Consider the following 115,343-nt stretch of genomic DNA (forward strand, 5'->3'; position numbering starts at 1 on the left):
CCCCCCCCCCCCCCCCCCCCCCCCCCCCCCCCCCCCCCCCCCCTTTTTTTTTTCACCCACAACCCGGCAACCCCGATGTGTATAAGAGACAGGCCCAGGCCGAGCTTTTTATTGCACCCAAGGCCGCCCCGCCCACACCGCCGACTGCAGCACAGGTGGGCCAGTCAGTTTTTTGCAACCCGGCACAGCCCGTTAATACGCCGGTGAGAACAACCAGAGGTACTGCTGTTCTTATGATGCTCATAAAAGGGTCTCTCATGAGGGTCGGCGTTTGGCCGATGCAAGGCAAAGTAAAGACTGCGCTCAGGGTATGCGCCAGCAAAGTGACAGTAGCGGCAACAGCCCACTAGGCCGCGCGGCTTGCGCAGGCTAGTCTTGGACGCTCTAAGTGAGGACCTTCGATGACGCCCGGTATTTCTACACGTACACCCCAGCAAGCGCTGGCGGCCTTGCTGGATCGTTATGCGCCACAACGCCTGCTCGTGGTCGGGGCCAGCAGTTTCCCGGCACTGGCCGCCTTCGAGGCTGCGCACCCCGGCGCGCAGGTGGCCCGAGCAGCGCCTGGCCCGTTGCCCGAAGACCTGGCAGCGCAACGCTTTGACCTGGCACTGGTGATCGACTGCCTGGAGCACCTGCCCAAAAACAGCGGGCTGCAATTGCTGGGCGGCATTCGCAACCTCAATGCCAGTCGCATTGCCGTGCTGGCGGATCTCACAGCCTGCAATTGGAAAGAAACCGACTTTTACGCCCTTGCTTTACAAAGCAATGAGAGGTTTCAGCGTGACGAGCAAGTCCTGACGCTCTTTACTTACGACTTGCGCGAATACAAACAAGTACCCGACTGGCTAAACGCCAGGTTTTGGGCAAACCCGGAAAACTTTGGCAAGTATTGGTGGTAACCCGATGAGCACATCCATTTGCCCCTGCGGCAGCGGCAACCTGCTGGAAGCCTGCTGCGGGCACTATCATGACGGCCACCCGGCCCCGAGCGCCGAAACCCTGATGCGCTCACGCTACAGCGCCTATGTATTGGGGCTTGTCGACTACCTGGTCAGCACCACCCTGCCTGTGCAGCAAGCCGGGCTGGATCGCCAGTCCATTGCCGACTGGAGCGCGCAGAGCACCTGGCTGGGCTTGACCGTTGAAAGCAGCGAAGTGTTCGGCGGCCAACCGGAACACGCCTTTGTGACCTTTACTGCACGCTGGCACGACGCCAATGGTGAGCACAGCCACCGCGAGCGCTCATCCTTTGTGCAAAGCGCCGGGCACTGGTACTTCATCGACCCCACCGTACCGCTCAAGGTCGGGCGCAACGACGCTTGCCCATGCGCCAGCGGGCTGAAGTTCAAAAAATGCTGTGCCGGTTTTTTCGGTCAATAGGCTGGACTCTGAGGGTTAAACAATGGACGTGCGGGCCCGAACAATAAAAACAATCGCCCTGGCCATGCTGCTGATGGTATCGGGATGCACCTCCTGGTTCGACTCAGGCGACAAGGACCCGGACGTGCATCTGGAAAAAGTCGAACTGGTGCAGGCCAAGCTGCTGGAGCAGCGCTTCAGGCTGCATTTTCGGGTCGACAACCCCAATGACTCGACACTGACCGTACGCGGCCTGAGCTATGCCGTGTATCTGGGCACCATCAAGCTGACCGAAGGTGAGAACGAACACTGGTTCAGCGTGCAACCCAACAGCAGCGCCATGTACGTGATACCGGTGCGTACCAACCTCTGGCCGCAGGTGCGCCCGCTGGTCAATTTGCTTGAAACACCCGACCAGCCCATCCCCTACCGACTCGAGGGCACACTGCAAACCGGGCTGTTCTACGGTTACGACGTGCACCTGACGCGCAAAGGCGAGATAATCCCCGGCGATTTTATTCCAGAGTGATTGAGCAATGACCCAACAACCCCACGTTCATGGCCCCGACTGCAACCACGATCATGATCATGGCCACACCCATGACCACGATCACGGTCATGTACATGGCCCGCATTGCGGCCATGCACCTCAAGAGCCTGTGCGCAACGAGCTGAAAGACGTTGGCCGCAACGATCCCTGCCCGTGCGGCAGCAGCAAGAAATTCAAGAAGTGCCACGGCGCCTGATCCCTCGGGACGCTTTGCAAACGCCGCACAGGATCCAGTGTCCTGTGCGGCGTTTGTGTTTTTGCTTTATGAAAAAGTGCGTCACAAACCATGACCTGCTTTCATCCGACGCGCTTTTGGGGGTAAAACTGACAGCCCACAGTCGATGACCGCCTCTGATGGTCGTCAGGTGCTGGGTGAACATTCCCTTCTGGAGCCCTTCATGATCGATCTTTATTACTGGACCACTCCCAACGGCCACAAAGTCTCATTGTTTCTTGAAGAAGCTGGCCTGCCCTACAAGGTTCATCCGATCAATATCGGCAAGAATGAACAGTTTGCTCCGGACTTTTTGAAGATAGCCCCGAATAACCGCATCCCGGCCATTGTTGATCAGGCACCGGCCGACGGTGGCGAGCCACTGTCCTTGTTCGAGTCCGGCGCGATCCTGCTGTACCTCGCGGAAAAAACCGGGCAATTTTTACCAAAGGACCTGCGCGGCCGGCAAATGGCCCTGCAATGGCTGTTCTGGCAAATGGGTGGCCTGGGGCCAATGGCCGGGCAAAATCATCACTTCAACCGCTTCGCACCGGAAAAAATCCCGTATGCGATCAAACGCTACACCGAAGAGACGGCCCGTTTGTATCGCGTATTGAACAAACAGCTGGAAGGCCGCGAGTTTGTTGCGGGTGACGAATACAGCATCGCCGACATGGCGATTTACCCGTGGATCGTGCCCCATGAATGGCAGGGGCAGAACCTGGATGATTTCCCGGCCCTGAAGGCCTGGTTCCAGCGAGTCAAGGCGCGCCCGGCTACAGAACGTGCCTACGCACTGGTGGATAAAATCAACCCGCCGAAGTAGTGCATATAGCGCTTGCACGGTGTCATCGGCCTCACTAACGTAGCGGCTTTCGATGACACCACCCCCGCAGGAGCTTTGCCATGGCCTCGCCAGCCTTTACTTCTTTACTACCCCGGTTCGGCGTTGCCGCGGCAATGGTCAGCCTGCTGGGCCTGGCCGGTTGCCAGATAAACAACCATGCCACTGAAAGCCTGGTGCCAGCCTCTGGCGTGCAACCGCTCAAGGGCCTTGCGCAGAACGTGTCGGTACGCCGCAACATCCAGGGCATGCCGCTGATCGAAAGCAGCAGCTTCCATGACGCCCTGTTCACCCTGGGTTATGTGCATGCCGGTGACCGAATCAGCCAGATGGTGCGTTTGCGCTTGCTGGCCCAAGGCCGCTTGGCCGAGCTCAACGGCGTTGATGCACTGGAAAGCGACCGGTTGATGCGCACCGTCAATCTGAAAAAGAACGCTGACGAGCTTTATAAAAGCGCTTCACCGCGACTTAAAAAGTTTTTCGAAGTCTACGCTCGCGGAGTCAACGCCTACCTGTTCCGCTACCGCGACAAATTGCCGGCCGATCTGGCGCAGGCCAGCTACAAGGTCGAGTACTGGAAACCCGAGGACTCGGCGCTGATTTTCAGCCTGTTGAACTTCGGCATGTCGGTCAACCTGCAAGAAGAACTCAACGCCCTGGCCCTTACGCAAAAAGTCGGCACCGACAAACTGCCCTGGCTGATGCCAACCTATCCCAACGAAGCCCTGCCCAGCAGCGAAGCCGACAAGCTCAAGGGCCTGGCCCTGGGCAGCCAGTTGCAAGGCTTGAGCGGCGTGTCCCAGGCCCTTGAACAGGTGAAGCAACTGAGCCTGCCAGGTGTCACGGCATCCAGCGACTGGGCCATTGGCCCGCAGCGCAGCCGCAGTGGCAAGAGCCTGCTGGCCAACGATATCCATCAACCCATAGGCGTGCCTTCGGCCTGGAACTACGTGCAGATTCGCGCCCCCAAATACCAGGCTGCCGGGGCAACCATTGCGGGCTTGCCGACCCTGTTTGCCGGGTTCAACGGCAAGGTGGCATGGGGTATGAGCATGGCCATGGGCGACAACCAGGATGTGTTCCTGGAGAAGCTCAAACGCCAGGGCAGCAGCCTGTACTACATGGCGAACGGCAAGTGGCTACCGGCGACGGTGCGCAACGAAACCTTTTTCGTCAAAGGTCAGCGTCCGATTCGCGAAGTGATTTACGAAACCCGCCACGGGCCTTTGCTCAACAGCACCCTGGGCAGCCCCAATGCCCTGAACAGTAGCCTGGGCCTTGCCCTGCAAACCCCGGACTTGCAGGGCGACAAAACCCTCGACGCATTTTTTGACCTGTCCCGTGCCCAGAACAGCGAAAAAGCCTCGGATGCCAGCCGTGAAATCCGCGCTGTGGCGCTGAACCTGCTGTATGCCGACGCCAACCATATCGGCTGGCAAGTGACCGGGCTCTACCCCAACCGCCGTGAAGGCCTTGGCCTGTTCCCGTCGCCGGGCTGGGATGGCCGCTACGATTGGGAAGGTTACGCCGACCCGATGCTGCACCCCTACGACCAGGACCCGACCCAGGGCTGGCTGGGTACCGCCAACCAGCGTACGGCCGCCTATGGCTACGGCATGCAACTGTCCAACTCGTGGCTGTCACCTGAGCGCAGCGAACGCCTTGCGCAACTGGCAGGCAGTGGCAAACAGGACGCCCGCAGCATGATAGCCATGCAGTACGACCAGACCACGCTGTTCGCAGCCAAGCTGAAAACCATGTTCAGCGCCCCCGGCATGGCACAGCCTCTGAAACAGGCGATCGCGGCATTGCCCGCGCCAGAACAGGCCAAAGCCCGTGAAGCTCTTGGCCGGCTGATGGCATTTGACGGCAAGCTCGGCGCCAACTCGGCCGATGCGGCAGTGTACGAACTGTTTTTGCAGGAAAGCACCCGGCAGATCTTCCTGGATGAACTGGGCCCCGAGAACAGCGCCAGCTGGCAGGCATTTGTGGCCAATAGCAACCTGTCTTACCCGGCGGTAGCCGATCACTTGCTGGGCCGCGAAGACAGTCCTTTCTGGGACGATAGCCGCACCACGCAAAAAGAAGACAAACCGGCCATTCTGGCCCGCAGCCTGGCCGGGGCGATCAGCATCGGTGACAGCCTGATGGGCAACGATCACAAAGCATGGCAGTGGGGCAAGCTGCATCAGTACGTATGGCGCAATGCCAACGGCCAGACTGTTCGCGCCCCCGTTATGGCAGGCGGCGATCATACGACCCTCAATACGGCGGCCTACCACCTCGCGGGCGCAAACTTCGAGGTGACGCAGATACCGGCCATGCGCATGATCATCGACTTCGGCCAGGTCGAACCGATGATGGCGCAAAACAGCACCGGGCAATCGAGTAACCCGGCCAGCCCGCACTACACCGACGGTATCGATCCGTGGCTCAAAGGGCAGTACATCAGCTTCCCGATGCAGCCGCAGAACTTCGACAAGACCTACGGCAAGACCCGTCTGACCCTGGTTCCGGGCAAGTAACCGAGAGCCACAGCCTGCCCTCTCATGCACAAAGCCGGGAGAGGGCATATGCTGAGTAAAAGGTGCAATTTTTCATTTGTATGTCGCCCATAATATGCTTCGATTGGGGCGACTGGCACAGCGCTACTGTCTGGCCATCTGAACTTGGCTCACAAGGACGTCTCCATGCAGCGACATCAAATTCATCCTTTGCTGGCACCTGTCCCGGGCACTGAACGGCTTATTCACAGTTTTCATTACGGGCCTGCCCAGCCCCGAGGCAAGATCTATATCCAGGCCTCACTGCATGCGGATGAATTGCCCGGGATGCTGGTCGCCTGGCACCTCAAGCAGCGCCTTGCAGAGCTTGAGGCGGCGGGACGGTTGCTCTTTGAGATAGTCGTGGTACCAGTGGCCAACCCGGCTGGCCTTGAGCAGGTCTTGATGGATATCCCGCTGGGGCGTTACGAGCTGCAAAGCGGGCAGAACTTCAATCGTAACTTCCTGGACCTGAGCACGCAGATTGGTGATGAGCTTGAAGGCCAGCTCAGCGATGATCCCGCACAGAACCTGCAATTAATCCGCCGTCGCTTGCGCGAACTGCTGTCAGCGCAAGTGCCGACAACGCAGTTGCACTCCCAGCGCCTGACCCTGCAAACGCTGGCCTGCGATGCCGATATGGTGCTGGACCTGCACTGCGACTATGAGGCCGTACCCCACCTGTACACCACGCCTGAAGCCTGGCCGCAGGTCGAACCGCTGGCGCGCCACCTCGGCGCTCAAGCCAGCCTGCTGGCAACGGACTCCGGCGGGTTGTCGTTCGATGAGTGCTTCACCCTGCTGTGGTGGCAACTACAGCAGCGTTTCGGTCATTGCTATGCGATTCCCCAGGGCAGCTTTTCCGTAACCCTGGAATTACGCGGCCTGGCAGATGTGAACCACAGCCATGCAGGGCACGACTGCCAGGCGCTGATTGATTATCTGATCGATTTTGGCGCGATTGACGGAGAATCCGTGCCTTTGCCACCCCTTCTCTACCCCGCCACCCCTTTGGCCGGCGTAGAGCCCGTGGCAACACCGGCAGGCGGGCTGCTGGTGTTCAATGCCAGGCCGGGGGAGTATCTGTGCGCTGGCCAGTTGATTGCCGAGATCATTGACCCCATCAGCGACAAGCTCACACCGGTTTACTGCGCCAGCGCAGGTTTGCTGTATGCCCGCTCTCAGCGGCGAATGGCCACCGCAGGCATGGTGATTGCCCACGTGGCAGGCCGCGAAGCCTATCGTAGCGGTTATCTGCTATCGCCTTGAGCCACTACCGGATCAGGCAACCGGCGCAGGCGGAGGCTCGTCAGGCAGCGTTGGCACGCCCGGTTCGGGCTCGATCGGTTGCGGGCTGTCCGGGTCAGGCTGGCCGGGGATGCCACCTGCATGCAGCTGTGGAAAGGCCAGCAGAGACCAGGCCAGCAGCCCGACCTGATTGGGCTCGAGGTTTGCCAGTTGGGCGCGGATACTCGGATCAATCTTCATAAGGCACTCCTGAGCGATGATCCGGCTCGCTGGATGCGTAACCGGAAATACACTCAATAGAGTGCATTTGCGCTCAAGAATTCCCTCTGTTCGTCAGGTGCGAGGCAAGGTCACGCCGCGCTGGCCCTGATACTTGCCGCCACGGTCCTTGTACGACACTTCACACTCTTCGTCAGATTCGAAGAACAGCATTTGTGCCACGCCTTCATTGGCGTAGATCTTGGCCGGCAATGTCGTGGTGTTGGAAAACTCCAGGGTCACATGACCTTCCCACTCGGGCTCAAGTGGCGTCACGTTAACGATGATGCCGCAACGCGCGTAGGTACTTTTACCCAGGCAGATGGTCAGCACATTGCGCGGAATACGGAAGTACTCAACGGTGCGTGCCAGGGCGAAGGAGTTGGGCGGGATGATGCAAACGTCGCTGGTGACATCGACAAAGCTGCCCGCGTCGAAATTTTTTGGATCAACGGTCGCCGAGTTGATATTGGTGAAGACCTTGAACTCGTTTGCGCAACGAACGTCATAGCCGTAGCTCGAAACGCCGTAGGAGATCAGACGGTTCTCGCCTTCTTCACGCACCTGACGCTCGACGAAAGGTTCGATCATGCCGTGCTCTTGCGCCATGCGGCGAATCCACTTGTCTGGTTTGATGCTCATGGCGGGTGTCCTGAATAGCGAGGTAGAAAATTCTGTTGGGCATCTTACCGCCCCCCAAGGCCCTGTTCAAAAATCTGGGGAAAAAATATCGAAATTAGCTTGAGATCCCCTGAATACAGGGTGTGAGGGCAACCGTCAGTCACGTTTTTGGATAATCCTTCGCAAAGACCCTTTGCACGTTCGGAAAAAAGCGTTAAGGTGGCGCCACTGTGTTGCTTGTGTCACTGAGAATCTCTACACGATATGTTGAATTTCGATCCAACCATCTCCAAGAATTTTTCCTGCTCTTTGCACTCAGTCTCGGCCAGGGCTTTTCCTGCGTCGCAGTTATCTTTGTTCAAGGAGTTACACCATGTCTAATCGCCAAACTGGTACCGTTAAGTGGTTCAACGATGAAAAAGGCTTCGGCTTCATCACTCCACAATCCGGTGACGACCTGTTTGTTCACTTCAAAGCAATCCAATCCGACGGCTTCAAAAGCCTGAAAGAAGGCCAACAGGTTTCTTTCATCGCTACTCGCGGTCAGAAAGGCATGCAAGCTGAGGAAGTTCAAGTTATCTAACTTGTACTGATCCAGTAAAAAACCCCGCCCTTAAAAGCGGGGTTTTTTTATGCCCGTAATAAACCCAGGCACGATTTTGTAGTCGCTGAAGAGGCACGAGGCGGCGATGGGCTGCATAGCGGCCCCAATTTCTGAAGGCCCTGGGGGCCTTATCGCAGCCTCGTACCTCGTCAGCGACTACAGGTATTGCATCGCAATTCAGTCGTCAGTGGTCGTAATGGTCGGCATAGCCTGCGAAGCCGCTTCATGCAGGACAATACGCGCACCCACCTGTCGGGCCAGCTCCTGATAGATCAAGGCAACCGGGCTGTTGGGGTCAGCCACCGCTGTTGGCTTGCCATTGTCGGCCTGCTCGCGGATTTCCATCGACAGCGGCAGCGAGGCCAGCACCTCAACGCCATATTGCGTTGCCAGCTTCTCCCCCCCACCCTCACCGAACAGATGCTCTGCGTGACCACAGTTCGAGCAAATGTGTACCGCCATGTTCTCCACGACACCCAGCACCGGAATGTTGACCTTGCGGAACATCTCGACACCCTTGCGTGCATCCAGCAAAGCCAGATCCTGCGGCGTGGTCACAATCACCGACCCGGTCACCGGGACTTTCTGTGCCAGGGTCAGCTGGATATCGCCGGTACCCGGTGGCATATCAATGACCAGGTAATCAAGGTCATTCCAGGCCGTTTGTGTCACCAGCTGCAGCAACGCACCCGACACCATCGGACCGCGCCACACCATCGGCGTGTTGTCGTCAGTCAAAAAGGCCATCGACATGACTTCAACGCCATGGGCTTCGATGGGCACGAACCACTTCTGATCACGAATCTTCGGCCGCGTACCTTCAGCGATGCCAAACATCACGCCCTGGCTCGGACCATAAATATCCGCGTCCAGAATCCCCACCCGCGCACCTTCACGGGCCAGCGCCAGTGCCAGGTTGGCTGCGGTGGTGGACTTGCCGACACCGCCCTTGCCGGAAGCCACGGCCACAATGTTCTTCACATTGGCCAGGCCCGGGATTTGCGCCTGCGCCTTGTGCGCCGCAATCACGCAGTTGATCTCGACCTTGGCCGAGGTCACGCCATCCATGTTTTCGATGGCGGTTTGCAGGATCTGCGCCCAGCCACCCTTGAACAGACCGGCGGCATAACCCAGTTCAAGCTGAACACTGACGCGCTCACCCTGAACCTCTATGTTGCGGATGCATCCGGCACTGACCGGATCCTGATTCAGATAAGGGTCGGTGTATTGGCGAAGGACGGCCTCCACCGCTGCGCGATTAACTGCGCTCATGGGCAACTCCCGTAAAGACTGAGTAAAACAGGCCGCTATCGTACCTGTAATAAACCACCGGCAGCAGGCTTTTGAACCGCACAAAAACAGCACAAACGATCAGATACGCCAGCACGGGGTGAAATATATTGCCCGGCGCTTTATAGTGGCCGACCACCGTCTCATCAAGTAGCCGAGCCCCATGTCCGAGCCACGCAATATCTTAGTCACCAGCGCCCTGCCCTATGCCAATGGTTCAATTCACCTTGGCCATATGCTTGAGTACATCCAGACTGATATGTGGGTGCGCTTCCAGAAACTTCGCGGCAATCAGTGCACTTATGTCTGCGCAGACGATGCCCACGGCTCGGCCATCATGTTGCGCGCCGAGAAAGAAGGCATCACCCCCGAGCAACTGATCGCCAACGTCCAGGCTGAACACAGCGCCGACTTTGCCGAGTTCCTCGTCGATTTCGACAACTTCCACTCGACCCACGCCGAAGAAAACCGTGAGCTGTCGAGTGCGATCTACATCAAGCTGCGCGAAGCCGGGCATATCGCTACCCGCTCGATCACCCAGTACTTCGACCCGGAAAAGAAAATGTTCCTGGCCGACCGCTTCATCAAGGGCACCTGCCCTAAATGCGGCACTGACGATCAGTACGGCGACAACTGCGAAAAATGCGGCGCCACCTACGCGCCAACCGATCTGAAGAATCCCAAGTCCGCCATCTCCGGCGCCACTCCGGTGCTCAAGGATTCCGAGCACTTCTTCTTCAAGCTGCCCGACTTCGATGCCATGCTCAAAAGCTGGACCCGCAGCGGCGCCCTGCAGGATGCTGTAGCCAACAAGATCGCCGAATGGCTGGATACCGGCCTGCAACAGTGGGATATCTCCCGCGATGCGCCGTACTTCGGCTTCGAGATCCCGGACGCGCCAGGCAAGTACTTCTATGTATGGCTGGACGCACCAATCGGCTACATGGCCAGTTTCAAGAACCTCTGCGCCCGCCGTCCAGATCTGGACTTCGACGCGTACTGGGCCAAGGACTCCACCGCCGAGCTGTACCATTTTATCGGCAAGGACATCGTTAACTTCCACGCCCTGTTCTGGCCAGCCATGCTCGAAGGCGCAGGCTATCGCAAGCCTACTGCCATCAACGTTCACGGTTACCTGACCGTCAACGGCCAGAAGATGTCCAAATCCCGCGGCACCTTTATCAAGGCCCGCACCTACCTGGACCACCTGGCACCGGAATACCTGCGCTACTACTACGCCTCCAAGCTGGGTCGCGGGGTTGATGACCTGGACCTGAACCTGGAAGACTTCGTACAGAAGGTCAACTCGGACCTTGTCGGCAAAGTGGTCAATATCGCCAGTCGTTGTGCAGGCTTTATTCACAAGGGTAACGCCGGTGTGATGGTCGAGGGCAATGCTGCTCCCGAACTGACCGAAGCGTTCCTGGCCGCCGCACCCAGCATTGCCGAGGCCTATGAAGCCCGTGACTTCGCCCGTGCCATGCGTGAAATCATGGCGTTGGCCGACCGTGCCAACGCCTGGATCGCTGACAAGGCTCCTTGGGCAATGGCCAAAGTTGAAGGCAAGCAAGCTGAAGTTCAGGCGGTCTGCGCACTGGGCATCAACCTCTTCCGCCAGCTGATCATCTTCCTCAAGCCGGTCCTGCCAGTTTTGGCTGCCGATGCAGAGGCATTCCTGAATGTCGACCCCCTGACCTGGAACGATCACCAGGTGTTGCTGGCCAACCACCAATTGAACGCATTCAAGCCATTGCTGACCCGTATCGACCCGGTCAAGGTCCAGGCCATGACCGATGCTTCGAAAGAAGATCTGGTCGCCAGCCAGACCGACACCGGCAGCGCTGCACCACAGGGCAACGGCGAACTGGTCAAGGAGCCGCTGGCCGCAGAAATCGAGTTCGATACCTTCGCTGCCGTGGACTTGCGCGTCGCGCTGATTCTCAAGGCCGAAGCGGTTGAAGGTGCCGACAAGCTGCTGCGCCTGACCCTGGATATTGGCGACGAGCAACGCAACGTGTTTTCGGGAATCAAGAGCGCCTACCCGAACCCGGCCGAGCTTGAAGGTCGTCTGACCATGATGATCGCCAACCTGAAGCCACGCAAAATGCGCTTTGGCATATCTGAAGGCATGGTGATGGCTGCCGGCCCTGGCGGTGAAGAAATTTACCTGCTCAGCCCGGACAGCGGCGCCAAGCCAGGTCAGCGCATCAAGTAACACTGCCCCTTTGCACCGTCTGGTGGCCTGCAGGCCACCAGACGGTGTTCATCAGTAGCCGCCCCTCCCGTCATGCCGGATAATCAGCCGTCTTTACCGAGCTGAACGATCTTGCACCCACGCTTGACCGTCACGCCCCTATTTATCTCTGCGCATGTTGAGCGTCGCCCAGATGCGACCCGCTGTAGCTGGACTGATCACACCATGAGCCTGATTCAACGTATTGATGCTTTACTGCCGCAAACTCAATGCGGGAAATGCGGCCATCCTGGCTGCAAACCCTATGCGCAAGGTATTGCTCAAGGCGAGGCAATCAACAAGTGCCCGCCTGGCGGTGCCGAAACCATTGCTGCACTGGCCAGCTTGCTCAGGGTTCCCGTACTGCAACTGGATACCGATCGCGGCCAGGCCCCACCGCAAGTGGCCTATATTCGCGAAGCCGAATGCATCGGCTGCACCAAATGCATTCAGGCCTGCCCGATCGATGCCATTCTTGGCGCCGCCAAACTGATGCACAGCGTGATTATCGATGAATGCACCGGTTGCGATCTCTGCGTTGCGCCATGCCCGGTGGACTGCATCGAAATGCACCCGCTGCCTGCCAATGTCATCCCGATTGTCGGCGGCCTCGCTCAGAATGAAGAGCAGTTCAACGCCCGTAACCAGAAACGCGAGCATGCCCGCAAGCGCTTCGAGTCGCGCGACGAACGCCTGCGCCACGAAGAGCTGCACAGGCAAGCTGAACGCCTTGCCCGTGCCCAGCGCCCGCCTGCAGCAACTCTCAGCGGCACGCAAACGGATTTCCCCGGGGCAGCATCAGGCAGCCTCAATGACGCCGCACTTAAAAAAGCCAAGGTCACTCTGGCCATGGCCCGCGCGCAATTGAACAAATCGTTGAAGGCCTTCGGGCATCCGCCAACCGCACAGCAGCAATCTCAGCTGGTTATTCTGCAACAGCAGTTTGAATCCGCGCAGCAGGCACTGGCTCAACTGGAGTCAATGCCCCTGGCCGCCACACCCGCACCGATAGCCAATACTGCCGAACTCAAACGGGCAAAAATCCAGCTGGCCATGCGCCGCGCCGAACTTAAAAAAGCCATGGGCCAAGAGGTGTCCCGCACCGAGCTGACACTTTTGGCTGACGCTGTCACTCAGGCAGAATCCGCACTCAATGCGCTGGATCCGGGCAAGACTTGAAAAAACCATATAAGCGCCCCACCGTTTATCGGACTGCTCTTCAGGAACGTTTTTAACCATGAACGCCGTAAAGCGCCTTGAAATATTTCGCCGGTTTCACGAAGACAACCCTGAACCTAAAACCGAACTGGCCTATTCATCGCCTTTTGAACTGCTTATCGCCGTGATCCTGTCTGCACAGGCCACTGACGTCAGCGTTAACAAGGCAATGGCCAAACTGTTTCCGGTCGCCAACACACCAGAAGCCATCTACGCTCTGGGAGTGGAAGGACTGTCGCACTACATCAAGACCATTGGCCTGTATAACAGCAAGGCCAAGAACGTGATCGAAACCTGCCGTTTATTGATTGAGCGCCATGGCAGCCAGGTCCCACAGACCCGAGAAGAGCTTGAAGCACTGCCCGGGGTAGGTCGTAAAACGGCAAACGTTGTGCTCAATACAGCTTTCCGGCAACTGACAATGGCTGTAGACACCCATATTTTCAGGGTCAGCAACCGAACCGGTATTGCCCCTGGCAAAAACGTGGTGGAGGTCGAAAAAAACCTCATGAAGTACGTACCAAAACCCTACCTGCTGGACGCCCATCACTGGCTTATCCTGCACGGGCGCTACGTGTGCCAGGCGCGCAAGCCTCGGTGCGGCAGTTGTCGCATAGAAGACCTGTGCGATTTCAAGGAAAAAACCTCTGATGATTGAGTGATAGGCGTTCTATGGGCTGATCGATTGAGAAAATCTTTTTTACCCAACGAGCGATTATCGCTATAAGGGGCGCCATTAGCTGTCTTAGCCTGGAGTGAATTGAATGAGCACTGGCAAAGAAGAACTGGAAGTAGAGGAAGATTTCGCAGTCGTCGATTCGGACGAAGTCGTAGAGCCTGTTGTCGAGGTCGCTAAAACCAATCTGGCCAAACGCCGCACCATTGACGCACTGCTGGAAGAAAAACGGCTCAGAAAAGAGCTGGAAGATTATGGATACGACCTGTAATCCCGGAGATACGGCATCAAAAGCCTCCTGTTGTGGAGGCTTTTGCTCAGGGGGCTTGGGGTATTACATCTTCAAGCCCCTCTCTTCACACCAGGCCATTGCGCTGTGCCAGCTCAATCAAATCTACAAGTGAACGGGCATTAAGCTTCAATAAAAGGCGCGTTTTGTAGGTGCTCACCGTTTTATTGCTCAAAAACATGCCATCCGCAATTTCCTTGTTACTCTTTCCACGTGCCAACTGCTGCAACACCATCATTTCTCGCCCAGAAAGGCGATTGACCATATCTGCCTCACTGGCATTCCCCAAGCTTGAACGTACTGAGTGCAAGGCTTGATTCGGGAAATAACTGTAGCCAGACAGTACGGCCTTGATTGCACTCAACAGTTCAGTCAAGTCCTGCTGCTTGCATACATAACCGGCTGCACCGGCTTGCATGCAACGCATGGAAAAGTGACCCGGGGCTTGTGAAGTCAACACCAGCACCTTGATAGGCACTGCCGGTGTGGACAACCGCGCTATAACTTCAAGCCCGTCAAGCCTTGGCATTCCAATATCCAGAATTACGATATCAGGCGCATATTCACGCGTAAGCTGCAAAGCATCCACACCATTATCCGTCTCTGCAATAACCTCGTAGCCATGTCGTTCCATGAGCATACGCACAGCAAGACGAATTACAGGATGATCATCCACGATCAGCACTTTATTCATGGGCCATTCCAATTTATCGCTGTTCGAATTTTCAGAACCAGCACCATAGCCTAGTCGCAACAAACTGGGCATAGCACCCCCTCAAGCATCAACAACCAAAGACATTTCCTACAAATATTGGAGATCAACCCTACAGATATCGCCCATTGAAACGCCCCCCCACACACTTTCGTCACAAGCTGCCAGACATGGGAAGACCGAAACTCAAGAAAGCGCCGAGAATTAAAATAAAAACCCAACATAGAACTGCAACACTTTCACACAGATAACGAAATCGTACCCACTTAAGACACATTCAAAAAACCAGATATAAAACACATTCAAAAATCTGACCAAACAGCCTGACAACTCAACTACATACCCCACCCCCATGGCCTGCCGCCCAAATAAAATGCCCCACCCACATTAAAAACCACAAAAAACACAGTGACAAATCTCAATGTTCATTCAAATTAAATCTACTATTTTTCCAAGGGAAAATATTACAATTTCATGCTTACAGAATCGGACTACAAATCATTAGGAAAACACCTAAAGCATTAAATCACGCTAAAATAACGGCAAGACGTTCGCCCAGGCAAACCCAACCAAGATAAAAATAAATATTCGATAGATACGTTCATCCACCTACAACCCCCTCTCAGACTTATCATTCAAATCAGTCACTGACTAAAAACCTTACACCCTTTACAAAAAACACTTAACGCCCTTTAACAAGGTCCGACCCGATAACGACAGCCCCCTACAAAAACAAACCTCTTATTCAAGAAATCGATAAATTCCGCCAGCCAGGCGCGACACAATCTCATGCAATTGATTTGCGCCTTAAAAAAAACACGACTAATTTTAAAAAGCGCTAGCAACTCCCTGAAGAAAGCGCTGAACCAATCACCCGACTTACATTGACCCTGCACAGATACTCCAAGCTGGCCATACACCGCCAAGAAGCGCCTTCTTCCTTATCATTCCGACTTTTACCAAAAGGCACTTTCATGATAAAAAACACCATAAAAATCAACCACCCACTTACCGTTATCGCTGTTTTTTCAATGCTGACGGAAGCGTCCGCTGCAGTCTCTCTCCCTTATATCGACAGTGAGCATCAAAAAATATACGTATGGTTCCTGATTGTTTTCCCATCACTTTTGATCACGTTGTTTTTCCTGACCTTAAACTTCAATAACAAAACACTTTATACCCCCGCTGACTTATCCAAAGCCGAGAACACTCCGGAAGGGTTCTCTCAGCCGACTGGCCCTTGCCTGAAGCAAGGCAATTCATTTGCAAGCACAAGTACATCCGCACAACTATTTATACCCGCCTGCCCTTCAGGCTCCCCGTACAGCTTATACAGACCCCATAACATCTTCCTTCAAGGCCAAAGAGTCCACCACGTCGACCCTCCCCCGTTTCCACCCCCCGAAAGAGCGCACGCAACATTCTTTGCCAAGAGTCATGCATGGAGAGAGGGCTCAGATTTAAAAACACTTCATCTTATGGACCTGAACTACCTGCACTTGCTCTCCCCTCATAAAGGCACTGCCGAAGAGGTATTACATATCTATTACAAAGCAACCCGCAAATATAAAAACACGCCCCCCAGACATGCTGTACTGCTACTGCTTACCAACCAGCACTCCAGTATTCCTCAGGAAACTATTCGACGGGCCATCGACAACTTCAAACATACGTCATCCATCAACCATACAACCATTATCAGCTACAACACCGACGCACACAGATTCACCCTGCTTAACTCACCCCGCCCCCAAACAAATACCTGAATTGCAGGCAAAAAAAAGCCCCAGCCAATTGGCTGGGGCTTTACCAGGCGAGCTGTATCAGAACAACTTGCGCCCTTTATTTGCAGCAATACGCATGCGCAATGCATTCAACTTGATGAAGCCGGCAGCATCGGCCTGATTGTAAGCACCGCCATCCTCTTCAAAGGTTGCGATGTTGGCATCAAACAACGACTCGTCAGACTTGCGACCGGTAACAATCACGTTGCCTTTGTACAGCTTGAGGCGAACAACACCGTTAACGTGAACCTGCGAAGCATCAATCATCTGTTGCAGCATGATGCGCTCAGGGCTCCACCAGTAGCCGGTGTAGATCAGGCTGGCGTACTTTGGCATCAACTCGTCTTTCAAGTGAGCGACTTCACGATCCAGAGTAATCGACTCAATGGCGCGGTGAGCACGCAACATGATGGTGCCGCCCGGGGTTTCATAGCAACCACGGGACTTCATGCCAACATAACGGTTTTCGACGATATCCAGACGGCCGATACCGTGTTCGCCACCAATGCGGTTCAACGTTGCCAGAACAGTCGCAGGTGTCATCTCAACACCGTCCAGCGCAACGATGTCGCCATTACGGTAGGTCAGTTCCAGGTACTGCGGCTTGTCAGGAGCGTTCTCCGGAGAGACGGTCCACTTCCACATGTCTTCTTCGTGCTCAGTCCAGGTATCTTCGAGCACACCACCTTCGTAGGAGATATGCAGCAAGTTGGCATCCATCGAGTACGGGGATTTTTTCTTGCCGTGACGCTCGATCGGGATTGCATGCTTTTCAGCGTAATCCATCAGCTTTTCACGGGAGAGCAAGTCCCACTCACGCCAAGGAGCAATAACCTTCACCCCTGGCTTCAAGGCATAGGCACCCAGTTCAAAGCGAACCTGGTCGTTACCTTTACCCGTTGCACCGTGGGAAATGGCATCGGCGCCCGTTTCATTGGCGATTTCAATCAGGCGTTTGGCAATCAGCGGACGAGCAATGGATGTACCCAGCAGGTACTCGCCTTCGTAAACGGTGTTGGCGCGGAACATCGGGAAAACGAAGTCACGAACAAACTCTTCGCGCAGGTCATCAATGTAGATTTCCTTGACGCCCATGGCTTGCGCCTTGGCACGTGCAGGTTCGACCTCTTCACCCTGACCCAGGTCAGCGGTAAAGGTTACGACTTCACAGTTATAAGTATCCTGCAGCCACTTCAGGATCACCGAAGTGTCCAGGCCGCCCGAATAAGCCAGAACGACCTTGTTTACGTCCGCCATGCCATCACTCCACGGGTTGTTCGAAAAGCCGAACAGTCTACCGCCCACAGCCATGAATTTACAGAGGCGCGACAGCTTAAGACGACAAAGCGACAGTTTATATCAAAGACGCGACGAGACCGCTGCTTCAGGAAATAGCCGCTGGATTGCTGGGACCTACAGATGGCGCAGCTTTTTCAGGCACAGGGAGCCGTTCCAGGCGGACGCTTACCCGGCGATTTTTCGCCCGGTTTACCCGACTGGTATTCGCCGCCAAGGGGTATTGCTCACCATGAAATCGCACCGTGATCTGCGACTCCTGCAGGCCGTTCTGCTTGAAATACTCCATTACCGCCAATGCCCGGCGGCGCGACAGCTCACGATTGGTCAAGCGATTGCCCTGATTATCGGAATAACCGTCGAGGATGACGTGATTGACTGTAGGGTCTGCCTTCAAGTATTCGACCATGACTTGCAAGTTGACCCGGGCCACCGCGTCCAGTTCGGTCCCCCCGCCAGGGAAACCGATCTGGCTTTGTCTGACCTGCTCAAAGTTTTTCGGTAAAAGCTTTGCGGTACAGGCCTCGTAGTCGCCGTAAGCCTGGCGAAACCTGACAGGGAGCAGGCGTACTTCCGAGACATTGCCCTCACGAGAATAATGCCTTATCAAGGGGCTGCGCCCCTCAATCAAGCCTCGAAACAAGTTGGCGGCCTGCGCCTGGGAACTGTTGAAAAGCACCTGCCCACGGCCAATACGCACCGAGCCCAGGTCAATATCACCACGGCCCGGTTGCCAGGGCGCAGCGGCGGCCAACAGCTTGGCAGAGCCCTCGCTCAACATTGAGTTGTAGGCATTAAGACGAAATACAGCCTGTTCTCCTGCACGCCTTACAAAAGCACCCGAACCAAAATCGGTAATCGGCTGAATCAGACGGCATTCGAATTTGTCACCTTCCACTTTCCACTCGATATTCTCCAGCCGCGTCTGAAAAGTCAGAGCCATGGCTGGCAGGCTGGCAAACATACTGAGCAGGATGAAATAACGCTGGCGCACGGGAGGCTCCACAGGCTTGTACGGCAAAAAAACAGGCCACAGATTTACGGCATGCTCATCAGATATCGGTCAGCAATCACAAAACTTGATAGCGAGTGCCTGCCAGAGTCTTTTCCGGTAGCATTCACCTCAGTTCGACCCGCCTGGAATCCCCAATGTCTGACCGCCTGACCCTGCTGCGTCCCGACGACTGGCATATACATCTTCGCGATGGTGCTGTGTTGCCTCACACTGTCGCGGATGTAGCGCGCACTTTTGGCCGCGCCATCATCATGCCCAACCTGGTACCCCCGGTGCGCAATGCCGCCGAGGCCGACGCCTATCGCCAGCGCATCCTGGCTGCACGCCCCGCTGGCAGCCGCTTCGAGCCGCTGATGGTGCTGTACCTCACCGATCGTACCCAGCCAGAAGACATTCGCACGGCCAAGGCCAGCGGATTCGTCCATGCAGCCAAGCTGTATCCGGCCGGGGCAACGACCAACTCCGACTCCGGTGTAACCAGTATCGACGCGATCTTCCCGGTTCTGGAAGTCATGGCCGAAGTCGGCATGCCTTTGCTGATCCACGGTGAAGTCACCCGAGCCGGCGTAGACGTGTTTGACCGCGAAAAGATCTTCATCGACGAGCATATGCGCCGCGTCGTAGATCGTTTCCCGACGCTGAAAGTCGTGTTTGAGCACATCACCACCGCCGACGCGGTGCAGTTCGTCAACGAGGCTTCGGCCAACGTCGGCGCAACCATTACCGCTCATCACCTGCTGTACAACCGCAATCACATGCTGGTTGGCGGCATTCGCCCGCACTTTTATTGCCTGCCGATCCTCAAGCGCAACACCCATCAGGAAGCCCTGCTGGATGCGGCCACCAGCGGCAGCGAGAAGTTTTTCCTGGGCACTGACTCGGCACCTCACGCCCAGCACGCCAAGGAAGCGGCGTGCGGTTGCGCCGGGTGTTATACCGCCTATGCGGCCATCGAGATGTACGCCGAAGCGTTCGAACAGCGCAATGCGCTCGACAAGCTGGAAGCCTTTGCCAGCCTTAACGGCCCGCGCTTCTACGGCTTGCCCGCCAGCAACGAACAGATCACCCTGGTTCGCCAGGAGTGGACCGCCCCAACCAGCCTGCCTTTCGGCGAGCTGACCGTAATTCCGCTGCGCGCCGGTGAAACACTGCGCTGGCGCCTGCTGGAGGAACAGCTGTGAGTGACGACCATTATGATGACGAACACGAAGGCGGCCATGGCGGCGGTCCACGCCACCCGATGGCAGAGCGCTTTCGCGGTTATCTGCCGGTCGTAATCGATGTTGAAACCGGCGGTTTCAACAGTGCTACTGATGCATTGCTGGAAATTGCTGCCGTAACGATCGGCATGGACGAAAGAGGCTTTGTGTTCCCCGAACACACCTATTTCCACCGTGTCGAGCCGTTTGAAGGCGCCAATATCGAAGCCGCTGCACTGGAATTCACCGGTATCAAGCTCGATCACCCACTGCGCATGGCCGTCAGTGAAGAGACAGCCCTGACCGATATCTTCCGCGGTGTGCGCAAGGCCCTGAAGGCCAATGGCTGCAAACGCGCCATTCTGGTGGGGCATAACAGCAGCTTCGACCTGGGCTTCCTCAACGCCGCTGTCGCGCGCCTGGACATGAAGCGCAACCCTTTCCACCCGTTCTCGAGCTTTGACACCGCGACCCTTGCTGGCCTGGCCTATGGCCAGACCGTCCTGGCAAAAGCCTGCCAGGCCGCCGACATCGACTTTGATGGGCGTGAAGCACACTCGGCCCGTTACGACACCGAGAAAACCGCCGAGTTGTTCTGTGGCATCGTAAACAGCTGGAAACAAATGGGCGGCTGGAAAGACTTCAACGACTGATCCTGTCGTAAAGGCTTACAGCGCACCATAAAAAAACCGGACACTGGGTCCGGTTTTTTTATGCCTGAAACTGACGATTACAGCTGGTCAGCATTTTCAGTCAGGTAAGCCGCAACACCTGCAGTCGAAGCGGTCATGCCCTTGTCGCCTTTTTTCCAGTTGGCCGGGCAAACTTCGCCGTGCTCTTCGTGGAATTGCAGGGCGTCAACCAGACGCAGCAGCTCGTCCATGTTGCGGCCCAGTGGCAGGTCGTTGACGATCTGCGAGCGCACAACGCCTTTGTCGTCGATCAGGAACGCGCCGCGCAGAGCCACGCCGCCTTCGGTTTCAACGTCGTAGGCCTTGCAGATGGCGTGATTGATGTCGGCAGCCATGGTGTATTTCACCTGGCCGATGCCGCCATTGTTCACTGGCGTGTTGCGCCATGCGTTGTGGGTGAAATGGGAGTCAATGGACACCGCAACCACTTCAACATTGCGCGCCTGGAACTCAGGAATACGGTGATCCAGTGCGATCAGCTCGGACGGGCATACGAAAGTGAAGTCCAGTGGGTAGAAGAACACCAGGCCATATTTGCCTTTGATGGCGGAGGACAGCGTGAAGCTGTCAACGATTTCGCCAGTGCCAAGTACGGCGGCGACGGTGAAGTCAGGGGCTTGTTTGCCTACGAGTACGCTCATTGGATATCTCCTGGTGTGCAGCGTGAAAAACAGAACCTGATTGGGCAGCCGTTGAAAACGACGCCAGGCAATCAGCTCCCGGGTAAAAAGACCGGTCATCATACACCGCTCGTCGGAACTGGCAGGCACCCTTTTTCACCCGCCCGAAAGCGCTCAAAAGAACCGTTCGTCAGCACAGTGCCTGAGACCCTCAATTGAGACTCAAGGTACTTTGACAATCATTCTCGTTAACATTAAGATCCTTGGCATTGAATCCCAACCAGCGATGGTTCTTATTTATGTACGTTTGCCTTTGCACTGGCGTCACCGATGGAAAAATCCGCGACGCAATCTACGACGGTTGCTGCAGTTACCGTGAAGTGCGTGAAGCGACAGGTGTTGCCAGCCAATGTGGCAAATGTGCCTGTCTGGCCAAGCAAGTGGTTCGCGAAACCCTTTCCTCGCTGCAAGCCAGCCAGGCTGTCATGAGTTTCCCGGCAGAATTTTCAGTCGCCTGATTAACCAATTCCAAAGAACCGGACATAGCGTCCGGTTTTTTTATGCCCAGAATTCAAGTGCTTAGGCCCAAGACGCGGAACACAAACATTCTTATTCCGATTAATTTTCATTTATTATTCAAATACTTAGGTTTGACAGTCTGCAAGGTGCGGATCAAACTCTGCCCTATATACAGTTAATTAAGGCAGGCCCCAGCCATGAAAGGCGACATTTCGGTTATTCAGCACCTCAACAAAATTCTCGGCAACGAACTGGTCGCAATCAACCAATACTTCCTGCATGCACGCATGTATCAGGATTGGGGCCTGGAGAAGTTGGGCGCGCATGAGTACCACGAGTCCATCGACGAGATGAAACACGCGGACAAACTGATTAAACGCATCCTGTTCCTGGAAGGCCTGCCAAACGTACAGGACTTGGGCAAGCTGCATATCGGCGAGCACACCAAGGAAATGCTGGAGTGTGACCTGCGCATCGAGAAGACTGGCCACGCCGACCTCAAGGCCGCCATTGCCCATTGTGAAGTAGTTGGTGACTTTGGCAGCCGGGAAATGCTCGAAGATATTCTTGAGTCGGAAGAAGAACATATCGACTGGCTGGAAACTCAGTTGGGCCTGATCGACAAAGTGGGTATTGAGAATTACCTGCAATCGCAAATGGGTGAGTAACTAACACCCATTAAAAAGCCCCGCCTTGTTTATCACAGAGGCGGGGCTTTTTTATGCGTGCGACAAAACAACTGTCACGACGCGACTGATATCAGGCTTCAGTCTTGTTTGCTGCGGCTTTCTCGACAGCTTCTTTGATCAAAGCCTGCAAAGAACCATCAGCGGCCATTTCAGCCATGATGTCGCTACCGCCAACCAGCTCGCCACCTACCCACAATTGCGGGAAAGTTGGCCAGTTGGCGTACTTTGGCAGATTGGCACGAATTTCAGGATTCTGGAGGATGTCCACGTAAGCGAACTTCTCGCCACACCCCATGACTGCCTGAGCAGCTTTAGCCGAAAAGCCGCACTGCGGGGCATTCGGGGAGCCTTTCATGTAGAGCAGAATGGTGTTGTTGGCAATCTGGTCTTTAATAGTTTCGATGATATCCATGGAGCACCTCGGCTGAACTTTCCGACGCAGATGTCGGCACGGTGGCGCATTGTAACGGAAAGCCGAGCGCGACGCTCGGTCTCCCCGACAGACAATAGTATGCCCCTGCTCCCTCCACAAAGCTTGTTGTCCCTGCCGAGAAACGATGGCTGCGAGCAGTTAAAGCCCGCCTCATGACAGGAATGCTGCCAACGCCATCGCAGCCGTCGCTCCTCGCCAGCGATGACAAATACGACGACCTCGCCCCCCCTCGCAATTGCCAAGCTACGCCACGGCAGTGTACAAATGGGCAGCTGAGGTGAGGCAAACCGCCTGATGTGGCTCATGCAGCGCAAGACCCGCTCAAACCTCTATACATATGACCCTTATTGGCAAGACGCGACATTTCCTTATAAGATCGCGCCTTCCCCTATTTCGTCGCCCCGTGCGGCTTTCGCCGCAGGTCTCGCCCGTTTTTCCGAAAACCCCGGCCTTGAGCATCTGCGATCGTTGCAAAAAAAGGTAGTTAATGATGAGCGCAAGGCACTTTCTCTCCCTGATGGATTGCACTCCCGAAGAGCTAGTCAGCGTGATTCGCCGCGGCATCGAGCTTAAGGACCTGCGCCAGCGCAGCGTTCTGTTCGAACCCTTGAAAGGTCGCGTACTGGGCATGATTTTCGAAAAATCATCGACCCGCACCCGCCTGTCATTTGAAGCTGGCATGATCCAGCTCGGTGGCCAGGCCATTTTTCTGTCACCACGAGATACCCAACTGGGTCGTGGCGAACCGATAGGCGACTGCGCCATCGTCATGTCACGCATGCTTGACGCCGTCATGATCCGCACCTTCGCCCACAGCACCCTGACCGAGTTTGCGGCCAATTCCCGCGTACCGGTTATCAATGGCCTGTCGGACGACCTGCACCCATGCCAGTTGCTGGCTGACATGCAGACCTTCCTTGAGCATCGCGGATCGATCAAGGGCAAGACCGTGGCCTGGATTGGTGACGGCAACAACATGTGCAACAGCTATATAGAAGCGGCTATCCAGTTTGACTTCAACCTGCGTGTTGCCTGCCCCGAAGGCTATGAACCAAACCCCGAGTTCGTGGCGCTGGCAGGCGAACGCGTTACCATCGTTCGCGACCCGCGTGATGCCGTGATTGGCGCCCACCTGGTGAGCACCGACGTATGGACATCAATGGGTCAGGAAGACGAAACGGCCAAGCGCCTCGAACTGTTTGCCCCGTATCAGGTCAACCGTGCCCTGCTCGACCTGGCGGCCGATGACGTGCTGTTCATGCACTGCCTGCCTGCTCATCGCGGCGAAGAGATCAGCGTCGACCTGCTGGACGACCCTCGCTCCGTGGCCTGGGATCAGGCCGAAAACCGCCTGCATGCGCAAAAAGCGCTGCTCGAATTCCTTGTCCAACCGGCGTACCAATCCGCATGAGTCAGCCGCTATTGCTAAACCTTCGTGATCTGGCCTGTGGGTATCAGGGCCAGAGCGTGGTGCAAAACCTCAACCTGCATCTCAATGCCGGTGATATCGGCTGCTTGCTGGGCTCTTCGGGGTGCGGCAAAACCACGACATTGCGTGCTATTGCCGGGTTCGAACCGGTACACCAGGGTGAAATCAGGCTGGCAGGCGAAGTGATCTCCAGCGCCGGCTTCACCTTGGCACCCGAGAAACGTCGTATTGGTATGGTGTTTCAGGACTACGCCCTGTTCCCGCACCTGAGCGTGGCCGACAACATTGCCTTCGGCATTCGCAAGCACCCGAACAAAGACCGTGTGACCGAAGAGCTGCTTGAGCTGGTCAACCTTAAAAACCTGGGCAAACGCTTTGCGCACGAGTTATCAGGTGGTCAGCAGCAACGCGTTGCCCTGGCCCGCGCCCTGGCACCCGAGCCGCAACTGCTGTTGCTGGATGAGCCATTCTCCAACCTGGATGGCGAGCTGCGCCGCAAGCTCAGCCACGAAGTGCGCGATATCCTGAAAGCCCGTGGTACAAGTGCGATTTTGGTGACACACGATCAGGAAGAAGCCTTCGCTGTCAGCGATCATGTTGGCGTGTTCAAGGAAGGCCGCCTTGAACAGTGGGACACTCCTTACAACCTCTACCACGAACCTCAGACGCCCTTTGTGGCGAGCTTTATCGGTCAGGGCTACTTTATTCGCGGCCAGTTGCTGACACCTGAATCGGTACAAACCGAGCTGGGTGTCTTGCGTGGCAACCGTGCGTATACCTGGCCAACGGGCGGTGCAGTGGATGTATTGCTGCGCCCGGACGATATCGTCTACGCACCGGACAGCGATTTGAAGGCGCGGATCATCGGCAAGACATTCCTCGGCGCATCGACCCTTTATCGCCTGCAACTGCCGACAGGCAGCCAGCTGGAGTCGATCTTCCCGAGTCATGCCGACCACTTGCCTGGCGCTGAAGTGGGCATTCGCGTTGCCGCCGAACACCTGGTGATGTTTCAAACCAGCGGCAGCATAGCGGCGCAAATCCCGCAATCCGAATCAGGTGTAAGGCGTTTCAGCACAGCGCACTAAAAACCTGTGGCAGCGCTTACGCCCTGCCTACTTCTGCGAACTTCGCTTGCGTGTGCTCTGCCAGCACCGCAGGCGCCAGTTCCACCTCCAGCCCGCGTCGTCCGGCGCTGACAAAAATAGTCGAAAAACCCTCGGCACTTTTATCAATAAAAGTACGCAGGCGCTTCTTTTGCCCCAACGGGCTGATCCCGCCAAGCAGATAACCTGTGGAGCGTTGAGCCGCCGCCGGGTCCGCCATTTCGACTTTTTTCACCCCCGCTGCCTGAGCCAGCGCTTTCAAATCAAGACTTCCGACGACCGGTACGACGGCAACCAGCAACTCGCCCTTTTCACTGCTGGCCAACAGCGTCTTGAACACTTGCGCAGGCTCCAGGCCAAGCTTTTCTGCGGCCTCCAGGCCGTAGGATGCCGCCTTGGGGTCGTGTTCATAGCTGTGTACCCGATGTTCGGCGCGAACTTTTTTCAGCAGGTCCAGTGCAGGCGTCATGACAGCTCCAGTTTTGCAGAGGAGAAAGAAATACGATGGCCGATTTTAGGCTATTACCCCGTAAAAAGGCGCTGAAACCGAGGTTACAGACCCTGCATGTAGCTAAAAAGTTACCTTTACCCCTCTCAATTCGTAGTCTTTGTTTACATAAAAACCAATACCAAAGCACTCATCTGAAGTCAGAATGTGAATACCCGTTCACTTTCGACCTTTGACAGCAGTGTTTCTTGTCTATATTTTTTCGAATCTGAATATACTCACACGACTCAGCCTGACAGCGTAAAACACAAATACGCAGTTCCCGGTCCAGGCTCAGGCGCACTGCCACCCTGATTGACGACGTCAAAAAACAACAATAACGAGGTTTTACATGTCGACTGCATCGCAGCACCCCACACTTTCAGGCCAGTGCCTGGCCGAGTTTCTCGGCACCGCACTTTTGATATTCTTCGGTACCGGCTGTGTTGCGGCTCTCAAGGTCGCGGGCGCAAGTTTTGGCCTATGGGAAATCAGCATCATCTGGGGCATTGGAGTCAGCATGGCGATTTATCTGACGGCCGGCGTTTCCGGCGCACACCTGAACCCGGCGGTCAGCATTGCGCTGTGCCTGTTCACCGATTTTGAAAAACGTAAACTGCCTTTCTATATCCTCGCCCAGATCGCAGGGGCCTTTTGCGCAGCGGCGTTGGTTTACACGCTCTACAGCAACCTGTTCTTCGATTACGAACAAGCCCACCAGATGGTACGTGGCAGCCAGGCCAGCCTGGAATTGGCCTCGGTATTCTCGACCTACCCGCACCCTTCGCTGACAACGCTGCAGGCCTTCCTCGTCGAGCTTGTGATAACCGCTATCCTTATGGGCGTAATCATGGCCCTGACCGACGACAAAAACGGCTTGCCCCGTGGCCCATTGGCCCCCCTGCTGATCGGCTTGCTGATCGCCGTCATTGGCAGCTCGATGGGCCCATTGACCGGTTTTGCGATGAACCCTGCGCGTGATTTCGGGCCCAAGCTGATGACTTTCTTCGCTGGCTGGGGGGACGTCTCGTTCACCGGCGGGCGCGATATCCCGTATTTCCTGATTCCCATTTTTGCACCCATCGTAGGTGCCTGTCTGGGCGCTGCCATTTATCGCGGGATGATTGCCCGGCACTTGCCTGACATTGCCCCGGCAGATGCGGTTACCCAAGCCGCTGCGCCTGCAAAGACCCAGGCATCCTGATACCGACTGATGAAACGGGGCGCACGAGACCTACTGCCCGTTACCTGTCTCGCGCCCGCAACCTCCCTCATTCTGCAAGGCACTAACAAATGACCGACACTCAGAATAAGAACTACATCATTGCGCTGGACCAAGGCACCACCAGTTCGCGAGCGATCATCTTCGATCGTGACGCCAACGTGGTGTGCACAGCACAACGTGAGTTCCAACAGCATTACCCGCAACCGGGCTGGGTCGAACACGACCCGATGGAGATTTTTGCCACCCAGAGCGCCGTGATGGTTGAGGCCCTGGCCCAGGCCGGCCTGCATCATGACCAGGTTGCCGCCATCGGCATTACTAACCAGCGCGAAACCACGGTGGTCTGGGACAAAGAAAGCGGCCGCCCGATCTACAACGCCATCGTCTGGCAATGCCGTCGCAGCACCGAGATCTGCGAGCAGCTCAAACGCGACGGTCACGAGCAATACATCAGCGACACCACCGGCCTGGTGACCGACCCGTACTTCTCCGGCACCAAACTGAAGTGGATCCTCGACAACGTCGAAGGCAGCCGCGAACGGGCGCGCAAAGGCGAACTGCTGTTTGGCACCATCGACAGCTGGCTGATCTGGAAATTTACCGGCGGCAAAACCCACGTTACCGATTACACCAACGCCTCGCGCACCATGCTCTTTAACATCCACACTCTGGAGTGGGATGCCAAGATGCTGGAGGTGCTGGATATCCCGCGCGAAATGTTGCCTGAAGTGAAGTCGTCTTCAGAAATCTACGGCCGCACCAAAAGCGGTATCGCCATCGGCGGCATTGCCGGCGACCAACAGGCCGCGCTGTTTGGCCAGATGTGCGTCGAGCCCGGCCAGGCCAAGAACACCTACGGCACCGGCTGCTTCCTGCTGATGAACACCGGCGCCAACGCCGTGAAGTCGACCCACGGCATGCTGACCACCATCGCCTGCGGCCCCCGCGGCGAAGTGGCCTACGCCCTGGAAGGCGCCGTGTTCAACGGTGGTTCCACCGTGCAATGGCTGCGTGACGAACTGAAGATCATCAACGACGCCCACGACACCGAATACTTCGCCAATAAAGTCAAAGACAGCAATGGCGTGTATCTGGTGCCTGCCTTCACCGGCCTCGGTGCCCCCTACTGGGACCCGTATGCCCGTGGCGCACTGTTCGGCCTTACTCGCGGTGTACGCGTAGACCACATCATTCGTGCTGCGCTGGAGTCGATTGCCTACCAGACACGGGACGTACTGGACGCTATGCAACAGGACTCCGGCGAACGCCTCAAAGCCCTGCGTGTAGACGGTGGTGCCGTAGCCAACAACTTCCTGATGCAGTTTCAGGCAGACATCCTCGGCACCCAGGTTGAACGCCCGCAAATGCGTGAAACCACGGCCTTGGGCGCTGCCTACCTGGCGGGTCTGGCTTGCGGCTTCTGGGGCAGCCTGGATGAACTGCGCGGCAAGGCGGTGATCGAGCGCGAGTTCGAACCTGCACTGGACGAAAGCTGCAAAGAGAAGCTCTATGCCGGCTGGAAAAAAGCCGTAAGCCGTACCCGCGACTGGGAACCTCACGAAGAAAGCAACTAAGTACGGGCAATTACATCTGCGGGCGCCTATGGCGCCCGCAGTTGCTTGAGGCACCTGCGAGTAGCAGACGACGCTTTCCTGCGGCATCATGGGTGAATTTGCTTCGCCGCCCAAAGGAAACTCCATGAATCTGCCTCCACGCCAACAGCAGATCCTCGAACTCGTACGCGAGCGCGGTTATGTCAGCATCGAGGAAATGGCTCAGTTGTTCGTCGTCACGCCGCAGACCATTCGCCGTGACATCAACCAGTTGGCAGAAGCCGACCTGTTGCGCCGCTACCACGGTGGCGCCGCCTATGACTCCAGTGTAGAGAACACCGCCTACGCCATGCGGGCCGACCAGATGCGCGATGAAAAGCGCCGCATTGGCGAAGCCATTGCCGCCCAGATTCCCGATCACGCCTCGATTTTCATCAATATCGGCACCACCACCGAGTCGATTGCCCGGGCGCTGCTCAACCACAATCACCTGAAAATCATCACCAACAACCTGCATGTTGCGTCGATCCTGAGCGCAAAAGACGACTTCGAAGTACTGATCGCCGGCGGCAATGTGCGCCGCGATGGTGGCATCGTCGGTCAGGCCAGCGTCGACTTTATCAACCAGTTCAAGTTCGACTTCGCCTTGGTTGGTATCAGCGGTATCGATTCTGACGGCAGCTTGCTGGACTTTGACTATCAGGAAGTACGCGTATCCCAGGCGATTATCGCCAATGCCCGACAAACTATCCTGGCAGCGGACTCCAGCAAGTTCGGCCGCAATGCAATGGTCCGCTTGGGCCCGATCACCTTGATCGATTGCCTGGTCACCGACCAGCCGCCCGTGCCGGAGCTGGCGCAACTGCTGGCCCAGAACAAAATTCGTCTGGAAGTGGTGTAACCGCACTCAGATAGTGATGCGGGTTCAGATGCTGTGGGGCGGGCTTGCTCGCGATGGCATCACCGCAACCTGACAGGTGAGCCGCAGCGCCTGCATTGCGAGCAATGCCTGCTCCCGCAGAATCATTGCCCTACACTAAAATGTTCGAAATTCTTCCTTTCGACGCCCTTCGATGAGTTTTTTCAATCGAAGGGTGCTGGCTGCCCGCGCCTTTATCCGCTAATATTTTCGCAAATGAACATTAATGTTCGAATTCAAATATGCGTAAAGAACGCGAGGCCAACCCATGCCCCTGACCACCTTGCCTGCCACTCCCCTCGCTGAGGTTTACGACGTCGCCGTTATTGGTGGTGGAATCAATGGTGTCGGGATTGCGGCAGATGCAGCCGGGCGCGGCCTCTCGGTGTTCCTTTGCGAAAAGGACGATCTGGCCAGCCACACGTCCTCTGCCAGCAGCAAGCTGATCCACGGTGGCCTGCGCTACCTCGAACATTACGAGTTCCGCCTGGTGCGCGAAGCGCTGGCCGAACGCGAAGTGCTGCTGGCCAAAGCCCCGCATATCGTTAAACCGATGCGTTTCGTATTGCCGCACCGACCGCACCTGCGCCCGGCGTGGATGATCCGTGCCGGCCTGTTCCTGTATGACCATTTGGGCAAGCGTGAAAAGCTGGCTGGTTCAACCAGCCTCAAGTTCGGTGCCAACAGCCCCCTTAAAGCAGAAATCACCAAAGGTTTTGAATACTCCGATTGCTGGGTCGATGACGCGCGCCTGGTAGTGCTCAACGCCATGGCCGCGCGGGAAAAAGGCGCCCATGTTCACACCCAGACCCGTTGCGTCGGCGCGCGCCGTAACAAGGGTTTGTGGGAGTTGAACCTGGAACGTGCAGATGGCAGCCTGTTTTCGATCCGCAGCAAGGCCCTGGTCAATGCCGCCGGCCCCTGGGTCGCCAAATTCATCAAGGACGACCTCAAGCTGGACTCGCCTTACGGCATCCGCCTGATCCAGGGTAGCCACCTGATTGTGCCCAAGCTGTATGACGCGCCAAATGCCTTCATCCTGCAGAACGAAGACCAGCGGATTGTGTTCACCATTCCGTACATGGACCAGTTCACCATCATCGGCACCACTGACCGCGAATACACCGGCGATCCGGCCAAGGTCAGCATTACCGAAGAAGAAACCGACTACCTGCTTAATGTGGTCAACGCCCACTTCAAGCAGCAAGTGAGCCGCAGCGACATTCTGCGCACCTACTCCGGCGTGCGCCCGCTGTGCAATGACGAGTCCGACAACCCTTCGGCCGTGACCCGCGACTACACCCTGGCATTGTCTGGCGCAGCGGGCGAAGCCCCGCTTCTATCGGTATTTGGCGGCAAACTGACCACCTATCGCAAGCTGGCCGAATCGGCCATGGCACAGCTGACACCCTACTTCACCCAGATCAAGCCGAGCTGGACCGCCAGCGCGACATTACCCGGCGGCGAAGGCATGACCACGCCAAAAGCCCTGAGCGAGGCCCTGGTCAGCAAATACAGCTGGCTGGATGCCGCAATTGCCAAGCGCTGGGCAATCACCTATGGCAACCGCTCCTGGAGCTTGCTCGAAGGTGCACAAGGCCTGAGCGACATGGGCGAGCATATCGGCAGCGGCCTTTACAGCCGTGAGGTTGATTACCTGTGCAACCAGGAATGGGCACTGGAGGCACAGGACATCCTGTGGCGCCGCACCAAGCTTGGGTTGTTCACCACGGCCGAGGAACAGGCCCACCTGAGCCAGTACATGACCACCCTTGGCCTGAAACACCGCAAGGTTCAGGCCGCTTAATTCGCGTTTAGATGGCCCGTGGGAGCGAGTCCGCTTGCACGGGCCTTCGCTCCTCCCCCCCGCACTGCCTGCCTTTCATTCGGTTTTCCGAACGCACTCCCCCCCAATGATTCGGCTTTCCGGGCATCTGCATGCCACCGAAGTCCCGACATAAAACTTTAATTAGTTATAAATCAGCAGGTTAGGCTTTAATGCCAGGGCTGGCACGACTCATGCTCTACACTCTAAGCCGAATGCTTAAACAGAGCGTTTAGCCTGTTGAGACGTTCTGAGTAAAAAAGGGCCTGCAAACAGGCTCAATAAAAAAAACAATGTCGAGGAAACATCGATGCGCATCGTTCCGCAACTTTTGGGCGCAGCAATTGCTGCAGCTCTGATTAGCACTCCAGTTTTTGCAGCCGAATTGACCGGCACACTGAAGAAAATCAAAGAATCCGGCACCATCACCCTTGGGCATCGTGACTCCTCCATTCCGTTCTCCTACATCGCGGACGCTTCCGGCAAACCGGTTGGCTACTCCCATGATGTGCAACTGGCTATCGTTGAAGGGCTGAAAAAACAGCTCGACATGCCGGACCTGAAGGTCAAGTACAACCTCGTTACCTCCCAGACCCGTATCCCGCTGGTGCAGAACGGCACCGTTGACGTTGAGTGTGGTTCCACCACCAACAACGTTGAACGCCAACAGCAGGTCGACTTCTCGGTCGGCATCTTCGAAATCGGTACGCGCCTGCTGTCCAAAAAGGACTCGCCTTACAAGGACTTCGCTGACCTGAAAGGCAAAAACGTCGTGACCACTGCTGGTACCACCTCCGAGCGCATCCTCAAGGCGATGAACGCCGACAAGCAGATGGGCATGAACGTGATCTCGGCAAAAGACCACGGCGAAGCCTTCAACATGCTGGAGTCGGGCCGTGCTGTTGCTTTCATGATGGACGACGCCCTGCTGGCCGGTGAAATGGCCAAAGCCAAGAAGCCTACAGACTGGGCCGTGACCGGCACTCCACAGTCTTACGAAATCTACGGCTGCATGCTGCGTAAAGGCGATCCGGAATTCAAAAAGGCCGTGGATGACGCCATCGTTGCCTACTACAAGTCGGGCAAGATCAACGACACCTACAAAACCTGGTTCGAGTCGCCGATTCCACCAAAAGGCCTGAACCTGATGTTCCCGATGAGCGATGAGCTCAAAGCGTTGATTGCCACCCCTACCGACAAGGCAGCAGACGACAAACCGGCTGAAGAAAAGAAATCCTGATTTCAGCCGGCTGAAACCCCCGGGCGCAAGCCATTGCGCCCGGGGGTGTCGACCACCTTTGGACTAAGCTTCTTATTGCATTAGAGAGCACTCGACCCGCCGGTTATCGAGCGGGTTAAGTGTGCCCGGCGACCCTGCCGGGTGAGAACGGATTCCCTGAAGCAAGTGCTTGTTTATAGACCCATCTGAGGGGAGACCCTGCATGAATTACAATTGGGACTGGAGCGTGTTCTTCAAGTCCACCGGCGTAGGCAGCGAGACATATCTCGACTGGTTTATTTCCGGCCTGGGCTGGACCATCGCTATCGCTGTTGTCGCCTGGATTGTCGCGCTGATCCTGGGTTCGCTGCTGGGCGTGATGCGCACCCTGCCGAACCGCTTTATCGCGGGCATTGCCACGGTATACGTAGAAATCTTCCGTAACGTTCCGCTGCTGGTGCAGCTGTTTATCTGGTACTTCCTGGTGCCCGATCTGCTGCCACCCAACCTGCAGGAATGGTACAAGCAGGACCTCAACCCGACCACTTCGGCTTATCTGAGCGTTGTCGTGTGTCTGGGCCTGTTTACCGCCGCACGTGTTTGCGAACAGGTACGTACCGGTATCGAAGCCCTGCCACGGGGCCAGGAAGCAGCGGCCCGCGCCATGGGTTTCAGCATGGCGCAGATCTACTGGAACGTGCTGCTGCCACAGGCCTACCGGATCATCATTCCACCGCTCACCTCCGAATTCCTCAACGTGTTCAAGAACTCGTCCGTGGCCTCGCTGATCGGTTTGATGGAACTGCTGGCGCAAACCAAACAGACGGCCGAGTTTTCCGCCAACCTGTTTGAAGCCTTCACCCTGGCCACGTTGATCTACTTCACCCTGAACATGAGCCTGATGCTGTTGATGCGCCTGATCGAGAAAAAAGTAGCCGTACCCGGTCTCATGTCTCTGGGGGGCAAATAATGGACTTCTTCGATTTCAGCGGGATTGTCCCCGCCCTGCCGGGCCTGTGGAACGGCATGATCATGACCCTCAAGCTGATGGTCATGGGCGTTGTCGGTGGTGTGGCCCTGGGCACCGTGCTGGCCCTGATGCGTTTATCGTCAAGCAAGTGGATGGCCAACCTGGCCGGCGCTTACGTGAACTATTTCCGTTCCATCCCGCTGCTGCTGGTGATTACCTGGTTCTACCTGGCGGTGCCGTTCGTGCTGCGCTGGATCACCGGCAAGGACACCCCGATCGGGGCGTTCGAGTCGTGCCTGGTAGCCTTCGTCATGTTCGAAGCAGCCTACTTCTGCGAAATCGTGCGAGCAGGCGTGCAGGCCATCCCCAAGGGTCAAATGGGTGCAGCCAAGGCCCTGGGCATGAGCTACGGCCAGGCCATGCGCCTGATCATCCTGCCCCAGGCCTTTCGTAAAATGACCCCGCTGCTGCTGCAACAGAGCATTATCCTGTTCCAGGACACCTCTCTGGTCTACACGGTTGGCCTGGTGGATTTTCTCAATGCCTCGCGTTCCAGTGGCGACATCATCGGCCGCTCCAATGAGTTCCTGATCTTCGCCGGTCTGGTGTATTTCATCATCAGCTTTTCCGCCTCGCTGCTGGTCAAGCGTCTGCAAAAAAGGTTTGCCGTATGATCTCGATCAAGAACATCAACAAGTGGTACGGGGACTTCCAGGTACTGACCGATTGCAGTACTGAAGTCAAAAAAGGCGAAGTGGTCGTTGTCTGTGGCCCGTCGGGCTCGGGCAAGTCGACCCTGATCAAGTGCGTCAACGCCCTTGAACCGTTCCAGAAAGGCGACATCGTGGTTGACGGCACCTCCATTGCCGACCCGAAGACCAACCTGCCGAAGCTGCGTTCGCGGGTTGGCATGGTGTTCCAGCACTTCGAACTGTTCCCGCACATGACCATCACCGAAAACCTGACCATTGCCCAGGTCAAGGTATTGGGCCGCAGCAAGGCTGAAGCCACCAAAAAAGGCCTTGAGCTTCTGGAACGCGTAGGCCTGTCGGCCCATGCCCACAAGCACCCCGGCCAGCTTTCCGGCGGGCAACAACAACGTGTGGCGATTGCCCGCGCCCTGGCCATGGACCCGATCGTCATGCTGTTTGATGAACCGACCTCGGCCCTTGACCCGGAAATGGTCAACGAAGTGCTCGACGTCATGGTGCAGTTGGCCAACGAAGGCATGACCATGATGTGCGTGACCCACGAAATGGGTTTTGCCCGCAAGGTCGCCAACCGGGTGATCTTTATGGATCAGGGCAAAATCGTCGAAGACTGTGAGAAAGAAGAGTTTTTCGGTGATGTATCGGCCCGCTCCGAGCGTGCCCAGCACTTCCTCGCCAAGATCCTGCAGCACTAAACACCCGTTCAGCTCCCACCGGCTTGGGTGGGAGCGGGCTTGCTCGCGATGGCAGCGATCCTGGTTAACTGATGAACCGCGCCGCTCCCATCGCGAGCAATCCCGCTCCCACAGTGGATCTACGTGAACGGTCAACCACTGCACAGTGGTTGACCCAAGGCATCTGTGATGAAATGCGACCCCACTCTTTATCGCGGTGCTCCGCCCTCACTTGCCGTGAAACCTCGCCTGCTCCGTCATTTCCTGCTGCCTCTGCTGATCATCCTGTTGACGATCGGCCTGGGCTACGCGGGCTATCGCATCAGTGAACACTTCGGTATTCGTACCCTGAGCGAAACCGGCGAACGCCAACTGGAACTGCATGCCCGTACCGTTGAAAGTGAGCTGGGCAAATACACTTACCTGCCCAGCCTGCTGGAGCTGGAGTCCAGCGTTTCGCGATTGCTCGCCGATCCCTCCGTGCAGAACCGGGTCACCGTCAACCAATACCTCGAAGGCCTGAACCGCCGCAGCCGCAGCCGGGCCATCTATGTGCTCGACACCACCGGCCGCGTGATGGCTACCAGCAACTGGCGGGATACCGACAGTTATCTGGGCGAGGACCTGTCATTTCGCGCCTATTTTCAGGATGCCGTACGCGGCCAGCCCGGACGCTTCTACGGCATTGGCAGTACCTCGGGTGAACCCGGCTACTACCTCGCCCACGGCCTGGAAGAGCAGGGCAAGATCATTGGCGTGGCCGTGATCAAAGTCCGCCTCGAAGCCCTTGAGGAGCGCTGGCAACGCGCCCGCCTCGAAGCCTACGTCAGCGACGAGAACGGCATTATCATCCTGTCCAGCGACCCTACCCGGCGGCTCAAGTCCATCCACCCGCTCAGTGCCGACACCAAGGAGCGCCTGGCCCGCAGCCTGCAGTACTACTGGTGGCCGCTCAACGAGCTGGAACCGCTGGAGCGGGAAAACCTCGCCGAAGGCGTAGAAAAAGTCACCTTCGCCAGCAGTAACGATGTGGTGACCGACCACCAGGAAGTCAGCTACCTGGCGCAAACCCGCAGGCTTAACGACACCCCCTGGGACATCACCCTGCTCACGCCATTGCAAGACCTGCGCCGTGAAGCGGCGAACCAGGGAATGCTGGTGGCGGTGGCATTTGCCTTGCTGGCCTTTTTGCTGATTGCCTGGAATGAGCGACGCAAAGTGATAGCCACCCGACTGGCTGCACGGGAAGCCCTGCAAGAGGCCAACAACCAGCTGGAGCGCAAGATCACCGAGCGCACCACCCACCTGCGGGCCAGCAACGAACGGCTCAAAGGCCAGATACGCGAGCGGCGCCAGGCCGAAGACACCCTGCGCCGCGCCCAGGATGAACTGGTACAGGCGGGCAAGCTGGCGGCCATCGGGCAGATGTCCACCAGCATCGCCCATGAACTGAACCAGCCGCTGGCGGCCTTGCGCACGCTGTCGGGCAATACCGTGCGCTTTCTTGAACGCGGTGATCTCAAGGTCGCCGCGGACAACCTCGGCACCATCAACAATCTGGTCGACCGAATGGGCCGCATCACCGCTAACCTGCGCTCCTTCGCCCGCCGCGGTGACGATCATGGCCAGGCCTGCCTGGGCAAGGCCGTTGACGCCGCCCTGCAACTGCTCGCCAGCCGCATGGAAGAATCAGGGGTGCAACTGCATCGAGACTTCACGGAGGTGGCGCTCAAGATTGATCAAACCCGACTTGAGCAAATTCTGGTCAACCTGATCGGCAATGCCCTGGACGCCATGCAAGGTCAGGCGACACAACCGCAACTGTGGCTGACGGGCGAGCCCAACGACGCCAAATACCGTCTGTGTGTGCGCGATAACGGTCCCGGGATCGAGCCAGAAGCACGCAAACATCTCTTTGAACCCTTCTTCACCACCAAACCCGGCGAACAGGGTCTAGGCCTTGGCCTGACCCTGTCGGCCAGCCTGGCCGCTGCTGCCGGCGGCAGCCTCAGCGTCGAGTTCCCGGTCACCGGTGGTGTCGCATTTGTCCTTCTTTTGCCGCTGGTACAACCTGCTAAGGCCGACACGCCATGAATAACGACCTGACGGTCCTGATTGTTGAAGACGATCCCCATGTTCTGCTCGGCTGCCAGCAGGCGCTGGCGCTCGAAGATATTCGCAGCGAAGGCGTCAGCAGTGCCGAACAGGCGCTGGCGCTGGTAGGCGACAACTTCCCGGGTATCGTCATCAGTGATATCCGCCTGCCCGGAATGGATGGTCTTGAACTGCTCAAGCACCTCAAGGCCCGCGACCGCACCCTGCCGGTGGTATTGATTACCGGGCATGGCGATATTTCCATGGCCGTGGGCGCCATGCGTGACGGTGCCTATGACTTTATGGAGAAACCCTTCTCCCCCGAACGCCTGGTTGATGTGGCCCGTCGTGCGCTGGAGCAGCGCAGCCTGGCGCGGGAAGTCTGGTCGTTGCGCCGTCAGCTTGCCGAGCGTGATTCACTTGAAGGACGCATCATCGGCCGCTCGCCGGCCATGCAGCAGTTGCGCGAACTGATAGCCAACGTCGCCGATACTTCAGCCAACGTGCTGATTGAAGGTGAAACCGGTACCGGCAAGGAGCTGGTCGCCCGCTGCCTGCACGACTTCAGCCGCCGCCAGCCCCAGCAGTTTGTCGCCCTCAACTGCGGTGGTCTGCCGGAAAACCTGTTTGAAAGCGAAATTTTCGGCCACGAAGCCAACGCCTTTACCGGGGCAGGCAAACGTCGCATCGGCAAAATCGAACACGCCCATGGCGGCACGCTGTTTCTCGACGAAGTGGAAAGCATGCCGCTCAACCTGCAGATCAAACTGCTGCGGGTTTTGCAGGAGCGCACTCTGGAGCGCCTGGGCTCCAACCAGAGCATCGATGTGGACTGCCGGGTTATCGCGGCGACCAAATCCGACCTCGACCAACTGAGCAAGGCCAGCCAGTTTCGCAGCGACCTGTACTACCGCCTGAACGTGGTCACACTTGAGCTGCCTCCTTTGCGCGAACGCCGCGAAGACATCCTGCAACTGTTTGAATACTTTCTGCAGCAATCATCATTGCGTTTCGACCGTGCGGCCCCGGAGCTGGATAACCAGACCCTGTCCAGCCTGATGAGTCATGACTGGCCGGGCAATGTGCGGGAACTGCGCAACGTGGCCGAACGTTTTGCCCTGGGCCTGCCGGCGTTCAAAAAGCCGGGGAGCAATGCAGCGCAGGGGCTGGGGTTTTCCGAGGCGGTGGAAGCGTTCGAACGCAACCTGCTCAACGATGCCCTGCAACGCAGCGGCGGCAACCTGACCCAGGCCAGCCAGGAACTGGGCATGGCCAAGACCACCCTCTTCGATAAAGTCAAAAAATACGGGCTCGCGCACTGATGGATCTGATTCTCAAAGCTGCACTGGGCGCTGGAGTGGTGATCATTCTGGCCATGCTGGCCAAAACCAAAAACTACTACATCGCAGGGCTTGTGCCGCTGTTTCCAACCTTTGCCCTGATCGCCCACTACATCGTCGGCAAAGGCCGCTCGGTGGACGACCTGAAAACCACCATTGTGTTCGGCATGTGGTCGATCATTCCTTACTTCGTGTACCTCGCTGCCCTGTACGTGCTGGTCGATCGCATGCGCCTTGAAGCCTCGCTGGCGCTGGCCGCCGTAGCCTGGCTGATGGCCGCGACCGTGCTGGTCAGCGTTTGGGTACGCCTGCACTGAAACGATGGGAGCGGGCTTGCTCGCAATACACATGACGCGGTTTGCCAGATAAACAGCAGTGACAACCTCGCTGGCAACCCCGGCCCCCACAGGCCAAGTCGTTTGGCCCGCCCCTTGCATTTACCCCTTAAAGCCCGCCCTGCCTGGATCGGCGGCGATGACATGGGGTAAATCACACTTTGAATATTCTCGATCTTGATCACAGCCTGACCTCACAAGCACCGATTAAGCAACGTCTGACCGACGGTCGTGCCACACGCCTGGACTTGCTGGAACTGGGGCCGCAACTGCGTCTGTGGTCCACCGAACGCAATTACCGGCGCTTCGCTGAACGTCTGCAACAACGGCCGAAACGCTCCACGCAGCGGCCAGAAATCTTTTTTATAGGCTCCGGCGACTATCACCACCTGACCCCGGCCTTGCTCGCGGACTTGCCCGAACCGATCACCCTGATCCACTTCGACAACCATCCTGACTGGGTACGCTTTGCCCCCCGCCGCCATTGCGGTTCGTGGGTCAACCGCGCCTTGAAGCTGCCGAACATCAAACGCATAGTCACCCTCGGCCCCTGCAGTGACGACCTGCAAAACCCGCAGTTCAAGGGCGCAAATCTCGGAGCCCTGTGCCGTGGCGATTTGCAACTATTCCCCTGGCAGCATGCCCCCACCAAGGTCTGGGGCCGAATCGGCGACGGCGCAGGGCACGAGCAGCACGAGAACCTGTTGCACTGGCGCAACCTCGCCGATCAGGACTGGCCGACCTTTCTCGACGAGTTGATCCGCAGTCTGCCTACCGAAGCGATCTGGATAACCGTGGACAAAGACGTACTCGCCAGCGAAGACGCCGCCACCAACTGGGATCAGGGTGGTATGCGCCTGACCCACTTGCTTCACGCCCTTCGTGCCCTGGCCACCAGCAAGCGGGTATTGGGTATTGATGTTTGCGGTGAGTTTGCCAAGGCTGCGCACCGCAATGTGCTCAAACGCTGGGAGGCCCGATCGGACCAGCCAGCACCTGGGCGCTGGAGTGAAAGCGATCTGCTGCGCAACTCAACCACCAATGAAGCGCTGATCCATTTATTCGAGGAGCTGTTCCCATGTCCTTGATCGTAATTGCGCTGGTGGCGTTTTCCATTGTGCTCGATGTTATCGGCCAGCTGTGTTTCAAAATCGGCCTGGACCGCTTGCCGGAACTGGAGGGTGGTTTTCGCCTGAATGCCTTCTGGGGTCAGGTATTTAGTGCACCGATGCTGTGGGCTGGGGTCGGCGCTTACGTGATTGAGTTCTTCGTCTGGCTGGAGGCCCTGTCGAGGGCACCCTTGAGCTTGCTATTCCCGGCCGCTGCGCTGGCGTATTGCGGTGTGGTATTCGCCGGCAAGGTGTTCCTGGGCGAACACGTCAGCCGTCGGCGCTGGATGGGCACCCTGGTTATTACCCTTGGAGTGATGCTGGTCTGCATCACCGCAGCTTGAGGAGTTGAGCAATGGCAAACACTGACGGGTTAAAAGCCCCGGATAACGGCTGGCTGCACGGGCGTTTGGGCACGATTGTGCTGTGGGCCTTGTTGATTGCTCTCGAGAGCGCAGGACAAATAGCCACCAAAATCGGTGGCGATCAATTGGGACAGATGGACTTCACCCTGCAGTGGCTCCAGGCCGTGCTGCTCAACCCGGGAGTATGGGTGGCCATTGCCTGTTATTTCGGCGCGTTTTTTGTCTGGATGCTGATATTGCGCCGCAGCAGCCTGTCGCTGGCGTTTCCCCTGAGTTCACTGGTATTTGTCGGGGTGCTGATGGGCTCCTGGCTGGGCCTTGGCGAGCAAATCAGCGCACTGCACTGGGCAGGCGTGGCGGTGATTGTCGGCGGGATTGCGCTGCTGGCCGATGGTGAACCGGAACATTGAGTCACTGCCTGCTTTCCCTTAGCCCAACCCTCTCTTTCCGGGAGAGGGTTGGGAGGGCCGCTTCAGAATTTGTAACTGACCGCCGTCTGCACCGCGCCCTGATTCACATTGCCCTGCTCGCGTACGATGCTGCTGTCCGCCGCCGCCCTCAGCAGGCGTGTCCAGCTGGCACTGGTCACCAGCGACCAGTTCGCGGTCAGCGGAAACTCGAAATTCTGGGTCAAGGTAACATTCTGGAGGCCGCCACTGGCCTTGTACGCGGAAATCCCTGACGCCTGCGCCTCGCTGTCACTTACGCCAAAAAAGGTCGACATCTGCCGACCATCAGCAAAGTGCACCGCCAACTGGCTGCTGCCGATAATCCCCTGCCCCAGCGGGTAACCCAACTCGCCCCCGACCTGACCCAGCACCCCGCCTTGACCGCCTGCACCACCCACCGCCTGCCCGAGCTGTGCGTAGACACGCCAGAAGTCAGCCGGGCTGTACTGCACAAAGCCGCCGAACATGGCCATGTCTGAAACATCGCGCAGGCCCCGCAGCGAACCATTGGCATTGCGTCCCGACACATAGTTGAGCACGGGCCCTGCGCTCCAGCCGTCGGCCTTGAAAGCACTCCAGGTCAGGCCGTCATCGGTATTGAGGCTGACATCGCCCCAGTCCACATCAAAATACGGCAATGGCACTGTCTGGTAGCGGCTGGCGCTTGGATCATACGGCTGATAGCCAATCCCCATGCCCACTTCCCCACTGGGGCCGTCTGCGGCATGGGCAGCCGCGCTGACGCCCAACAAAGTGAGCAGCAAAAAAGCACAGACCGGAGTTTTCATCACGAGGGTTCCATAGAGGTTCTATGCGCGCATCAATCCCTTTTTAGCGCGGCCTGCGCAAGCACTCATGTTGTTTGTAGCAAGCTACAAAAATTGTAGCTTCAAGCCCGACTGCCACCCAAAAACTCGCGCAGAGCCCCAGCCCACGGGGCTTTCAATAGTTGGCACAGTCAATGCTATGTCCTCTGGCAAGCGCAAAAAGCGCGCCTTTTCGACAGGACAATGCAGATGATGCAATGGCATATCGTGTGTGATTTCGACGGGACCATTACCCGTACCGACGTCATCGACAACATTCTTCAACGTTTCGCCGACCCCAGCTGGGAAGCGATCGAAGACCAATGGTTGCAGGGTGACATCGGTTCGCGTGAATGCCTGAGCCGCCAGCTGTCGCTGGTCAAAGCCACGCCTGCCGAGCTGCTGGCCTATTTCGACAGCGTTGAGATTGACCCTGACTTCCCCGACTTCGTCGACCACGTCATCGGTCTTGGCTCCTCCATCGAGGTCGTCAGTGACGGCATCGAACAAGCCATCGCCCGCATTCTGGCCCGTAACTACGTAAGCCTGTTGCCGATCCTGGCCAACCGCCTGCGTCAGGTCGACCAGAACAGTTGGCGCATCGACTTCCCTTATTCCAGCGACGCCTGCCGTGCCGCTTCGGGCAACTGCAAGTGCAAATCCGCCCCCGACGGCAAACGCGTGCTGGTGATTGGCGATGGCCGCTCCGACATGTGCGTGGCCTCTGGCGCCGATTTCGTCTTTGCCAGGGACAGCCTGGCCGAACACTGCGAGCGCAACGGTATCCCGTACGCACGATTTGACTCCTTTGCCGAACTCCCGGCCCTGCTCGCCAAACTGCCGAGCCATGCCGCCAACGCGCCCCACTATTCTCGTGAACAGCAGGAACTCTTCAATCATGTCTGATATTCGAATCGCTACCCCTGAAGACCAGATTCTTCTGGAAAAAGAAGCCAAGTACTGCTCGTACGGCGACACCGTTCACTACATCGAACCACCGCGCATTTTTAGCCGCTGCGAAGGCTCCTACGTGTGGGACACCGAAGACCAGGCCTACCTCGACCTGCAAATGTGGTACTCGGCAGTCAACTTCGGTTATTCCAACCCGCGCCTGAACAACGCCCTCAAGCAACAGATCGACACCCTGCCGCAGATCGCCAGCCAGTATCTGCACAAGGGCAAGATCGAGCTGTCGGAGCGCATTGCAGTCGACGCCAAAAACAAGTTCGGCCTCGACGGTCGTGTGCACTTCAACGTCGGCGGCTCGCAATCCATCGAAGACTCGCTGAAGGTGGTGCGTAACGCCAGCAACGGCAAAAGCCTGATGTTCGCCTTCGAGGGCGGTTACCACGGCCGCACCCTGGGCGCCTCATCGATCACCTCGAGCTACCGCTACCGTCGCCGTTACGGCCACTTTGGCGAACGCGCCAACTTCATCCCGTTCCCGTACCACTTCCGCGGGCCAAAAGGCATGACCAAGGAAGAGTACGGCAGCCACTGCGTGCAACAGTTCGCCCGTCTTTTCGAGACCGAATACAACGGCGTGTGGGACCCGAAAGTCGGCCAGAGCGAATACGCCGCGTTCTACGTCGAGCCGATCCAGGGCACCGGCGGCTATGTGATCCCGCCGATGAACTTCTACAGCGAGCTCAAGCACGTACTGGATCAGCACGGCATTCTCATGGTGGTTGACGAAATCCAGATGGGCTTTTGGCGCACTGGCAAGCTGTGGTCGATCGAACACTTCGACGTCAAACCCGACGTCATCGTGTTCGGCAAGGCACTGACCAACGGCCTCAACCCGCTGGGCGGCATCTGGGCCCGTGAAGAGCTGATCAACCCCAAGGTATTCCCGCCGGGCTCGACCCACTCCACCTTCGCCTCCAACCCGCTGGGTACTGCGGTGGGCCTGGAAATGTTCAAGATGACCAGCGAAGTCGACTATGGCGCGATGGTCATGGCCAAGGGCAAGTACTTCCTCGACGGCCTGCAAGATCTGCAAAAACGCTACCCGATCATCGGTGACGTCGACGGCCTGGGCCTGGCCCTGCGCTGCGAAATCTGCGGCCCGGACGGTTTTACCCCGGACAAGGCCACTCTCGACTTCATGGTTGAGGAAGGCATGAAGGGGGATATCGAAATCGACGGCAAACGTCTGGGTCTGATTCTCGACGTGGGCGGCTACTACAAGAACGTTATCACCCTGGCGCCGTCGCTGGAAATCAGCTACGCCGAAATCGACCTGGGCATCGCCCTGCTCGATCGCCTGCTGGCTCGGGCCATGAAACGGTGAACGGGGCAGAGATCGATCTGGGCGAAGGCAACACCGGTTTCGTTCTCGGCACGGGTGAGGTCGGGGTCTTGTTGATCCACGGCCTTACCGGCACCCCGACGGAGTTGCGTCGGGTTGCCCAGGGGCTGGCAAAAGACGGGACGTGCACGGTGTACGTCCCCACCCTGGCCGGGCACTGCGGTGACAACAGCGACCTGCAGGCCACCGGCTGGCTGGACTGGTATGAAGGCGTGCGCAAGACCTTTGCCGGGATCCGGCAGCGCCACCAGCAGGTGTTCGTCGGCGGGCTGTCGATGGGTGCGGTAATGTCGATGTACCTGGCCTCCGAACACCCGGGCCAGGTCGCCGGGCTGTTGATGTACTCCACGACCTTGCGCTATGACGGCTGGAGCATCAACAAGCTGGCCTTTATGACCCCGCTGCTGATGAAGATCCCCTTTGGTGTGCACCTGTGCAGCTTTGAGGAAAAGCCGCCCTACGGTATTAAAAACCAGCGCCTGAGGGCCATTGTCGAGCGCCAGATGAAAGCCGGCGAGAGCAGCAATGCCGGGTTGTTGACGATGGAAGGGATCACCGTGCGTGAACTGCACCGGATGAATGCCGTGGTGAAAAAACGCATGCCTTCGATCACCACCAAAGCCCTGGTGCTGCACTCCATTGAAGACGATATCACCAGCCGCTGGAACGCCGATTACGTCGAACGCCATCTGGGCGGGCCGGTGACCAAGGTGCTGCTCGACAACTGCTATCACATGATCACCGTCGACCTGCAATACCGCCGCGTGATCGAACTGAGTGACGCCTTTATCAAGAAAAACAGCCGCACGGCACCGGTCCCTGTCGAGTACCTCAAGCAGGCCTGAGCCCAAGGACGCCCCATGATTACAGCCCAAGTCTTTTCATCCATTCAGGCAATCGACCGTGAAGCCTGGAATGACTGTTTTCCAGATGCCCTGGAGGATTGGGATTACATTATGGCCGTCGAAAAAGCCGGGATTGAAGGCTTTGCATGGCGTTACCTGACGCTGTTCGAAGGTTCCACCCTGATTGCCGCAGCGACTGCGTTCACCACGTGCTATCGCCTCGACACCACGGTCCAGGGCATCGGCAAACGCTTTACCGAAAAACTCAATCGCGCACTCCCGGGGTTGGTGCAGCTAAAGCTTTACGCCATCGGCTCACCAGTGACCGAACAATGCAGTGCGGGAACGGCCAGTCATGTACAGGCGGCGCAGCGCCCTGCCCTGCTCGCCCGGTTGCTGACCCTGGCCCAGACCGATGCGGCCCGCCTGGGTATCGGTCTGATTGCCGTCAAGGACGTCCCCAGCCATGACGCTGACTGGGCGCACAGCTGCAAGGCGGCGGACTTTCAGGCCATGCCCGGCTTGCCCAGTGCGACGCTGCCCGTGCCCTTTGGGTCAGTGGACGGCTACCTTGGCTCGCTGGGCAAGTCCACCCGCAAAGACATGCGCCGCAAACTGCGTACGCCTGGCCCACGGGTGGAATGGCGCAACGCAATTGACGACGTCTTGCCTGAAATCATGCGCCTGTACGAGGCCAGCCTGGCGCGCAGTGATCTGCAACTGGAGCGCTTACCAGCGACCTATTTCACCGGTATCCTCCAACAACTCGGCGACCGGGCAGTGTGCGTTTTGTACTGGCTCGACGATCAACTGGTGGCGTTCAATCTGGTGTTGATTGACGAACACCGTCTGATCGACAAGTTTTTTGGTCACGACCTTGAGCTCACCCGTGACTACAATCTGTACTTCAGGAGTTGGCTGGTGAATGTCGATTACTGCATACGTCACAATATTGCCCTGTACGAATGCGGTCAGGCCGGCTACGCGAGCAAGATTCGTCTGGGCTGCACCTTTCAGAGCAATACGCTGTTTTTCCGGCATCGCAACTGGCTGATCAATAACGCACTCAAACTGGTCAAACTGTTCATTCGCCCTGACCGCCACGACCCGGCACTGGCGGCTGCGATAAGCGAGTACTAATGCCCTCCACGCCCAAAACACCGCGCCAGCCACAACCCTTCAAAGTGTCGCGCTGGACCGTACAGCGCAAACTGGTGCTGGCGTTCTGGCTGGTCAGCGTGATCCCGACCATGATTGCTGCCGAACTGGCAGCGACCACCCTGTCGCAGATTTTCGACAGTAACGTACGGGTCTGGCTGCAGGAGTCGACCAAAATCGTCAAGGACGAGATCAGCGAAATCCTCGCGGACAACGCCCGCGCCGCCAAGCTGCTTCTGCAACACGCCCACCCGCCGTCCTCCAGCAAGGCCATCCGCCATGACCGGCTGACTGCCGATATCGCCGAAGCCATGGGCATAGACGTGGTCGCGCTGATCCGTGACAGCGACCACAAAGTGATTTTCAGTACCGCCAGCGACACCATTGTCGACCAGATCAGCCTGAGCCCCAACGCTGTACTGCAAACTATCAATGTCGGCGGTGTGCCAACCGGCACCGTAGTCTCCACCTTTGCCACCAGCCAGGATGGAGTGAACTATCAGCTGCTGGTGGCTACCTATATGGACAGCAGCTTTCTGACCAGCGTGGCCGACGTGCACTCCCTCGACTTGCGTTTGTACCTGTCCAATACGGCAGGCTTTGCCGAGATATTCTCCAGCCAGCGTTTCGAAGACCGCCAGCTGATGGTGCCCGGCGCCATCGAACAAACCCTGCGGGAAACCCGTCAGCCCAGCGAACAATTCACCAGCCGCTACAGCGGCTTGTACTGGCCCATCCTTAACGACACCGGTGAGCTGCAAGGGGTGATCTACAGTGGCCTGCTGCGCCATAGCAGCCTGGTGGGGCTGGTCAACCAGAGCAACCTGTTCGCGTTGATCTTCCTGGTCGGCTCGGTACTGTCGCTGACCGTCGGCTGGCTGGTTTCCGAACGCCTTACCCGGCCGTTGCGCGACCTCTCCGAAGGGGTACGCGCCGTCACTGCCGGGGACTACAACCAACGCGTGGCGGTGTCGGGCAACGACGAACTGGCCGAGCTGAGCAGCACCTTCAACCATATGACCGCACGACTGGGCGAGCTGCATCATCTCGAAGCCCAATTGCGTCGCCGCGACCGCCTGCATGCCCTGGGCGAGGTGGCTATGGGCCTGGCCCACGAAATCCGCAATCCGCTGGGCATTATCAAAACCGCGACCCAACTGTTGCACCGCCGGGCCGATCTGGGTGAAACCGACAAGCGCCATCTGGAGTACGTGGTCAGCGAAGTGACCCGCATCAATGACCTGATCACCGAGTTTCTCGAGTTCGCCAAGCCCAGCGCCCCCGTGCGTGCGCCACAGCTGGCGCGGCCTCTGGTCGAAGACATTCTGGGTTTCTGCAAACCGGAGCTGGAAAGCCACACTATTGATGCCCACATCGACGATCAGGCGCCCGGTGCGACCCTGTACGCCGATGCCGGACAACTCAAACAGGCGTGCCTGAACCTGATCATCAACGCCATCGACGCCATGCCTGAGGGCGGATGCCTGACCGTACGTATTTCCCGCGAAGAGGACTACACAGTAATAGGCATTGCTGATACCGGAGAAGGAATCGCACCCGATATGCTTGAGCGTATTTTCACGCCCTTTGTGACGACCAAAGCCTCAGGCACGGGGCTGGGCCTGGCCAAAGTGTTCTCCATCATGGACAGCCACGACGGACGCATCGAATGCATCAGCGAGAAAGACGTCGGAGCCACCTTCAACCTGTACATTCCGGCCCACGGAGGGGATGAAACATGAGTCATAACGTGCTGGTGGTCGACGATGAGCCCAAACTCTGCGACTTGCTCAGCTCGGCACTGAGCCAGAACCGGATTCAGGTCTTCACTGCCAGCAACGGCCTGCAGGCACTTGAAGTTCTGGAGCAGGAAGATATCGACCTGGTGATCAGCGACTGGCGCATGCCCGGCATGGACGGCCCGCAGTTACTGGCCGAGATCAAACAGCGTTACCCGAACCTGCCAGTGATTGTAATGACTGCCTACAGCACGGTAAAAAACGCCGTACAGTCCATACGTAACGGCGCCTACGATTACATCGCCAAGCCCTTTGATATCGACGAGCTGGATATTACGGTCAGCAAAGCCCTGCAGTTTCGCGACATTTTGCGCGACAACGCGCGCATGCGCGCCGAGCTGGACGAGCACCAGCACATCGACAGCCTGATTGGCGACAGCCCAAGCTTTCGCCGGGTGCTGCAGGCCATCGACTCGGTACGCGAGAGCAACGCCACTATCCTGCTGACTGGCGAAAGCGGTACCGGCAAAGAGATGGTCGCCCGCGCCATCCACAAACACGGCAGCCGCGCCGACAAACCCTTTGTCGCGGTCAACTGTGCGGCGATTCCTGAGGGGCTGCTTGAAAGCGAGATGTTCGGCCACCGCAAAGGCGCGTTTACCGGCGCCGTAGCAGACAGGGTCGGGCGCTTTATGCAGGCCGACAAGGGCACCCTGTTTCTCGATGAAGTGGGCGATATGCCCCTGGCCTTGCAGGCAAAAATCCTGCGGGCGCTGCAAGAACGGGTGATCGAGCCAGTGGGGGATCCGCGAGAGCGCAAGGTGGATGTGCGGGTCATCGCCGCGACCAACAAAAACCTGCTGCAAGCCGTAGCCGACAAGGAGTTTCGCGAAGACTTGTATTACCGCCTGAACGTCTTCCCGATTCCGCTGCCCGCGTTGCGCGAACGCGTTGAAGACATCGCCTCGCTGGCGCGGCACTTTGCCCATAACCTGGGTGCTACCGCAGGCAAACGCATCACCGGTTTCAGCCCCAGCGCCTTGCAGGCGATGGCCCAGTACAGTTGGCCGGGCAATATTCGCGAACTGCAAAACTGCGTGGAGCGCGCCACCATTGTGGCCAATAGCAGCACTATCCAGGACAGTGACCTGCCGCCCTACCTGTTCAGTGCCCAACCCGGCCAGAGCAGTGCCTTGCTTGCCCCCGGACCAAGCGTGCCCCCCGACCTGGAAGCCGCCTTGGCCGAAGTCGAAAAAGCCTACATTCTAAGTGCCCTGCAACAGGCCAATGGCGTACAGGCTGCGGCGGCGCAGTTAATCGGCATATCCGAGCGCAGCTTCTGGTACCGCCTGAAAAAGCTGGATATTCATGTCGATAAAATTGTCAGGTAACACCTCAAAGCCCCTCACCCGGAGGGAGAGGGGCTATTGATCTCAAGCGGCTTGCAAGCGTAGTTGCCGTGCTGCCGCGACCATGTTGATCAGTGCCGCTTCAGTCTCGGCCCAGGCCCGGGTTTTAAGGCCGCAGTCGGGGTTGACCCATAGCCGCTCAGCGGGAATACGCTGCGCTGCCTTGCTCAGTAACTTGATCATCTCGGCCGTTTCCGGCACCCGTGGCGAGTGGATGTCATACACACCCGGGCCGATGTCGTTCGGATAGTCGAACGCTTCAAATGCATCAAGCAGTTCCATGTCCGAGCGCGAGGTTTCGATGGTAATCACGTCCGCGTCCATCGCGGCAATCGACTTGATCACATCATTGAACTCGCTGTAGCACATATGGGTGTGGATCTGGGTTTCATCCCCCACACCCGAGGCACATAGACGGAAGGCTTCCACCGCCCAGTCCAGGTATTCCTGCCACTGTGCACGGCGCAACGGCAAACCTTCACGGAACGCGGCTTCGTCGATCTGCACGATTTTGATCCCTGCCTGTTCCAGATCCACCACTTCATCGCGGATCGCCAGAGCCAGTTGTTGCGCCTGTACTTTGCGCGATACGTCTTCGCGGGGGAAGGACCACATCAGCATGGTCACCGGGCCTGTCAGCATGCCTTTCATCACCTTGTCGGTCAGGCCCTGAGCGTACTTGATCCACTCAACGGTCATGGCCTGCGGGCGGCTCAGGTCGCCGAAGATGATGGCCGGTTTTACGCAACGTGAACCGTAGCTCTGTACCCAGCCGTATTGGGTGAACACATAGCCGTCCAGTTGCTCGGCGAAATACTCGACCATGTCATTGCGCTCGGCCTCGCCGTGTACCAGTACGTCCAGACCCAAACGTTCCTGGACCAGTACAGCGTTGCGGATTTCGCTGTGCATCGCGTCGGTGTATTCGCTGGTCGACAACTTGCCTTGTTTGTAAGACTGACGCGCCAGACGAATCGAAGCAGTCTGCGGGAACGAGCCGATGGTGGTGGTCGGGAATGCCGGCAGATTCAAGCGGGCACGCTGCACTTCGATCCGTGCAGCAAAGGGTGACTGGCGCTGGCTGTCGGCGTCGGTGATCGCTGCAATACGGGCTTGTACGGCGGCCTTGTGAATACGTGGCGAGCTGGCCCGGCTTTGTTGTACGGCGCGACTTTGGGCCAGGGCTTCTTGTACCTTGGGGTCTTGCGGGATATTCAGCGCATCACGCAGCACTGCAATTTCAGCGCACTTTTGCTTGGCGAAGGCCAACCAGCTTTTCAGTTCGGCATCCAGTTTGGTTTCGCGGTCCAGATCCACCGGGCTGTGCAACAGCGAGCAGGAACCGGCCACCCACAGGTTATCGCCAAAACGCTCTTCGGCTTCCTGCAGTTGCGCCAGGGCGTTTTCCAGATCGCAGCGCCACACGTTGCGGCCATTGACCAGGCCCAGGGACAACACTTTGTAAGTCGGCAGACGGTCCAGAATGGCATGCAACTGGTCGGGAGCACGCACCAGATCCACGTGCAGGCCATCCACCGGCAGGCCAACCGCCAGGCCGAGATTGTCTTCCAGGCCGCTGAAGTAGGTGGCAACCAGCTTCTTGAGTGGCGAGTATTGAAGAATGTGATACGCGCGTTCAAAGGCGTTTTTCCATTCCTGTGGCAGGTCGAGCGACAGAATCGGCTCGTCGATCTGTACCCATTCCACGCCCTGCTCAGCCAGGCGGGACAGGATTTGAGCGTAAACCGGCAGCAGGTTTTCCAGCAGGTCGAGCTTGTTGAATTCGTTGCCTTTGGCCTTGCCCAGCCACAAGTAGGTCAACGGGCCAATGATCACGGGTTTGACCTTATGGCCCAGCGCCTGTGCTTCTGCCGTTTCTTCAAACAGCTCGTTCCAGCTCAGATCAAAGCGCTGGTCCTGACTGAATTCCGGTACCAGATAGTGGTAGTTGGTATCGAACCATTTGGTCAGTTCCTGGGCATACTGGCCTTTGCCGTGCTCAGCACCGCAGCAGCTCTGACTGGCACCGCGAGCCATGCCAAACAGGGTATCCAGGGTTGGCTGGCGCTGCTCGTCCAGGGTGCTGGAAAAACGCGGGGGGATCACGCCGAACGTCAATGAGTGGGTCAGCACCTGGTCGTACCAGGCAAAGTCACCGACCGGCAACAAATCGATGCCTGCGTCTTTTTGCAACTGCCAGTGGGTGGCACGCAATTGGCGGCCAACGTCTTTCAGCGCGGCCTGGTCAATATCACCCTTCCAATAGGCTTCGAGTGCTTTTTTCAGCTCGCGGTCTGCGCCGATGCGGGGGAAACCAAGATTGTGTGCCAGGGCCATAACAACATTCCTTCGTGTAAGTAATGGCACTATTATCGACACCCGCTACAACATGAGACAAACTCAACGTTTTCGTGTTGATCATCAAAGTTACTCATGGAGCCACTGTGCTGGAAATTCGTCACCTCAAAACCCTGCACGCGTTGCGCGAGTCAGACAGTCTGGTCGAAGCAGCCGAACGCCTGCACCTGACCCAGTCCGCTTTATCCCACCAGTTCAAAGAGCTTGAAGAGCGCATGGGCATGCCCCTCTTTGTGCGCAAAACCAAACCGGTTCGCTTCACCAGCGGCGGCTTGCGCCTGCTGCAACTGGCCGATGCCATGCTGCCCCTGCTGCGCGGTGCCGAGCGCGATATCGCACGTCTGGTTGGCGGAACGGCCGGTCGTCTGCATATGGCGATTGAATGCCACAGCTGCTTCCAGTGGTTGATGCCGACCATTGACCAGTTCCGCGATGCCTGGCCCGAGGTCGAGCTGGATCTGGCATCGGGTTTTGCCTTCGCACCATTGCCGGCACTGGCCCGGGGCGATCTGGATCTGGTGGTCACGTCCGACCCGCAGGAAATCGCCGGGCTGACCTATGTGCCGCTATTTACCTATGAAGCCATGCTAGCAGTGGCCAATCAGCATCCATTGGCCAGCAAGCCATTTATCGTGCCTGAGGATTTGAGCAGCGAAATTCTGATCACTTACCCGGTGGAGCGCGATCGCCTCGACATCTTTACCCGCTTCCTGGAGCCGGCCGATGTAGAACCTGCGCAGGTTCGCACCTCGGAGCTGACAGTGATGATGATGCAGCTGGTAGCCAGCGGCCGGGGAGTCTGCGGGATGCCGCACTGGGCGCTGCATGAATACAGCTCACGGGGTTATGTGAAGGCCAAACGCCTGGGCGAGAAAGGCCTGTTTGCGACACTCTACGCCGCGATTCGCGCCGACATGCTGGATGCACCTTATATGCGCGACTTTTTGCTGACAGCCAAGGACACGTCATTTTCGACGCTGGATGGCGTGAGTGCGGTTCGCTGACAACGGCAAGACAGTTTGGGAGCGGGCTTGCCCGCTCCCACCCAGAGCCCGGTCAGCTCTCTTCTATATTGACCAACCGGCGCATATGCACCCGGTCGTAATAGGCCTCCCCCACCCGAATTGCGCAGTCTTCCAGCCCAGACTGTGCAAAACCGCAGCGCTGGTACAACGCCAGTGCAGCATCGCTGTTAGCGCTGACCGTCAGTTCGATCACCTTGGTTTCGGGCTCTTGCTCAGCCAGTGAAACCACCGCCTGCACCAGATGCTCCCCCAGCCCTTGCCCACGAAAAGCCTGCGACACATACAAACCAAACAACGTGGTCTTGTGCCGGGCATCTTCCCAGGGTTCGAATGCCAGGCCGACAATGCCCACCAGTCGGGAATCGACAAAAGCACCGAACAGGGCGCTCAGTTCATCGTCCAGTTTTGCTTCCCACCAGCTCAGCGGTAACTTCTCACGTTGGGTTATGGAGGATACAAAAGCCTCGGGGTGCTGCGCATAAGCCTCAAGCATCAGTTGGCGATAAGCCTTGGCGTTTGCGGGTTCAAGCAGTTCTATAGCCATTACGGGTCCAGGTCATACGGTTTTACGTTGTTCCAGCATCAGCCTCACCGCCAGTGCGGCCAGCACACCGCCCATCACATAGCGCTGCACGGCCAGCCATAGCGGGTTGCGTACAAACCACACGGCAATACCGCTGGCAAACAGCGCGATCAGCAGGTTAACCGTGAAGCTGACGCTGATTTGAGTCAGGCCCAATACAATACTCTGAGTGAACATCGAACCGTGTTCCGGGTTGATGAATTGCGGGAAAACCGACAGATAGAACACCGCCACCTTGGGGTTGAGTACGCTGGTCATAAAGCCCATCGTCAGTAGCTTCGGCATGGCATCCGGCGCCAGGTCCCGGGCTTCGAACGGTGAGCTGGCACCCGGGCGTACAGCTTGCCAGGCCATCCACAGCAGATACAGGGCGCCCGCCCACTTGAGTGCCTCATAGGCCATCGGTACAGCCATAAATACCGCCGTCAAACCCGCAGCGGCGGCAAACATGTGCACGAAAAAACCCGCCACCACCCCGAGCAACGATGTGACGCCTGCCTTGCGCCCCTGGCAGATGGAGCGCGAGATCAGGTAGATCATGTTCGGCCCTGGCGTCAGCACCAACAGCAGGCAGGCCGCAGCAAAAATCAGCAATTCATGGGCTGGAATCATCAGGCCGTCCGGGACTGCAAGGCATTGCGATAAAACGGCAGGACCAGATCCCGGGTCAACGGCGCCAGTACCAGGCCGCCATCGCCCTCGGGGTCGATCCACTGCACTTCTTCAATTTCTGCCGCTGCCACCACGGGCTGACTGATATGCACCAGGAACAGCTCGGCCTGTACCTCAAAACCCGGTTCGTTGACCGCAGGGGCAGCGAAATGGCCCAGCCAGGTCGCGCTGGCCGGGTCGATCACCAAAGCCAGCTCCTCTTCCAGCTCACGGGCCAGGGCGTCGACCGGCTGCTCACCGGCATCGATCTTGCCGCCGGGTTGCATAAAGGCCTGGGTGCCGCGCTTGCGCACCAGCAGGGTCCGCCCATCGAGGCCAATCACTACGGCAGCGGCAATACGAATGATTCTGGAGGTTGCGGGTTCAAATGAGGTCACGGAATTCGGCCAACAAAACAGTAAGGTCAAGAAGGATTGCACGACCCAACGCCCCTGAAAATACACAGATGTCACTTTTACCCGAGCCTTCTGTATGAAGTGCCCGACTTTGGTCGGGATGCTGCCACAGATGAAATCCCGTTCAATGAATAATCTGACAGGGAGTTGGCATTTGCTTGATAGATGACCAACACTCCCCCCAGCAAACCTCCGACTCAAAGAGAGGGTTCTATTGTCCTTTTTCTGTTCTTGACCACGCCAGGCATCACCGCCCGGCGGAACAGACCAGCCTGAAACAGGAAACCGTATGAGCCTGTCACTGTTAAGCCGTTATGCGTTTTTTGCATTCTGCGTCATCTTCACCCTCGCCAGCCTGCCCTTTATGCACCATGAGTGGCTGTGGCCCTTCACGGCCGTGTCACTGGCCTTGAGCCTGCTGGGGATTTTCGATTTGCTGCAAAGCCCCCACGCTGTGCGTCGCAACTACCCGATCCTGGGCAATATTCGCTATCTGGTGGAAGCCATCCGCCCAGAGATTCGCCAATACCTGCTGGAATCTGACAGCGATGCGCTGCCCTTCTCACGGGCGCAACGTTCGCTGGTGTACTCACGAGCCAAGAATGAGAGTGCCGACAAGCCTTTCGGCACTCTGGTTGACGTTTACCAGCCCGGTTTTGAATTTATCGGCCACTCCATGCGCCCGGCCCCGTTGACCGACCCCAGCAGCTTTCGCATCGTGGTGGGCGGCCCGCAATGCAGCCAGCCGTACTCGGCGTCGATCTTCAATATTTCAGCCATGAGCTTTGGCTCACTGAGCGCCAACGCCATCCGCGCCCTCAATCAGGGTGCCAAGCTCGGTAACTTTGCCCACGACACGGGTGAAGGCAGTATCAGCTCCTATCACCGTGAGCATGGTGGTGACCTGACCTGGGAACTGGGCAGTGGCTACTTCGGTTGCCGCACTTCGGACGGGCGTTTCGACCCTGAGCGTTTTGCCGCCCAGGCTCGCACGCCACAAGTGCGGATGATTGAAATCAAAATGAGCCAGGGCGCCAAACCAGGCCATGGCGGTATCCTGCCCAAGCATAAAGTGACCGCGGAAATCGCCGAAACCCGCGGTGTGCCCATGGGTGAAGACTGCATCTCGCCTTCGCGCCACAGCGCCTTTTCAACGCCTATCGAGCTGATGCAATTTATCGCGCAGTTGCGTGAGCTGTCCGGCGGCAAGCCCGTGGGCTTCAAGTTTTGCCTGGGTCATCCGTGGGAGTTTATGGGCATTGCCAAGGCCATGCTGGAAACCGGTATCCTGCCGGACTTTATCGTGATTGATGGTAAGGAAGGCGGCACCGGCGCGGCGCCCGTAGAGTTCACCGACCACATTGGCGCACCGCTGCGCGAAGGCTTGTTGTTCGTCCACAACACCTTGGTGGGCCTGAACCTGCGTGACAAGATCAAGCTCGGCGCCAGCGGCAAGATTGTCAGCGCCTTCGATATAGCCAGCGTGCTGGCCATCGGTGCCGACTGGGCCAACTCGGCGCGAGGCTTCATGTTTGCCATTGGCTGCATTCAGTCGCAGAGTTGCCATACCAACAAGTGCCCCACCGGCGTGGCCACCCAGGACACCTTGCGCCAGCGAGCGCTTGTAGTGCCGGACAAGGCCCAACGGGTTGTGCAGTTCCACCAGAACACCCTCAAGGCCCTGGCCGAAATGCTGGCTGCGGCTGGCCTGGAGCATCCGGCGCAGCTCAAGGCCAAGCACCTGGTACGACGCATGTCCGCCACCGAAATCAAACTGTTCTCACAGTTGCATGTGTTCCTCAAGCCCGGCGAACTGCTCACCGGCGAGGTCAATGGCGAGTTCTATTCGCGCATGTGGCAAATGGCCCGTTCGGACAGCTTTGAGGCCAACGAAATAGCGGCGGCCTGACGGCCCACCAGCAGGCCGCGCTGAAATAAGGCGCTGGCGGGTGTGTTCGAGCAGTAGCTCGAGACATTCAGTAATATCCAACCTTTGCATTTAACCCGTAATACCATCACCCTGCGCGCCGCCGATACGCGGCGCGCAACCTCCGCTGCGCCCGTCGGTCTTAATTTAACCCTTTGTTTGAGTACTCGCCGTGACGCTGAACGGACGCGACCACCGCATCGATTTTTTTCGCGGGCTGGCGCTGATTTTTATTTTTTGGGACCACATCCCGCACAACCCGCTGGCCGAATTTACGGTGCGCAATTTCGGCTTCAGCGATGCTGCGGAGATTTTTGTATTCCTGGCCGGTTATGCCGCCGTGCTGGCCTACGGCAAAATCGCTCAACGTGACGGTTTGTTGGTCGCCAGCGTGAAGATCCTGCGCCGCGCCTGGGTGCTGTATGTGGTGCATATCTTCCTGCTGGCGGTGCTGATGGGCATCGTGTTTTTTGCCAACAACCATGTCGAAACCCGTGACCTGGTGCAGGAAATGGGCCTGCAGTACTTCCTGAGCAATCCGCAACAGGCCCTCACCGACGAACTGCTGCTGCGCTTCAAACCCAACCTGATGGACCCGCTGCCGCTGTATATCGTGCTGTTGCTGGGTTTGCCGCTGGTGCTGCCGATGCTGCTGCGCAAGGCAGGCTATGTGGTTGCCGCGTCCCTGGCCCTGTACTTGCTGGCGCCGGTGTGGAACCTCGCGGCTCAGGAAGGCGGCGTGTGGTTTTTCAACCCTATGGCCTGGCAGTTTCTGTTTATTCTGGGCGGTGCAGCGGCGATCCACGGGCAGCAACCCAAGGCTGCGCAAAACCGTCCCCTGTCGCGTCAACCGGTGTTTGTGGGAGCAGTACTCTATCTGCTGGTGACCGGCCTGCTGGCACTGTCATGGCGATGGCCGCAGTTTCACGATGCGCTCATGCCGCTCTGGCTGGGCGAGTACCTGTACCCGATCAGCAAGACCAACCTTTCACCGGTACGCCTGCTGCATTTTCTGGCCCTGGCTTATGTGGCGGCCAAAGTGGTGCCCCACGGCAACTGGCTGAATAACCGGGTGGCCCGCCAGGCATGCCGCATGGGCCGCTATTCGCTGGAAGTGTTCTGTCTGGGAGTGATCCTGGCGCCGTTGGCTGACATGCTCAATGCGCTGGGCGGTGACGGGTTTGTCGTAAAGGTATTCAGCGCCCTGATGGGCGTGGGGATCATGGCCGTGCTGGCGGCCTGGCTGGACTGGAACAAACGTCTGAACCGCAAGTAGCGAAAGCTGTTGTGGGAGCGGGCTTGCTCGCGATGGAAACGCCGCGGTTGGTCTGACCAACCGAGGTGCTTTTATCGCGAGCAAGCCCGCTCCCACATTGTCAGTGAGTCTGCGTGCGCTGCGTAGGCTGCAGCTTGAACACATAGAACAGCACGGTCAGCAGGATCAGGAAGGCTGGGCCTACAAACAGTGCGATTCGGGTTTCTTCGAAGTAGGCCATCAACCCGACCACCATAAACAAGAACCCCAATGCCGCGTAAGAGCTGTACGGGTACAACCACATACGGTACTTCAGGGCTGCCGCTTCCTGCGGGCTCAGACTCTTGCGAAAGCGCAGTTGCGCCAGCAGGATCATCAACCAGGTCCAGATTGCGCCAAAGGTGGCAATGGCCGTCACCCAGACAAACACCTTCTCCGGCGCCATATAGTTGAGTACAACCCCCAGCAGCAGCACGGCAATCGACAGCAGCAACGCCTGACGCGGCACACCGTTTTTCGCAGTGGTGGCGAAGTTGGCCGGGGCCTGGCCGTTTTGCGCCAGGCTGTAGAGCATGCGACCGGTGCTGAAAATGCCGCCGTTGCACGACGACAATGCCGCAGTAATCACCACAAAGTTGATAATGCCTGCTGCCGTCTTGATGCCCAGACGTTCAAAGGTCATTACAAACGGGCTGCCCGAGGTGCCGATTTCGTTCCATGGGTAGATGGACAGAATCACGAACAGTGCGCCGACGTAGAACAGCAGAATGCGCCAGAACACCGAGCCAATCGCACTCGGAATGGTCTTTTGCGGGTTCTTGGCTTCGCCGGCAGTCAGGCCGATCATCTCGACGCCCAGGTAGGCGAACATCACCATCTGCAAGGACATCAATACGCCCTGGATCCCGTTGGGCAAAAAACCACCGTGAGCCCAGAGGTTGGAAATACCCAGAGCGACTCCGTTATTGCCGAAGCCGAACGCGATAATGCCGATACCGCCGAAGACCATCGCAATGATGGTGACGATCTTGATCAGGGCAAACCAGAACTCGAACTCGCCAAACGCCTTGACCGCGATCAGGTTGATCGAGCCCATGCTGATCAGCGCCGCCAGGGCCCAGATCCAGCGCGGTACATCGGGGAACCAGATGCCCATGTACACCGCCACGGCGGTGATTTCCGCGACACAGGTCACCAGCCACAGGAACCAGTAGTTCCAGCCGGTCAGAAACCCGGCCAACGGGCCGAGGTAGTCCTGCGCGTAGCGGCTGAACGAACCGGCTACCGGGTTGTGCACGGCCATTTCGCCCAGTGCGCGCATGATCACCAAAATGGCCAGGCCGCCGATGATGTAGGACAGCATGATGGCCGGTCCGGCCATTTCGATTGCTTTGGCCGAGCCCAGGAACAGGCCTACGCCGATACAGGCACCAAGCGCCATCAGGCGAATGTGGCGCTCGCCCAGTTCGCGTTTGAGTGGACCGCCCTGCACGCTATCTACGTGGGGCTGGTGGTTGCCGACGGGCATAAAAGTACAACCTCGTATTGTTATTGGGTATCCATCAACAGAGCGTTCGAAAAGACGGGCGGGTTAGCTGTCTTGCCCCCCTGACCGGCCTGGACCTTGTAGGTCGGTAGGTCAAAAGAGAAATGCCCTGCTGAGATCGGCGGCGAGTATTGCACAGCGTTGGTGCACAGTCATGCCCCTACCTAGGACCTATTTACCTGCCGCAAAGGCTCTATTCCTGCACTTACATGGGTAAGCCACGTTGTGGATGCATCCCGACCCTGGATTTATGAGAGCCACTCAGCAGACCGTGCCTATAGAAACACCAGATAAGCCTCACAAATTTTTCACCCGAATCTGCCAGCGTCTACGCTTCTATCAAGCGCAACCAATATGCGTACCTGGATCTGTCGACTATGGGCGTACTGTGGAACTCCAACTCCAGCAAGACGAGGGTGTCATCAGCTGTAACGGACGATGCCGCACCTGCGCCACAACCTCCTGAGCCCAGGCGTTATGGATGGTTTGTGCTCGGGCTTGGGGTGCTGGCCGTCCTGGTTGTGCTGTGGTTTGTGATGGCCCAGGAGGTGCGCAGTTCCAAGTTGCAAGCCCGCGAGTTCAGCCGTTTTGCTGCGTCGCTCAGCTATTCGATGCACGAAGGGCCCAGCAACGCGATGCTTTATCCCGGCGCAGGCCCTTTCGATAAACGCTTGGGTTACAGCGCACTGGGCGACTTTCTGGCACGCCTTCAAAAACGTGATTACGTCATTACTCAACAAAGCCGCTTTTCACCAGCGCTCTTGAGCTATAGCGAGAAAGGGTTTTTCGTACCCTATTCAGAAAAAATTCAGACCGGACTCTCGATCACCGACTGCGCTGGCAGTTCGCTTTATCAGTACAAGTACCCGCAGCAGTTGTATCCCAGCTTTGCAAGCATCCCCCCGCTGGTGGTTCACAGTTTGCTGTTTATCGAAAACCGCAACCTGCTCAACCCTGATGAACCCCAGGCCAACCCTGCCGTGGACTGGCCGCGCTTTGCCATGGCGGCCTACTCCCAGGCTGCAAAACTGCTGCACTTGCCGGGGCAATCTGCGGGCGGCAGTACCCTGGCCACCCAACTGGAAAAGTATCGGCACTCTCCCGATGGGCTGACGCTCTCAGGCGGCGAAAAATTGCGCCAGATGGTTTCTGCCAGCGTGCGTGCCTATCAGAACGGCCCGCAAACCCTGCCAGCCCGGCAAAAGGTGGTGCGTGATTACCTCAACAGCGTGCCACTGTCGGCGGTGCCTGGCCACGGCGAGGTTCACGGCATGGCCGAAGGGTTGCGGGTGTGGTACGGCGCCGATTTCAATCAGATCAACCAGCAACTGAGCAGTACCGCCACTGACCCAAAAAGCCTCGCATCAAGAGGCCTCGCCCTGCGTGAAGTGCTGTCGCTGATGATCGCCCAACGTCGGCCCTCACACTACCTGGCCAAGGGCCGTGATGAGCTCGCGCAACTGACCGACAGCCATATCCGCCTGCTGGCGCAGAACAATGTGATCGACCCGGCCCTGACCGCCGCCGCGCTGGCCAGCCGCGTGACTTACCGCGACTGGGCGCAGGCGCCAACCCTGCAACCCAATGAAACCAACAAGGGCATCAGCGTAGCCCGCAGCCGCCTTTCGGTGCTGCTCAAACGCCCGCTGTATGACCTCGACCGCCTGGACCTGTCTGCCACCAGCACCTTGCAGGGCGACTTGCAGGGCCAGGTCAGTGACTACCTGCGCCAGCTGGCAAACCCGGCATTTGCCGGCAAAATAGGCCTGCTCGGCCCCTACCTGCTAACGCCCACCAGTACCGCGCAAGTGCGCTACAGCTTTACCCTGTTTGAACTTACGCCGGACGGCGCCCGCGCCCGGGTGCAGACCGACAGCACCGACCAGCCCTTCGATATAAATGAAGGCAGCAAACTGGAACTGGGCTCCACCGCCAAACTGCGGGTGTTGACCACCTATCTGCAGATCATTGCCGAGCTGCATGACCGTTACGGCGGCCAGCCTGGCACGACGCTGAAAAAAATCCCCATCACCCACCAGGATCCGCTGACCCGCTGGGCACTGGCGTACCTGATCGAAAATCCCGGTGCACAACTGACACCCATGCTGGATGCCGCACTCAACCGTCAGTACTCGGCCAACCCCGGCGAAGGCTTTTTTACCGGTGGCGGCATGCATCACTTCCACAACTTTCGCAGCCAGGACAACAACCGCATCGCGACGCTGCGCGATTCGATCCGTGAGTCGATCAACCTCCCCTTTGTGCGCCTGATGCGCGACGTGGTGCGCTACACCAGCTATCAGTCGCCGAGCAATAACGCGGACCTGCTCAGTGACGACAGCAACCCGATGCGCCAGGAATACCTCAGTCGTTTCGCCGACCGCGAAGGCACCACCTTCATGCTCAAGTTCTGGAAAAAATACCGAGGGAAAGACTCAAAGGCCCGCCTTGATACCTTCCTGGACAGCATGCACCCCACCGCCATTCGCATGTCGGCAGTGCATCGTTACCTGTTCCCCCATGCCGATCAGGCTACCTTCAACCGCTTCGTGCGCTCGCATCTGACTAACGACAAGATCACCGACGAGCGTCTGGACAAGTTGTACCAAGGCTATGGTCCCGGCGCTTACAACCTGCCTGACCAGGGCTATATCGCCAAAGTCCATCCGCTGGATCTGTGGTTACTGGGGTATTTGCTCAATAACCCGCAGGCCACCTTCCAGCAAGCTGTCGACGCCAGCGAACATGAGCGTCAGGAAGTTTACAGCTGGCTGTTTAAAAGCAGGCACAAGAGCGCCCGCGACAGCCGCATCCGCACCATGCTGGAGATCGAAGCCTTCCTTGATATCCATCAGCGCTGGCAAAAAGTCGGCTACCCCTTCGACCACCTGGTGCCGTCTCTCGCCACCGCACTGGGCAGTTCGGGGGATCGCCCGGCGGCACTTTCCGAGCTGATGGGCATTATCCTTAACGATGGCGTACGTTTGCCGGTATTACGCATTGATACCCTGCATTTCGCCGCAGATACTCCCTATGAAACCCGCCTGGTCAACGACCCTGACGCAGGCGTAAGGGTCATGCCCAGCGAAGTAGCCACGGCACTGCGCGAAGCCCTGTCGCAAGTGGTGGATGCCGGTACGGCGCGACGGGTATCGGGCAGTTTCAAGCTCGACGACGGCACACCCCTGGCCATGGGCGGCAAGACCGGCACCGGCGACAACCGCATCGAAAGCATGGGTGCTGGCGGACGTATCCTTAGCTCCAAGTCGATCAATCGCACGGCGACCTTCGTGTTTTATATCGGCGAGCATCACTTCGGCACCTTGACTGCGTTCGTTCCCGGACGCTCGGCCGAGGCTTTCAAATTCACCTCGGCACTGCCGGTGCAAGTGCTCAAGGGCATGGCACCGATCCTTACGCCGTATCTGCAACCAGGCACCAACACCTTGTGCCTGGCACCTGCGCCAGTACACACCGCAGCGAAATAGCCAAGCTGTGGGAGCGCTCCCATTGAGAATCATTACCGTTCGTCGACTGGGTTTTTACATTCCTTAAGATATATCTTAAGTTATGTCTAACTTAATGAGAGAGCGAAAAGACAATGAGAGACCATCATCCCCATCACCGCGAACATGGCGCGGGTCAAGACGGCTTCGAGAAACGCCCCGGTCGCGAACGCGGTGGCCGCGGCCCCCGGGTTTTTGCCCCGGGCGATCTGAAATTATTGCTGTTGGCGCTGATCGCCGAGCAGCCCTGCCACGGCTACGACCTGATCCGCCAGATCGAAGGTTTGTTCGACGGTGCCTACAGCCCCAGCCCTGGCGTGATCTACCCCACGCTGACCTTCCTTGAAGAGAGCGAGCTGATTCAGGGCGACGCCGAAGGCGGAAAAAAACGCTATACCGTGACCGATGCCGGTCGCCAGTACCTGACCGATCAGGCGGTAGCACTCGATGGCGTGCGGATGCGCATCGACGTCAGCAAGCGCTCACTGCGCGGCCATGATCGCCCGGCCGAGATTCACGAGGCGGTGCACAACCTGCGCCATGCCCTGCAAATGCACCACGGTCGCTGGAGCCCGGCAGAAATCCTGCGTGTACGCGACTTGCTCAACAACACCGCCAAAGCCATCGTCGATGGCCCTGTATCTGCCCAGCCTGCGCAGGAGAACGCTGAATGAATGCTGCCACACCCCAGACCATTCACCGGGTCATGCATGAAATCAAACGTCGTAAACTCGAAGTGCTGCGCGTGGTCGACCTGACCCCGCGCATGCGCCGAATTACCGTGGGAGGCCCACAGCTGGCGGGGTTTGTCAGCCTGGGCAGCGATGACCATGTAAAGCTGTTTTTTCCGCAGACCGCCGAAGAACAGGTAGCGCTGGAAACCCTGGAACTGAGCGCCGGGCAAAAAGGTGGCATGCCGCCGATGCGCGACTACACCCCACGCCGTTTTGACTTGAACACCTTTGAGCTGGACATCGATTTTGTCCTGCACGGTGACGGCCCGGCAGCCACTTGGGCCGCCCAGGCCACGCCCGGGCAGTATCTGCATATCGGCGGGCCGCGCGGTTCGATGGTAGTACCGGACATCTTTGACAGCTACCTGCTGATCGGTGACGAAACCGCGCTGCCGGCCATTGCCCGGCGCCTTGAAGAGCTGCCTGCCAACCGCCGTGCCCTGGTGGTGATCGAGGTCGAAAACGCGCTTGAAGAACAACCCCTGCACAGCGCCGCAGCGGTTGACGTGATCTGGGTACACCGTGATGTACCGGGCGAGGACCTGCTTGAAACCGTCGAAGCATTGAGCATCCCCGAAGGTGCGCTATACACCTGGGTGGCCACCGAAAGCGCGCTGTCGCGCAAAGTGCGCCGAGTGCTGCTGGACACCCATGGCCTGAGCGAAGAATTCGTCAAGGCTGTGGGCTACTGGCGCCTGGATGGCAGTACCGAAGAGTAATTGCTCCTACACCCCGTAGCAGCTGCCGAAGGAACGTGGCTGGGTTCGGCGACGTAGTCGTCGCAATATCAGACACCACGCTGAGCCAGTTAACCCCGGTTCTCAGTGTATACGACTGCTTCGCAGCCGAACGCAGCCTCGTTCCTTCGGCAGCTGCTACAAGTACTTGCGCCCCCTGAGACGATCCACCGCCACCACCCCCAATGCCACCGCCACAAACCCAGCCAGAATTCCGCCAGCATTGATAAACGTCTGCCAATAGCCCAGTTTTTCGACATCGACAAACGGATACGGGTACACACCCAGCAGGTGCCCACGCAACAGGATGTAGGCGAAATACAGCAGCGGATACAGCATCCAGAGTCCGATATGGCTCACGCGCAACAATCCCTTGGGCACGTAAAACCACCAGTACAGCGTAAACAGCACCGGCATCACGTCATGCAATATCTCATTGGCTAGCCATTGCAGACCTTCAGGCTGCCAGAGTTGGCGCAGCAACAGGCTATACGCCGCTCCCACCACGATAATGCTGACAGCAATGCCGCTGCTAACCCACGGTTGCAAGAAAAACGCCCTGCCTTTTGACGGGGGGGTATCGGCTGCACAGGTCAGTACGCTGGCGGCCAGGGTGTTGGTCAAAATGGTGAAAAAACTGAAATAGCTCACCAGCCCACCCACCACACTCGCACCGCTCTGCCAGCGGGCGAACAGTACCAGCTCAAGCTGAATCGCCAGGCCGCTCCAGCCCAGGATCGCCAGCAGCAGGCAGAGCCTGTGCCTGGACAACGCACTCATGTGCCGATCAAAGCTCGCGCTTGGTACGGGCGTATTTCACATAGAGCTTTTCGACCTTTTCCCGCGCCCAAGGAGTTTTGCGCAGGAACGTCAAACTCGACTTGATACTCGGGTCGCTCTTGAAGCAGCGAATATCAATGCGCTCGGCCAGCCCCTGCCACTGGTAATGCGCCACCAGCGCAGTGAGGATCTGTTCCAGCGTCACGCCGTGCAATGGGTTGTTGTTGGGTTCAGTCATGCCGGGCCTTTAAAGCAAAAGAGAGAAAGCCGCGCACCTTAGCCGAGCACCTGCTCAGGGGGAAGTGCATTCGCCAAGCAACCAGTCTAGCCGTGTCCCGGGGCAGAAATGAAAGTTCCGCTTTGACAGATTAAAGTGATGTTATATTGTAACTATACCTATCCAGTCAAAGAGCGCTCAGCGTCGCTTTCTTTCGTCACCCTGCCAAGGAACTTGTAATGTCCTCCCCTGCACTCCCGCGTCACTTGCGTCGCCTTCGTCTAACGCCGCTCGCCACCGCACTGCTGCTCGCCTCCCCGGCCTACGCCCTCGATCTGCCCCAGCAAGTCATTACCGGCAACCCCTTGGGCAACACCCAGCTGGCCTCACCCACAACGGTACTGGAAGGCGATGACCTGACCCTTAATCAGCAAGGCAGCCTGGGCGAAACCCTCAGCAAACAACCCGGCGTGTCTTCGTCCTACTTCGGCCCGGGCGCTAGCCGACCGATCATTCGCGGCCTGGATGGCGACCGTATTCGCATCTTGCGCAACGGCGTCGGCGCTCTGGATGCCTCATCGCTGTCTTATGACCACGCGGTACCGCTGGACCCGGTCAACGTCGAACGAATCGAAATTGTTCGCGGCCCTGCCGCCCTGTTGTACGGCGGCAACGCCATCGGCGGCGTGGTCAACACCTTCGACAACCGTATCCCCACTACCGCCATCGACGGCATTCACGGGGCAGGCGAACTGCGCTACGGCGGTGCCGACACCACCCGCAGCAGCGCGGGCAAGCTGGAAGCCGGTGATGGCACCTTCGCCCTGCATCTGGATGCCAACGCCCGCGAGTTCAACGACCTGAAAATCCCCGGCTATGCCCGCAGCCGTCATGCCCCCGAAAGCGAAGACGGTGACGAGAAAAAAGGCCGTCTGGGTAACAGCAATGGCCGGCAGGACGGCGGTGCCGTGGGCGGTTCCTACACCTGGGAAGATGGTTACGCAGGCTTGTCGTACAGCACTTACGACGCCAACTACGGCTCACCGGCCGAGCAGGACGTACGCATCCGCATGAAGCAGGATCACTACGCCTTTGCCTCCGAAATCCGCAACCTGCAAGGCCCGTTCAGCTCGCTGAAAATAGATGCCGGCTACACCGATTACGAGCACCGCGAAATCGAGGGCGGCGAAGTCGGCACCACGTTCAAGAACAAGGGCTACGAAGCCCGCGTTGAAGCCCGCCATGTACCGATCGGCCCGGTTGAGGGTGTCATTGGCGCACAGGTCAATCGCAACGAATTTTCGGCCCTTGGTGAAGAAGCTTTCGTACCGCAAACCGACACCAACAGCGGCGCCCTGTTTGTGCTTGAAGAACTGCAGGCCACCGAGCGCCTCAAACTGAGCCTCGGCGGGCGCCTTGAGCGCACCGTGGTCGACCCGGACGCCAAGGGCAATGAGCGCTTTGCTGCGGCGGACCGTTCAAGGAGCTTCACGGCGGGCAGCCTGTCTTCAGGCGCCGTGTTCACCCTCACCCCGATCTGGTCGCTGGCGGCCACCCTGGGCTACACCGAACGCGCACCAACGTTCTACGAGCTGTACGCCAATGGCGCCCACGTCGCTACCGGCACCTATGAAGTAGGTAACGCCAATCTGTCGAAGGAAAAAGCCGTATCCAGCGACCTGGCCCTGCGCTTCGACAATGGCACCCACAATGGCAGCATCGGGGTGTTCTACAGCCACTTCTCCAATTACATCGGTCTGCTGGGTACAGGTCGTACACTGAACGACGAAGGCGAGCCAGACGCCGACGGCATTCCGGAATACACCTATTCCGGGGTGAGGGCGCGTTTCACCGGCTTTGAGGCCAAGGATCACTGGAAGCTCGGAGAAAGTGCCTATGGCAAGTTTGCACTGGAACTGTCGGGCGACTACACCCGCGCCACCAACCTCGACACCGGCGAAGCCTTGCCGCGGATTGCCCCGCTGCGCCTGAGCAGCGGCTTGCTGTGGGAAATGGACCGCTGGCAAGCGCGGGTTGACGTCGAACATGCCAGCAATCAGGGCCGTGTGCCGGCCAACGAATCGGGCACTGATGGCTACACCACTCTGGGCGCCAGTGCCGGTTATCACTTCGATGTGGGCAGCAGCCAGTGGCTGGCGTTTGTCAAAGGCGACAACCTGACCAACCAGACCGTGCGTTATGCCAGTTCTATTTTACGTGACATAGCCCCCGCACCGGGGCGCGGTATCGAGGTAGGCCTGCGCACCACGTTCTAAGCTGCACAGCAGTAAATACGCGGCCTCCAATCAAGTCGGGGCGCGACAAAAGAGCCCTGGGACGAACCGTCGCAGCACACTGTTACTGAATCAGAAATGATCCATGTCACTTAAAGTGCTGTTTCTAAACGTTTCGGGGCTTTATCATTTCCGCATAAAGGGCTGAAACGATTCATTCCGCCCTTAACTCTGAAGTGTCAGCCCTGCCCTCAAAGACAGCGCTACCCACTGCCACAGCCATACCTATAAAGACTCGCATCTCGACCTATGTCCACATTCCTGAATATGCGCAAACACAGCGCGCTGCTTCCTGTTGCCGGGCAAAAAGCTCTGGCTTTGATCGGCGGCATTACCGCTCTGGGCCTGGCTACTTGCGTGCAGGCGGCCCCCGCCTTTGACGCTGACTCCAAGTGGATGCTCGGCGATTGGGGTGGTACCCGTAGCGAACTGGAAAAGCAGGGTTACTCCTTTTCCCTCGACTATGTAGGCGAAGTCGGCTCCAACCTGCACGGCGGCTATGACCATGACCGCACGGCGCGCTACAGCGACCAGTTCGGCCTGGGCACGCACCTGGACCTGCAAAAGATCCTGGGCTGGGACGACGCTGAATTTCAGCTGACCATCACCCATCGCAGCGGCAACAACATCAGCAATGACCGCATCAACGATCCACGGGTGGGCGGTTTCACTTCGGCCCAGGAAGTCTGGGGCCGTGGCCAGACCACGCGCCTGACGCAAATGTGGTACCAGCAGAAATTCTTTGACCAGAAGCTCGACATCAAAGTCGGCCGCTTTGGTCAGGGCGAAGATTTCAACTCGTTCCCTTGCGATTTCCAGAACCTGGCGTTCTGCGGCTCACAGGTGGGCAACTGGGCCGGCAGCATCTGGTACAACTGGCCCGTCAGCCAGTGGGCCCTGCGGGTCAAGTATCACCTGACCCCCGAGTTGTACGCACAGGTCGGTGCCTATGAGCAAAACCCGTCCAACCTGGATCGCGGCAACGGCTTCAAGCTCAGCGGCAGCGGCACCCAGGGCGCAGTACTGCCGATCGAACTGGTGTGGACGCCAAAAATTAATGGCCTGCCAGGGGAATACCGCGCGGGTTACTACTACAGTAATGCCAAGGCAACAGATGCTTACAAAGATGCCAACGGCCAGCCAGCAGCCTTGACCGGTGAAGCGTATCGCAGCAGTTCAAGCAAACACGGGATGTGGCTGGGTGTGCAACAACAGCTCACTACCCGCGCCAGCGACCAGTCGAGGGGCTTGAGTGTGTTTGCCAATGCCACTATGCACGACAAGAAAACCAATGCCGTGGACAACTACGTCCAGGCTGGCGTCGTCTACAAAGGCGTGTTCGATGCCCGTCCCAAGGACGATATCGGCTTTGCCATGGCGCGCGTTCACGTCAACCCGGCTTATCGCAAGAACGCCCAGGCCACTAACCAGGCCCGCGCCATCTACGATTTCGACAACCCGGACTACCTGCCTCCCCAGGACACTGAATACAGCGCCGAGCTGTACTACGGCATCCACGTCACCAACTGGCTGACCGTTCGACCGAACCTGCAGTACATCCGCCACCCGGGCGGCGTCAGCCAGCTGGATGACGCACTGATTGGCGGTCTGAAAATTCAAAGTGCGTTCTGACAAACGGACTGCAACAACAACCTTGAAGGTTGTGATCGAACACCTATTTAGCTGATTCACTCCCGCGTCGGTTCGTCCCTTAAAGACCCCACCCTCGCGGGAACACCTCAAACGCAACGGAGAACCACACTATGAGCACTGAAGGTGCTTTCAGTCGAAGCCGCCTGCTACCGAGCCTTCTCGGTATCTTGCTGCTGCTAATGGGCCTGGCCATGTTGGCCGGGGGTATCAAACTGGTCACGCTGGGCGGGTCGTGGTACTACCTGCTGGCCGGGATCGGTTTTGGCTTGTCGGGCGCACTGCTGATTGCCGGGCGCCGCGCAGCACTGACCCTGTACGCACTGGTACTGTTCGCCAGCACCGTATGGGCACTGATGGAAGTCGGTCTGGACTGGTGGCAACTGGTGCCACGCCTGGCCATGTGGTTCGCCATCGGTATCGTCCTGCTGCTGCCATGGTTCCGTCGCCCTGTCCTGCGCGGTCAGTCGGCACCGGTTGCCACCGGCGCACTGAGCGTTGCCGTAGTGCTGGCCGGTCTGGCTGCACTGGCCAGCCAGTTCACCAGCCCGGGTGAAATCAAAGGCCAACTGGACCGTGATGCCGTACCTGGCATGACCAACGCTGCACCGGCCATGCCCGATGGTGACTGGCAGTCCTACGGTCGTACCGCCTTTGGTGACCGTTACTCGCCGCTGAAAGAAATCACCCCGCAAAATGCCCACAAGCTGGTACCAGCCTGGACATTCCGCACCGGTGACATCCCTGGTGAAGGCGATCCCGGCGAAACAACCGCCGAGAACACCCCACTGAAAGTCAACGGCATGCTGTATGTGTGTACCCCGCACAGCCAGGTCATAGCCCTTGACCCGGATACCGGTAAGGAAATCTGGCGTTACGATCCGAAGATCAGCACTCAGAACGCTGAAAACTTCAAAGGCTGGGCACACATGACCTGCCGCGGCGTGACTTATCACGACGAAAACGCCTACGCCAAAGTCAGCACTGAACAAAGCGCTGCCGAGCCTGCTGCTGCTACATCCAGCAACTCGTGCCCGCGCCGCCTGTTCCTGCCGACTGCCGACACCCGTCTGATCGCCCTGAACGCCGACACCGGTAAAGTGTGCGAAGACTTCGGCACCAATGGCGCGGTAGACCTGCGTCACAACATCGGTACCTTTGCTCCGGGTGGTTACTACTCCACCTCGCCACCTGCCGTGACCAAAGATCTGGTCGTGATTGGCGGCCACGTGACCGACAACATTTCCAACGACGAGCCATCGGGCGTGATCCGTGCGTACGACGTACGTACCGGCAAGCTGGTATGGAACTGGGACAGCGGCAACCCGGAGAAAACCACTCCGATTGCTGAAGGCGAAACCTACACCCGTAACTCGCCAAACATGTGGTCGATGTTCGCTGTCGACGAAGACCTCGGCATGCTGTACCTGCCGATGGGCAACCAGACGCCTGACCAATATGGTGGCGACCGTACCGAAGATTCCGAGCGTTATGCCGCTGGCATCACCGCCCTGGACATCAACACCGGTAAAGTCCGCTGGTACCGTCCGCTTACTCACCATGACCTGTGGGACATGGACGTAGGTGGTCAACCAACCCTGATGGACCTGAAAACCGCCGATGGCGTGAAACCGGCCCTGCTGGCTTCCACCAAACAAGGCAGCATCTACGTGATGGACCGTCGCACTGGCGAAGCCATTGTGCCGATCACCGAGGTTCCGGCCCCGGGCGGCGCTGTTGAAGGTGACCACACTGCACCGACACAGCCACGTTCTGACCTGAACATGATTCCTCCGGTCTTGACCGAACGCGACATGTGGGGCGTAACCCCATTCGACCAGATGCTGTGCCGGATCAACTTCAAGTCCCTGCGCTATGACGGCATGTACACCCCGCCATCGCTGCAAGGCTCGATCGTGTATCCAGGCAACTTCGGCGTGTTTGACTGGGGTGGCATTTCGGTTGACCCGGTTCGCCAGATTGCCTTCCTGAACCCGAGCTACATGGCGTTCACCTCCAAGCTGGTTCCGCAGGCCGACGTGGCTGCAATGGGCCCGCGCAAAGGCGAAACCTCCGGCGTTCAACCGAACAAAGGCGCACCTTACGGCGTGATCCTGGAGCCACTGTTGTCGCCACTGGGCCTGCCTTGCCAGGCACCGGCGTGGGGTTATGTTGCTGCAGTCGACCTGACCAACAACGAAGTGATCTGGAAACACAAAAACGGCACCGTGCGTGACAGCTCGCCGGTACCGATCCCGTTGTCCATGGGTGTTCCAAGCCTGGGCGGGACCTTCACCACCGCAGGTGGTGTGGCCTTCCTGAGCGGTACCCTTGACCAGTACCTGCGTGCTTACGACGTAAGCAACGGTAAAGTACTGTGGGAAGGTCGCCTGCCTGCTGGCGGCCAGACCACCCCGATGACCTACACCGGCAAGGACGGCACTCAATATGTGCTGGTCATGGCGGGCGGTCACGGCGGCCTGGGCACCAAAAAAGGTGACTATGTAATGGCGTTCAAACTGGCTGAGTAAGATTTACAGCTGGTATTGAAAAAGGCGGCTATCGAGAGATAGCCGCCTTTTTTGTGAGCCCGGTTTTAAACCGTTGCCCGCAATTTCCACACCCAGGCCTCGAACGCCACGGCCTCCATTGGCCGACTGATCAGATAGCCCTGGGCCGTATCACAGTGCCAGCGCTCGAGCAGTTCAAGGGTATGCTGATACTCCACGCCTTCAGCCACCACCTTGAGCCCCAGGTTGTGGCTCATTTCGATGGTCGAACGCACGATCACCGCGTCCTCGCTGGTTTCGTCCAGGTTGCGGATAAACGATTGATCGATTTTCAGCTCTTGCACCGGCAAGCGCTTGAGATGCGCCAGCGACGAGTAACCGGTGCCAAAGTCATCCACCGACAAGCTGATCCCGCCGTCACGCAACTTTTCCAGCACGTTGAGCGAGTGTTCGGGGTCGCGCATGGCCGTGCTTTCGGTGATTTCGAATATCAGTTGCTCAGCCGACAACTGATAACGCTTGAGCAGGCGCTCGACAGTCATCAACAGATTTTCACCGTGCAAATCCTCCGCCGAGATATTCAGCGACAGCTGCATATGCAGGCCCTTGCGGTTCCACGCGGACAACTGACGGATACCTTCCTCGATGACCCAGCCCGTCAGCAGGAACATGCTGCCCGTGCGCTCAGCCAGTGGAATAAATTCCGCCGGCGAGACCATGCCCAGTTCCGGGTGTTGCCAGCGCAACAGCGCTTCAGCCTGGCGTACATGGCCACTGCGGATATCCATTTTGGGCTGATAATACAGCTGCAACTGGCCATCGCTGGCGGCACTGCGCAAGTCCCGGATCAGCTGGATTTGCCGTTGGTGGGCGAGGTCACGGTCCTGCTGATACACCTGCAAATAACCCGGCAAGGCGGCGGCATCCCGGCATGCAATCGCAGCACGGCTGATCAGTTCTTCAGCGCTCTGCCCATTGAGCGGGTAGATCGCAATGCCCATGCAGACTTCCAGCAACACCTCGTGCCCATCAATGCTCAGCGGACGCTTGAGCAATGCGTACAACCTGTCAGCCAGCGCAACACCCACATCGACCTGGGTGCTTTCAAGCAGTAACAAGAACTCGTTGCCGGTGATGCGTGCTGCCGTATCGCGCTCACGCAGAGCGTCGAGCATCACGCGGGCGGACTCACGCATGATCCGCTCCCCACCCTCGGGGCCGAAGCTCTCATTGATCACACGATAATTTTCGATCCCCAGGTAAATCAGCACCACGCCGCGCCTTGCGCTGATGGCACTGCCCAGGCGTTCCATGGCCAGGGCGCGGTTGGGCAAACCGGTAAGCGGGTCGTGCAGGGCGTTATGTGCCAGTTGCTGCTCGCGCACGGCAATCCCGCTTTGCATGGCATTGATCGCCTTGGCCAGAAACCCCAGTTCGTCCCTGCGTGTAAGCTCCACCGGCGTTTCGTAGTTGCCCCGGCCAATGCGCTGCGCAGCCTCCGCCAACAGGCTGACCGGCCGCGAAACCGCCCGCGCCAGCCACAAGGCGCCGAGCAATGAAGCCAGCAAAGCCCCCAGGGATATCCATAGAAACTTGCGATCCAGCGAGTCGAATGCCTGCATCGTCTGATCCAGCGGGCTTTGCAGCACCGCCATGACTTGGCCGTTGCCCGGGTCACCGGAGTTGGCGAGTTGCAGCATCTGGCCAAGAAAGCGCCGGCCGTGGAATTCGCTGAAATGGATTGTCGAGCCCGGCGTATGCTCCTGCACGAATTCAATAATGCTGGCGCTCATGAAGTCCGGCTGCGTGCTGCTCAGTATTCCGCTTTCGCCTGGCTTGACCGTCATAAACGACACTTCAAGGTTGCTCAGGGAGCTCAATTCATGGGCAAACACGTCGTCCATCGGCATCCCCGAGACCACGCGCACCACAGGCAAAGGGCCCAGCACCACCCCTTGCACCAGCATGTACGGGCGCCCTGCCAGGATGCCGATGACCATGGTCTGGGTGTTGCGACGGGCCAGCCGCAGAGCCTTGGCATAAGGAAATGCCTGCCCCGCTGGCAGGCCCTTGAGGGTGCTGGTGATGATATTGCCGTCCAGATCCAGCACAAACAGCTCACTGCCATGCAGGCTCGCCTCGAACTCCTGCAGGGCGTGCTCTATCAGCGAGGGGCTGCCTTTGATCGTCGCCTCACGGAAATCCGAGTCATTGGTCAGCCAGTTGAGGCCGTACTGGATACGCCGCCAGCGCAGATCCATAAAGCGCTCGAACACCCGGGTTCCGGTCTTGAGCTGCTCTTGCGCCTGATCGCTGGCCACGGTAATGGTCACGGCTTTAACGGCGAAGTACACCGCACCGATCACCAACAGCAGGAGCAAGGCAAGAAACAGGCTGATACGCGCCTGAAAACTGTTGCGCAACTTCATGCTGCGCCCTCAATCCATTGAGTGAATGCCAATGGCCACATAAGCGCTCCCGCGACTTCCTTGAAAAAGCCATACCGGTGGCCTTCCAATCCATCTTTGTTGTTATGGATCCAACTGCTGCAGACAGAAGATCACCCATTAATTTCGGGCCGTCTACTGTCAAGTTGTTGGCGACAAAGGCCTAGCGCACGGGGGTTTGACGGATTATTTCTTCAATCGACGTGCAAGCAGTTGTTCTGCCGCCGAGGAAGGCGTGAGGCTGGGTTTGATTGCGAAGCGACCATGAAATACGGGCACGAGAATGACCTGATCGTCGGTCAAGCTCCCACAGTTGAATATTCCCTGTACCCGCCTATCCGTCTACGGGGTTTCTTCTCCTTACACATGAAAATCTGTTCACCATTGAAACCACTGGCACCGCGCCCCATCTAACATCCATACCCAATTGCGCAGGTGCCCCATGAGCGACCAGCAAGAGTTTCCGGACAACACCACTGAGTACACCGATGTAGAACACACTGAATCCGAACACCATCCACATTCTGGAGGGACTGAATTGGCATTGCCGGAGCAGAATCTGCCGGACAAGGTTTACATCATTCCGATTCACAATCGGCCGTTCTTCCCGGCACAAGTGCTGCCGGTCATCGTCAATGAAGAACCCTGGGCCGAGACCCTGGAACTGGTCAGCAAATCCCCCCATCACTCCCTGGCGCTGTTTTTTGTCGACACGCCCCCTGATGACCCTCGCCACTTCGACACCAAAAGCCTGCCGGAATACGGCACCCTGGTGAAGGTGCATCACGCCAGCCGCGAAAACGGCAAGTTGCAGTTTGTGGCCCAGGGCCTGAGCCGCGTGCGTATCAGCATGTGGCTCAAGCATCACCGTCCGCCGTATCTGGTTGAGGTCGAGTACCCGCAGCAGCCCAAGGAGCCCACCGACGAGGTGAAGGCCTACGGCATGGCGCTGATCAATGCGATCAAGGAGCTGCTGCCGCTCAACCCGCTGTACAGCGAAGAGCTGAAAAACTACCTCAATCGTTTTAGCCCGAATGATCCGTCGCCGCTGACCGATTTCGCAGCGGCCCTGACGTCTGCCACCGGCAACGAGCTGCAACAGGTGCTCGATTGCGTGCCGATGCTCAAACGCATGGAAAAAGTGCTGCCCATGCTGCGCAAGGAGGTCGAGGTAGCGCGGCTGCAAAAAGAGATTTCAGCCGAAGTTAACCTTAAGATCGGCGAACATCAGCGCGAATTCTTCCTCAAGGAACAGCTCAAGGTCATCCAGCAGGAGCTCGGGCTGACCAAGGATGATCGCAGCGCCGATATCGAACAGTTCAAGCAGCGCCTTGAAGGCAAGACCCTGCCGGCCCAGGCGCAAAAGCGCATTGATGACGAGATCAACAAACTGTCGATCCTGGAAACCGGGTCGCCGGAATACGCCGTGACCCGTAACTACCTGGACTGGGCGTCGTCGGTGCCCTGGGGCGTGCTGGGTGAAGACAAGCTCGACCTCAAGCACGCCCGCAAGGTGCTCGACGCCCATCATGCCGGCCTTGATGACATCAAGGATCGCATCCTCGAATTCCTCGCCGTCGGGGCCTACAAAGGCTCGGTCAGCGGTTCGATCGTACTGCTGGTCGGCCCGCCGGGCGTGGGCAAAACCAGTATCGGCAAGTCGATCGCCGAGTCCCTGGGCCGCCCGTTCTACCGTTTCAGCGTCGGCGGCATGCGCGACGAGGCCGAGATCAAGGGCCATCGCCGCACCTACATCGGCGCCCAGCCGGGCAAACTGGTGCAGGCACTGAAAGATGTTGAAGTAATGAACCCGGTGATCATGCTCGACGAAATCGACAAGATGGGCCAGAGCTTCCAGGGCGACCCCGCTTCGGCCTTGCTGGAAACCCTCGACCCGGAACAGAACGTCGACTTCCTCGACCATTACCTCGACCTGCGCCTCGATCTGTCCAAAGTGCTGTTTGTATGTACCGCCAACACCCTGGACTCGATCCCCGGCCCGTTGCTCGATCGTATGGAAGTGATTCGCCTCTCGGGTTACATCACGGAAGAAAAAGTCGCGATCGCCAAGCGTCATCTGTGGCCAAAACAGCTCGAAAAAGCAGGCGTGGCCAAAGACAAACTGAGCATCAGCGACAGCGCCCTGCGCGCGGTGATTGACGGTTATGCCCGCGAAGCCGGGGTGCGCCAGCTGGAAAAACAACTGGGCAAACTGGTACGCAAGGCCGTGGTCAAGCTGCTGGCAGACCCCAAAGCCGTGATCAAGATCGGCCCCAAAGACCTTGAAGCTTCACTGGGCATGCCGGTGTTCCGTAACGAACAGGTCATCAGCGGTACCGGGGTGATTACCGGCCTGGCCTGGACCAGCATGGGCGGAGCGACGCTGCCGATCGAGGCAACACGTATTCACACCCTCAATCGCGGCTTCAAGCTGACCGGGCAACTGGGTGAAGTGATGAAAGAGTCGGCTGAAATCGCCTACAGCTACATCAGCTCAAACCTGAAGCAATTTGGCGGCGATCCGAAGTTCTTCGATGAAGCTTTTGTCCACCTGCATGTGCCTGAAGGGGCCACGCCCAAAGATGGCCCCAGCGCAGGCGTGACCATGGCCAGCGCCCTGCTGTCGCTGGCTCGCAATCAGCAGCCGAAAAAAGGCATCGCCATGACCGGCGAATTGACCCTGACCGGGCATGTGTTGCCGATTGGCGGCGTGCGCGAAAAAGTAATTGCGGCGCGCAGGCAAAAAATCAACGAACTGATTCTGCCCGAACCGAACCGCGGGCATTTCGAAGAGCTGCCCGATTATCTGAAGGAAGGCATCACCGTACACTTTGCCAAGCGCTTTACCGATGTGGCCAAGGTGCTGTTTTAAAACCGTTTGTAGGCCCTGACTTGCCTGCGATTGCCTCACTGCTCCCAATCAGGCAAGTCGGGCTTAAAGCAACACAGTTCGCATATTGGATCCAAAATTCCTCGCAAGTCGCGTACTAGACACGTCTACTGTCATTTATGACAGTAGACGGTTGTTCATTTCCCATCCTTAATAGAGCCAATTCCCACAAAAATAATGCAGGAAAAGAATATGGCACTTCATCATCCTGTATATGAGAACCCGGATGTCCTGAGGCTCAAGGAGTCAGGACAAAAAATCTTCAACCCCAGAACCCGGGGAGAACTCAAGGCCGAACTGCTGGATCGTCCCGCGTTTACCGCGCAGGAAATGACCTTTGCCAGCAGCCAGAAAAAAATCGTCATTACCGGTGAGTTCGATGACTTTGGCTCAACCGCTTATCGCGCGGTTGCGTTCACCCTGGATATCAATATCCAGTCGGGTATCTACCGGTTCCAAAAAGACGAACACGGCCCCATCCTGTCCATGTCCTACATCGAGTGCGTTGAAATCGATGGCCGCCAGGTGTATCACTTGAATCAGGCCGATGTCGGCACCCTGCACCTGAGCGTGGTCGAGAGTTGCTACAGCGCCCGGCTGTTCACCATGGAAGGCCTGGACCACAACAGCAACAGCATGGAGATGTGCGGCGAATTCAGCATCAGCCCGCCCCACGCCTCTTTCTGATCGGCAGGCGACGAATGGCGCAGCTCCCTTCATGGGTTATGCTGCGCCCTTGTGTTTGCCTGACCGGAGCCTTCAATGCCCCCTGTACGCCTTATCCCCCTGCTTGGCCTCAGCCTGCTGACGGCCTGTGCCCAACAGCCTGCACACAACGTTACGCTCGAAGATCAAAGCGACTGCCCCCAGCAACTGCATGTGGGCCAGCAACTGATCCTGTCGTTGCCGAGCAACCCCACCACCGGCTACCGCTGGGCTATCCAGGACTCCGCAGGCGGCGTGCTGCGCAGCCTCGGCCCGGAGGTCTACACCAGCAGCGATAATGGCCAGTTGCTGGGCAGCGGTGGTCAATCGACATGGCGCTTTCAGGTATTTGCCCCTGGCAGCGGGCGCCTGCGCCTGACCTCTCAGCAACCGTGGGAACCCGAAGCCGAACCCGCGCAGGTGTTCGACTGCCCGATTACGGTGAACTGATATGGCGTGGCTGATCCTTGCGATCATGGGAGCTGTCACCTACCTCTATGGCGTCAGCACGCACGCCATGGTGCTGTGCCTGCTGACCAAGCCCGTACCGGTACTGGCATTGCTCGGCTGGCTGCACAGCGGGCCTGTCAGCCCCTATCGACACTGGATCAGCATAGGCCTGGGGTTTTCCCTGCTGGGCGACATTCTGCTGGCCTGGCCACAGGACCTGTTTGTATTTGGCCTTGGGGCGTTTTTGTTTGCCCACCTGGCCTATCTCAAGGCCTACCTGGTGGACTGCCGCCGCGCAGCCGTGCCGGCCTTGATCCTGGCACTGCTTGCCGGTGGCAGCTTGTTGAGTGTCATGGCCAGCCAGGGCCTGGGGGATTTGCTGGTGCCCGTGGGCGTCTACGCCCTGGCCATCAGCGCCATGCTCTGGCGCGCCCTCGCCCGCCTCGGCAGCGGCGTACCGAAACACTCGGCCTGGCTGGCAGCCGCCGGGGCGCTGGCGTTTGTGGTCTCGGACAGCCTGATCGGCATCGATCGCTTTGTGCAACCGTTCAGCGCCGCGCCCTATCTGATCATCCTCAGTTACTGGCTGGGCCAGTGGGGCATTGCCGCCTCGGTGTTTTCCCAGGGCAAACGCTGAACGCTTTATCAGACAGACCGCGCATCCCGGCGCCAACTTGGCTAAAATGCCGCCCCTTTTGAAAATTCCACCGCCGGAACCGCCGTGAGCAAAGAACCCGACCGTATTTTCGCCCAGCCCCTGACCCAGGTGCCGGACTTCGCCTTCAACGAAGACGTTGTGCGGGTGTTCCCGGACATGATCAAACGCTCGGTGCCCGGCTACCCGACCATTGTCGAGAACCTTGGCGTGCTCGCCGCCCAGTTCGCCCGGCCCGACAGCGTACTGTACGACCTGGGTTGCTCACTGGGCGCCGTCACCCAGGCCCTGCGCCGCCATGTGCGCACTGAAGGCTGCAAGGTGATTGCGGTGGACAATTCGGCGGCAATGGTCGAGCGCTGCCGCGAGTACCTCAATGGGCAGAACTCGATGTTTCAGGAGCTGCTGCCGGTCGAGGTCATCGAAGGCGATATCCTGGCCCTGGCGTTCGAGCCGGCTTCGGTGGTGGCGCTGAACTTCACCCTGCAATTCATCGCTCCAGAAGAGCGCCTGGCGCTGCTGGGCCGTATCCGCCAGTCGCTGCTGCCTGGCGGTGCCCTGATCCTTTCTGAAAAGCTGCGTTTCAGCGACCCCGAAGAGCACGGGCTGCTGACTGATCTGCATGTGGCGTTCAAGCGCGCCAACGGCTACAGCGATCTGGAGATCGCACAAAAGCGCAGCGCCATCGAAAACGTCATGAAGCCCGACAGCCTCGAAGAACACCGCGAACGCCTGCTGGCGGCCGGGTTCTCGAAAGTCGTGCCGTGGTTCCAGTGTCTTAACTTTGCCTCGTTGATTGCCTTGCCATGATTGATCTGTCCCCACTTGCCCGGCGTCTGGCCGGCACTCCATTGGCTGAATGGGCCAACACCCTGCAAGCCCAGCTCGACGTCAAGATGGAGAAAGGCCACGGCGACCTGGAGCGCTGGCAAAGCGCGCTGGATGCCTTGCCCGACGTCAAGCCGAGCGAAATCGACCTGTTGAACGGCCTGACCCTGGACACCGACTGCGACGACGCCACCCGTGCACAGATGCGCGAAGCCCTGATGGGCCTGTCACCGTGGCGCAAAGGCCCGTTCGACCTGTTTGGCGTTCACGTCGATACCGAGTGGCACTCGGACTGGAAATGGTCGCGGGTCGCGCCGCATGTCGACCTCAAGGGCAAGCGCATCCTCGATGTGGGCTGCGGCAACGGCTACTACATGTGGCGCATGCTCGGCGCAGGCGCCCACAGCGTAATCGGCGTCGACCCCAACTGGCTGTTCTTCTGCCAGTTCCAGGCCGTGCAACGCTTTTTGCAGCAGGAAGCGGCGTGGCACCTGCCGTTTCCTTTCGAAGACCTGCCGCCGAACCTGGAAGGTTTCGACACTGTATTTTCCATGGGTGTGTTCTACCACCGCCGTTCGCCCATCGAGCATTTGCTGGCATTGAAAGACTGCCTGGTCAAAGGCGGCGAACTGGTGCTGGAAACCCTGGTGATCGAAGGTGACGTGAACCAGGTGCTGGTGCCGGAAGACCGCTACGCGCAGATGCGCAACGTGTGGTTCCTGCCCTCGATCCCGGCACTGGAGCGCTGGTTGCGCCGTGCCGGTTTCAGCGATGTTCGCTGCGTCGACGTGAGCGTCACCACCGTTGAAGAACAACGTGCCACCGAGTGGATGAAGTACCAGTCGTTGAGCGACTACCTGGACCCGAACGACCACAGCAAAACCATCGAAGGCCTGCCGGCGCCAATGCGGGCGGTGATTATGGCCAGGAAGTAACACACGCCCTTCACCCCTGTGGGAGCGGGCTCAGCGAGCCCTTCTGGCCTTGAAGAACTCGCTGAGGATCGCCCCGCACTCTTCAGCCAATACCCCGCCTTCATACAGCACCCGGTGATTCAAAAAGCCCTGGGTAAAAAACTGCCCCTGGCTTTGCACAATCCCGGCCTTGGGCTCCAGCGCGCCATACACCACCCGTGCCACCCGGGCGTGCACGATCAGCCCCGCACACATGCTGCATGGCTCCAGCGTCACGTACAGCGTGCTGCCCGGCAGCCGGTAGTTGCTGACAGCCGTCGCTGCATCACGGATGGCCATCATTTCGGCATGAGCACTGGGGTCGCTGCCGCTGATCGGGCAATTAAAGCCACGGCCGATGACTTCACCGTCCTGCACCAGCACCGCACCCACCGGCACTTCACCCAGCGCTGCGCCTTGAGCGGCCAGCGCCAGCGCTTCGCGCATAAAGTCTTGATCGCGGCTGCGGTCGATAATCAGGGGTTGACGCCCTTGTCGCATCAGGAAACCTCAATAGCGGCCATCAGGCCGGTTTCCATGTGATCAATCACATGGCAGTGGAACATCCACACGCCAGGATTATCCGCCACCAGCGCCACGCGGGCACGTTCGTTTTTGCCCAGCAGATAGGTGTCAGTGAAATACGGAATGATTTTTTTGCGATTGGAGGCCAGCACCTTGAAACTCATGCCATGCAAATGGATGGGGTGCTGGTACTGGGTCATGTTCTTCAATTCAAAGATATAGCTCTGACCCAGCTTGAGTTTGGCAATCGGTCGGTCAGCGCAGGTCTTGTCCTTGATATCCCAGGCCACACCGTTGATCTGCCAAAGGCTCGGAGGCTGATCCGGGCCCAGATTCTCGGACATCGAACCGACCCACTCAAAGTTGAAGTTGATCTTCTCGGCATTGGCCACGTCGGGCTCGGCAATCGGGTTGGCGGGCAACGCCGGTGGCCACTCGCCCGCTGCATCGGTGCTGGCAACCGAACGCAAAGTGCCCAGCCGTACCGGGCCGTCACGCAACGACAGTTCCTCACCGGCGGGCGGGGCCTTGATTGCCAGGCAAATACGCATGCCCGGGCCCAGCCAGTAATCCTTGCCCAACGGCCTTGGCTCGATGGGGTTGCCGTCCAGCGCGTAGATCATCGCTTCCACGCCGGGGATATTCAGGCGATAGGTCAGGGTGTTGTCGAGGTTGAGAATACGCACACGGGTGATCTGCCCTGCAGGCAGGTCGATGGTCGGCACATGGCTGCCATTGATGGTCGACAGGCGCCCCGCCGTACCGCCACGGGCCGCTTCGCGGGTGATGCTGAACGGCAGGAAGCCGCCCTCTTCATCGACGTGCCAGTTCTTGATGCTCAGGGTGCGCTCGTGCTTGAAGCCGGTAGGCTCGCGCTCTTCGACGATCAGCGGGCCGACCAGGCCACGACCCAGCTCTTCGCTGCTGTTGACGTGGGGGTGATACCAGTAGCTGCCGGCATCGGGCACGCGGAACTTGTAGTCGAAGTATTCTCCGGGCAATACCGGTAGTTGCGAGACGTAGGGGACGCCGTCCATTTCCAGGGGCAGGCGGATACCGTGCCAGTGGATGGTGGTTGCGACTGGCAGATGGTTGATAAAGCGCACCCGCAGCCACTCACCCTGACGCACGCGCAGCTCGGTACCTGGAGCCGATGGACCGAACGCCCAGGCCTGGGTGATATGGCCGGGCACCAGCTCGACGTCCAGTGGCGCGCTGATCAGTTCGTAATCGTGGCCGGCGTTCTCGGCAGCCACCTTGCCCAGCCAGTAACGCGAAGCGCCTCCTGCGCCAACACCCACCACTACCAGGCCGGCCAGACCACCGAGTATTTGTCGACGGGTAAAGGACATGGATTCAACTACCTCTCGTATCCGGCGCGGGCGTTGGGCCCGCAAAAGGCGAATACGATACACCTGCAATTGCGAAACAGTAAGGGCGGGGTGGCGAAGGGTCACAGCTGGCAGGCAAACACACCCTTTGGGAGCGGGCTTGCTCGCGAACGGATCGCTGCGGTGTTGCAGCTACATCGCAGCGCTGTCATCGCGAGCAAGCCCGTTCCCACCTAAGGGCCGCAGGACTGGGTTTACAACCCCACCACCAGATGCACCACCCCACCCGGCAGGCTCAGGATCCCGGGCACACCCGCCACACGCAGGGCTTGCGGATCCAGGCGGGTGATATCGGCCAGCTCCACACGGATCCGGGTCAAGGCCACCCGCTGCTCGGTCTTGATATTGCCGGCACCGCCCAGCGCAGCCAGCACCGTTTTATCCAGTGTCGACACCGGTTTAGCGGGCTCATCCACCACCAGATCGGGTGTCAGGGCCTTCCAGAATGCTTTAAGCGCTTTATCGAACATGTTCAGGACTCCAACTCGGTCATGGGTTGCACCAATGGCTGCAATGCAGCCCGCACCTGGCCGGCACTCTCCAGGCCCAGCGCGCGCTGCGCCAGGGCCTGGCACGCGACGAAATCCAGCTCTCGAACCCGCGCCTTGATACTCGGGATCAACGGCACGCTCACTGACAACTCATCGACACCCAGCCCCAGCAGCAATGGTACCGCCAGCGTCTCGGAGGCCAGTGCGCCGCACACCCCGACCCATTTGCCGTGGGCATGGGCGGCCTTGACAGTGGTGGCGATCAGGCGCAGCACCGCCGGGTGCAAGCTGTCGGCCTGGCTGGCCAGACGCGGATGGTCCCGGTCCATCGCCAGGGTGTACTGGGTCAGGTCATTGGTACCAATGGAGAAAAAATCCACCTCGGGGGCAAACAGATCCGCCATCAACGCTGCTGCCGGCACTTCGATCATGATGCCCAGTTTTGGCAGGGTCTTGATCCCCAGCGCCAGCGCCTGCTCCTCGAGCAACTGGCGGGCCATGCGCAACTCGGACAGCTGCGTGACCATCGGCAACATAATGTGCAGACGGGTCAGGTCGGCACTGGCCAGAATCGCGCTGAACTGCTCACGCAACAGGTGTGGACGCTCAAGGCACAAGCGGATTCCGCGCATGCCCAAAAATGGATTGGCCTCGTGTGCCATCGGTACATAGGCCAGTGGTTTGTCGCCGCCCACATCCAGCGTGCGCACCACCAGATTGTGCCCGGTACCCACGACACCGGCGATGGCGCTGTAAGTGGCAACCTGCTCGGCATGGCTGGGGGGGCTGCTGCGTTCCAGATAAAGGAACTCGGAGCGCAGTAAGCCGACCCCTTCTGCCCCCAGGCTCACCGCTTGCTCTGCCTCGGCCAGGGACGCGATATTGGCGCTGACTTCGATACGTACCCCGTCACGGGTACTGGCTGGCTGTGCCGCCTGCTGCAAATCCTGCTGCTGACGCTGGTGCTGAAGGGCACGCTGGAGGGTGAGCTGGCGGATCCGCTGCGGATCCGGCTCCAGGTGCAGCTGCCCCTGATCCGCATCGAGCAACACCTCGGTTCCGTTAGCCAGCGCCAGCACCTGTGGCGACATACCGCAAAGTGCCGGCAAGCCCAGCGCCCGGGCCAGAATCGCCACATGACTGCTGGCACCGCCACCGACCGTGGCAAAGCCTGCAACCTTGCGGGTATCCAGGGTTGCGGTCTGCGACGGGGTCAGTTGCTCGGCAATCAGGATGGCCAGATCCGGCAACTCCAGTGCGCAGTCCTGAACCCCGAGTATCAGTTTGAGTACGCGCTGGCCGACATCGTCCAGATCCAGCGCGCGCTCGGCCAGCAAGCGATTGCCCAGGCCTTTGAACAGGGTCGCGGTTTCGTGTGTGGCACTCTGCCAGGCGAATGCTGCGCTCTTGCCCTGCTCGATCAGCCCGAAAGCCTGCTCCAGCAAACCGGGGTCTTCCAGCAGCTCCTGGTGAGCGTTGAAAATCTCGGCCTGAGCCTTGCCCTGTGTGTTGTCGCACAGCGTTTGCAGCTGCGCGGAGGCTCCTGCCAGGGCCTGTTGCAACTGCTCGCGCTCGTGGCGCTGGTCGGTTGCCAGTTCGCTGATCTGCAACACGCTTTCTGTCAGTTGCACAACATGACCGAAGGCCGAACCCGGTGACGCACAGACCCCGCGCAATTCGTTGCTGGCCACAGGCTCCGGCACTGCTACTGGCTGCGCTTCGGGCGCCACAGCCACGACCGATTCGCCGCAACCCTCAGCCAGCAGTTCACTCAGCACCTTGAGCGCTTGCTCGGCATCTGAGCCGCAGGCACTGAGGTAAACGCTGTCGCCGCAAACCGCCTGCAGGGCCATGATCGCTACCAGCGACTTGGCATTGGCGCTCTCACCCTGTTTGTGCAAATGAAGGGTTGCCGCAAAGCCTTTCGCCGCCTGGGCGAGCACCGCTGCAGGACGGGCGTGCAAGCCGTTGGGGTTGGGCAGACGCTGCGGCTGGGAACGCTGGGTATCGCCGGCTTGCACCTCGGCCACTGTCTCGGCCTGCCCCAGTTGCAGACGCAGCAGCGGCTGGCCCGTTTCGACCAGAACGCCACCTGGTGACGGGGCCACAAAAGGTTCGCCGCTGACCACCAGCATCAGCGTCAACAGGCTGCGGGCATGCAGGGCGATGTAGTCTGCATCGAACTCGATCAGCGCCTGCCCCGCTGTCACCTGCTGGCCCTCCTCGACCAGCGCCGTAAAGCCTTTGCCGCCCAGGTTGACGGTATCCAGACCAATATGCAGCAACACCTGCACGCCATTGGCATGGGTGATGCTGATGGCGTGGCCGGTGTGTTGCAAGTTACTGATCACCCCGGCCAGCGGCGCACAAAGCACCTGCGACGTCGGATCGATACACAGGCCGTCGCCTATCAGGCGACTGGCAAACACCGGGTCGGGCACGTTATCCAGCGCCATCAGCACACCGGACAGCGGTGCCAGCAATTCCACTTGTTGGGATGTGACCATAACTTCACCTGCAGTTGATTCGGTTAAATGCCGATGGAGCGCGAGCCCCGACAGCTCGCTTACTTCCACCAGTACTCGACTTGCAAACCTGCGTTGGAACCGTGACGGGCCGAACCGAATGCACCGCTGTCGGAGAGCGCCGAGCCTGCATCAAACTCATTGGCGGCGCGCTGTGCCGCAGCGTTCCAGCTGGCATAGGTGTAATACAAACGCACTTCCGGGCGCGTCCAGAAACCTGGGCCCTTGGGTGACCAGGTGGGCGCGAAAGTGAACTTGCTCAACTTGCGCGTACCGTCCGCGGCCTTGACCTGATCGTGCCCCAGCTCGGTGACCAGCTTGAACTGCTCACTGATCGCGTAAGTCGGGCGCACGCCCAAAGACAGCCACTCCTGATTGCCGCCGTCGGGGCGAAAATCCTTCTGGTACACCGCCTCCACCTGCCCGCCGAAACGCGGCGTCACTTGCCAGTCGAAAAACTCGACGATGCGATAACGCTTGCTGCTGTTATCCAGGCGAAAGTCGCCGGTATAGCCCAGGCCGGTGCCCGAGCCTTCGCCGTACTGCACGGCAAACTTGTTCTTGCCCCCCAGAAACTCGCTCTGCACATGCTGCGCGGTAATGGCCCAGCCACTGTGGGCGTCAGTGCGCTCGGGCTTGTCCAGATAACTGAGGCCCAACTCCAGCTCACCGCCGGGGTTGGTGTTGAAACCGGCCACGTTGAAGTCGTGGCGAGTCACATAGTTTTCCTGGTACAGGTTGTCTTTGCGCGACAGGGCGTAGCTGTATTTCAGGCCACCGATCAGTACATCCTCGATACCGGCACCGGTGGCGCTCTGGTTCCAGTAGTAGAAGTCGGAAATATGGATGTCGTTACGCTTGTAGTAACGGCGCCCGGCCCACAGTGAGCCGCCGTTGAGACCCGGCAGGTTCGACCACTGCGCGTACAGTTGCGGCAGACGCGCCGAACCGTTGTCGCCCTGGAAAGTCAGCTGGCGGTCGTACTGGTTGTACAGCGAGGCCATGCCATCGACGCTCAGTACCGAGCCATCGTCAAAGCTGTACACGTCCTGGCGCAGTTCCAGCTCGGCGTATTGTTCGCACTCGTTGCCCAGCCGGTACTTGGCCTCGGCACCGGGCAGCTTGAAGCAGGATTGCTTGCCGCCATTGAGCGAGTTGCCCACGCCACTGCGCAAATACCCGGCGAACTCCAAAGCGCTGGCCGACAACGGTGCCAGCAGGCACAGGCTGGCGATACAGATGCTGTAGTTGAGTGAAGATTTCATGGAACGACCTTTTTTATTGTTATGGGTAAAACCGGTAATCACTGCAGATGCAGGGCAAATGACTCATACGGACGCAGTGAAATCCGACTGCTGCGCACCGGGCAGTCGTCGTAGTTGCTGATCAGCAGCCGCTGGCTCAACCCCGCGTCAACCACACCTTCAGGCAGTTCGATATCGCAGGGTGTGCCATAGAAGTTGTTGATCACCAGCAGACTCTCGCCATCGCCCTGACGCACATAGACCCATACCTGCTTATGCTCGGGCAACAACAGACGGTATACACCGTGTTGCAGCAAGGGCTCTGCGCGGCGCAAGGCAATCAATTCGCGGTAGTGATGCAGCACCGAAGCCGGGTCATTGCGCTGGTCTTCAACGTTGATAAACGCCGCGTTGGCGGGGATGCCAATCCACGGTTCGACACTGCTGAAACCGGCATTGGCCTGATGATCCCATTGCATTGGCGTGCGGCCGTTGTCCCGTGACTTTTGCTTGATCGCAGCCATGCATTCGTCGTGAGGCACCCCGGCTTCGCGCTTGAGGCGATAGATATTCAGGGTTTCGACATCGCGATACTGCTCGATATGCTCGAACCCGGGGTTGGTCATGCCGATTTCTTCACCCTGATACACATAGGGTGTGCCTTGCAAAAAATGCAGCGCCGTGGCGAGCATTTTGGCCGAGACCACGCGGTGTTCACCGTCATCGCCAAAACGCGAAACCACACGCGGCTGGTCATGGTTACACCAGAACAGCGCGTTCCAGCCGCCACCGGCCTGCATACCAACCTGCCACTCCGAAAGAATGCCCTTGAGCTGCAGGAAATCGAAATCAGCCCGCACCCACTTCTGCATGTTCGGGTAATCGACTTTCAGGTGATGAAAATTGAAGGTCATCGACAGCTCCTGGCTGTCAGGGCGCGAGTAGCGGATGCAGTGCTCAAGGCTGGTGGACGACATCTCGCCGACGCTGACCAGATCGTGGCCGGCAAACACTTCGCGGTGCATCTCCTGCAGGTACTCATGCACGTTGGGGCCATCGGTATAGAAACGGCGGCCGTCGCTGTCGTCCTGGGGGAAATGCGCCGGTTTCGAGATCAGGTTGATCACATCCAGGCGAAAGCCACCCACGCCCTTGTCCCGCCAGAAGCACATCAGCTTGTAGACCTCGGCGCGTACCTTGGGGTTGTCCCAATTGAGGTCGGCCTGAGTGTGGTCAAACAGGTGCAGATAGTACTGGCCGGTTTGCGCCTCGTATTCCCAGGCCGAGCCGCCGAATTTGGACTCCCAGTTGTTTGGCTGGTCGCGCCAGATATAGAAGTCGCGATACGGGTTGTCGAGGCTGCTGCGCGCCTGCTGGAACCACTCGTGTTCGATGGACGTGTGATTGACCACGATATCAAGCATCAGATTGAGGCCACGGGCACCGGCTTCGCGGATCAGCAGTTCGCAATCGGCCATGCTGCCGTAACTCGGGTCTATGGCGTAGTAATCGCTGATGTCATAGCCGTTGTCGCGCTGGGGCGAGCGCAGGAACGGCGTCAGCCACAGGTAATCGACGCCCAGCCACTGCAGGTAATCGAGCTTGTCGACCACCCCCCGCAAGTCACCGGTCGCGTTGCCCGCGTGGCTGCAAAAGCTTTTTGGGTAGATCTGATAGATCACTGAACGCTGCCAGTCTTGCATGGGGTGTTCCTTGCTTGGACGTTGTAGCCGCTGGTGCAGGCTGCGATAAGGGCCGCTGGACCGTCTATCAAGACGGGCAGCTTCGCAGCCCATCGCAGCCTTCGGCAGCGGCTACAGGAAAGTGGATGTGCTACGCGACGCGATAACCCGGACGAATGATTTTCAGGCTCAGGCCGCAGGTCAGGACAAACGGCACGACAATGGCCATCAACATGCCGATGACAAACATCGGGATGTACTGCGGAATGATCGAAATAAAGCCGGGTAAGCCGCCAACACCGATGGCCGAAGCCAGCACCTTGTTCAGCGACAGGAAAATGCTGCCCAGCGCCGAGCCGATCAGCGCCGCATAGAACGGGAACTTGTAGCGCAGGTTGATCCCGAACATCGCCGGTTCCGTGATGCCAAAGTACGCCGAGACTGCAGAGGTAGAGGCCATGCTGCGCTCACGCACATTGCGGCTCATGTAGAACACCCCGAGCGCGGCGCTGCCCTGGGCCAGGTTGGACATGACGATCATCGGCCAGATAAAGGTGCCGCCGTGGTTGGCAATCAATTGCAGGTCCACGGCGAGAAACATATGGTGCATGCCGGTAATCACCAGCGGTGCATACAGCAGGCCGAAAATCATTCCGCCGAGCACCGGGGCCACGTCGAACAACAGCACTACGCCTTCGGTAATGAGGATGCCGAGGTGACGGGTCACCGGGCCAATGATCGCCAGCGCCAGCACCCCGGTGATGACGATGGTAGTAATGGGTACCACCAGCAATTGAATGGCATTGGGCACTCGCGCCCGTAGCCATTTCTCTATCACGCTCATCACATAGGCGGCCATCAGGATCGGCAGGATCTGCCCCTGGTAGCCCACTTTCTCGATCTGGAACAGGCCCAGGATGTTGAAGTACGGCAGGCTCTGGCCCTCCAGCCCGGCCACGGCCTTGCCGTAGTTCCAGGCATTGAGCAGGTCGGGGTGAACCAGCATCAGGCCCAGCACAATGCCGAGGATTTCACTGCCGCCAAAACGCTTGGCCGCCGACCAGCCCACCAGCGCGGGCAGGAATACAAAAGAGGTATTGGCCATGAGGTTGATCAGGCTCCACACCCCGTCCAGTTGCGGATAAGCGTCGAGCAGGGTTTTGCCGTCGATAAACATGCCCTTGGCGCCGAGCAGGTTGTTAACCCCCATCAGCAAGCCGGCAATGATCAGGGCGGGCAGGATGGGCATAAACACATCGGAGAACACACGCACCAGACGCTGCATGGCGTTGGCCTTGTCGGCGCCCTGCTGCTTCACGTCGGCGATAGTGGCGGCTGCCAGGCCGGTCTGCTCACGCAGGGCGGCATAGACCTTCTCGACTTCACCGGGGCCGATCACCACCTGGTACAGGCCGCCCGTGAAGAAGGAGCCTTTGACCAGATCGATCTGGTTGAGGGTGGTGCTGTCGACCAGGCTTGGGTCCTTGAGGGCCAGGCGCAAGCGTGTGACGCAATGCGCGGCCTGCTCAACGTTGGCGGCACCACCGAGGCTGTGCAGCAGCTCGCGGGCGATCTGGGAATAGTCGTGGCTCATGCGTGGTCTCGCTTGAATTTTTATTATGGAGCGTCGCTGTGGCAGCACGCCGTAGCAAAAAAATACTCGTCTGTACGAGTTAAAGCAACAACTGGTACAGACGAGTTAGTGATTTTTCTGCCGCGTACTTGCGCTGCCTTCCCTCCAACCCTTAAGGTTCCGGGCCCCGAGCCCAACCGGCATAGAGCCCTCGCCATGACCAAATACAATCAGATCTACACGGATCTGCTTGCCAGTATCACCACTGAACGCCTGGCCCGCGGCGCGCGCCTGCCGTCCGAAACCGAGTTGATGGCCAGCTATGGGGCCAGCCGCGGAACCGTGCGCAAGGCGATTGAACAACTGCAGGAGCGTGGATTTGCCCAGAAGATCCACGGCAAGGGCACTTTTGTATTGTCATCCAGCCCGATCGAGTTCCAGCTGGGCGGTATCGTCAGCTTTCAAGAGACCTACCCGCGCCTGGGCGGTAACGTCAGTACCGAGGTGGTGGAGTTCACCCGGTTCCCGCTCGAAGGCGCACTGTGCGAGAAGTTCGATGTTGCAGCGGGCAGCCTGATAACCCGCATCAAACGCGTGCGCCATATTGATGGCAAGCGGGTGATTCTGGACATCAACCATTTTGTCAGCGACCTGATTCCGGGGCTGGATCAGGCCATTGCCGAGCACTCGATCTATGCCTATATCGAGCAGACCCTGAATCTGCAGATCAGCTATGCCCAGCGCACCATCGAAGCGGTGCCGCGCAGCAAGGACGACCAGCAGCACCTGGACCTAGAGGGTCAGAGCCATGTGATCGTGGTGAGCAACCAGACGTTTCTACAGGATGGGCGCCAGTTCGAGTACACCGAGTCGCGGCATACGCTGGACAAGTTCTACTTTTCGGATGTGGCGCGGCGCTGACATCAAAAAAAGCACCCTCACCTTCCGGGGTGAGGGTGCTTTTTTACTTGGCCGCAAACTTCGACCCACGCCCCCCATCAAGCTGCGCCTGCAACATCCCCCATTCGCGGGCAACAATCGAATACGGGATAAAAATGCTCACTCTCTGCGCGCTCTTCAGCTCAGGCAACGTAATAGTACTGTTCAGGCTGGTCGAATAAAAACCGGCATTGATCCCCACCACGCAACCGTCACTGGCGATCACCGGCCCACCCGACATGCCCTTGACCAGCGGGGCATCATGAATGGCATACAGGTCACCGCTGTGATCTTCGGTATTGCTGAAGGGGGTTTTATACACTTTGCCCTTACCCGTCGTGGTCACAAGGTAAGGGCTCACGCCCACGGCCGTGATGCTCTCTCCCACCTGCGGCGCTCGCCATGCCGGGAAGTGGCCATTGGCTTTATGCTTGATAAAGACCAGATCGCAGCGTGTGCTGCAACGGTATGCAACGTTGGGGATAAACGGGGTATGCCCAGTGGTGACGGCGTAGTCCTCATTCCATTGCACGGCCGAGGCCATGTACATATACGGCATGGGAAAGCCTGAAAAGACGGGAAAGTAAGCTTCATTGACCGGCCCCGACAAGTCGGGCTTCACGAATCCGTTGCATCCTGCAGTGACAACTCCTATTAACAAGAAGGCCATGATCTTGATCATGATAAATCACCGACTTATAGGGAGGATGCGACTGGCTTTGATTGTCAGTATTTTGACTACAGCAAAAACAGCACGCCTAACCAATTGTTTTGGTTGAGGCATGTATTATTTATGGATGAGGTTTTAATAACGCGTATGAATCAATCGAACTAAGCTCAATTGCCATTTCGAGCAATTGCCACGTTCAAATAATTGGCGTCGGAAGTTTGATGATTCAGAACGCCGACCACAAAAAAAGCGATCAACAGTAAAGGTTGATCGCTTTTTATATCAAGCCGGGCTCAAGGCCTTTCATGCACTATCAGTCTGCGGCGCCATCATTTTTTTGAGCGCCAACGGTCTTGCGCTCACCGGTTGGAGAAACTTCATACACGTTCATCACCCAAGTGTCAGCGATCACGGTTTCAACCACGTAATTCTTCTTGGCTTGCGGGGTGAATTGCTGCGCAACAGGCTGCTCTTTGTCGAACGGCGTAGGCATTGGAATACCGTTGAAGGTGAACTGCTTGGCCTTGACCGTCCCTTCCACGTGCACCACTTTGTCTGCATCGACCAGCTTGCTGATGCTGTCAGTGCCACCGCCAATTCGCTTCAGATAGGCCGGTATGCGCTTGAAGTAAGCAGTGTCATAAACACGATCACCCGCGTCATCCATTCGACCGTCGGAATACCCGTACATGTAACTGACAGGGTGATCACCCTCCCCGCCGATGGTACGGAAGGTCAAGCTGGCTTGATGGTCATTCATGACCAGTGGCACGACCGGCGTTGAAGTGAGATCACCCGCCTTACGGCTACTGCAACCGGTCATCACAAGGGCGAGTGTGATTGCTAACGGAACTGCCAGATAAGTTTTCATTCGATCCTTGAACAGTCTGAGTGAAGGACAGTATGGAACCATTTGTTGAATGAAAGTTCCCTATACGATGTTGGCGCATCACACTCTACCCGCGTCAAAACCCAAGGAAGAACGCCATGTTCACGAGGAGCCTGTTGCTGAGTTTTTGCGCTGTGTTACTGGTTGGCTGCACGGGAAGGGGCTTTCAACCACCACCCGGGGACTACACACAGTGGTACAAAAAGGGGGTCACCCAATCGGGCGTCGACAACGCCATGCGTGCTTGCGGGTATACCAATCTTGATGGCGTGGGAGACACCTCGCCGATTGATGTTGTGCTGACGCGGTTCTACTGCATGAAGGACGCCGGGTTCAAGCGCAGGGATAAACTCGATCTGTGCAAGCAAGGCCGCATCGGTGAATCCCCGGTATGCGAAGGCCGCCGGTAAACCATTACCAAAAGGAAAACAGGGAATGAACGATCTACGCAACGGACTGTACGGCACCGTACTGGTGTTGGCGGCAGCAGCAATGGGTGGTTGCGCCTCCTCGGCCGCCATCACCGGCGAGCCTGGGGTAAACATGGGCGACAGCTATCAGAGTGTGCTCGCGGTGGTCAGCCGCAACAATACCGTGACCAAACAGGTGGACGGTCAAGGCTTCCGGGCCGAGGGTTACTCAGCGATGTTCAAGGACTGTCGCGTCAAATACTTCCTGTTCCAGGACGCCGATGGTTTGCAGCGCGTGACCTATGAACCTGCGCCGCATCTGTCAGTCAGCCAGAACTGCCGCCAGCCTTAACCTGCCCCTGCGAGTCGATTGACTGATGAGACTGTTCACTGTAATCCCCGCCGTTCTGCTAGCGCTCAGCGGCTGCGGCCAGGTGGCAAACGTGCGTTCGCTGTCCACCGGCTACATCCCGCCACAGAGCGGCGAGACTGCCCGTATTCGCCTGCTCACCGACGGCCTGGTGCGCGCCGTGCCGGGGCGTGACTGCCTCGACTGGAATGTGCCCGGCGCGGGGGTGATGGCGTCGGCGAAATCCGGCTTCCCCGACCATAACGGTGAAAACCTCGGCATTGCCGGGCCGATCTATTCGTTGGCAGGTTCGGTCTCGTCAGAGCTGGTAGTGCCGGCGAACAAGCCGATCGCGTTCCATTACCTGGGGCGCCTGCAATATGCCCGGCAGTGTGCCAGGACCATGACCTTCGTACCTCGGCCCGGGTTGGATTACCGGGTGCAGGCATCGATGTCGGCGGACTGTTCATTCCTGCTGGATGAGCTTTCAGCTGACGGCATGCAATGGGTCGCTGTCGAACCGAAGCCTGATGGCAAGGTGTCGATGTGTCACGCGATGGATAACTTCTAGCCCGAAATCAGCGCGGGTCCATTACCAAGCCACCTAAACACGGCGCCTGGCGATGCACAAAGCTGCCAGAATTTGCCAGACCCAAAAAGCCAAAAGCCCGCAATTAAGCGGGCTTCAGGGTGTTCTTGCTCACGGGTGCCGGACTATGCCGGCCTACCGATTATTCTCACTCTATTATCAACAAGCGCAATAAAACCTTTAAAAGCAGATAACTATCAAACAAAACAAAAGGCATACCATGAAAAGAACCATTCCCGAACGACGCTCTAGATGCTCAGCCCTCCCGCCTCTCATCGCATGACAAGCACCTGTAGAGGGGGTATAGCGCTCTTTGATAGGGCGCACGTGACTACGGCACGATCAGGGCCTACAAACATCCGAGTCAAACCATGAGGAAGAACGCCATGTTCACGCGGAGCCTATTACTGAGTTTTTGCGCGGTGTTACTGGTTGGCTGCACGGGAAGGGGCTTTCAAACCGGCGGTCTAGGAAACACTCCCCTAGTCCTCTACGGCTCAGCCGTTTGCCAGCGAGGAAAAATCACAAGCGAAGCGATGATCGCTAAAAGTGCACCACCGGTGCTGTAGAGCATTCGTAGAAATACCAAATCCAGCTCCGATCCTCCTGACTGGCCAACCTGCGCGACCAGTATGAAATGTGGAGTGAGGAACATCAAATAGCTGATGTGGCTCACAGAGCGCCCTGCCAGGGTGCCAATAGAAACAGGCAGTATCAGTGCAGCCAACAAAAACGGATCATGGATTGCGTAACCAAGAACGGCAGCAATGGCTCCCCCTAAGAAGGTGCCGCCGACTCGCTCCAGAGACATCCTCAACGTTGAATGCATGTAGGGCTGCATGATCAGAAACACCGTAAGGGTCATCCAGTATCCGTAATGCAACGACCACAATTGAACCAACCAAACTGACAGTGCTCCCGACAGCGCAACGCGAAGCCCATGCAGAAAGAAGTTAGATTTCGGTGTGAAATTTGTTCTGAGTGCCGACCATAAAACTGGCCGCTTTGCAGCATCAGGCTGGTCGTACTGACACCATTGGAACAGCAATGCGGAGCCTGTAGCCCATAGGCTGCCATATAGAAAGTAACGTGCATAAGCAAATCCCTGGGCAAAGTCCTTTGCCGGGAATGCAGTGGATACCGCAAATGCCGTCGCTGTCAGCAAAGCGGGAATGCTAATGCGCGCGCCGCAAACCTGGGCGTAAGCGCCAGCAAACGCAAAGAGGGCCGACAGTGCTATAGCCAGTTGCGGCCATACCATCGTCCAAGCACCTAGCCCTGACGCCACGGCGCCGGTGATGCCGAAAACCAGGCCGAAGATACAACCCTTTGGGGACTTATCGCTCGGAATCGACAGATAGCTCCAGAATGCGGCAATCGCTGACCAACAGAACAAGGGGTTGTGTAAGCGAGCCGCGAGGAGCGCCGGCACAGTACAGACAACACCACCACACACTACGTAGCCAATCGGTACATTGCGTACCGCTTCCAACATCTTAACGGTCAGTGATTGCGACATGATCGAACCTTCATTACTCAACTGGAACCAATGCGGTTCGATCGATCTTGTCAATCGAGGTAACACCAGTGAGCGTCATTGCCACGCGCATTTCTTGCGAGAAGATATCCAGCATATTCTCTACCCCGTGCTGTCCGTCGGCGGCCAGAGCGTAAACCGTCGAGCGCCCCAGCAGGCATGCCTTGGCGCCTAAGGCGAGCATGCGCACAACATCCAGCCCGGAACGAATGCCAGAGTCCACCAGCACCGTCAGGTCATCACCCACTACTTCGGCGATGGGAGGCAAAGCCCTAGCGGTGGACAGCACACCGTCCAATTGGCGACCGCCGTGGTTGGAGACCACGATGCCATCAGCGCCAAAACTTACTGCGTCCTTGGCGTCCTGTGGATCAAGGATGCCCTTGATAATCATCGGGCCCTTCCAAAACTCGCGGATCCATTCCAGGTCCTTCCAGCTGATAGAGGGGTCGAAGTTATTGCCTAACCAGCCAACATAATCTTCCAGGGTGGTGGCTTTGCCCAGGTACTTGGAGATGTTGCCCAAATCATGCGGACGACCGAGGATACCGACATTAAACGCCCAATCCGGCCTAGTGGTGGCTTGCAGGATGCGCCGTGAAGCTGCGAGTGGCCCAGACATGCCCGAGTGGGCATCACGGTAACGAGCGCCTGGCGTCGGCATGTCTACGGTGAACACCAGCGTGGTAACGCCGGCTGCTTGAGCACGCTCTAGGGCATTACGCATAAATCCGCGATCCTTGAGCACATAGAGTTGAAACCAGATCGATTGCGAACTCTGGGAACTAACCTCTTCAATCGAGCAGACCGATACTGTGGACAGGCAAAAGGGAATGCCTTTCGTGGCCGCAGCCTTGGCCGCTTGTACTTCACCACGACGGGCATACATACCGGTCAGTCCGACGGGGCTGAGGATGATCGGCAGACTCTGTTCCTTTCCAAAGAGCGTCGTCTTGAGACTCAAACTGTCAACATTTCTCAAGATGCGTTGACGCAAGCTGATGCTGGCGAGGTCAGCGCTATTGGCACGCATTGTGTGTTCGGCATAGGCGCCGCCGTCGATGTAGTCGAACAGAAATCGCGGCAATTTGCGTCTCGCGGCTTCGCGATAGTCGGATGCCGATGAAATAATCATTATCTACAACTCCTAGGTCTCTAGAAAATTTCAGCGACGTAGGACGTTGCTGAGTGAATTTCACGATAAGGGATTGTTGAGTATGATAAAAACAACTTTTTCTACTCGAATTGAGTCGCTATTGGAATACACATGAATCTCAGAACGCTGCGGGTGTTTGTAGAAGTGGTGCGCCAGGGAGGTTTCTCCCAAGCTGCGGAGGTTGTGTCTTTGACTCAGTCCTCAGTCAGCAAGGCAGTCAGGACGCTCGAGGATGAGCTAGGTACGCCACTGCTGAACCGTATCGGCCATAAAAGCGAGTTGACGGCCGCAGGTGAGATTGCCTATCGGCGCGCACTGGTATTACTCGCAGAGCGGAACGATCTGATCGCAGAGATCAATGAACTGCGCGACCTGAAGGGCGGTACGCTGCGGATCGGCTTGCCGCCTGTAGGCTCCGGGGTATTGTTCGCTGAGATGTTTGCTACTTATCGCAGCCGCTATCCGATGGTGAATATAGAACTGATAGAGCACGGTAGTAAGAAACTGTGTGAGTGCCTGGAGGCCGGAGAGGTGGACTTGGCAGCACTACTGATTCCGATCGATGAAACTTTCGCTTATCAGGAAGTGCGCAACGAGCCTTTAGTGGTTGTGCTGCCTAGCGCCCATTCGCTTTCGCGACGCAAGCGAATGAACTTCAGTGATCTGGCGGATTCGCCATTCATCCTCTTTGATGAGGGGTTTGCGCTTAACGCATTAATTATGGCCGCTTGTGATCGAAGAGGGATTGTGCCCCGGGTGACGGCCCGCAGCGGGCAGATTGATTTCATCGCCGACCTGGTAGCTGCAGGTTTAGGGGTGGCATTTTTACCGCGAATGCTTGCGCAAAAACATAAACATGCGGGCATCGCTCTAGTACCTCTTGAAGAGCCACACACGGATTGGAATATTGCACTCGCTTGGCGTGCCGGTGCGCATTTGCCTCCGGCTGCAATGGCTTGGTTAGATCTGGCCAAAGAGCTGAGATAGTGCAATGGCTTTTGCTCGGATATCCAAGCGCTGGTAGTCAATAAAAACACCGGCCTACCTGGTGAAGGGGTCGGGTGGTTTTTAGTTAAGGAAGAAGAGTTCGCTACTCTGCCCCGCCATCAGAAGCAGGTAATTGTCAAAGCCGAACTCAATCACGTTTTTACGTTTCCACAATGGGACAAGGTCCTAAAAACTTTAGACCTTGAACTGACCGAAACCGATTTCTCGCACGCTCTTGAGTTGGCTTGTCAAATCGCCGGAGGAGGTGAAAGCGAGCACCATAAGAAATTAAAGGATTTCGTAGCACACAACCCCCTCTCAATCTCTTCGGTCCCCGATATCACTAGAGGCCTGTTCCAGTGCGTAAAATACCGGACTGTGATGGAGGCAGTACTACTTGCGCATTCGCAGATAAAGGATGTCCGCGCACTACTAGTATTGGAGTCTAAATTTCCTGCTTCCCGACTGCCATTAAAAACCTTCTTGGTGTTGAAGTCATTGACCTTGTCACCCGCGAATAACCCGCGATAAACCATGACAGCTTATCGCATGACGAGTGCCTTTAAGATGGAGTTAGAAAACAGCGCCAACTTACGAGGCATATATGACTACGCTGCGATCAAACTCCGCAGATAAGCGCTCATGAATTTAGCAACCAGGTACTCACACCGGTTTAGGCTAACCAAAATCAAGCCAACGCTGGGCACAGCTCACAACAATGGGAATACTCGCCTCACTACAGACTTGCAAAAATAAGGCCCGCAATTCGCGGGCCCTATATACATCAGAAAACGACTAAGTTCGCATATACCAACTTCGGCTAACTCCCACTCTATTATCAGCAATAAATAAATATCCTTATAAATCAGTCGTTAACTACCATGCTTCTGATCCATGCCACGAGTAATACCATGTTAAGAAAACCTGATTTCATAGATCTGTCTTGAGCACGTAACTCAGCCAAACGCCTGCACAGCATCAAGCGAGGCGCTTGGCACTCGAATTGGAACATAATGAGAGTTTTTGAGCCCAGGCAGATACCCTCATGGACCGATACGAGCCACCGGAGCCTCGCTCTCCGTTGCCGGAGCTCACCCAGCTTCTCACGCCCGGCACGCTCGGGTTTTATACCCATGTCGAATGTACAGAGCTGTACGCCAGTCGACCCGATCATGACGGTATTATCAATATCTTCACGCTATTGATTGCCGAGGAACAATCTGATCTCGAGCCAGCGGCTGCCTGCTTCTTGACGCCGAAACCTATTCGAATCAAATCGCTCAATGGCTGGAGCTTTGGCCTCCGCCGTTACACGGTGGCGATCGGCACGCTCATCCCGGCTCTCACGGCTTTGGAGGCCGGGGAAGGATGGAAACTTTCAGGCGATGAACTCGAAATCGGCGAGCTTTTACCGATGCCCGCACAGTTTGTGCCGCCGGACAATGGCGCGCCGGTTCCATGGAACAAACTCCTCAAAAACAACTTCTGGACCGGCTCGCACCTATTTGAATGGACCGATCATAAGAAAGAACCCCTGACGCCGCTCTTCGCAGATCCTCGCCGGTTGCAAGAGCTATCGGCAGAGATCGAGAAGTATATCCCGCTCCAATTGGCCACAATGTCAGACCGGCTCGGCAACTTGGCGGTCCAGCTTCCGATCACTGTGCTGATGGCGAAATTCGAAAAGCTTCAAGATGGCGATTTTCAAGTCGAACATGCCTGGCATCCTAAGGCCTCCCCGCGTCCCTTGATGGCAGTCTGCGAATTGGAACACGACGACATCATCACTGGCTTTGCTTCAGCAAGACTAAAAGAAAGGATCACCCCTCTCCCGATGCGTGCTGGCCGTGGGCTGCATCGGGGCTTCATCTGGGACGAACAGAGCAGCACGCTCCTCGTCGCCTCCGGCGCAGGCTCTTTTATCTCTACCATTTCATTCAACATGCGTTCACCCGATCCGGAGCCACGCACCTTTTCGGTCAAAAAACCGGATGGCAGTTGGGACTCTCGACGCGTCGGTATGACTGCCTTTTCAAATCACAGTATCGTCGGCGACCCGCAGCCGGACGACAACGGGGGATGGACAGCGAAGCGGATGTACGCAGAGCAAGCCAATCGGCTCGCCGCCGAGCGCCGCTTTGTTCAATACCGTCCGACACGTGGTGATAAAAACGCAGGCCGCCGAAAGGCATTGGATGACCTTCGCGCGCTAATCATTGCCTACGGCGAAAAAGGCGCGTGGCTGTGGGACCCATATCTTTCAGCCAACGAGATACTTGAAACGCTGTTTTACTGCCCCTATCAAGGCGTGGACCTTCGCGGTCTGACGACGTCCAAAGCCGGCCCTAGCGACAAAATCCGCCAAACACTTGATGAATGTCAAAGCAACTGGCGGGGCCTGAAACTCGAACTTCGAGTACAGAAGGGCGCGGCGGGCTGGGACTTCCACGATAGGTTCCTGATCTTTCCATCCGGCCCAGATGGGGCAATGGCTTGGTCGCTCGGCACCTCGGTAAACTCCGTGGGCACGGCGCATCACATCCTGCAGAAGGTCGACAATGCTCAGCTTGTGGTGGATGCCTTCACCGACCTTTGGGAGCTACTCGGCGGACAGGATCATCTAATTTGGAGGAGGCCGTCATGAACGCTGCGGATGTTCTTCTCTCGGCTATGGCGGAAGCTACGCGACCTGGGGCGGTCGAAGTCCCCAACTCTCTTCTTGCGGCAATCGAAGCGCAATCCGATCCGTTTCATGCAATTTCTGATTGGGATGCCTGCAACGAGTTATTTGACGCGATCCGATCTCAATTTTCCTTCATCGAGTTGGTCCGACGCGGCAAGCCTCCGAGCGGTGAGGACTTCGACAAACTCACCGGCCTGCTTCGGTGGATCATCCAAGAAGGCGCCGATTGGAACGTAAGCGCTGATCCGAGCCGTACCCGGCTGGTCGCCCTCTTCGTCGTCGGACAGTTCACAACGATGGAGGCGAATTTCTGGAGCACCGTGCCAGATGACTTCAGGCCCAACGATGGACTACTCGCTTCGCTCGAGAGAGTCATTGAGGGCCTGACGATGAGCTTCACAACTAAGGGCTTAGCGCCTCCAATCTGGGAGTTGGAAGCGGTCGAAAAGTTTGAAAAAGCTGATGCCAAAAGCGATTGGATCGGAATCGCACAAGGCTGGCGACTGATCGAGGATGGATTTTTTCCGAGCATTGCCATTGCGCAGACTGCCCAATGTCTCGACAGATTTGCACCAGAACGCTTGGTGCAGGCCATCTCGGGTCTGCGGCAGACCGCACCGGTCATGAGCGTCGTGCTATCGCTCCCCCCCAATGCAGCACTACGCCTCGGCTCTAGATCGACCAACCCTCATGTCCAGTTCGCAACGACTTACATATCTGTGTCGCTTAGGTCTAACCGCGAGCCGCTCAGTGAAGATTCCAAGAAGTCTCTGGTCCAAATCTTGGAAAATGTCTCGAAAGATAAGCCGCGCTGGGCTGCCTGGATGCACGTGTTCAACTTATTTCCTTCGCGATTTCCAGAATTACAGACGCCTCTCGGTTGCGCTCTTGCTGATGCGAACGATACTGCCCTTCAAGCCTACGTTGATGCGATTAGCCTGCACTGGTCTGGTCAACAGACCCGATTTTCAGTCGCAGAATGTCTCCGGGCCTTCCGGGACAGGGCCATAGCCAAGAAGCGCAAAGCTTTGTGGAATTTTGCTTTTCAGCGTTGGATGTGCTGGGGGTACGGTCTGAACGGGACTGCTGACAGCCTCATTAAGATCTCTCGGTGTGAGTTGGATTACGCTTTAGTAGGTTATGCCGTCGAATGCCTCGACGGTGACCAGAGGCAGCACATGATTGCCTCACTCATTGAGAAGCTTCAGACCGTGGAAAACAACTGGCACCCCGGGATCACGGACTATCTCTCTGAGTGGAACGCAGTGCTATCGGAAATGCAGCCCCTTTTCTTGGCAATCAGTATCGAGGGCACAGACGCTGACTGGATCGATGAAAAGCCCACAATGCGACTACCATTCGATCCAGACAAGGAAGCCTATGTGATCCTCAAGTACGGCAGACCTCAAATCGACTAAGCAGCTGTATCCTCAAAAAATCAAAAGCCCACTATCACGCGGGCTTTTGGATATTAGCTACAAGGGGTCACTCCCACTCGAACATAAACAATCTTAAAAAACCAATATAAATCATAGTTTTATTTTGATCATCTCTGCTGATACCACGAAAACACCATAGACGAAAACCTGTTTTCACGAGCACTGCATCATTCATGCGATGTAGTGATCGGCTGGGGAATTGACCCGTCTGCCAATACCGCACTTATCCCATATTGACTCAAGATCCAATGCTTGAAAGTACTCGCAGACCAGGAGTCACGGTCAGTGAAATGCTGGTAAATGGACCAATGCTTCATAAGCTGAAACACGCTCGTCTATGGGAATGACTTGACGTACTGGACGGCAATCAAACAGTGCATAACCGCTATGAGGGTGGCGGGACCGCTTGCAAGCCCTTCAAGAGCAACTCACCCTACGGCGTCTCACACTTATCCGAGTCAACCCATAAGGAAGAACGCAATGTTCACGAGGAGCCTATTGCTGAGTTTTTGCGCTGTGTTACTGGTTGGCTGCACGGGAAGGGGATTTCAACCGCCGGCTCCTGATTACACAAAATGGTACAAGGAGGGCGTATCGCAGACCGGGATCATTGCTGCGATGCGTGCGTGCGGATATACCAATGTTGATGGCGCGGGAGACAGGTCGCCAATCGATGTGAGGTTACTGAACTTCTATTGCATGAAAGACGCAGGCTACAAACGCAAAGATAACTTGGACATGTGCAAGCTCGGTCGTATTGGCGAATCGCCGGTGTGCGACGGCCGCCGTTAATCCATCACCAAAAGGACACAGGGAATGAACAATCTACGCAACGGACTGTATGGCACAGCATTGGTGTTGGCTGCAGTGTGCCAAGACCATGACCTTTGTGCCTCGGCCTGGCGTGGACTACATGGTGCAGGCCACCATGTCGGCGGACTGTTCGTTCCAGCTGGATGAATTGGAGGCGGGCGGCAAGCAGTGGGCGATGGTCCAACCGCAGCCAGCAGGGAAGGTGTCGATGTGCAACGCGATTGATAACTTCTAGCCGGAAATCTGCACGGGTTGAATGCTGCGCGTAAAGTTCTTCAAAACACACGCCAACACCATAGGGGGAGATGGGCAAACAGTTATTGCTGACATCTGCGCTGCTAAGCGCTCTCGATACCATGCCGGCATTCCTTGTCCGGGACATGGTATCGATGTAGCTCTCTCACATACGTACGATGGGCGCCATTAAAAACGCCATTGATGACGTAGTAAAGATCACTATCAATTCTTATTTTTTACAATAAAATCAGATAGTTGAAAACAAACCTCACTCCCACTCAATCGTTGCCGGCGGCTTGCTCGACACGTCATAAGTTACGCGGGAGATGCCTTCGATTTCGTTGATGATCCGGCCGCTGACGGTTTCCAGCAGTTCGTAAGGCAGATGAGCCCAACGCGCGGTCATGAAGTCGATGGTTTCTACGGCACGCAGGGCAACTACCCAGGCGTAACGACGGCCATCGCCTACAACACCAACCGATTTAACCGGCTGGAACACTACAAATGCCTGGCTCACTTTGTGGTACCAGTCAGCCTTGCGCAGCTCTTCGATAAAGATGTGGTCAGCACGACGCAGGATGTCGGCGTATTCCTTTTTCACTTCACCCAGGATGCGCACGCCCAGACCCGGGCCCGGGAACGGGTGACGGTAGACCATGTCGTACGGCAGGCCCAGTTCCAGACCCAGACGACGGACTTCGTCCTTGAACAGCTCACGCAGCGGTTCAACCAGCTTGAGGTTCATTTCGTCCGGCAGGCCGCCCACGTTGTGGTGCGACTTGATGACGTGAGCCTTGCCGCTCTTGGCGCCAGCCGACTCGATCACGTCCGGGTAGATGGTGCCCTGGGCCAGGTACTTGATGTTTTCCAGCTTGCAGGATTCGGCATCGAACACGTCGATAAAGGTACGGCCGATGATCTTGCGCTTTTTCTCCGGGTCGCTTTCGCCAGCCAGGTTGTTCAGGAACTGGTCGGCAGCGTTGGCGCGGATCACCTTGACGCCCATGTTCTCGGCGAACATGGCCATCACTTGCTCACCTTCGTGCAGGCGCAGCAGGCCGTTGTCCACGAATACGCAGGTCAACTGGTCGCCGATGGCCTTGTGCAGCAAAGCTGCTACTACCGAGGAGTCAACACCGCCGGACAAGCCCAGCAATACGTTGTCGGTACCAACCTGGGCACGGATGTTGGCAATCGCGTCTTCGGCGATTTTCGACGGCGTCCACAGGGCTTCGCAGCCGCAGATGTCGAGGATAAAGCGCGACAGGATGCGACCGCCCTGCTTGGTGTGGGTCACTTCCGGGTGGAACTGCACGCCGTAGTAGCCGCGCTCGTCGTTGAACATGCCGGCAATCGGGCAGCTTGGAGTGCTGGCCAGAATGTGGAAGTCGGACGGCATTTTGGTGACTTTGTCACCGTGGCTCATCCACACGTCCAGACCGAACAGGCCGTCGGCGTCGATATGGTCTTCGATACCGTCCAGCAGGCGGCTTTTGCCGACCACGTCTACACGGGCATAACCAAACTCGCGCAGCTCGGAACCTTCAACCTTGCCGCCCAGTTGCTCGGCCATGGTCTGCATGCCGTAGCAGATACCGAAAACTGGTACGCCCAGGTCAAATACAGCTTGTGGGGCGCGCGGGCTGCCGGCTTCGTGTACCGACTCCGGGCCACCGGCCAGGATGATGCCTTTAGGGGCGAATTCGCGGATCGCTGCGTCGTCCATGTCGAACGGGTGCAGTTCGCAGTAAACGCCGATTTCGCGCACGCGGCGGGCGATCAGCTGGGTGTACTGGGAACCGAAGTCCAGGATCAGGATGCGGTGAGCGTGAATGTCGAGGGCCATGACAAAATCTCGATTAATTTCAGAAACGACACGGGGCTGAATCAAACAGCCCCGGTGACTTAATTCGTATCGCACCCGGGTGTGAACCCGGGTGCGACCACTATCAACCTACGCGATAGTTGGGTGCTTCCTTGGTGATCTGCACGTCGTGGACGTGGGATTCAGCCATGCCAGCGCCGGTGATACGCACGAACTCGGGCTTGGTACGCATTTGTTCGATGTCGGCACAGCCGGTGTAACCCATCGAAGAACGCAGACCGCCCATCAGTTGGTGAATAATCGCCGTCAGCGAGCCTTTGTACGCCACGCGACCTTCAATACCTTCCGGCACCAGCTTCTCGGCACCCGCGGAGGAGTCCTGGAAGTAACGGTCAGAGGAGCCCTGGGATTGCGACATCGCACCCAGCGAACCCATGCCGCGGTAAGCCTTGTACGAACGGCCCTGGTACAGCTCGATTTCGCCTGGTGCTTCTTCAGTACCGGCAAACATCGAACCCATCATCACGCAGGAAGCACCGGCAACGATGGCCTTGGACAGGTCACCCGAAAAACGGATGCCGCCGTCGGCGATCAGAGGCACGCCAGTGCCTTCAAGGGCAGCGGCCACATTGGCAATCGCGCTGATTTGCGGAACGCCAACACCGGCAACGATACGGGTGGTGCAGATCGAGCCCGGGCCGATACCGACTTTAACTGCGTCAGCGCCGGCTTCAGCCAGGGCCAGGGCAGCAGCGCCAGTGGCGATGTTGCCGCCAATGACCTGAACTTCAGGGAAGTTCTGCTTGACCCAGCGAACGCGGTCGATCACGCCTTTGGAGTGACCGTGGGCGGTGTCGACTACCACCACGTCAACGCCGGCAGCCACGAGGGCGGCCACGCGATCAGCGGTGTCCTTGCCGGTACCGACCGCAGCGCCTACGCGCAGACGACCCTGGTCGTCCTTGCTGGCCAACGGGTAAGCCTTGGCTTTTTCGATGTCATTAACGGTCATCATGCCCTTGAGGGCAAAGTTGTCGTCGACGATCAGCACGCGCTCGATACGGTGCTTGTGCAACAGCTCGCGGGCTTCTTCCTTGTCGGCGCCTTCCTTGACCGTAACCAGACGCTCTTTAGGCGTCATCACGTCACGAACGGTAGCTTCCAGACGGTTTTCAAAGCGTACGTCACGGGATGTCACGATGCCGACCAGGTCGCCATTGTGCAGTACCGGAACGCCGGAGATATTGTGCTGGCGGGTCAGCTCAAGCAGCTCACGTACCGTGGCATCAGCCTCGATAGTGATCGGCTCTTTAACCACGCCGGCTTCGAAACGCTTGACCTTGCGAACTTCGTGAGCTTGCTGCTCGATGGTCATGTTCTTGTGGATGATACCGATACCGCCTTCCTGAGCCATGGCGATTGCCAGACGGGCTTCAGTTACGGTGTCCATTGCAGCGGAAACCAGCGGAATATTCAGTTCAATGCCACGGGTCAAACGAGTCTTTAAATTGACTTCGTTCGGGAGAACCTCGGAATAACCGGGGACGAGAAGGATGTCATCGAATGTGAGTGCTTCTTGGCTGATACGCAGCATCGCTGGGGCTCCCGAGCGGGAAAATGGAAGCGCGCCATTGTACTCAAAACCCCTGGATCTCTCAACGGAAACCTTTAGAGAGTTTTGCGCTAAGGGCCAATGATTAGCTGACTTTGAAGGCAGAAATTGAACCGTAGCAGCTGCCGAAGGCTGCGTCCGGCGGCGTAGCCGTCGTAAATCCATAGCCCGCGTTTTTTCAGCTGAACCGCGTGCCCCGGACTTACGATCGCTTCGCAATCGAACGCAGCCTCGTTCCTTCGGCAGCTGCTACGGAATTTTCACCTCACAGTTCAACTTTCACCCATGTCACCGGCTGGTCGAGCCAGTCGGCGAACTCGTCGAGAAAGCTTTGCTTGAATCCAGCCTCGGCCCAGTTGTTGAAAATAAACCCAAGGTTGGAAAACGCACACGGCTGTAAAAACAGAAAACCGTTGATGTCGTCTTCGTGGGCGCACAGCGGACAGATGAAGTTGTCGGTACGCCCCGGCATCCAGTCTTCGAGGCTTTCAAACAGCGCTTCGCCCACTTCCTTGCGGCACTCGGCGCAACCGGCTTCTTCAAGAAAACCTTTGGCCGGTGTGTAGATGCAGCGCTTGGTGATGATCTCCAGGCCATTGATCGGCTGCCCGAAAGGCAGCGCCTCGGGGTGCAGCACCACTTCACGGGCACCGGGGGCGATGGCGTAGGCCATGCCATTGCCGGTACGGCCGCAGGTGGTGAGCTCTTCTTCGATGATGTTCTTGCGCACCAGCCAGCGCACGATGGCCCGTGCACGCGGCTCATGCACCGGCAAGGTGGAGATTTTTGGAACGATGATGCTTTGCGAGTTCATGGGGTACGGCACATATGGATAAGAGCGACTACAGGGTTCAGCCACGCAGTTTAACTCAGGTAACGCGCAATCAGCGCAATGCCGCTGGCCAGCACCAGCCACGTTACCAGCCGCACAAACGCCTCGCGGGACAATTTGCGCGTCAGCCGGCGGCCAACCCACAGTCCCATTGCCATCGCCGGCAACAGGCAGGCGCCAAGCAACAACAGCTCGCCATCGGCATACACACCGGCAAGCACGAACAACGTAAGACGCACCACGGTGCTGCAACTGATCAACGCACTCTGGGTGGCGCGGGCAGCGTCTTTGGGCAAGCGGGCATTCAGATAAAGCGCATACAAAAAACCGCCACTGCCAAACAGCGCACCAAACAACCCGCCGGTGATACCCGTGGGGATGGCCCAACCGGCAGCGAGCCGTGCCGGCTTCACCTTCACCGCCAAGCTGTACAAGGCGTAAGCGGTGATAAAAACCCCCATCAACAGCAACAACAGGTCGGATTTAAGGTTCAGCAAAAACACCACGCCCACCACACAGCCGATCGCCATGCACGGCAGCAAGCGCAGCAACTCGGGCCGCACCACATCTCGGCGCGACGGCAGCCAGTTACCAAAGGCCGCCACAAAATCCAGCAGCACCAGCAGCGGGATGATTTTCGACAGCGGCAGGCACAGAATCAGGATCGGCCCGGCCACCAGCGCCGTGCCGAACCCGGCCACACCAAAGACGATATAGGCCAGGGCAATGGCCAGCTCCAGCAGCACCCACTCACCACCACTAAACGGCAAATCCATTGCTCTGCTTCCTTGTTTTTAGTGCGCAGACTTCTATCAGACAGGTGCAGTGATAACAATCCGCCCTTATGATGACCCGCATGATTAAAGACCCCTTTGCAAGACTCAATCTCGACCGGGAAGTCCTGACCGTCAGCCAGCTCAATGGCCGGGCGCGGGTGCTGCTCGAAGACGTGTTCAGCAATATCTGGGTAGAAGGCGAAATCTCCAACCTCGCCCGCCCAGCCTCTGGCCACGTATATTTCACCCTCAAGGACAGCGGCGCCCAGGTGCGCTGTGCACTCTTTCGCAACAACGCTGCGCGGGTTCGTCAGGCGCTCAAGGATGGCCTGGCGGTCAAGGTGCGCGGCAAGGTCTCGCTGTTTGAAGGTCGTGGCGATTACCAGTTGATCCTCGACACTGTAGAACCCGCCGGCGACGGCGCACTGCGCCTGGCCTTCGATGCACTCAAGGAAAAGCTCGGCGCCGAAGGCCTGTTCAGCCCCGAACGCAAGGTCGCCCTGCCCGCTCACCCGCAGCGCATCGGTATTGTCAGCTCGCCCACCGGCGCGGTGATTCGCGACATCATCAGCGTGTTCCGCCGCCGTGCGCCACAAGTCGAACTGACCCTGATCCCCACCGCCGTTCAAGGCCGCGAAGCCACGGCGCAAATCGTCCGTGCCCTCAAGCTGGCCGATGCACGGGGCTTTGACGCACTGATCCTGGCCCGCGGCGGCGGCTCGCTGGAAGACCTGTGGTGTTTCAACGAAGAAGCCGTGGCTCGCGCCATCGATGCCTGCGTTACCCCTGTCGTCAGTGCCGTGGGTCACGAAACCGATGTCTCGATCGCCGACTTCGTGGCAGACGTGCGCGCGCCCACGCCTTCGGCCGCGGCCGAGCTGCTGGCACCGGACTCAAGCGACCTGCAACGGCGTATCGACAGCCTGCATCGGCGCCTGGTGATGCGCATTCGTGATCGCCTGATGCGCGACCGCTTGCGCCTCGACGGCCTGGCGCGACGCCTGCGTCACCCCGGCGAACGTCTGCGTCAGCAAGCCCAACGCCTGGATGACCTGGACATGCGCATGCGCCGGGCTTTCGAGCGCAGCCTGAATACTCGCCGCGAACGCCTGATCCGCCTCGAAACCCGTCTGGCCGCACAACATCCGGGGCGTCAGCTGGCCATGTTGCGCCAGCGTCTGGACAGCCTGGCCGAGCGCTTGCCCCGGGCCATGCGCGAAGGCCTCAAGGCGCGCCGCATGCAGCTGCAAAACCAGATGCAAACCCTGCATGTGGTCAGTCCGCTGGCGACCCTGGGCCGTGGCTACAGCATCCTGCTCGATGAAAAGGGCAATGCCGTTCGCCGGGCCGCGCAAACGCAAAACGGTCAGCGCTTGACCGCCAGGCTGGGCGAAGGCGAACTGCAAGTGCGCGTTGAGGACAATCACCTCACGCCTGTCACCCTTTCTTTACTGGATTAACCAATGCCACGTTTTTTCTCTGCCGTGCTGTTGCTGTGCCTGACTTTCAATGCTCAGGCGGCTGACAGCTATATCACCCGCCTGCTGAACAAACCGGTGCCCGGAGGGGTGGCCGTGATTGAGCTGGGCAGCGGCGCCCAGGCGCCCAAGGCCAGCTATGACGGCAAGCCGGTCATGGTGATCAAGGAACAGGACACCTGGCGGGCGATTGTCGGCATCCCGTTGACGGTCAAACCCGGTAGCCAGCAGATCACCTCCGGCGGGCGCAACCTGAGCTTTGCGGTGGGCAGCAAAAAATACCCCGAGCAACACATCACCTTGAAAAACAAGCGTCAGGTCAATCCCGACCCGGCCGATATCAAGCGCATCGACAACGAGCTGGCGATCCAGATCAAGGCCTACCGCACCTTCAGCCCCAACACGCCGAGCAACCTGTTGCTGGACAAACCGGTCAATGGCCCGCTGTCGAGCAAGTTCGGCGTGCGCCGCTTCTTCAATGGCGAAGAGCGCAACCCTCACGCCGGTCTCGACTTCGCCGTACCTGCTGGCACGCCGATCAAGACCCCGGCAGCGGGCAAGGTAATCCTGATCGGCAATTACTTCTTCAATGGCAACACGGTGTTTGTCGACCACGGCCAGGGCTTTATCAGCATGTTCTGCCATATGTCGAAGATCGACACCAAGGTCGGCCAGCAACTGGCCCGCGGCGATGTGGTGGGCAAGGTCGGCTCGACAGGCCGCGCCACGGGCCCGCATATGCACTGGAACGTCAGCCTCAATGATGCGCGGGTTGATCCGGCGATTTTCATTGGTGCCTTCACTCCCTGAGAAGCGCCCAGAAAGGGGAAACCCCCTGTAGCACGCAAGGCATGCCCTCCCTTTAAACCACGCAATCCAGAGCAAGTCAAAAATTAATATGCGCTATAAAAACGCGCATATCTTGTCTTTTCGAGCATTTATCTCAATATTTTTTATAGGCTTGCCATCTTTCCCGCCAATGGTTAGGGTTGAGCCTATGAACACACCTCACGTCCTCATTCTGCTTCGTCAACACCGCAGCCTTTGCCTCGTCAGTGCACGACTGCAACGCTAGTCGCGGTGCCTCGCCTTCTGCTTTATATTTCTTCGGCTAGCCGCCTCCTCAATGACCGGCTCGCATAAAAAGGATTGCCTGATGACCATGCTCAAAGACCCTTCTTCCAAATACCGCGCCTTCCCGGTCATTGACTTGCCCGACCGTACCTGGCCGTCGAAAACCATCACCCAGGCGCCAATCTGGTGCAGTTCCGATTTGCGCGACGGTAACCAGTCGCTGATCGAGCCGATGGATGCGGTAAAGAAGCTGCGATTCTGGAAAACCCTGGTCAGCGTAGGCGTTAAAGAAATCGAGGCATCGTTCCCGGCGGCATCGCAAACCGACTTTGACTTTGTCCGCACCCTGATCGAAGACGGCCATATACCGGACGACACCACCATCCAGGTGCTGACCCAGGGCCGCGAAGACTTGATCGCCCGCACCTTCGAATCGCTGCGCGGCGCGAAAAAAGCCATCGTCCACCTGTACAACGCCACTTGCCCTGCTTTCCGCCGCATCGTGTTCAACCAGGACAAGGACGGCATCAAGGAAATCGCGGTCAGCGCGGCGAAGCTGTTCGTCAAATACGCCGCTCAGCAGCCCGAAACCCACTGGACGTTCGAATACTCGCCAGAGACCTTCAGCGCCACCGAACTGGAGTTCGCCAAGGAAGTGTGTGACGCGGTAATCGAAGTGTGGAACCCGACGCCTGAGCACAAGATGATCCTCAACTTGCCTGCCACCGTTGAGTGCGCGACGCCGAATATCTACGCCGACCAGATCGAATGGTTCGGCCGCAATATCAATCGCCGTGACAGCGTGCTGATCAGCCTGCACACCCACAACGACCGTGGCACCGGTGTAGCCGCCACCGAGCTGGGCCTGATGGCTGGCGCCGATCGTGTTGAAGGCTGCCTGTTCGGTAACGGCGAACGGACCGGTAACGTCGACCTGGTGACCGTGGCCCTGAACATGTACACCCAGGGCCTGGATCCGCAGCTGGACTTCTCCGATATCGATGGCGTGCGCAAGGTTGTCGAAGAGTGCAACCAGATCCCGGTGCACCCGCGTCACCCGTATGTGGGCGACCTGGTGCACACCGCGTTCTCCGGTTCGCACCAGGACGCCATCCGCAAAGGCTTCGCCCAGCAGAAACCGGACGCCCTGTGGGAAGTGCCGTACTTGCCGATCGACCCGGCGGATATCGGTCGCAGCTACGAAGCCGTGATTCGGGTTAACAGCCAGTCGGGCAAAGGCGGGATCGCTTACCTGCTGGAGCAGGAATACGGCATCAGCTTGCCGCGCCGGATGCAGATCGAATTCAGCCAGGTGGTACAACGCGAAACTGACCGTCTGGGCCTGGAAATGACTGCTCAGCAGATTCACAGCTTGCTGCGCACCGAGTACTTGCAGGCCAACACTCCTTACGCGCTGGTCAGCCATCGCTTGCAGGAAGAGAACGGTCACAGTGCGGTCGAAGTCGAAGTCTCGGCCAAAGGCGACGGCGAAACCAATCTGCGCTGGAGCGGCAAAGGCAACGGCGCGCTGGAAGCACTGGTAGCCGGCCTGCCGGTCAATGCCGAAATAATGGACTACAACGAGCATGCGATTGGTGCTGGCACCAACGCCAAGGCTGCGGCTTATATAGAGTTGCGGGTCAATGGCGGCCGAGCCGTGCATGGCGTGGGCATTGATGAAAACATCACCACGGCAAGCTTCAAGGCATTGTTCAGCGCTCTGAACCGTTCCCTGAGCGAAGCCGAGGCGAAAGCCGCGTAAACGTTGGCCTGAAACGCAAAAGCCCCCAAGGTGAGAACCCTGGGGGCTTTTTATTGCATCATGACCGGCAATCACCAGCCCCTGTGGAAGCGGGCTTGCTCGCGATTCAGGCGGCGCGATTTGGCAGGCAGACCGCGGTGATGCCATCGCGGGCAAGCCACGCTCCCACAGGTTTACGTCGTACACACAAGCTGATAACTGCTTCTACAAATCAGCGCAGATCAAAACTGTCCGCATCCAGGTTGGCCGGGAAGCGCTCGCGGTAAGCACCCAATTCGCCCGCATTCAGGCTCATGGTAAATACGCCATCCGCCTCCCCTGCACTGAGCAGCGACTCGCCCTGAAAATCGAGGATATGACTGTCCCCGGTATACACCAGACCTTTGCCGTCCGTGCCCACCCGGTTCACCGCCGCGACATAACACAGGTTTTCGATGGCCCGCGCCGGCAGCAAACGGTTCCAGTGCAACCGCCGCGCACCCGGCCAGTTGGCGGTGTACAGCAACAGGTCGGTATCATGGGGGTCGCAGCTCCACACCGGGAAGCGCAGGTCATAGCAAATCAGCGGGCGAACACGCCAGCCCTTGACCTCAAACTGGACCTGACGCTCACCCGGAGTGAAATGCTCATGCTCACCGGCCATTCGGAACAGGTGGCGTTTGTCATAATGCAGCACTTCGCCATCCGGACGCGCCCACAACAGGCGGTTACGGTGGCTGCCATCCGCCGCGAGCACAATCACGCTGCCCGTCACCACGGCATTGAGCCTTTGTGCCTGCTTGCGCAGCCACTCGGTGGTCGGGCCGCTCTCGGGCTCAGCAAGGGTACTGGACTCCATGCTGAAGCCGGTGGTGAACATCTCAGGCAAGACCACCAGGTCAGCGCCAACAGCCTGCTCGAGCAGCTCGTCGAAATGATCGAAGTTGGCCTGACGGTCATGCCAGGCCAGCGTGGTTTGCACCAGCGCTACGTTTAAATCGGGTAATCCCTTTAGATTACGCATAGTTTCTCTGCTGCTTCACGCAGCGTCTCCTCGCGTTTGGCAAAACACAGTCGAACCAGCCGTTGCCCTGCGGGCGGGGCCTGGTAGAACACCGACACCGGAATGGTGGCTACACCATGCTCACGGGTCAGCCACACCGCCATGTCGACATCATTGAGGTCCGGACGAATTCGGGAGTAATCCACCAACTGGAAATACGTCCCTGCCACCGGTTTGAAAGTAAAACGCGATGGGTTCAGCAAATCACAAAACAGGTCTCGCTTGGCCTGATAAAACCCGGGCAACTCTTCAACGTGCTCGGGGTGGGCACTCATAAAGTCAGCCAATGCATATTGCAGGGGAGTGACCCCGCAAAAACTGACGTACTGGTGAACCTTGCGCAATTCGGCGGTCAGAGCCGGCGGTGCCACGACATAACCGGTTTTCCAGCCCGTAACGTGATACGTCTTGCCGAAAGAGCTGACCACGAATGCACGATCGTACAGTTCAGGATGGGACAAAACACTGACATGGGGCACGCCATCGAACACCAGGTGTTCGTACACCTCATCGCTGATGAGGTAGATATCCCGATCAGCAATCAGGCGGGCCAACTGGTCAAGCTCGGCACGGCTGATCAAGGCACCACTGGGGTTGTGCGGGCTGTTGAGAATGATCATGCGCGTGCGCGGGCTCAGCGCATCTTCAAGCTTTTGCCAGTCTATCGAAAAGTCATTCAGCCCCAACTGCACATGCACACAACGGCCACCCGCCAGTTCGACCGAAGGCTCGTAGCTGTCGTAGCACGGATCAAACACAATGACTTCATCGCCAGCATGAATCACGGCCTGAATGGCGCAGAAAATAGCCTGGGTAGCGCCGGGGGTGATGGTCACTTCAGTGTCAGCATCCACCTGTGCGCCATAGCTACGGGCGATCTTGGCCGCCACTTGCTGACGCAACGCAGGCAGGCCGGTCATTGGGGAGTACTGGTTATGGCCACTGGCAATGTGCTGGCCAACTGCATCACGCAACGCCTGCGGGCCATCGAAGTCAGGGAACCCCTGAGACAGGTTGAGTGCGCCGGTTTCTGCCGCGAGCTGCGACATGCGCGTGAAGATGGTGGTGCCGACGTTCGGCAACTTGCTGGTGATCATGGCCGTTCCCTGTTGAGTTCCCGGCACTGACTGCGGCACAGGACCCACCGAGGATAGCCCAAACGCCTGACACGAAAAAGGGTCCTTTCGGACCCTTTCTCATTACGCTTTGAGCTTGCGCGGTTAGCGCTTGTCTTTGCGATTTTTCTCGGCTTTCTTGTGGTGCGACATCATGCGACGTTTCTTGTTGACCTGACGGTCGGTCAGCGAGTTCTTGTTGCCTTCGTACGGGTTCTCGCCACCTTTGAACTCGATGCGGATCGGCGTACCGACCAGCTTCAAGACGCGACGGTAGGTGTTTTCGAGATAACGGACGTAAGACTTCGGCACCTTCTCAACCTGGTTACCGTGAATCACGATAATCGGCGGGTTGGCACCACCCAAGTGGGCATAACGCAGCTTGATCCGGCGGCTGTTGACCATCGGTGGCGCGTGCTCGCTAACCGCATCTTCCAGAATCTGGGTCAGGCGGTTGGTCGGCCAGCGGGTAACCGCCGACTTGAAGGAGTTTTGCACCGACTGGTACAGGTTGCCCACGCCAGTGCCGTGCAGCGCCGAGATAAAGTGGATATCGGCGAAGTCGACGAAGAACAGGCGACGGGTCAACTCGACCTTGACGAACTCGCGCTCGCTAGGGGTCATGCCGTCCCACTTGTTGATCGCGATAACCAGAGCCCGACCGGCCTCCAGGGCAAAGCCCAACAGGTTGAGGTCGTGGTCAACCACGCCTTCACGGGCGTCCATCACAAAGATCACCACGTTGGCGTCTTTGATCGCTTGCAGGGTTTTGACCACGGAGAATTTTTCAACTTCTTCGTGGATCTTGCCGCGCTTGCGCACACCGGCGGTGTCGATCAGCGTGTACTTCTCGTCGTTACGCTCGAACGGGATGTAGATACTGTCGCGAGTGGTACCCGGTTGGTCATAGACGATTACCCGGTCTTCACCAAGCATGCGGTTAACCAGGGTCGATTTACCGACGTTCGGGCGACCGATGATTGCGATCTTGATGCCGTCTTTTTCGCTAGGGCCCGGAATGCGCTTGGCTTCCTCACCTTCGAGAACAACTTCTTCTTCGCCGTCTTCCGGCTCTTCTTCGTCACGCGGGAAGTTGCTCAGGGCAATTTCCAGCATCTGCGTGATACCACGGCCATGGGCACCGGCGATCGGGATTGCATCGCCCATACCCAGCGGCGCGAACTCGGCGCGAGCCATGTCCGGGTCGATGTTGTCGACCTTGTTGGCCACCACGTAGGAGCGCTTGTTACGTTTGCGAAGGTGTTCGCCGATCATCTGGTCAGCGGCAGTGAAACCCGCCTTTGCATCTACCAGGAACAGAACGACGTCAGCTTCTTCGATGGCCAGCAGCGACTGCTCGGCCATTTTTTCGTCCATACCGTGCTCGTCACCGGAGATACCGCCGGTGTCGACCAGAATGTAGGAACGCCCTTGCCACTTGGCCTCACCGTATTGGCGATCACGGGTCAGACCGGACAAGTCGCCGACGATGGCGTCACGAGTCCTGGTCAGGCGGTTGAACAAGGTGGACTTGCCGACGTTTGGTCGGCCCACCAGGGCGATTACGGGAACCATGCGGCTCTCCACTTCGTTATTTC

At 58.0% G+C, this 115,343-nt stretch carries 102 protein-coding genes and 1 pseudogene; 66 read left to right on the top strand and 37 right to left on the bottom strand.

What is annotated here, in order from left to right:
* Nucleotides 1-91: 91 nt before the first annotated feature.
* Nucleotides 92-244: pseudogene (locus tag QN377_RS03840) on the bottom strand (OmpA family protein); the annotation flags it as partial.
* Between the two features lie 157 nt (nt 245-401).
* Between QN377_RS03840 and QN377_RS03845 the strand changes: the two are divergent.
* The 7 genes from QN377_RS03845 (at nt 402) to QN377_RS03875 (ending at nt 6,779) form a co-directional block, all read left to right on the top strand.
* A complete protein-coding gene (locus tag QN377_RS03845) occupies nt 402-899 on the top strand; it encodes a DUF6231 family protein (protein ID WP_095019457.1) in 498 nt (165 codons plus the stop codon).
* Between the two features lie 4 nt (nt 900-903).
* Nucleotides 904-1,380, top strand: a complete 477-nt coding sequence (locus tag QN377_RS03850) for a YchJ family protein (RefSeq protein WP_095019458.1) — start codon at nt 904-906, stop codon at nt 1,378-1,380.
* A gap of 22 nt (nt 1,381-1,402) precedes the next feature.
* The gene (locus QN377_RS03855) at nt 1,403-1,888 is read left to right on the top strand and encodes an LEA type 2 family protein (RefSeq protein ID WP_095002968.1); all 486 of its coding nucleotides are present in this window, start codon (nt 1,403-1,405) and stop codon (nt 1,886-1,888) included.
* Between the two features lie 7 nt (nt 1,889-1,895).
* Complete coding sequence (locus tag QN377_RS03860; RefSeq protein WP_086795965.1) at nt 1,896-2,105, top strand: SEC-C metal-binding domain-containing protein; 210 nt, start codon at nt 1,896-1,898, stop codon at nt 2,103-2,105.
* A gap of 202 nt (nt 2,106-2,307) precedes the next feature.
* Nucleotides 2,308-2,949: a glutathione binding-like protein gene (locus QN377_RS03865; protein ID WP_095002967.1), complete on the top strand. Its 642-nt coding sequence runs from the start codon at nt 2,308-2,310 to the stop codon at nt 2,947-2,949.
* Nucleotides 2,950-3,029: 80 nt separating this feature from the next.
* The gene (locus tag QN377_RS03870; RefSeq protein ID WP_095019459.1) at nt 3,030-5,492 is read left to right on the top strand and encodes a penicillin acylase family protein; all 2,463 of its coding nucleotides are present in this window, start codon (nt 3,030-3,032) and stop codon (nt 5,490-5,492) included.
* 165 nt (nt 5,493-5,657) lie between these two features.
* Nucleotides 5,658-6,779, top strand: coding sequence for a succinylglutamate desuccinylase/aspartoacylase family protein (locus QN377_RS03875; RefSeq protein WP_095019460.1), 1,122 nt, complete (start codon nt 5,658-5,660; stop codon nt 6,777-6,779).
* 12 nt (nt 6,780-6,791) lie between these two features.
* Here QN377_RS03875 and QN377_RS03880 read toward each other — a convergent pair whose 3' ends face one another.
* Together QN377_RS03880 and dcd are read right to left on the bottom strand one after the other, a co-directional pair.
* Nucleotides 6,792-6,998, bottom strand: a complete 207-nt coding sequence (locus QN377_RS03880; protein WP_095002964.1) for a hypothetical protein — start codon at nt 6,996-6,998, stop codon at nt 6,792-6,794.
* A gap of 93 nt (nt 6,999-7,091) precedes the next feature.
* The gene (gene dcd, locus QN377_RS03885; RefSeq protein WP_016779707.1) at nt 7,092-7,658 is read right to left on the bottom strand and encodes a dCTP deaminase; all 567 of its coding nucleotides are present in this window, start codon (nt 7,656-7,658) and stop codon (nt 7,092-7,094) included.
* 352 nt (nt 7,659-8,010) lie between these two features.
* On the opposite strand from dcd, the gene QN377_RS03890 reads away from it, so the two are divergent.
* The gene (locus QN377_RS03890) at nt 8,011-8,220 is read left to right on the top strand and encodes a cold-shock protein (RefSeq protein ID WP_002554837.1); all 210 of its coding nucleotides are present in this window, start codon (nt 8,011-8,013) and stop codon (nt 8,218-8,220) included.
* Between the two features lie 198 nt (nt 8,221-8,418).
* Here the strand turns inward: QN377_RS03890 and apbC are convergent, their stop codons facing one another.
* Nucleotides 8,419-9,513: an iron-sulfur cluster carrier protein ApbC gene (gene apbC, locus QN377_RS03895; RefSeq protein ID WP_095002963.1), complete on the bottom strand. Its 1,095-nt coding sequence runs from the start codon at nt 9,511-9,513 to the stop codon at nt 8,419-8,421.
* A gap of 181 nt (nt 9,514-9,694) precedes the next feature.
* Here apbC and metG point away from each other — a divergent pair, with 181 nt between their 5' ends.
* The 4 genes from metG (at nt 9,695) to QN377_RS03915 (ending at nt 13,929) form a co-directional block, all read left to right on the top strand.
* Nucleotides 9,695-11,746, top strand: coding sequence for a methionine--tRNA ligase (gene metG / locus QN377_RS03900; RefSeq protein WP_095019461.1), 2,052 nt, complete (start codon nt 9,695-9,697; stop codon nt 11,744-11,746).
* Nucleotides 11,747-11,950: 204 nt separating this feature from the next.
* A complete protein-coding gene (gene rsxB / locus QN377_RS03905; protein ID WP_095019462.1) occupies nt 11,951-12,943 on the top strand; it encodes an electron transport complex subunit RsxB in 993 nt (330 codons plus the stop codon).
* Nucleotides 12,944-13,001: 58 nt separating this feature from the next.
* Nucleotides 13,002-13,640 (top strand): endonuclease III, encoded by a 639-nt coding sequence (nth, locus tag QN377_RS03910; protein WP_095002960.1) that lies wholly within the window; start codon nt 13,002-13,004, stop codon nt 13,638-13,640.
* 106 nt (nt 13,641-13,746) lie between these two features.
* On the top strand, nt 13,747-13,929 hold the full coding sequence (locus QN377_RS03915; protein WP_016779702.1) for a PA3496 family putative envelope integrity protein: 183 nt from the start codon (nt 13,747-13,749) through the stop codon (nt 13,927-13,929).
* A gap of 85 nt (nt 13,930-14,014) precedes the next feature.
* Here the strand turns inward: QN377_RS03915 and QN377_RS03920 are convergent, their stop codons facing one another.
* The gene (locus QN377_RS03920) at nt 14,015-14,641 is read right to left on the bottom strand and encodes a response regulator transcription factor (RefSeq protein ID WP_322213423.1); all 627 of its coding nucleotides are present in this window, start codon (nt 14,639-14,641) and stop codon (nt 14,015-14,017) included.
* A 992-nt stretch (nt 14,642-15,633) separates the two neighbouring features.
* Between QN377_RS03920 and QN377_RS03925 the strand changes: the two genes are divergently transcribed.
* The gene (locus tag QN377_RS03925) at nt 15,634-16,425 is read left to right on the top strand and encodes a hypothetical protein (protein ID WP_141232529.1); all 792 of its coding nucleotides are present in this window, start codon (nt 15,634-15,636) and stop codon (nt 16,423-16,425) included.
* Nucleotides 16,426-16,482: 57 nt separating this feature from the next.
* Here QN377_RS03925 and QN377_RS03930 read toward each other — a convergent pair whose 3' ends face one another.
* Together QN377_RS03930 and QN377_RS03935 are read right to left on the bottom strand one after the other, a co-directional pair.
* Entirely contained in the window at nt 16,483-17,700 is a 1,218-nt protein-coding gene (locus tag QN377_RS03930) for an argininosuccinate synthase (RefSeq protein ID WP_016779698.1), read from the bottom strand.
* 127 nt (nt 17,701-17,827) lie between these two features.
* On the bottom strand, nt 17,828-18,733 hold the full coding sequence (locus QN377_RS03935) for a flagellar protein MotY (protein WP_095019464.1): 906 nt from the start codon (nt 18,731-18,733) through the stop codon (nt 17,828-17,830).
* A 155-nt stretch (nt 18,734-18,888) separates the two neighbouring features.
* Here QN377_RS03935 and pyrC point away from each other — a divergent pair, with 155 nt between their 5' ends.
* Together pyrC and rnt are read left to right on the top strand one after the other, a co-directional pair.
* A complete protein-coding gene (gene pyrC, locus QN377_RS03940) occupies nt 18,889-19,935 on the top strand; it encodes a dihydroorotase (RefSeq protein ID WP_095001401.1) in 1,047 nt (348 codons plus the stop codon).
* Nucleotides 19,932-20,606, top strand: a complete 675-nt coding sequence (rnt, locus tag QN377_RS03945; RefSeq protein WP_016779695.1) for a ribonuclease T — start codon at nt 19,932-19,934, stop codon at nt 20,604-20,606. Before pyrC ends, rnt begins: the two co-directional genes overlap by 4 nt.
* Before the next feature lie 77 nt (nt 20,607-20,683).
* Here rnt and QN377_RS03950 read toward each other — a convergent pair whose 3' ends face one another.
* Nucleotides 20,684-21,286, bottom strand: a complete 603-nt coding sequence (locus QN377_RS03950; protein ID WP_095001402.1) for a peroxiredoxin — start codon at nt 21,284-21,286, stop codon at nt 20,684-20,686.
* A 278-nt stretch (nt 21,287-21,564) separates the two neighbouring features.
* On the opposite strand from QN377_RS03950, the gene QN377_RS03955 reads away from it, so the two are divergent.
* Nucleotides 21,565-21,783: a bacterioferritin-associated ferredoxin gene (locus QN377_RS03955; RefSeq protein ID WP_016779693.1), complete on the top strand. Its 219-nt coding sequence runs from the start codon at nt 21,565-21,567 to the stop codon at nt 21,781-21,783.
* A gap of 198 nt (nt 21,784-21,981) precedes the next feature.
* A complete protein-coding gene (gene bfr / locus QN377_RS03960) occupies nt 21,982-22,452 on the top strand; it encodes a bacterioferritin (RefSeq protein WP_016779692.1) in 471 nt (156 codons plus the stop codon).
* Between the two features lie 91 nt (nt 22,453-22,543).
* Here the strand turns inward: bfr and grxD are convergent, their stop codons facing one another.
* Nucleotides 22,544-22,885 carry a Grx4 family monothiol glutaredoxin gene (gene grxD / locus QN377_RS03965; protein WP_016779691.1) on the bottom strand — a complete coding sequence of 114 codons (342 nt, stop codon included), beginning with the start codon at nt 22,883-22,885 and terminating at the stop codon, nt 22,544-22,546.
* A 511-nt stretch (nt 22,886-23,396) separates the two neighbouring features.
* On the opposite strand from grxD, the gene argF reads away from it, so the two are divergent.
* Together argF and QN377_RS03975 are read left to right on the top strand one after the other, a co-directional pair.
* Entirely contained in the window at nt 23,397-24,317 is a 921-nt protein-coding gene (gene argF / locus QN377_RS03970; protein WP_095019465.1) for an ornithine carbamoyltransferase, read from the top strand.
* Nucleotides 24,314-25,423, top strand: a complete 1,110-nt coding sequence (locus QN377_RS03975; protein ID WP_095001404.1) for an ABC transporter ATP-binding protein — start codon at nt 24,314-24,316, stop codon at nt 25,421-25,423. Before argF ends, QN377_RS03975 begins: the two co-directional genes overlap by 4 nt.
* A gap of 16 nt (nt 25,424-25,439) precedes the next feature.
* Here the strand turns inward: QN377_RS03975 and ybaK are convergent, their stop codons facing one another.
* Nucleotides 25,440-25,910, bottom strand: a complete 471-nt coding sequence (gene ybaK / locus QN377_RS03980) for a Cys-tRNA(Pro) deacylase (RefSeq protein ID WP_095001405.1) — start codon at nt 25,908-25,910, stop codon at nt 25,440-25,442.
* A 370-nt stretch (nt 25,911-26,280) separates the two neighbouring features.
* Between ybaK and QN377_RS03985 the strand changes: the two genes are divergently transcribed.
* From QN377_RS03985 to QN377_RS04050, 14 genes are all read left to right on the top strand, one after another.
* On the top strand, nt 26,281-27,132 hold the full coding sequence (locus QN377_RS03985) for an MIP/aquaporin family protein (protein ID WP_095001406.1): 852 nt from the start codon (nt 26,281-26,283) through the stop codon (nt 27,130-27,132).
* Between the two features lie 89 nt (nt 27,133-27,221).
* Nucleotides 27,222-28,727, top strand: coding sequence for a glycerol kinase GlpK (glpK, locus tag QN377_RS03990; protein ID WP_095001407.1), 1,506 nt, complete (start codon nt 27,222-27,224; stop codon nt 28,725-28,727).
* A gap of 124 nt (nt 28,728-28,851) precedes the next feature.
* A complete protein-coding gene (locus QN377_RS03995) occupies nt 28,852-29,607 on the top strand; it encodes a DeoR family transcriptional regulator (RefSeq protein WP_019823558.1) in 756 nt (251 codons plus the stop codon).
* Between the two features lie 286 nt (nt 29,608-29,893).
* A complete protein-coding gene (glpD, locus tag QN377_RS04000) occupies nt 29,894-31,432 on the top strand; it encodes a glycerol-3-phosphate dehydrogenase (protein WP_095001408.1) in 1,539 nt (512 codons plus the stop codon).
* Nucleotides 31,433-31,760: 328 nt separating this feature from the next.
* A complete protein-coding gene (locus QN377_RS04005) occupies nt 31,761-32,690 on the top strand; it encodes a glutamate/aspartate ABC transporter substrate-binding protein (protein ID WP_095001409.1) in 930 nt (309 codons plus the stop codon).
* A gap of 202 nt (nt 32,691-32,892) precedes the next feature.
* Nucleotides 32,893-33,639, top strand: coding sequence for an amino acid ABC transporter permease (locus tag QN377_RS04010; protein WP_016779683.1), 747 nt, complete (start codon nt 32,893-32,895; stop codon nt 33,637-33,639).
* On the top strand, nt 33,639-34,313 hold the full coding sequence (locus tag QN377_RS04015; protein ID WP_019823564.1) for an amino acid ABC transporter permease: 675 nt from the start codon (nt 33,639-33,641) through the stop codon (nt 34,311-34,313). The genes QN377_RS04010 and QN377_RS04015 overlap by 1 nt, the downstream gene beginning before the upstream one ends.
* Entirely contained in the window at nt 34,310-35,044 is a 735-nt protein-coding gene (locus QN377_RS04020) for an amino acid ABC transporter ATP-binding protein (protein ID WP_016779681.1), read from the top strand. Before QN377_RS04015 ends, QN377_RS04020 begins: the two co-directional genes overlap by 4 nt.
* A gap of 168 nt (nt 35,045-35,212) precedes the next feature.
* On the top strand, nt 35,213-37,117 hold the full coding sequence (locus QN377_RS04025; protein WP_095001410.1) for a sensor histidine kinase: 1,905 nt from the start codon (nt 35,213-35,215) through the stop codon (nt 37,115-37,117).
* The gene (locus tag QN377_RS04030) at nt 37,114-38,439 is read left to right on the top strand and encodes a sigma-54-dependent transcriptional regulator (protein ID WP_095001411.1); all 1,326 of its coding nucleotides are present in this window, start codon (nt 37,114-37,116) and stop codon (nt 38,437-38,439) included. Before QN377_RS04025 ends, QN377_RS04030 begins: the two co-directional genes overlap by 4 nt.
* Before the next feature lie 8 nt (nt 38,440-38,447).
* Nucleotides 38,448-38,774, top strand: coding sequence for a GlpM family protein (locus QN377_RS04035; protein WP_169844883.1), 327 nt, complete (start codon nt 38,448-38,450; stop codon nt 38,772-38,774).
* A gap of 179 nt (nt 38,775-38,953) precedes the next feature.
* Nucleotides 38,954-39,880, top strand: coding sequence for an arginase (locus QN377_RS04040; RefSeq protein WP_133144831.1), 927 nt, complete (start codon nt 38,954-38,956; stop codon nt 39,878-39,880).
* Nucleotides 39,871-40,245 (top strand): EamA family transporter, encoded by a 375-nt coding sequence (locus tag QN377_RS04045; protein ID WP_095001413.1) that lies wholly within the window; start codon nt 39,871-39,873, stop codon nt 40,243-40,245. The genes QN377_RS04040 and QN377_RS04045 overlap by 10 nt, the downstream gene beginning before the upstream one ends.
* Before the next feature lie 11 nt (nt 40,246-40,256).
* Nucleotides 40,257-40,676: a transporter gene (locus QN377_RS04050; protein ID WP_095001414.1), complete on the top strand. Its 420-nt coding sequence runs from the start codon at nt 40,257-40,259 to the stop codon at nt 40,674-40,676.
* 62 nt (nt 40,677-40,738) lie between these two features.
* On the opposite strand, the gene QN377_RS04055 is transcribed toward QN377_RS04050, so the two are convergent.
* On the bottom strand, nt 40,739-41,503 hold the full coding sequence (locus QN377_RS04055; RefSeq protein WP_095019468.1) for a MipA/OmpV family protein: 765 nt from the start codon (nt 41,501-41,503) through the stop codon (nt 40,739-40,741).
* 228 nt (nt 41,504-41,731) lie between these two features.
* Between QN377_RS04055 and QN377_RS04060 the strand changes: the two genes are divergently transcribed.
* The 6 genes from QN377_RS04060 to QN377_RS04085 are packed head-to-tail and all read left to right on the top strand — an operon-like array spanning nt 41,732 to nt 48,965.
* On the top strand, nt 41,732-42,427 hold the full coding sequence (locus QN377_RS04060) for an MtnX-like HAD-IB family phosphatase (RefSeq protein WP_095025827.1): 696 nt from the start codon (nt 41,732-41,734) through the stop codon (nt 42,425-42,427).
* Nucleotides 42,420-43,814 (top strand): aspartate aminotransferase family protein, encoded by a 1,395-nt coding sequence (locus QN377_RS04065; protein WP_095001417.1) that lies wholly within the window; start codon nt 42,420-42,422, stop codon nt 43,812-43,814. Before QN377_RS04060 ends, QN377_RS04065 begins: the two co-directional genes overlap by 8 nt.
* Entirely contained in the window at nt 43,811-44,677 is an 867-nt protein-coding gene (locus tag QN377_RS04070; RefSeq protein ID WP_095001418.1) for an alpha/beta hydrolase, read from the top strand. Before QN377_RS04065 ends, QN377_RS04070 begins: the two co-directional genes overlap by 4 nt.
* Before the next feature lie 15 nt (nt 44,678-44,692).
* Nucleotides 44,693-45,817, top strand: coding sequence for a GNAT family N-acetyltransferase (locus QN377_RS04075; RefSeq protein ID WP_095019470.1), 1,125 nt, complete (start codon nt 44,693-44,695; stop codon nt 45,815-45,817).
* The gene (locus QN377_RS04080; RefSeq protein WP_095026429.1) at nt 45,817-47,577 is read left to right on the top strand and encodes a sensor histidine kinase; all 1,761 of its coding nucleotides are present in this window, start codon (nt 45,817-45,819) and stop codon (nt 47,575-47,577) included. The genes QN377_RS04075 and QN377_RS04080 overlap by 1 nt, the downstream gene beginning before the upstream one ends.
* On the top strand, nt 47,574-48,965 hold the full coding sequence (locus QN377_RS04085; RefSeq protein WP_095019471.1) for a sigma-54-dependent transcriptional regulator: 1,392 nt from the start codon (nt 47,574-47,576) through the stop codon (nt 48,963-48,965). Before QN377_RS04080 ends, QN377_RS04085 begins: the two co-directional genes overlap by 4 nt.
* Before the next feature lie 42 nt (nt 48,966-49,007).
* Here the strand turns inward: QN377_RS04085 and metE are convergent, their stop codons facing one another.
* Nucleotides 49,008-51,320, bottom strand: coding sequence for a 5-methyltetrahydropteroyltriglutamate--homocysteine S-methyltransferase (metE, locus tag QN377_RS04090; protein ID WP_095001422.1), 2,313 nt, complete (start codon nt 51,318-51,320; stop codon nt 49,008-49,010).
* 107 nt (nt 51,321-51,427) lie between these two features.
* On the opposite strand from metE, the gene metR reads away from it, so the two are divergent.
* A complete protein-coding gene (gene metR / locus QN377_RS04095; RefSeq protein WP_095001423.1) occupies nt 51,428-52,345 on the top strand; it encodes a transcriptional regulator MetR in 918 nt (305 codons plus the stop codon).
* A 52-nt stretch (nt 52,346-52,397) separates the two neighbouring features.
* On the opposite strand, the gene QN377_RS04100 is transcribed toward metR, so the two are convergent.
* The 3 genes from QN377_RS04100 to QN377_RS04110 are packed head-to-tail and all read right to left on the bottom strand — an operon-like array spanning nt 52,398 to nt 53,998.
* Nucleotides 52,398-52,910, bottom strand: a complete 513-nt coding sequence (locus QN377_RS04100) for a GNAT family N-acetyltransferase (RefSeq protein WP_095019472.1) — start codon at nt 52,908-52,910, stop codon at nt 52,398-52,400.
* A 12-nt stretch (nt 52,911-52,922) separates the two neighbouring features.
* On the bottom strand, nt 52,923-53,561 hold the full coding sequence (locus tag QN377_RS04105) for a LysE family translocator (protein WP_095001425.1): 639 nt from the start codon (nt 53,559-53,561) through the stop codon (nt 52,923-52,925).
* Nucleotides 53,561-53,998, bottom strand: coding sequence for an NUDIX hydrolase (locus QN377_RS04110; protein WP_095001627.1), 438 nt, complete (start codon nt 53,996-53,998; stop codon nt 53,561-53,563). Before QN377_RS04110 ends, QN377_RS04105 begins: the two co-directional genes overlap by 1 nt.
* Before the next feature lie 307 nt (nt 53,999-54,305).
* Here QN377_RS04110 and QN377_RS04115 point away from each other — a divergent pair, with 307 nt between their 5' ends.
* Both QN377_RS04115 and QN377_RS04120 read left to right on the top strand, forming a co-directional pair.
* Entirely contained in the window at nt 54,306-55,925 is a 1,620-nt protein-coding gene (locus QN377_RS04115) for an FMN-binding glutamate synthase family protein (protein WP_095020390.1), read from the top strand.
* 190 nt (nt 55,926-56,115) lie between these two features.
* Nucleotides 56,116-57,219, top strand: a complete 1,104-nt coding sequence (locus QN377_RS04120; RefSeq protein WP_138738147.1) for an OpgC family protein — start codon at nt 56,116-56,118, stop codon at nt 57,217-57,219.
* Between the two features lie 100 nt (nt 57,220-57,319).
* Here the strand turns inward: QN377_RS04120 and QN377_RS04125 are convergent, their stop codons facing one another.
* Nucleotides 57,320-58,726, bottom strand: coding sequence for an amino acid permease (locus tag QN377_RS04125; RefSeq protein ID WP_095024189.1), 1,407 nt, complete (start codon nt 58,724-58,726; stop codon nt 57,320-57,322).
* 395 nt (nt 58,727-59,121) lie between these two features.
* Here QN377_RS04125 and QN377_RS04130 point away from each other — a divergent pair, with 395 nt between their 5' ends.
* From QN377_RS04130 to QN377_RS04140, 3 genes are all read left to right on the top strand, one after another.
* Nucleotides 59,122-62,232: a transglycosylase domain-containing protein gene (locus tag QN377_RS04130; protein WP_095026424.1), complete on the top strand. Its 3,111-nt coding sequence runs from the start codon at nt 59,122-59,124 to the stop codon at nt 62,230-62,232.
* Between the two features lie 113 nt (nt 62,233-62,345).
* On the top strand, nt 62,346-62,924 hold the full coding sequence (locus QN377_RS04135; protein WP_095001430.1) for a PadR family transcriptional regulator: 579 nt from the start codon (nt 62,346-62,348) through the stop codon (nt 62,922-62,924).
* A complete protein-coding gene (locus QN377_RS04140; protein WP_095018357.1) occupies nt 62,921-63,703 on the top strand; it encodes a siderophore-interacting protein in 783 nt (260 codons plus the stop codon). Before QN377_RS04135 ends, QN377_RS04140 begins: the two co-directional genes overlap by 4 nt.
* A gap of 156 nt (nt 63,704-63,859) precedes the next feature.
* On the opposite strand, the gene QN377_RS04145 is transcribed toward QN377_RS04140, so the two are convergent.
* Nucleotides 63,860-64,501, bottom strand: a complete 642-nt coding sequence (locus QN377_RS04145; RefSeq protein WP_095024187.1) for a Pr6Pr family membrane protein — start codon at nt 64,499-64,501, stop codon at nt 63,860-63,862.
* A 7-nt stretch (nt 64,502-64,508) separates the two neighbouring features.
* Nucleotides 64,509-64,739, bottom strand: coding sequence for a VF530 family DNA-binding protein (locus QN377_RS04150; protein ID WP_095001433.1), 231 nt, complete (start codon nt 64,737-64,739; stop codon nt 64,509-64,511).
* A 218-nt stretch (nt 64,740-64,957) separates the two neighbouring features.
* Here QN377_RS04150 and QN377_RS04155 point away from each other — a divergent pair, with 218 nt between their 5' ends.
* The 3 genes from QN377_RS04155 (at nt 64,958) to QN377_RS04165 (ending at nt 71,193) form a co-directional block, all read left to right on the top strand.
* A complete protein-coding gene (locus tag QN377_RS04155) occupies nt 64,958-66,994 on the top strand; it encodes a TonB-dependent receptor (protein ID WP_138738144.1) in 2,037 nt (678 codons plus the stop codon).
* Between the two features lie 285 nt (nt 66,995-67,279).
* Complete coding sequence (locus QN377_RS04160; RefSeq protein ID WP_095001628.1) at nt 67,280-68,644, top strand: carbohydrate porin; 1,365 nt, start codon at nt 67,280-67,282, stop codon at nt 68,642-68,644.
* 131 nt (nt 68,645-68,775) lie between these two features.
* Nucleotides 68,776-71,193 (top strand): glucose/quinate/shikimate family membrane-bound PQQ-dependent dehydrogenase, encoded by a 2,418-nt coding sequence (locus QN377_RS04165; RefSeq protein WP_095018354.1) that lies wholly within the window; start codon nt 68,776-68,778, stop codon nt 71,191-71,193.
* 65 nt (nt 71,194-71,258) lie between these two features.
* On the opposite strand, the gene QN377_RS04170 is transcribed toward QN377_RS04165, so the two are convergent.
* Nucleotides 71,259-73,601 (bottom strand): putative bifunctional diguanylate cyclase/phosphodiesterase, encoded by a 2,343-nt coding sequence (locus QN377_RS04170; protein WP_095018353.1) that lies wholly within the window; start codon nt 73,599-73,601, stop codon nt 71,259-71,261.
* 460 nt (nt 73,602-74,061) lie between these two features.
* Here QN377_RS04170 and lon point away from each other — a divergent pair, with 460 nt between their 5' ends.
* The 6 genes from lon to cmoB all read left to right on the top strand — a co-directional run bounded on the left by lon (nt 74,062) and on the right by cmoB (nt 80,082).
* Nucleotides 74,062-76,491 (top strand): endopeptidase La, encoded by a 2,430-nt coding sequence (gene lon, locus QN377_RS04175; protein WP_322213436.1) that lies wholly within the window; start codon nt 74,062-74,064, stop codon nt 76,489-76,491.
* 210 nt (nt 76,492-76,701) lie between these two features.
* Nucleotides 76,702-77,196, top strand: coding sequence for a hypothetical protein (locus QN377_RS04180; RefSeq protein ID WP_095001438.1), 495 nt, complete (start codon nt 76,702-76,704; stop codon nt 77,194-77,196).
* A gap of 75 nt (nt 77,197-77,271) precedes the next feature.
* Nucleotides 77,272-77,664, top strand: a complete 393-nt coding sequence (locus QN377_RS04185) for a protease inhibitor I42 family protein (RefSeq protein ID WP_088379088.1) — start codon at nt 77,272-77,274, stop codon at nt 77,662-77,664.
* 1 nt (nt 77,665) lies between these two features.
* Nucleotides 77,666-78,301 (top strand): lysoplasmalogenase, encoded by a 636-nt coding sequence (locus QN377_RS04190; RefSeq protein WP_095020385.1) that lies wholly within the window; start codon nt 77,666-77,668, stop codon nt 78,299-78,301.
* 84 nt (nt 78,302-78,385) lie between these two features.
* The gene (gene cmoA / locus QN377_RS04195; RefSeq protein ID WP_095018350.1) at nt 78,386-79,129 is read left to right on the top strand and encodes a carboxy-S-adenosyl-L-methionine synthase CmoA; all 744 of its coding nucleotides are present in this window, start codon (nt 78,386-78,388) and stop codon (nt 79,127-79,129) included.
* Nucleotides 79,126-80,082, top strand: coding sequence for a tRNA 5-methoxyuridine(34)/uridine 5-oxyacetic acid(34) synthase CmoB (cmoB, locus tag QN377_RS04200; protein WP_095018349.1), 957 nt, complete (start codon nt 79,126-79,128; stop codon nt 80,080-80,082). The genes cmoA and cmoB overlap by 4 nt, the downstream gene beginning before the upstream one ends.
* Nucleotides 80,083-80,112: 30 nt before the next feature.
* Here cmoB and tadA read toward each other — a convergent pair whose 3' ends face one another.
* The 7 genes from tadA to treP all read right to left on the bottom strand — a co-directional run bounded on the left by tadA (nt 80,113) and on the right by treP (nt 89,552).
* Nucleotides 80,113-80,601, bottom strand: coding sequence for a tRNA adenosine(34) deaminase TadA (tadA, locus tag QN377_RS04205; RefSeq protein ID WP_095001442.1), 489 nt, complete (start codon nt 80,599-80,601; stop codon nt 80,113-80,115).
* On the bottom strand, nt 80,601-81,977 hold the full coding sequence (locus QN377_RS04210; protein ID WP_095018348.1) for a multicopper oxidase family protein: 1,377 nt from the start codon (nt 81,975-81,977) through the stop codon (nt 80,601-80,603). Before QN377_RS04210 ends, tadA begins: the two co-directional genes overlap by 1 nt.
* A gap of 233 nt (nt 81,978-82,210) precedes the next feature.
* Entirely contained in the window at nt 82,211-82,486 is a 276-nt protein-coding gene (locus tag QN377_RS04215) for a PTS transporter subunit EIIB (protein ID WP_095038566.1), read from the bottom strand.
* 2 nt (nt 82,487-82,488) lie between these two features.
* Nucleotides 82,489-85,014, bottom strand: coding sequence for a phosphoenolpyruvate--protein phosphotransferase (ptsP, locus tag QN377_RS04220; RefSeq protein WP_322213442.1), 2,526 nt, complete (start codon nt 85,012-85,014; stop codon nt 82,489-82,491).
* 59 nt (nt 85,015-85,073) lie between these two features.
* A complete protein-coding gene (locus tag QN377_RS04225) occupies nt 85,074-86,297 on the bottom strand; it encodes a maltoporin (protein ID WP_095001629.1) in 1,224 nt (407 codons plus the stop codon).
* Nucleotides 86,298-86,335: 38 nt separating this feature from the next.
* Entirely contained in the window at nt 86,336-87,979 is a 1,644-nt protein-coding gene (gene treC / locus QN377_RS04230; RefSeq protein ID WP_322213444.1) for an alpha,alpha-phosphotrehalase, read from the bottom strand.
* 130 nt (nt 87,980-88,109) lie between these two features.
* On the bottom strand, nt 88,110-89,552 hold the full coding sequence (treP, locus tag QN377_RS04235) for a PTS system trehalose-specific EIIBC component (RefSeq protein WP_095001447.1): 1,443 nt from the start codon (nt 89,550-89,552) through the stop codon (nt 88,110-88,112).
* 195 nt (nt 89,553-89,747) lie between these two features.
* Between treP and treR the strand changes: the two genes are divergently transcribed.
* Complete coding sequence (treR, locus tag QN377_RS04240; RefSeq protein ID WP_095001448.1) at nt 89,748-90,452, top strand: trehalose operon repressor; 705 nt, start codon at nt 89,748-89,750, stop codon at nt 90,450-90,452.
* A 43-nt stretch (nt 90,453-90,495) separates the two neighbouring features.
* On the opposite strand, the gene QN377_RS04245 is transcribed toward treR, so the two are convergent.
* Nucleotides 90,496-91,152, bottom strand: coding sequence for a trypsin-like peptidase domain-containing protein (locus QN377_RS04245; protein WP_322213448.1), 657 nt, complete (start codon nt 91,150-91,152; stop codon nt 90,496-90,498).
* 301 nt (nt 91,153-91,453) lie between these two features.
* Nucleotides 91,454-92,011: a hypothetical protein gene (locus QN377_RS04250; RefSeq protein ID WP_095018344.1), complete on the bottom strand. Its 558-nt coding sequence runs from the start codon at nt 92,009-92,011 to the stop codon at nt 91,454-91,456.
* Nucleotides 92,012-92,127: 116 nt separating this feature from the next.
* On the opposite strand from QN377_RS04250, the gene QN377_RS04255 reads away from it, so the two are divergent.
* The 3 genes from QN377_RS04255 to QN377_RS04265 are packed head-to-tail and all read left to right on the top strand — an operon-like array spanning nt 92,128 to nt 93,359.
* A complete protein-coding gene (locus QN377_RS04255; RefSeq protein ID WP_095018343.1) occupies nt 92,128-92,439 on the top strand; it encodes a hypothetical protein in 312 nt (103 codons plus the stop codon).
* Nucleotides 92,440-92,464: 25 nt separating this feature from the next.
* A complete protein-coding gene (locus tag QN377_RS04260; RefSeq protein ID WP_133144818.1) occupies nt 92,465-92,791 on the top strand; it encodes a hypothetical protein in 327 nt (108 codons plus the stop codon).
* A gap of 25 nt (nt 92,792-92,816) precedes the next feature.
* Nucleotides 92,817-93,359, top strand: coding sequence for a hypothetical protein (locus QN377_RS04265; protein WP_317757577.1), 543 nt, complete (start codon nt 92,817-92,819; stop codon nt 93,357-93,359).
* A 508-nt stretch (nt 93,360-93,867) separates the two neighbouring features.
* Here QN377_RS04265 and QN377_RS04270 read toward each other — a convergent pair.
* Together QN377_RS04270 and lldD are read right to left on the bottom strand one after the other, a co-directional pair.
* Entirely contained in the window at nt 93,868-94,896 is a 1,029-nt protein-coding gene (locus tag QN377_RS04270) for an FUSC family protein (RefSeq protein WP_003443292.1), read from the bottom strand.
* 13 nt (nt 94,897-94,909) lie between these two features.
* The gene (gene lldD / locus QN377_RS04275) at nt 94,910-96,049 is read right to left on the bottom strand and encodes an FMN-dependent L-lactate dehydrogenase LldD (RefSeq protein WP_003443295.1); all 1,140 of its coding nucleotides are present in this window, start codon (nt 96,047-96,049) and stop codon (nt 94,910-94,912) included.
* Between the two features lie 132 nt (nt 96,050-96,181).
* On the opposite strand from lldD, the gene QN377_RS04280 reads away from it, so the two are divergent.
* From QN377_RS04280 to QN377_RS04300, 5 genes are all read left to right on the top strand, one after another.
* The gene (locus QN377_RS04280; protein ID WP_010655639.1) at nt 96,182-97,057 is read left to right on the top strand and encodes a LysR family transcriptional regulator; all 876 of its coding nucleotides are present in this window, start codon (nt 96,182-96,184) and stop codon (nt 97,055-97,057) included.
* Between the two features lie 1,081 nt (nt 97,058-98,138).
* Nucleotides 98,139-99,701 (top strand): VPA1262 family N-terminal domain-containing protein, encoded by a 1,563-nt coding sequence (locus QN377_RS04285; RefSeq protein ID WP_029612242.1) that lies wholly within the window; start codon nt 98,139-98,141, stop codon nt 99,699-99,701.
* A complete protein-coding gene (locus QN377_RS04290) occupies nt 99,698-101,158 on the top strand; it encodes a hypothetical protein (RefSeq protein ID WP_095018340.1) in 1,461 nt (486 codons plus the stop codon). The genes QN377_RS04285 and QN377_RS04290 overlap by 4 nt, the downstream gene beginning before the upstream one ends.
* Nucleotides 101,159-101,659: 501 nt before the next feature.
* Nucleotides 101,660-101,971 (top strand): hypothetical protein, encoded by a 312-nt coding sequence (locus QN377_RS04295; RefSeq protein WP_010655636.1) that lies wholly within the window; start codon nt 101,660-101,662, stop codon nt 101,969-101,971.
* Between the two features lie 49 nt (nt 101,972-102,020).
* Nucleotides 102,021-102,227: a hypothetical protein gene (locus QN377_RS04300; RefSeq protein ID WP_010655635.1), complete on the top strand. Its 207-nt coding sequence runs from the start codon at nt 102,021-102,023 to the stop codon at nt 102,225-102,227.
* Nucleotides 102,228-102,497: 270 nt separating this feature from the next.
* Here QN377_RS04300 and guaA read toward each other — a convergent pair whose 3' ends face one another.
* The 4 genes from guaA to QN377_RS04320 form a co-directional block, all read right to left on the bottom strand.
* Complete coding sequence (guaA, locus tag QN377_RS04305; RefSeq protein ID WP_016779631.1) at nt 102,498-104,075, bottom strand: glutamine-hydrolyzing GMP synthase; 1,578 nt, start codon at nt 104,073-104,075, stop codon at nt 102,498-102,500.
* A gap of 103 nt (nt 104,076-104,178) precedes the next feature.
* Complete coding sequence (guaB, locus tag QN377_RS04310) at nt 104,179-105,648, bottom strand: IMP dehydrogenase (protein WP_016779630.1); 1,470 nt, start codon at nt 105,646-105,648, stop codon at nt 104,179-104,181.
* A gap of 283 nt (nt 105,649-105,931) precedes the next feature.
* On the bottom strand, nt 105,932-106,480 hold the full coding sequence (locus QN377_RS04315; RefSeq protein ID WP_322213458.1) for a sugar ABC transporter ATPase: 549 nt from the start codon (nt 106,478-106,480) through the stop codon (nt 105,932-105,934).
* Between the two features lie 50 nt (nt 106,481-106,530).
* Nucleotides 106,531-107,274 carry a sulfite exporter TauE/SafE family protein gene (locus tag QN377_RS04320; RefSeq protein ID WP_095001457.1) on the bottom strand — a complete coding sequence of 248 codons (744 nt, stop codon included), beginning with the start codon at nt 107,272-107,274 and terminating at the stop codon, nt 106,531-106,533.
* 80 nt (nt 107,275-107,354) lie between these two features.
* Here QN377_RS04320 and xseA point away from each other — a divergent pair, with 80 nt between their 5' ends.
* From xseA to leuA, 3 genes are all read left to right on the top strand, one after another.
* Complete coding sequence (gene xseA / locus QN377_RS04325; RefSeq protein ID WP_095001630.1) at nt 107,355-108,734, top strand: exodeoxyribonuclease VII large subunit; 1,380 nt, start codon at nt 107,355-107,357, stop codon at nt 108,732-108,734.
* Between the two features lie 3 nt (nt 108,735-108,737).
* A complete protein-coding gene (locus tag QN377_RS04330) occupies nt 108,738-109,562 on the top strand; it encodes a peptidoglycan DD-metalloendopeptidase family protein (RefSeq protein WP_322213461.1) in 825 nt (274 codons plus the stop codon).
* A gap of 346 nt (nt 109,563-109,908) precedes the next feature.
* A complete protein-coding gene (leuA, locus tag QN377_RS04335; protein WP_095026022.1) occupies nt 109,909-111,588 on the top strand; it encodes a 2-isopropylmalate synthase in 1,680 nt (559 codons plus the stop codon).
* Nucleotides 111,589-111,799: 211 nt separating this feature from the next.
* On the opposite strand, the gene QN377_RS04340 is transcribed toward leuA, so the two are convergent.
* The 3 genes from QN377_RS04340 to der form a co-directional block, all read right to left on the bottom strand.
* Nucleotides 111,800-112,591 (bottom strand): amidohydrolase, encoded by a 792-nt coding sequence (locus QN377_RS04340; protein ID WP_095020376.1) that lies wholly within the window; start codon nt 112,589-112,591, stop codon nt 111,800-111,802.
* Entirely contained in the window at nt 112,579-113,727 is a 1,149-nt protein-coding gene (locus tag QN377_RS04345; protein ID WP_095024169.1) for a pyridoxal phosphate-dependent aminotransferase, read from the bottom strand. Before QN377_RS04345 ends, QN377_RS04340 begins: the two co-directional genes overlap by 13 nt.
* A 123-nt stretch (nt 113,728-113,850) precedes the next feature.
* Nucleotides 113,851-115,320 (bottom strand): ribosome biogenesis GTPase Der, encoded by a 1,470-nt coding sequence (gene der, locus QN377_RS04350; protein WP_016779615.1) that lies wholly within the window; start codon nt 115,318-115,320, stop codon nt 113,851-113,853.
* Between the last annotated feature and the right edge of the window lie 23 nt (nt 115,321-115,343).

Origin of the sequence: Pseudomonas sp. CCC4.1, from assembly GCF_035019225.1 — a bacterium.
In the GTDB taxonomy this organism is placed as follows: Bacteria; Pseudomonadota; Gammaproteobacteria; order Pseudomonadales; family Pseudomonadaceae; genus Aquipseudomonas; species Aquipseudomonas bubulae.

Coding starts and splice junctions, on each gene's coding strand:
- QN377_RS03845 (WP_095019457.1), top strand. CDS start 402: ATGACGCCCGGTATTTCTACACGTACACCCCAGCAAGCGCTGGCGGCC.
- QN377_RS03850 (WP_095019458.1), top strand. CDS start 904: ATGAGCACATCCATTTGCCCCTGCGGCAGCGGCAACCTGCTGGAAGCC.
- QN377_RS03855 (WP_095002968.1), top strand. CDS start 1,403: ATGGACGTGCGGGCCCGAACAATAAAAACAATCGCCCTGGCCATGCTG.
- QN377_RS03860 (WP_086795965.1), top strand. CDS start 1,896: ATGACCCAACAACCCCACGTTCATGGCCCCGACTGCAACCACGATCAT.
- QN377_RS03865 (WP_095002967.1), top strand. CDS start 2,308: ATGATCGATCTTTATTACTGGACCACTCCCAACGGCCACAAAGTCTCA.
- QN377_RS03870 (WP_095019459.1), top strand. CDS start 3,030: ATGGCCTCGCCAGCCTTTACTTCTTTACTACCCCGGTTCGGCGTTGCC.
- QN377_RS03875 (WP_095019460.1), top strand. CDS start 5,658: ATGCAGCGACATCAAATTCATCCTTTGCTGGCACCTGTCCCGGGCACT.
- QN377_RS03880 (WP_095002964.1), bottom strand. CDS start 6,998: ATGAAGATTGATCCGAGTATCCGCGCCCAACTGGCAAACCTCGAGCCC.
- dcd (WP_016779707.1), bottom strand. CDS start 7,658: ATGAGCATCAAACCAGACAAGTGGATTCGCCGCATGGCGCAAGAGCAC.
- QN377_RS03890 (WP_002554837.1), top strand. CDS start 8,011: ATGTCTAATCGCCAAACTGGTACCGTTAAGTGGTTCAACGATGAAAAA.
- apbC (WP_095002963.1), bottom strand. CDS start 9,513: ATGAGCGCAGTTAATCGCGCAGCGGTGGAGGCCGTCCTTCGCCAATAC.
- metG (WP_095019461.1), top strand. CDS start 9,695: ATGTCCGAGCCACGCAATATCTTAGTCACCAGCGCCCTGCCCTATGCC.
- rsxB (WP_095019462.1), top strand. CDS start 11,951: ATGAGCCTGATTCAACGTATTGATGCTTTACTGCCGCAAACTCAATGC.
- nth (WP_095002960.1), top strand. CDS start 13,002: ATGAACGCCGTAAAGCGCCTTGAAATATTTCGCCGGTTTCACGAAGAC.
- QN377_RS03915 (WP_016779702.1), top strand. CDS start 13,747: ATGAGCACTGGCAAAGAAGAACTGGAAGTAGAGGAAGATTTCGCAGTC.
- QN377_RS03920 (WP_322213423.1), bottom strand. CDS start 14,641: ATGAATAAAGTGCTGATCGTGGATGATCATCCTGTAATTCGTCTTGCT.
- QN377_RS03925 (WP_141232529.1), top strand. CDS start 15,634: ATGATAAAAAACACCATAAAAATCAACCACCCACTTACCGTTATCGCT.
- QN377_RS03930 (WP_016779698.1), bottom strand. CDS start 17,700: ATGGCGGACGTAAACAAGGTCGTTCTGGCTTATTCGGGCGGCCTGGAC.
- pyrC (WP_095001401.1), top strand. CDS start 18,889: ATGTCTGACCGCCTGACCCTGCTGCGTCCCGACGACTGGCATATACAT.
- QN377_RS03950 (WP_095001402.1), bottom strand. CDS start 21,286: ATGAGCGTACTCGTAGGCAAACAAGCCCCTGACTTCACCGTCGCCGCC.
- QN377_RS03955 (WP_016779693.1), top strand. CDS start 21,565: ATGTACGTTTGCCTTTGCACTGGCGTCACCGATGGAAAAATCCGCGAC.
- bfr (WP_016779692.1), top strand. CDS start 21,982: ATGAAAGGCGACATTTCGGTTATTCAGCACCTCAACAAAATTCTCGGC.
- grxD (WP_016779691.1), bottom strand. CDS start 22,885: ATGGATATCATCGAAACTATTAAAGACCAGATTGCCAACAACACCATT.
- argF (WP_095019465.1), top strand. CDS start 23,397: ATGAGCGCAAGGCACTTTCTCTCCCTGATGGATTGCACTCCCGAAGAG.
- QN377_RS03975 (WP_095001404.1), top strand. CDS start 24,314: ATGAGTCAGCCGCTATTGCTAAACCTTCGTGATCTGGCCTGTGGGTAT.
- ybaK (WP_095001405.1), bottom strand. CDS start 25,910: ATGACGCCTGCACTGGACCTGCTGAAAAAAGTTCGCGCCGAACATCGG.
- QN377_RS03985 (WP_095001406.1), top strand. CDS start 26,281: ATGTCGACTGCATCGCAGCACCCCACACTTTCAGGCCAGTGCCTGGCC.
- glpK (WP_095001407.1), top strand. CDS start 27,222: ATGACCGACACTCAGAATAAGAACTACATCATTGCGCTGGACCAAGGC.
- QN377_RS03995 (WP_019823558.1), top strand. CDS start 28,852: ATGAATCTGCCTCCACGCCAACAGCAGATCCTCGAACTCGTACGCGAG.
- glpD (WP_095001408.1), top strand. CDS start 29,894: ATGCCCCTGACCACCTTGCCTGCCACTCCCCTCGCTGAGGTTTACGAC.
- QN377_RS04005 (WP_095001409.1), top strand. CDS start 31,761: ATGCGCATCGTTCCGCAACTTTTGGGCGCAGCAATTGCTGCAGCTCTG.
- QN377_RS04010 (WP_016779683.1), top strand. CDS start 32,893: ATGAATTACAATTGGGACTGGAGCGTGTTCTTCAAGTCCACCGGCGTA.
- QN377_RS04015 (WP_019823564.1), top strand. CDS start 33,639: ATGGACTTCTTCGATTTCAGCGGGATTGTCCCCGCCCTGCCGGGCCTG.
- QN377_RS04020 (WP_016779681.1), top strand. CDS start 34,310: ATGATCTCGATCAAGAACATCAACAAGTGGTACGGGGACTTCCAGGTA.
- QN377_RS04025 (WP_095001410.1), top strand. CDS start 35,213: ATGAAATGCGACCCCACTCTTTATCGCGGTGCTCCGCCCTCACTTGCC.
- QN377_RS04030 (WP_095001411.1), top strand. CDS start 37,114: ATGAATAACGACCTGACGGTCCTGATTGTTGAAGACGATCCCCATGTT.
- QN377_RS04045 (WP_095001413.1), top strand. CDS start 39,871: ATGTCCTTGATCGTAATTGCGCTGGTGGCGTTTTCCATTGTGCTCGAT.
- QN377_RS04050 (WP_095001414.1), top strand. CDS start 40,257: ATGGCAAACACTGACGGGTTAAAAGCCCCGGATAACGGCTGGCTGCAC.
- QN377_RS04055 (WP_095019468.1), bottom strand. CDS start 41,503: ATGAAAACTCCGGTCTGTGCTTTTTTGCTGCTCACTTTGTTGGGCGTC.
- QN377_RS04060 (WP_095025827.1), top strand. CDS start 41,732: ATGATGCAATGGCATATCGTGTGTGATTTCGACGGGACCATTACCCGT.
- QN377_RS04065 (WP_095001417.1), top strand. CDS start 42,420: ATGTCTGATATTCGAATCGCTACCCCTGAAGACCAGATTCTTCTGGAA.
- QN377_RS04075 (WP_095019470.1), top strand. CDS start 44,693: ATGATTACAGCCCAAGTCTTTTCATCCATTCAGGCAATCGACCGTGAA.
- QN377_RS04080 (WP_095026429.1), top strand. CDS start 45,817: ATGCCCTCCACGCCCAAAACACCGCGCCAGCCACAACCCTTCAAAGTG.
- QN377_RS04085 (WP_095019471.1), top strand. CDS start 47,574: ATGAGTCATAACGTGCTGGTGGTCGACGATGAGCCCAAACTCTGCGAC.
- metE (WP_095001422.1), bottom strand. CDS start 51,320: ATGGCCCTGGCACACAATCTTGGTTTCCCCCGCATCGGCGCAGACCGC.
- QN377_RS04100 (WP_095019472.1), bottom strand. CDS start 52,910: ATGGCTATAGAACTGCTTGAACCCGCAAACGCCAAGGCTTATCGCCAA.
- QN377_RS04105 (WP_095001425.1), bottom strand. CDS start 53,561: ATGATTCCAGCCCATGAATTGCTGATTTTTGCTGCGGCCTGCCTGCTG.
- QN377_RS04115 (WP_095020390.1), top strand. CDS start 54,306: ATGAGCCTGTCACTGTTAAGCCGTTATGCGTTTTTTGCATTCTGCGTC.
- QN377_RS04125 (WP_095024189.1), bottom strand. CDS start 58,726: ATGCCCGTCGGCAACCACCAGCCCCACGTAGATAGCGTGCAGGGCGGT.
- QN377_RS04130 (WP_095026424.1), top strand. CDS start 59,122: ATGGGCGTACTGTGGAACTCCAACTCCAGCAAGACGAGGGTGTCATCA.
- QN377_RS04135 (WP_095001430.1), top strand. CDS start 62,346: ATGAGAGACCATCATCCCCATCACCGCGAACATGGCGCGGGTCAAGAC.
- QN377_RS04140 (WP_095018357.1), top strand. CDS start 62,921: ATGAATGCTGCCACACCCCAGACCATTCACCGGGTCATGCATGAAATC.
- QN377_RS04145 (WP_095024187.1), bottom strand. CDS start 64,501: ATGAGTGCGTTGTCCAGGCACAGGCTCTGCCTGCTGCTGGCGATCCTG.
- QN377_RS04150 (WP_095001433.1), bottom strand. CDS start 64,739: ATGACTGAACCCAACAACAACCCATTGCACGGCGTGACGCTGGAACAG.
- QN377_RS04155 (WP_138738144.1), top strand. CDS start 64,958: ATGTCCTCCCCTGCACTCCCGCGTCACTTGCGTCGCCTTCGTCTAACG.
- QN377_RS04160 (WP_095001628.1), top strand. CDS start 67,280: ATGCGCAAACACAGCGCGCTGCTTCCTGTTGCCGGGCAAAAAGCTCTG.
- QN377_RS04165 (WP_095018354.1), top strand. CDS start 68,776: ATGAGCACTGAAGGTGCTTTCAGTCGAAGCCGCCTGCTACCGAGCCTT.
- QN377_RS04170 (WP_095018353.1), bottom strand. CDS start 73,601: ATGAAGTTGCGCAACAGTTTTCAGGCGCGTATCAGCCTGTTTCTTGCC.
- lon (WP_322213436.1), top strand. CDS start 74,062: ATGAGCGACCAGCAAGAGTTTCCGGACAACACCACTGAGTACACCGAT.
- QN377_RS04180 (WP_095001438.1), top strand. CDS start 76,702: ATGGCACTTCATCATCCTGTATATGAGAACCCGGATGTCCTGAGGCTC.
- QN377_RS04185 (WP_088379088.1), top strand. CDS start 77,272: ATGCCCCCTGTACGCCTTATCCCCCTGCTTGGCCTCAGCCTGCTGACG.
- QN377_RS04190 (WP_095020385.1), top strand. CDS start 77,666: ATGGCGTGGCTGATCCTTGCGATCATGGGAGCTGTCACCTACCTCTAT.
- cmoB (WP_095018349.1), top strand. CDS start 79,126: ATGATTGATCTGTCCCCACTTGCCCGGCGTCTGGCCGGCACTCCATTG.
- tadA (WP_095001442.1), bottom strand. CDS start 80,601: ATGCGACAAGGGCGTCAACCCCTGATTATCGACCGCAGCCGCGATCAA.
- QN377_RS04210 (WP_095018348.1), bottom strand. CDS start 81,977: ATGTCCTTTACCCGTCGACAAATACTCGGTGGTCTGGCCGGCCTGGTA.
- QN377_RS04215 (WP_095038566.1), bottom strand. CDS start 82,486: ATGTTCGATAAAGCGCTTAAAGCATTCTGGAAGGCCCTGACACCCGAT.
- ptsP (WP_322213442.1), bottom strand. CDS start 85,014: ATGGTCACATCCCAACAAGTGGAATTGCTGGCACCGCTGTCCGGTGTG.
- QN377_RS04225 (WP_095001629.1), bottom strand. CDS start 86,297: ATGAAATCTTCACTCAACTACAGCATCTGTATCGCCAGCCTGTGCCTG.
- treC (WP_322213444.1), bottom strand. CDS start 87,979: ATGCAAGACTGGCAGCGTTCAGTGATCTATCAGATCTACCCAAAAAGC.
- treP (WP_095001447.1), bottom strand. CDS start 89,552: ATGAGCCACGACTATTCCCAGATCGCCCGCGAGCTGCTGCACAGCCTC.
- treR (WP_095001448.1), top strand. CDS start 89,748: ATGACCAAATACAATCAGATCTACACGGATCTGCTTGCCAGTATCACC.
- QN377_RS04245 (WP_322213448.1), bottom strand. CDS start 91,152: ATGATCAAGATCATGGCCTTCTTGTTAATAGGAGTTGTCACTGCAGGA.
- QN377_RS04250 (WP_095018344.1), bottom strand. CDS start 92,011: ATGAAAACTTATCTGGCAGTTCCGTTAGCAATCACACTCGCCCTTGTG.
- QN377_RS04255 (WP_095018343.1), top strand. CDS start 92,128: ATGTTCACGAGGAGCCTGTTGCTGAGTTTTTGCGCTGTGTTACTGGTT.
- QN377_RS04260 (WP_133144818.1), top strand. CDS start 92,465: ATGAACGATCTACGCAACGGACTGTACGGCACCGTACTGGTGTTGGCG.
- QN377_RS04265 (WP_317757577.1), top strand. CDS start 92,817: ATGAGACTGTTCACTGTAATCCCCGCCGTTCTGCTAGCGCTCAGCGGC.
- QN377_RS04270 (WP_003443292.1), bottom strand. CDS start 94,896: ATGTCGCAATCACTGACCGTTAAGATGTTGGAAGCGGTACGCAATGTA.
- lldD (WP_003443295.1), bottom strand. CDS start 96,049: ATGATTATTTCATCGGCATCCGACTATCGCGAAGCCGCGAGACGCAAA.
- QN377_RS04280 (WP_010655639.1), top strand. CDS start 96,182: ATGAATCTCAGAACGCTGCGGGTGTTTGTAGAAGTGGTGCGCCAGGGA.
- QN377_RS04290 (WP_095018340.1), top strand. CDS start 99,698: ATGAACGCTGCGGATGTTCTTCTCTCGGCTATGGCGGAAGCTACGCGA.
- QN377_RS04295 (WP_010655636.1), top strand. CDS start 101,660: ATGTTCACGAGGAGCCTATTGCTGAGTTTTTGCGCTGTGTTACTGGTT.
- QN377_RS04300 (WP_010655635.1), top strand. CDS start 102,021: ATGGCACAGCATTGGTGTTGGCTGCAGTGTGCCAAGACCATGACCTTT.
- guaA (WP_016779631.1), bottom strand. CDS start 104,075: ATGGCCCTCGACATTCACGCTCACCGCATCCTGATCCTGGACTTCGGT.
- guaB (WP_016779630.1), bottom strand. CDS start 105,648: ATGCTGCGTATCAGCCAAGAAGCACTCACATTCGATGACATCCTTCTC.
- QN377_RS04315 (WP_322213458.1), bottom strand. CDS start 106,480: ATGAACTCGCAAAGCATCATCGTTCCAAAAATCTCCACCTTGCCGGTG.
- QN377_RS04320 (WP_095001457.1), bottom strand. CDS start 107,274: ATGGATTTGCCGTTTAGTGGTGGTGAGTGGGTGCTGCTGGAGCTGGCC.
- xseA (WP_095001630.1), top strand. CDS start 107,355: ATGATTAAAGACCCCTTTGCAAGACTCAATCTCGACCGGGAAGTCCTG.
- QN377_RS04330 (WP_322213461.1), top strand. CDS start 108,738: ATGCCACGTTTTTTCTCTGCCGTGCTGTTGCTGTGCCTGACTTTCAAT.
- leuA (WP_095026022.1), top strand. CDS start 109,909: ATGACCATGCTCAAAGACCCTTCTTCCAAATACCGCGCCTTCCCGGTC.
- QN377_RS04340 (WP_095020376.1), bottom strand. CDS start 112,591: ATGCGTAATCTAAAGGGATTACCCGATTTAAACGTAGCGCTGGTGCAA.
- QN377_RS04345 (WP_095024169.1), bottom strand. CDS start 113,727: ATGATCACCAGCAAGTTGCCGAACGTCGGCACCACCATCTTCACGCGC.
- der (WP_016779615.1), bottom strand. CDS start 115,320: ATGGTTCCCGTAATCGCCCTGGTGGGCCGACCAAACGTCGGCAAGTCC.